The organism is Cohnella terricola (assembly GCF_007786475.1).
GTDB classification, from domain to species: Bacteria; Bacillota; Bacilli; order Paenibacillales; family Paenibacillaceae; genus Cohnella; species Cohnella terricola.
On record NZ_VNJJ01000012.1, the window covers coordinates 1 to 115,343 of the forward strand.

Annotated in this window: 96 protein-coding genes, 2 tRNA genes and 4 pseudogenes (1 of these 102 running past the window's edge); 27 read left to right on the plus strand and 75 right to left on the minus strand. The window is 50.6% G+C overall.

Going from position 1 to position 115,343, the window contains the following annotated elements; genetic code table 11:
* Positions 1 to 404: 404 nt before the first annotated feature.
* A tRNA-Gly gene (locus FPZ45_RS18330) sits at positions 405 to 478 on the minus strand.
* A gap of 807 nt (positions 479 to 1,285) precedes the next feature.
* On the opposite strand from FPZ45_RS18330, the gene FPZ45_RS18345 reads away from it, so the two are divergent.
* Positions 1,286 to 1,362 (plus strand) — tRNA-Arg (locus tag FPZ45_RS18345).
* Positions 1,363 to 1,464: 102 nt separating this feature from the next.
* Here FPZ45_RS18345 and FPZ45_RS18350 read toward each other — a convergent pair.
* A complete protein-coding gene (locus FPZ45_RS18350; protein ID WP_144705158.1) occupies positions 1,465 to 1,833 on the minus strand; it encodes a hypothetical protein in 369 nt (122 codons plus the stop codon).
* A gap of 216 nt (positions 1,834 to 2,049) precedes the next feature.
* Here FPZ45_RS18350 and FPZ45_RS18355 point away from each other — a divergent pair, with 216 nt between their 5' ends.
* Both FPZ45_RS18355 and FPZ45_RS18360 read left to right on the plus strand, forming a co-directional pair.
* Positions 2,050 to 2,625 (plus strand): GNAT family N-acetyltransferase, encoded by a 576-nt coding sequence (locus tag FPZ45_RS18355; protein WP_144705160.1) that lies wholly within the window; start codon positions 2,050 to 2,052, stop codon positions 2,623 to 2,625.
* Between the two features lie 16 nt (positions 2,626 to 2,641).
* The gene (locus FPZ45_RS18360) at positions 2,642 to 3,070 is read left to right on the plus strand and encodes an EamA family transporter (RefSeq protein WP_144705162.1); all 429 of its coding nucleotides are present in this window, start codon (positions 2,642 to 2,644) and stop codon (positions 3,068 to 3,070) included.
* Positions 3,071 to 3,106: 36 nt separating this feature from the next.
* On the opposite strand, the gene FPZ45_RS25905 is transcribed toward FPZ45_RS18360, so the two are convergent.
* Positions 3,107 to 3,238 carry a hypothetical protein gene (locus FPZ45_RS25905; RefSeq protein WP_281284914.1) on the minus strand — a complete coding sequence of 44 codons (132 nt, stop codon included), beginning with the start codon at positions 3,236 to 3,238 and terminating at the stop codon, positions 3,107 to 3,109.
* Positions 3,239 to 3,283: 45 nt separating this feature from the next.
* Positions 3,284 to 3,610 (minus strand): hypothetical protein, encoded by a 327-nt coding sequence (locus tag FPZ45_RS18365; RefSeq protein ID WP_144705164.1) that lies wholly within the window; start codon positions 3,608 to 3,610, stop codon positions 3,284 to 3,286.
* 135 nt (positions 3,611 to 3,745) lie between these two features.
* On the opposite strand from FPZ45_RS18365, the gene asnB reads away from it, so the two are divergent.
* Complete coding sequence (gene asnB / locus FPZ45_RS18370) at positions 3,746 to 5,602, plus strand: asparagine synthase (glutamine-hydrolyzing) (protein ID WP_144705165.1); 1,857 nt, start codon at positions 3,746 to 3,748, stop codon at positions 5,600 to 5,602.
* Positions 5,603 to 5,654: 52 nt separating this feature from the next.
* Here the strand turns inward: asnB and FPZ45_RS18375 are convergent, their stop codons facing one another.
* Both FPZ45_RS18375 and rph read right to left on the minus strand, forming a co-directional pair.
* Entirely contained in the window at positions 5,655 to 6,296 is a 642-nt protein-coding gene (locus FPZ45_RS18375; RefSeq protein WP_144705168.1) for an XTP/dITP diphosphatase, read from the minus strand.
* Positions 6,293 to 7,039: a ribonuclease PH gene (gene rph / locus FPZ45_RS18380; protein ID WP_144705170.1), complete on the minus strand. Its 747-nt coding sequence runs from the start codon at positions 7,037 to 7,039 to the stop codon at positions 6,293 to 6,295. Before rph ends, FPZ45_RS18375 begins: the two co-directional genes overlap by 4 nt.
* Positions 7,040 to 7,171: 132 nt before the next feature.
* Between rph and FPZ45_RS18385 the strand changes: the two genes are divergently transcribed.
* From FPZ45_RS18385 to FPZ45_RS18395, 3 genes are read left to right on the plus strand one after another with little or no spacing between them, the layout of a single operon-like run.
* Positions 7,172 to 8,539, plus strand: coding sequence for a spore germination protein (locus FPZ45_RS18385; RefSeq protein ID WP_186438455.1), 1,368 nt, complete (start codon positions 7,172 to 7,174; stop codon positions 8,537 to 8,539).
* Positions 8,540 to 8,543: 4 nt separating this feature from the next.
* The gene (locus tag FPZ45_RS18390) at positions 8,544 to 9,683 is read left to right on the plus strand and encodes a hypothetical protein (RefSeq protein WP_144705174.1); all 1,140 of its coding nucleotides are present in this window, start codon (positions 8,544 to 8,546) and stop codon (positions 9,681 to 9,683) included.
* A gap of 18 nt (positions 9,684 to 9,701) precedes the next feature.
* Positions 9,702 to 10,799 (plus strand): Ger(x)C family spore germination protein, encoded by a 1,098-nt coding sequence (locus FPZ45_RS18395; RefSeq protein ID WP_144705176.1) that lies wholly within the window; start codon positions 9,702 to 9,704, stop codon positions 10,797 to 10,799.
* A gap of 7 nt (positions 10,800 to 10,806) precedes the next feature.
* On the opposite strand, the gene FPZ45_RS18400 is transcribed toward FPZ45_RS18395, so the two are convergent.
* A complete protein-coding gene (locus FPZ45_RS18400; protein ID WP_144705178.1) occupies positions 10,807 to 11,877 on the minus strand; it encodes a GerMN domain-containing protein in 1,071 nt (356 codons plus the stop codon).
* 165 nt (positions 11,878 to 12,042) lie between these two features.
* Here FPZ45_RS18400 and FPZ45_RS18405 point away from each other — a divergent pair, with 165 nt between their 5' ends.
* Complete coding sequence (locus tag FPZ45_RS18405) at positions 12,043 to 12,591, plus strand: phosphatidylglycerophosphatase A family protein (protein WP_144705180.1); 549 nt, start codon at positions 12,043 to 12,045, stop codon at positions 12,589 to 12,591.
* 632 nt (positions 12,592 to 13,223) lie between these two features.
* Here FPZ45_RS18405 and FPZ45_RS18410 read toward each other — a convergent pair.
* On the minus strand, positions 13,224 to 14,237 hold the full coding sequence (locus tag FPZ45_RS18410) for an MBL fold metallo-hydrolase (RefSeq protein WP_144705182.1): 1,014 nt from the start codon (positions 14,235 to 14,237) through the stop codon (positions 13,224 to 13,226).
* Positions 14,238 to 14,397: 160 nt separating this feature from the next.
* Between FPZ45_RS18410 and FPZ45_RS18415 the strand changes: the two genes are divergently transcribed.
* The 5 genes from FPZ45_RS18415 to FPZ45_RS18435 all read left to right on the plus strand — a co-directional run bounded on the left by FPZ45_RS18415 (position 14,398) and on the right by FPZ45_RS18435 (position 20,654).
* Positions 14,398 to 15,765 carry a YheC/YheD family endospore coat-associated protein gene (locus FPZ45_RS18415; RefSeq protein WP_144705184.1) on the plus strand — a complete coding sequence of 456 codons (1,368 nt, stop codon included), beginning with the start codon at positions 14,398 to 14,400 and terminating at the stop codon, positions 15,763 to 15,765.
* A complete protein-coding gene (locus FPZ45_RS18420) occupies positions 15,740 to 16,936 on the plus strand; it encodes a YheC/YheD family endospore coat-associated protein (protein WP_144705186.1) in 1,197 nt (398 codons plus the stop codon). Before FPZ45_RS18415 ends, FPZ45_RS18420 begins: the two co-directional genes overlap by 26 nt.
* Positions 16,937 to 16,939: 3 nt before the next feature.
* Positions 16,940 to 18,316 carry a YheC/YheD family endospore coat-associated protein gene (locus FPZ45_RS18425; RefSeq protein WP_144705188.1) on the plus strand — a complete coding sequence of 459 codons (1,377 nt, stop codon included), beginning with the start codon at positions 16,940 to 16,942 and terminating at the stop codon, positions 18,314 to 18,316.
* On the plus strand, positions 18,316 to 19,485 hold the full coding sequence (locus FPZ45_RS18430; RefSeq protein WP_144705396.1) for a YheC/YheD family endospore coat-associated protein: 1,170 nt from the start codon (positions 18,316 to 18,318) through the stop codon (positions 19,483 to 19,485). The genes FPZ45_RS18425 and FPZ45_RS18430 overlap by 1 nt, the downstream gene beginning before the upstream one ends.
* A 74-nt stretch (positions 19,486 to 19,559) precedes the next feature.
* Complete coding sequence (locus tag FPZ45_RS18435; protein ID WP_144705190.1) at positions 19,560 to 20,654, plus strand: YheC/YheD family endospore coat-associated protein; 1,095 nt, start codon at positions 19,560 to 19,562, stop codon at positions 20,652 to 20,654.
* A 50-nt stretch (positions 20,655 to 20,704) separates the two neighbouring features.
* Here the strand turns inward: FPZ45_RS18435 and FPZ45_RS18440 are convergent, their stop codons facing one another.
* The 6 genes from FPZ45_RS18440 to FPZ45_RS18465 all read right to left on the minus strand — a co-directional run bounded on the left by FPZ45_RS18440 (position 20,705) and on the right by FPZ45_RS18465 (position 28,727).
* Complete coding sequence (locus FPZ45_RS18440; RefSeq protein ID WP_144705192.1) at positions 20,705 to 21,685, minus strand: substrate-binding domain-containing protein; 981 nt, start codon at positions 21,683 to 21,685, stop codon at positions 20,705 to 20,707.
* Between the two features lie 12 nt (positions 21,686 to 21,697).
* Positions 21,698 to 23,458 (minus strand): cache domain-containing sensor histidine kinase, encoded by a 1,761-nt coding sequence (locus FPZ45_RS18445; RefSeq protein WP_144705194.1) that lies wholly within the window; start codon positions 23,456 to 23,458, stop codon positions 21,698 to 21,700.
* A complete protein-coding gene (locus FPZ45_RS18450) occupies positions 23,459 to 25,069 on the minus strand; it encodes a response regulator (protein ID WP_144705196.1) in 1,611 nt (536 codons plus the stop codon).
* Positions 25,070 to 25,177: 108 nt separating this feature from the next.
* Entirely contained in the window at positions 25,178 to 26,149 is a 972-nt protein-coding gene (locus FPZ45_RS18455; protein WP_144705198.1) for an ABC transporter substrate-binding protein, read from the minus strand.
* An 84-nt stretch (positions 26,150 to 26,233) separates the two neighbouring features.
* Positions 26,234 to 27,229 (minus strand): ABC transporter permease, encoded by a 996-nt coding sequence (locus FPZ45_RS18460; protein WP_144705200.1) that lies wholly within the window; start codon positions 27,227 to 27,229, stop codon positions 26,234 to 26,236.
* Between the two features lie 19 nt (positions 27,230 to 27,248).
* Complete coding sequence (locus FPZ45_RS18465; protein ID WP_144705398.1) at positions 27,249 to 28,727, minus strand: sugar ABC transporter ATP-binding protein; 1,479 nt, start codon at positions 28,725 to 28,727, stop codon at positions 27,249 to 27,251.
* Positions 28,728 to 28,994: 267 nt separating this feature from the next.
* Here FPZ45_RS18465 and FPZ45_RS18470 point away from each other — a divergent pair, with 267 nt between their 5' ends.
* Positions 28,995 to 30,455 (plus strand): hypothetical protein, encoded by a 1,461-nt coding sequence (locus tag FPZ45_RS18470; protein ID WP_144705202.1) that lies wholly within the window; start codon positions 28,995 to 28,997, stop codon positions 30,453 to 30,455.
* A 74-nt stretch (positions 30,456 to 30,529) separates the two neighbouring features.
* Here the strand turns inward: FPZ45_RS18470 and FPZ45_RS18475 are convergent, their stop codons facing one another.
* The 7 genes and pseudogenes from FPZ45_RS18475 to FPZ45_RS18505 all read right to left on the minus strand — a co-directional run bounded on the left by FPZ45_RS18475 (position 30,530) and on the right by FPZ45_RS18505 (position 38,060).
* Entirely contained in the window at positions 30,530 to 32,119 is a 1,590-nt protein-coding gene (locus tag FPZ45_RS18475; protein ID WP_186438456.1) for a sensor domain-containing diguanylate cyclase, read from the minus strand.
* A 148-nt stretch (positions 32,120 to 32,267) separates the two neighbouring features.
* A complete protein-coding gene (locus FPZ45_RS18480; protein ID WP_144705206.1) occupies positions 32,268 to 33,692 on the minus strand; it encodes a flotillin family protein in 1,425 nt (474 codons plus the stop codon).
* A gap of 42 nt (positions 33,693 to 33,734) precedes the next feature.
* The gene (locus tag FPZ45_RS18485; RefSeq protein ID WP_144705208.1) at positions 33,735 to 34,235 is read right to left on the minus strand and encodes an NfeD family membrane protein; all 501 of its coding nucleotides are present in this window, start codon (positions 34,233 to 34,235) and stop codon (positions 33,735 to 33,737) included.
* A gap of 404 nt (positions 34,236 to 34,639) precedes the next feature.
* A pseudogene (locus FPZ45_RS18490) lies at positions 34,640 to 34,990 on the minus strand (manganese catalase family protein); the annotation flags it as partial.
* Between the two features lie 299 nt (positions 34,991 to 35,289).
* A complete protein-coding gene (locus FPZ45_RS18495; protein WP_186438457.1) occupies positions 35,290 to 36,645 on the minus strand; it encodes an FtsK/SpoIIIE domain-containing protein in 1,356 nt (451 codons plus the stop codon).
* Positions 36,638 to 37,594, minus strand: coding sequence for a hypothetical protein (locus FPZ45_RS18500; RefSeq protein WP_222430788.1), 957 nt, complete (start codon positions 37,592 to 37,594; stop codon positions 36,638 to 36,640). Before FPZ45_RS18500 ends, FPZ45_RS18495 begins: the two co-directional genes overlap by 8 nt.
* 196 nt (positions 37,595 to 37,790) lie before the next feature.
* The gene (locus FPZ45_RS18505; RefSeq protein WP_144705216.1) at positions 37,791 to 38,060 is read right to left on the minus strand and encodes a hypothetical protein; all 270 of its coding nucleotides are present in this window, start codon (positions 38,058 to 38,060) and stop codon (positions 37,791 to 37,793) included.
* A 216-nt stretch (positions 38,061 to 38,276) separates the two neighbouring features.
* Here FPZ45_RS18505 and FPZ45_RS18510 point away from each other — a divergent pair, with 216 nt between their 5' ends.
* Both FPZ45_RS18510 and FPZ45_RS25565 read left to right on the plus strand, forming a co-directional pair.
* Positions 38,277 to 38,885 (plus strand): helix-turn-helix transcriptional regulator, encoded by a 609-nt coding sequence (locus FPZ45_RS18510; RefSeq protein ID WP_144705218.1) that lies wholly within the window; start codon positions 38,277 to 38,279, stop codon positions 38,883 to 38,885.
* A 221-nt stretch (positions 38,886 to 39,106) separates the two neighbouring features.
* Positions 39,107 to 39,570 (plus strand): annotated as a pseudogene (locus tag FPZ45_RS25565) (IS1634 family transposase); the annotation flags it as partial.
* 115 nt (positions 39,571 to 39,685) lie between these two features.
* Here FPZ45_RS25565 and avs4 read toward each other — a convergent pair.
* Both avs4 and FPZ45_RS18525 read right to left on the minus strand, forming a co-directional pair.
* Positions 39,686 to 44,377: an AVAST type 4 anti-phage nuclease Avs4 gene (gene avs4, locus FPZ45_RS18520; protein ID WP_144705222.1), complete on the minus strand. Its 4,692-nt coding sequence runs from the start codon at positions 44,375 to 44,377 to the stop codon at positions 39,686 to 39,688.
* A 334-nt stretch (positions 44,378 to 44,711) separates the two neighbouring features.
* Positions 44,712 to 45,596, minus strand: coding sequence for a hypothetical protein (locus tag FPZ45_RS18525; RefSeq protein WP_144705224.1), 885 nt, complete (start codon positions 45,594 to 45,596; stop codon positions 44,712 to 44,714).
* Positions 45,597 to 45,975: 379 nt separating this feature from the next.
* On the opposite strand from FPZ45_RS18525, the gene FPZ45_RS18530 reads away from it, so the two are divergent.
* Positions 45,976 to 46,536: a hypothetical protein gene (locus tag FPZ45_RS18530; RefSeq protein WP_144705226.1), complete on the plus strand. Its 561-nt coding sequence runs from the start codon at positions 45,976 to 45,978 to the stop codon at positions 46,534 to 46,536.
* 318 nt (positions 46,537 to 46,854) lie between these two features.
* Here the strand turns inward: FPZ45_RS18530 and FPZ45_RS18535 are convergent, their stop codons facing one another.
* The 11 genes and pseudogenes from FPZ45_RS18535 to moaA form a co-directional block, all read right to left on the minus strand.
* A complete protein-coding gene (locus FPZ45_RS18535) occupies positions 46,855 to 48,330 on the minus strand; it encodes a recombinase family protein (protein ID WP_144705228.1) in 1,476 nt (491 codons plus the stop codon).
* Between the two features lie 69 nt (positions 48,331 to 48,399).
* A pseudogene (locus FPZ45_RS18540) lies at positions 48,400 to 48,636 on the minus strand (manganese catalase family protein); the annotation flags it as partial.
* 20 nt (positions 48,637 to 48,656) lie between these two features.
* Positions 48,657 to 48,884: a spore coat protein CotJB gene (locus FPZ45_RS25790; RefSeq protein ID WP_246120502.1), complete on the minus strand. Its 228-nt coding sequence runs from the start codon at positions 48,882 to 48,884 to the stop codon at positions 48,657 to 48,659.
* Positions 48,885 to 49,029: 145 nt separating this feature from the next.
* Positions 49,030 to 49,263 (minus strand): spore coat associated protein CotJA, encoded by a 234-nt coding sequence (locus FPZ45_RS18550; protein WP_144705232.1) that lies wholly within the window; start codon positions 49,261 to 49,263, stop codon positions 49,030 to 49,032.
* Positions 49,264 to 49,500: 237 nt separating this feature from the next.
* On the minus strand, positions 49,501 to 50,535 hold the full coding sequence (ytvI, locus tag FPZ45_RS18555) for a sporulation integral membrane protein YtvI (RefSeq protein WP_144705234.1): 1,035 nt from the start codon (positions 50,533 to 50,535) through the stop codon (positions 49,501 to 49,503).
* A gap of 26 nt (positions 50,536 to 50,561) precedes the next feature.
* The gene (locus FPZ45_RS18560; protein WP_144705236.1) at positions 50,562 to 51,923 is read right to left on the minus strand and encodes a hemolysin family protein; all 1,362 of its coding nucleotides are present in this window, start codon (positions 51,921 to 51,923) and stop codon (positions 50,562 to 50,564) included.
* Between the two features lie 55 nt (positions 51,924 to 51,978).
* On the minus strand, positions 51,979 to 53,133 hold the full coding sequence (gene yfkAB, locus FPZ45_RS18565; protein ID WP_144705238.1) for a radical SAM/CxCxxxxC motif protein YfkAB: 1,155 nt from the start codon (positions 53,131 to 53,133) through the stop codon (positions 51,979 to 51,981).
* A 142-nt stretch (positions 53,134 to 53,275) separates the two neighbouring features.
* The gene (locus tag FPZ45_RS18570) at positions 53,276 to 54,391 is read right to left on the minus strand and encodes an HD-GYP domain-containing protein (RefSeq protein ID WP_144705240.1); all 1,116 of its coding nucleotides are present in this window, start codon (positions 54,389 to 54,391) and stop codon (positions 53,276 to 53,278) included.
* A gap of 144 nt (positions 54,392 to 54,535) precedes the next feature.
* Complete coding sequence (locus FPZ45_RS18575) at positions 54,536 to 55,387, minus strand: undecaprenyl-diphosphate phosphatase (RefSeq protein WP_186438458.1); 852 nt, start codon at positions 55,385 to 55,387, stop codon at positions 54,536 to 54,538.
* 54 nt (positions 55,388 to 55,441) lie between these two features.
* On the minus strand, positions 55,442 to 56,881 hold the full coding sequence (locus FPZ45_RS18580; protein WP_246120494.1) for a bifunctional metallophosphatase/5'-nucleotidase: 1,440 nt from the start codon (positions 56,879 to 56,881) through the stop codon (positions 55,442 to 55,444).
* A 40-nt stretch (positions 56,882 to 56,921) separates the two neighbouring features.
* Positions 56,922 to 57,923: a GTP 3',8-cyclase MoaA gene (moaA, locus tag FPZ45_RS18585; protein ID WP_144705241.1), complete on the minus strand. Its 1,002-nt coding sequence runs from the start codon at positions 57,921 to 57,923 to the stop codon at positions 56,922 to 56,924.
* 118 nt (positions 57,924 to 58,041) lie between these two features.
* Between moaA and FPZ45_RS18590 the strand changes: the two genes are divergently transcribed.
* From FPZ45_RS18590 to FPZ45_RS18600, 3 genes are all read left to right on the plus strand, one after another.
* Positions 58,042 to 58,803, plus strand: a complete 762-nt coding sequence (locus tag FPZ45_RS18590) for a molybdenum cofactor biosynthesis protein (RefSeq protein ID WP_186438459.1) — start codon at positions 58,042 to 58,044, stop codon at positions 58,801 to 58,803.
* Positions 58,800 to 59,840, plus strand: coding sequence for a ThiF family adenylyltransferase (locus FPZ45_RS18595; protein WP_246120495.1), 1,041 nt, complete (start codon positions 58,800 to 58,802; stop codon positions 59,838 to 59,840). Before FPZ45_RS18590 ends, FPZ45_RS18595 begins: the two co-directional genes overlap by 4 nt.
* A gap of 370 nt (positions 59,841 to 60,210) precedes the next feature.
* Positions 60,211 to 61,266 (plus strand): HD-GYP domain-containing protein, encoded by a 1,056-nt coding sequence (locus tag FPZ45_RS18600; protein ID WP_144705245.1) that lies wholly within the window; start codon positions 60,211 to 60,213, stop codon positions 61,264 to 61,266.
* Between the two features lie 54 nt (positions 61,267 to 61,320).
* On the opposite strand, the gene FPZ45_RS18605 is transcribed toward FPZ45_RS18600, so the two are convergent.
* Positions 61,321 to 62,271 (minus strand): C40 family peptidase, encoded by a 951-nt coding sequence (locus FPZ45_RS18605; protein ID WP_144705247.1) that lies wholly within the window; start codon positions 62,269 to 62,271, stop codon positions 61,321 to 61,323.
* A gap of 138 nt (positions 62,272 to 62,409) precedes the next feature.
* Positions 62,410 to 62,643 (minus strand): alpha/beta-type small acid-soluble spore protein, encoded by a 234-nt coding sequence (locus tag FPZ45_RS18610; RefSeq protein WP_144705249.1) that lies wholly within the window; start codon positions 62,641 to 62,643, stop codon positions 62,410 to 62,412.
* Between the two features lie 733 nt (positions 62,644 to 63,376).
* Here FPZ45_RS18610 and FPZ45_RS18615 point away from each other — a divergent pair.
* Entirely contained in the window at positions 63,377 to 64,093 is a 717-nt protein-coding gene (locus FPZ45_RS18615; RefSeq protein WP_144705251.1) for a copper amine oxidase, read from the plus strand.
* Positions 64,094 to 64,142: 49 nt separating this feature from the next.
* On the opposite strand, the gene FPZ45_RS25795 is transcribed toward FPZ45_RS18615, so the two are convergent.
* From FPZ45_RS25795 to FPZ45_RS18660, 9 genes are all read right to left on the minus strand, one after another.
* Positions 64,143 to 64,316, minus strand: a complete 174-nt coding sequence (locus FPZ45_RS25795; protein WP_246120496.1) for an S-layer homology domain-containing protein — start codon at positions 64,314 to 64,316, stop codon at positions 64,143 to 64,145.
* A 97-nt stretch (positions 64,317 to 64,413) separates the two neighbouring features.
* Positions 64,414 to 65,811: a Fe-S cluster assembly protein SufB gene (gene sufB, locus FPZ45_RS18625; RefSeq protein WP_144705255.1), complete on the minus strand. Its 1,398-nt coding sequence runs from the start codon at positions 65,809 to 65,811 to the stop codon at positions 64,414 to 64,416.
* 18 nt (positions 65,812 to 65,829) lie between these two features.
* Complete coding sequence (gene sufU, locus FPZ45_RS18630; RefSeq protein WP_144705257.1) at positions 65,830 to 66,279, minus strand: Fe-S cluster assembly sulfur transfer protein SufU; 450 nt, start codon at positions 66,277 to 66,279, stop codon at positions 65,830 to 65,832.
* The gene (locus tag FPZ45_RS18635; RefSeq protein ID WP_144705259.1) at positions 66,263 to 67,495 is read right to left on the minus strand and encodes a cysteine desulfurase; all 1,233 of its coding nucleotides are present in this window, start codon (positions 67,493 to 67,495) and stop codon (positions 66,263 to 66,265) included. The genes sufU and FPZ45_RS18635 overlap by 17 nt, the downstream gene beginning before the upstream one ends.
* A 2-nt stretch (positions 67,496 to 67,497) precedes the next feature.
* On the minus strand, positions 67,498 to 68,802 hold the full coding sequence (gene sufD / locus FPZ45_RS18640; protein ID WP_144705261.1) for a Fe-S cluster assembly protein SufD: 1,305 nt from the start codon (positions 68,800 to 68,802) through the stop codon (positions 67,498 to 67,500).
* Between the two features lie 16 nt (positions 68,803 to 68,818).
* Positions 68,819 to 69,598, minus strand: coding sequence for a Fe-S cluster assembly ATPase SufC (sufC, locus tag FPZ45_RS18645; protein WP_144705263.1), 780 nt, complete (start codon positions 69,596 to 69,598; stop codon positions 68,819 to 68,821).
* A 168-nt stretch (positions 69,599 to 69,766) separates the two neighbouring features.
* Positions 69,767 to 70,342 carry a DUF1802 family protein gene (locus FPZ45_RS18650; protein WP_144705265.1) on the minus strand — a complete coding sequence of 192 codons (576 nt, stop codon included), beginning with the start codon at positions 70,340 to 70,342 and terminating at the stop codon, positions 69,767 to 69,769.
* A 49-nt stretch (positions 70,343 to 70,391) separates the two neighbouring features.
* Positions 70,392 to 71,765 (minus strand): DUF4179 domain-containing protein, encoded by a 1,374-nt coding sequence (locus tag FPZ45_RS18655; protein WP_144705267.1) that lies wholly within the window; start codon positions 71,763 to 71,765, stop codon positions 70,392 to 70,394.
* Positions 71,752 to 72,291, minus strand: coding sequence for a sigma-70 family RNA polymerase sigma factor (locus tag FPZ45_RS18660; RefSeq protein ID WP_246120497.1), 540 nt, complete (start codon positions 72,289 to 72,291; stop codon positions 71,752 to 71,754). The genes FPZ45_RS18655 and FPZ45_RS18660 overlap by 14 nt, the downstream gene beginning before the upstream one ends.
* Positions 72,292 to 72,527: 236 nt before the next feature.
* On the opposite strand from FPZ45_RS18660, the gene mtnK reads away from it, so the two are divergent.
* Together mtnK and mtnA are read left to right on the plus strand one after the other, a co-directional pair.
* A complete protein-coding gene (gene mtnK, locus FPZ45_RS18665; protein ID WP_144705269.1) occupies positions 72,528 to 73,736 on the plus strand; it encodes an S-methyl-5-thioribose kinase in 1,209 nt (402 codons plus the stop codon).
* A 39-nt stretch (positions 73,737 to 73,775) separates the two neighbouring features.
* On the plus strand, positions 73,776 to 74,852 hold the full coding sequence (mtnA, locus tag FPZ45_RS18670) for an S-methyl-5-thioribose-1-phosphate isomerase (protein ID WP_144705271.1): 1,077 nt from the start codon (positions 73,776 to 73,778) through the stop codon (positions 74,850 to 74,852).
* Here mtnA and FPZ45_RS18675 read toward each other — a convergent pair.
* Entirely contained in the window at positions 74,849 to 75,163 is a 315-nt protein-coding gene (locus FPZ45_RS18675; RefSeq protein WP_144705273.1) for a YunC family protein, read from the minus strand. The genes mtnA and FPZ45_RS18675 overlap by 4 nt on opposite strands.
* Positions 75,164 to 75,332: 169 nt before the next feature.
* On the opposite strand from FPZ45_RS18675, the gene FPZ45_RS18680 reads away from it, so the two are divergent.
* Positions 75,333 to 75,713 (plus strand): hypothetical protein, encoded by a 381-nt coding sequence (locus FPZ45_RS18680; protein ID WP_144705275.1) that lies wholly within the window; start codon positions 75,333 to 75,335, stop codon positions 75,711 to 75,713.
* A gap of 86 nt (positions 75,714 to 75,799) precedes the next feature.
* Here the strand turns inward: FPZ45_RS18680 and nrdF are convergent, their stop codons facing one another.
* The 5 genes from nrdF to FPZ45_RS18705 all read right to left on the minus strand — a co-directional run bounded on the left by nrdF (position 75,800) and on the right by FPZ45_RS18705 (position 81,687).
* Positions 75,800 to 76,771: a class 1b ribonucleoside-diphosphate reductase subunit beta gene (nrdF, locus tag FPZ45_RS18685; protein ID WP_144705277.1), complete on the minus strand. Its 972-nt coding sequence runs from the start codon at positions 76,769 to 76,771 to the stop codon at positions 75,800 to 75,802.
* A gap of 21 nt (positions 76,772 to 76,792) precedes the next feature.
* Positions 76,793 to 78,877: a class 1b ribonucleoside-diphosphate reductase subunit alpha gene (nrdE, locus tag FPZ45_RS18690; RefSeq protein WP_144705279.1), complete on the minus strand. Its 2,085-nt coding sequence runs from the start codon at positions 78,875 to 78,877 to the stop codon at positions 76,793 to 76,795.
* Positions 78,864 to 79,223 carry a class Ib ribonucleoside-diphosphate reductase assembly flavoprotein NrdI gene (gene nrdI / locus FPZ45_RS18695; RefSeq protein WP_144705281.1) on the minus strand — a complete coding sequence of 120 codons (360 nt, stop codon included), beginning with the start codon at positions 79,221 to 79,223 and terminating at the stop codon, positions 78,864 to 78,866. The genes nrdE and nrdI overlap by 14 nt, the downstream gene beginning before the upstream one ends.
* A 197-nt stretch (positions 79,224 to 79,420) precedes the next feature.
* Entirely contained in the window at positions 79,421 to 81,232 is a 1,812-nt protein-coding gene (locus FPZ45_RS18700) for a putative bifunctional diguanylate cyclase/phosphodiesterase (RefSeq protein WP_246120498.1), read from the minus strand.
* A 77-nt stretch (positions 81,233 to 81,309) separates the two neighbouring features.
* Complete coding sequence (locus FPZ45_RS18705; RefSeq protein WP_144705283.1) at positions 81,310 to 81,687, minus strand: DUF423 domain-containing protein; 378 nt, start codon at positions 81,685 to 81,687, stop codon at positions 81,310 to 81,312.
* Between the two features lie 72 nt (positions 81,688 to 81,759).
* Here FPZ45_RS18705 and FPZ45_RS18710 point away from each other — a divergent pair, with 72 nt between their 5' ends.
* A complete protein-coding gene (locus FPZ45_RS18710; RefSeq protein WP_144705285.1) occupies positions 81,760 to 82,209 on the plus strand; it encodes a hypothetical protein in 450 nt (149 codons plus the stop codon).
* Between the two features lie 216 nt (positions 82,210 to 82,425).
* Here the strand turns inward: FPZ45_RS18710 and FPZ45_RS25910 are convergent, their stop codons facing one another.
* The 12 genes from FPZ45_RS25910 to FPZ45_RS18765 all read right to left on the minus strand — a co-directional run bounded on the left by FPZ45_RS25910 (position 82,426) and on the right by FPZ45_RS18765 (position 97,961).
* Positions 82,426 to 82,551 (minus strand): hypothetical protein, encoded by a 126-nt coding sequence (locus FPZ45_RS25910; protein WP_281284916.1) that lies wholly within the window; start codon positions 82,549 to 82,551, stop codon positions 82,426 to 82,428.
* A gap of 54 nt (positions 82,552 to 82,605) precedes the next feature.
* Positions 82,606 to 83,451, minus strand: coding sequence for a carbohydrate ABC transporter permease (locus FPZ45_RS18715; protein ID WP_144705409.1), 846 nt, complete (start codon positions 83,449 to 83,451; stop codon positions 82,606 to 82,608).
* Between the two features lie 15 nt (positions 83,452 to 83,466).
* Positions 83,467 to 84,369: a carbohydrate ABC transporter permease gene (locus FPZ45_RS18720; protein ID WP_144705287.1), complete on the minus strand. Its 903-nt coding sequence runs from the start codon at positions 84,367 to 84,369 to the stop codon at positions 83,467 to 83,469.
* Between the two features lie 86 nt (positions 84,370 to 84,455).
* The gene (locus FPZ45_RS18725; RefSeq protein WP_144705289.1) at positions 84,456 to 85,826 is read right to left on the minus strand and encodes an ABC transporter substrate-binding protein; all 1,371 of its coding nucleotides are present in this window, start codon (positions 85,824 to 85,826) and stop codon (positions 84,456 to 84,458) included.
* 166 nt (positions 85,827 to 85,992) lie between these two features.
* The gene (locus tag FPZ45_RS18730; RefSeq protein WP_144705291.1) at positions 85,993 to 87,291 is read right to left on the minus strand and encodes an extracellular solute-binding protein; all 1,299 of its coding nucleotides are present in this window, start codon (positions 87,289 to 87,291) and stop codon (positions 85,993 to 85,995) included.
* Positions 87,292 to 87,327: 36 nt separating this feature from the next.
* On the minus strand, positions 87,328 to 88,314 hold the full coding sequence (locus tag FPZ45_RS18735; RefSeq protein ID WP_144705293.1) for a substrate-binding domain-containing protein: 987 nt from the start codon (positions 88,312 to 88,314) through the stop codon (positions 87,328 to 87,330).
* 13 nt (positions 88,315 to 88,327) lie between these two features.
* Positions 88,328 to 90,112, minus strand: coding sequence for a cache domain-containing sensor histidine kinase (locus FPZ45_RS18740; protein ID WP_144705295.1), 1,785 nt, complete (start codon positions 90,110 to 90,112; stop codon positions 88,328 to 88,330).
* A gap of 1 nt (position 90,113) precedes the next feature.
* Positions 90,114 to 91,739 (minus strand): response regulator transcription factor, encoded by a 1,626-nt coding sequence (locus tag FPZ45_RS18745; RefSeq protein WP_144705297.1) that lies wholly within the window; start codon positions 91,737 to 91,739, stop codon positions 90,114 to 90,116.
* Between the two features lie 138 nt (positions 91,740 to 91,877).
* Positions 91,878 to 94,973: an AAA family ATPase gene (locus FPZ45_RS18750; protein WP_144705299.1), complete on the minus strand. Its 3,096-nt coding sequence runs from the start codon at positions 94,971 to 94,973 to the stop codon at positions 91,878 to 91,880.
* Complete coding sequence (locus FPZ45_RS18755; RefSeq protein WP_144705301.1) at positions 94,970 to 96,136, minus strand: exonuclease SbcCD subunit D; 1,167 nt, start codon at positions 96,134 to 96,136, stop codon at positions 94,970 to 94,972. The genes FPZ45_RS18750 and FPZ45_RS18755 overlap by 4 nt, the downstream gene beginning before the upstream one ends.
* 246 nt (positions 96,137 to 96,382) lie before the next feature.
* A complete protein-coding gene (locus FPZ45_RS18760; protein ID WP_144705303.1) occupies positions 96,383 to 97,273 on the minus strand; it encodes an alpha/beta fold hydrolase in 891 nt (296 codons plus the stop codon).
* 76 nt (positions 97,274 to 97,349) lie between these two features.
* Positions 97,350 to 97,961 carry a DUF2239 family protein gene (locus tag FPZ45_RS18765; protein WP_144705305.1) on the minus strand — a complete coding sequence of 204 codons (612 nt, stop codon included), beginning with the start codon at positions 97,959 to 97,961 and terminating at the stop codon, positions 97,350 to 97,352.
* A 310-nt stretch (positions 97,962 to 98,271) separates the two neighbouring features.
* Between FPZ45_RS18765 and yhbH the strand changes: the two genes are divergently transcribed.
* Complete coding sequence (gene yhbH / locus FPZ45_RS18770) at positions 98,272 to 99,417, plus strand: sporulation protein YhbH (RefSeq protein WP_144705307.1); 1,146 nt, start codon at positions 98,272 to 98,274, stop codon at positions 99,415 to 99,417.
* 177 nt (positions 99,418 to 99,594) lie between these two features.
* On the opposite strand, the gene FPZ45_RS18775 is transcribed toward yhbH, so the two are convergent.
* Positions 99,595 to 101,262, minus strand: a complete 1,668-nt coding sequence (locus FPZ45_RS18775) for a stalk domain-containing protein (RefSeq protein ID WP_144705309.1) — start codon at positions 101,260 to 101,262, stop codon at positions 99,595 to 99,597.
* Positions 101,263 to 101,551: 289 nt separating this feature from the next.
* Here FPZ45_RS18775 and FPZ45_RS18780 point away from each other — a divergent pair.
* A pseudogene (locus FPZ45_RS18780) lies at positions 101,552 to 102,003 on the plus strand (DUF444 family protein); the annotation flags it as partial.
* Between the two features lie 60 nt (positions 102,004 to 102,063).
* Here the strand turns inward: FPZ45_RS18780 and FPZ45_RS18785 are convergent.
* The 11 genes from FPZ45_RS18785 to FPZ45_RS18835 form a co-directional block, all read right to left on the minus strand.
* Positions 102,064 to 104,682, minus strand: a complete 2,619-nt coding sequence (locus tag FPZ45_RS18785; RefSeq protein ID WP_144705311.1) for a KAP family P-loop NTPase fold protein — start codon at positions 104,680 to 104,682, stop codon at positions 102,064 to 102,066.
* 126 nt (positions 104,683 to 104,808) lie between these two features.
* Positions 104,809 to 106,146 (minus strand): FAD-dependent oxidoreductase, encoded by a 1,338-nt coding sequence (locus tag FPZ45_RS18790; protein ID WP_246120503.1) that lies wholly within the window; start codon positions 106,144 to 106,146, stop codon positions 104,809 to 104,811.
* Between the two features lie 24 nt (positions 106,147 to 106,170).
* Positions 106,171 to 107,025 carry a carbohydrate ABC transporter permease gene (locus FPZ45_RS18795; RefSeq protein ID WP_144705315.1) on the minus strand — a complete coding sequence of 285 codons (855 nt, stop codon included), beginning with the start codon at positions 107,023 to 107,025 and terminating at the stop codon, positions 106,171 to 106,173.
* Entirely contained in the window at positions 107,009 to 107,923 is a 915-nt protein-coding gene (locus FPZ45_RS18800; protein ID WP_144705317.1) for a carbohydrate ABC transporter permease, read from the minus strand. Before FPZ45_RS18800 ends, FPZ45_RS18795 begins: the two co-directional genes overlap by 17 nt.
* 12 nt (positions 107,924 to 107,935) lie before the next feature.
* Positions 107,936 to 108,631, minus strand: a complete 696-nt coding sequence (locus FPZ45_RS18805) for a hypothetical protein (protein ID WP_144705319.1) — start codon at positions 108,629 to 108,631, stop codon at positions 107,936 to 107,938.
* Between the two features lie 67 nt (positions 108,632 to 108,698).
* A complete protein-coding gene (locus FPZ45_RS18810) occupies positions 108,699 to 110,009 on the minus strand; it encodes an ABC transporter substrate-binding protein (RefSeq protein WP_144705321.1) in 1,311 nt (436 codons plus the stop codon).
* Positions 110,010 to 110,113: 104 nt separating this feature from the next.
* Complete coding sequence (locus FPZ45_RS18815) at positions 110,114 to 110,911, minus strand: response regulator transcription factor (RefSeq protein ID WP_144705323.1); 798 nt, start codon at positions 110,909 to 110,911, stop codon at positions 110,114 to 110,116.
* Positions 110,904 to 112,736: a cache domain-containing sensor histidine kinase gene (locus FPZ45_RS18820; protein WP_186438460.1), complete on the minus strand. Its 1,833-nt coding sequence runs from the start codon at positions 112,734 to 112,736 to the stop codon at positions 110,904 to 110,906. The genes FPZ45_RS18815 and FPZ45_RS18820 overlap by 8 nt, the downstream gene beginning before the upstream one ends.
* 245 nt (positions 112,737 to 112,981) lie before the next feature.
* Positions 112,982 to 113,686, minus strand: a complete 705-nt coding sequence (locus FPZ45_RS18825) for a copper homeostasis protein CutC (RefSeq protein ID WP_144705327.1) — start codon at positions 113,684 to 113,686, stop codon at positions 112,982 to 112,984.
* 91 nt (positions 113,687 to 113,777) lie between these two features.
* Entirely contained in the window at positions 113,778 to 115,100 is a 1,323-nt protein-coding gene (locus tag FPZ45_RS18830; protein WP_186438465.1) for a (Fe-S)-binding protein, read from the minus strand.
* 55 nt (positions 115,101 to 115,155) lie between these two features.
* On the minus strand, positions 115,156 to 115,343 hold the end of the coding sequence (locus FPZ45_RS18835; RefSeq protein ID WP_144705331.1) for an FAD-binding oxidoreductase. Its footprint extends 1,228 nt past the window's final position; only the last 188 of its 1,416 coding nucleotides appear in the window; its start codon lies off the right edge, out of view; it ends in the stop codon at positions 115,156 to 115,158.

Here is a 115,343-nt window from a genome sequence, read left to right on the forward strand (position 1 = left end):
TTTTGTCGATACGCTTTTACGCACAGATTTCTCCATACGCAAGTATCCTAGCTACGCGGGGGCTTGGCCCCTCCCGCGACCGGACTTTCACCGGCTAGATGATGCGTGCCTCTGGGCACGCATGCAACAAAAAAAAGCCCGAAGGCTTCTTGCAGCAAATATGGAGCAAACTATGCAGCATTCACGGACGGTCGAACCCAACGCAGGGTCCGCTTCCCTTCCGAGAAGTGATTTCATATGGAGCGGGTGAAGGGAATCCTCAACATCTTCGATTGGATGGTTCCCTCCGGGAACGGCTGAGGAAGATGTTGACGCGCGTCCTACTCGAGTAAATTCTATGCAGCGTTCACGGACGGTCGAACCTAGTTCAGGGTTCCTCTTCCCTTCCGAGAAGTGATTTCATATGGAGCGGGTGAAGGGAATCGAACCCTCGCCTCAAGCTTGGGAAGCTGGCGTTCTGCCATTGAACTACACCCGCATGCGTTATGAAAGATGACTTCAATCATACCACGGGTTTCCGGATAAACGCAAACCAGTTCAGTTCACGATCGTTGTCCAGAAAATGGCGCGGCGTTCGGGCCGTTGCGGATTATTCGCGATATGTGTGAATGCACTGACGGTATAGATGTCTCTACATAAACTGTTTCTGTGATATTCAATCACAATACATGGAATCGGGTGGTGATAACATGGGTTATCCAGTCGGTGGCGTTGGTGCCGGTTCCTGCTGTTCTTGTGCTTACGGTGGAGGCGGTGGCGGTGCAGCTTTCGTTTTAGTGCTTTTCGTTCTGTTGGTCATTATTTTACGTGCTGGCATCGGACTCTTTTACTAAACTTTAGAATCAAGCGCCGCTCTTCCGAAATTCCCCTGTCGACCATACGGTTGGCAGGGGGTTTGTTTATGAAAGGAGATGGAACGCTAACTTGGCCCGAAACTTTTCCTGCAATTGCCCGTATCTCTACATAATGACAATCAGTTGAAAATAGGAGTGATGTGCATGAGATATAGCGCAGATGGCGTCGCGATCGTTTGTCCATGTTGCCGCAACGAAACCTTCGATAAGGACTATCGACAACTCAACTCCAGGGGAGCCACCTTCTTCGGATTGGATTGGGCCAATCGGAACGCAACGATCCTCGTATGTCAGAGATGTACTTATATTTCATGGTTTATGTCCGAGCCTCGCGCTCATAAAAATTAACCAATAGTACCGCAGATTATTTTTCAAACTTACAATTTAATCCTTGCGGAATGAAACCCGATGTGCTAAGATACTTTTTGCGTGTCTCAGTAGCTCAGCTGGATAGAGCAACGCCCTTCTAAGGCGTCGGTCGGGGGTTCGAATCCCTCCTGGGACGCCATTAAATCCGAATATATCGCGCTGAAAATAAAACAAAACCCCGAATCCTTGTTATTATCAAGGATTCGGGGTTTTTGCTTTCCTTGTGGGAGCACAAAATTGATCAGAGACAACCGCATTCCTTTGCAATTTGCATTGCCCTGTCGCCGTTTTCTTCCGAAACAATTGCAGTGAGTATAATATCATAACCGGATACCATATTCCCGGAACCGCCGGAACTCATCCCGCTAGCACTTGTACTAGTGGCTGCCAGAATGCCGGAATCCTGCCCGAAGTTGCCGTTAAGCGTAATCGAGCCAAGGCTCGGAATATCTCCCATAATCGGATTATTGGGGTCATACCCGCCGCCGGGATAACCGTCAAATCGATCGACTTCGGATTCGATGATTTCAAATTCGTTTTTCATCTGATCCAAAGCTTTCTTGGCTTGTTCCGGTGTTTTGAAATAAACGATGATCGGTTTCTCGGTCATTCAGATTCTCCTTCGCTTCGGAATCCTCTTAGCTTGATATATTTTTGCAGTCGCATGCATGGCAAAAATATATCGGAATTCATAACAGTATTTCTGGGAATTCGTAAGTTAACCGATTTTACACAACTTTTACACGCAGGTCTTGGAAAAGCTTGATATACTGGTTCCATTCCAGGCGTTATCCGCTCGGTTCCAAACTATATCCGAGGTGTTATAATGACGATCAAACAAGCTTCCGCAGCCGACACTCCGGCAATCGCCCGCCTTATTTTGCTAGCGATTGGAGATATCGCCTCCCAGCTAACGAGCGAAACCGACGAGACGAAAATCCTTGAGCGATTGGAAGCGTTCATCGATGCCGAGGGCAATCGCTTCAGCCGTTCATGCATTCTTGCAAAAGAAGCGAAAGGCGTACCTGCTGGCATGATTCTTTGTTACCATGGCAAAGACGCAGATCTGCTGTACGAACCCGTGCTTGAGCACTTACGCCGCAAGACCGGCAATCCGGACATCGCCATCGACCGCGAAACGGAGTCGGATGAATATTACATAGATGCGATCGCCGTCGATCCCCGCCATCAGGGCCAAGGCTTCGCCAAGCAACTGATCGACGCCGCGGAGCGAAAGGCAGCTGATTCGGGTTACGAGAGAATCGCGCTAAACGTCGACCAGACCAACGAGAAAGCACACGCGTTATACAGCAAGCTCGGTTACGTGGCGGACAAACAAATTACGATTAACGGCCATTCCTTCTGGCATATGGTCAAACCTCTCCATCGCATGACAAAGTGATAAAGGGGGCTCGAAAATGGGAACGTGGTTGATCTACGCACTGCTTTCGGCGGCGACCGCCGCGCTCGTGGCGATCTTCGGCAAAATCGGACTGAAAGACGTCGATGCCAACTCCGCGACTGCCGTCCGCGCCGTCATCATGGCCTTATTCCTGCTCGGAGTGGTCGTCGTCCAGGGAAAAGCCGCCCAGCTTGGCGCTGTTTTCTCCCAGAAGAAGGCGATGTCCTTCATCGTTCTTAGCGGCGTATCCGGGGCTTTGTCGTGGCTGTTCTATTTTCTTGCACTCAAAGGGGGAAAAGTTTCCCAGGTCGGGCCGATCGACAAGCTCAGCGTCGTTCTTGCCGTTATTCTGGCCTTCCTGTTTCTCGGCGAACGCATCTCTTGGATCAATGCCCTCGGCGTCGCGATGATTGCCGGAGGTGCCATATTAGTCGCGTTAAAATAAGCCGCTTCATCCGAACCAGGATGAGCGGCTTGCTTCTTATCGGTTATGCGGCTGCGCCGGATTATTCTGTGCGGGATGGAACGTATTGATTTTAAGCTTCTCTTCTACGAACTCCTCGCCTTTTTTCGCGATTTGGTTCCCTTTGTTTTTCTTGAATTTGTCCGCCATTTCCTTCACCTCCGTCGGCCGCCCCGGCGGCCTCTCCTATTCGCTCTATAAAATATTCATCGACTCGATATGACTTCGCGTTTCCGGCGTACCCAGATCGTGCAGCATTCGATAAATGTCCCGTAAAAGCCCTTCATAGGTCGCGTTGTCCGGCGTATCCGCCACGAACGGAGATCCTTCGTAATTAAAGATCTCGTCCTCATCGGCATCTTGCGCTTCCTGAAAAAGCTCCTCCAACTTGTTGATCTCCGCCTCCGTGGCGCGGATAGCGAATTCGAACGGAGCCGCCTCGGGGTCTTCCAGAATTTGTCCCGGACCGACCGCCACGTAATACGTCTTTCTGGCGGAATCGGCCGTATCTTGATCGCTCATGGCGGCATTTTCTCCTTTCTCCGGTTTTGCACCGTTAATCTTTATGTATTTTCTCCCGGCGGACATACATGTTATGCCCTTTTTCGCATATTCATCTTTAGGGTCGGTTTTAATCGAAAGGAAGGCTGAAGGCACATGTGCGGGATAACGGGATGGATTGATTGGAACGCGGATTTGACGAAGCAGGCGGATACGATCGAGAAAATGACCAGAACGCTCGAGCTGCGCGGACCGGATGCGAGCGGCACTTGGCTATCCCAAAATTGCGCTTTCGGACATCGCCGCCTGTCCGTCATGGATCCCGCGAACGGCGCCCAACCGATGGTCAGGCCCGCCAGAGGCGGAGACGACCGCGATTGCGTCCTCGTGTATAACGGCGAATTGTACAATGCCCCCGAGCTTCGGAGGGAATTGGAATTGCTTGGCTACCGATTTCGCACCTCTTGCGATACAGAAGTGCTGCTGCTGGCATACGTGGAATGGGGCCCGGAATGTTTAGAAAAATTAAACGGCATTTTTGCCTTCGCCGTCTGGCATACGGCCGAAGATAAACTGTTCATGGCCAGAGATCGGCTTGGCGTCAAGCCGCTCTTCTACAGACGCGAAGAAGGACGCTTCTTTTTCGGATCGGAGCCAAAGGCGATTCTCGCTCACCCTGACGTTCCCGCCGAGATCGATGCGGAGGGATTGGCCGAACTGTTCGTGATCGGACCGGCGCGCACGCCCGGTCATGGGGTCTGGCGAAACTTCGAGGAATTAAAGCCGGGACACTGTTTGCAATACGACCGCAATGGCATGAGAAAATACGCATACTGGCAGTTGCAAAGCGCCGAGCATGCAGAGAACGTGAACCAAACCGCGGAGAAGGTTCGCGAATTGCTCGCCGACACAGTCGAGCGCCAGCTCGTATCGGACGTTCCGATCTGTACGCTGCTCTCGGGCGGTCTCGATTCAAGCGCTTTAACCGCCTTCGCAGCGGAGTATTACGGAAGAACGAATCAAGGGAACGTGCATACGTTCTCGGTCGATTATGCAGACAACGACAAGCATTTCCATGCGCACGAATTCCAACCTAACTCCGACGGTCCCTGGATCAAAAGAATGAACGAGTATTTGTCGACCATCCATCATCCGAAGCAATTCGATACCCCTGAGCTCGTAGCGGCGCTCGAAGCCGCCGTCTTAGCCAAGGATGTGCCAGGCATGGCCGATATCGACGCGTCTTTGTATTTGTTCTGCCGCGAGATCAAGAAAGAAGCGACCGTCGCCCTATCCGGCGAGGCGGCGGACGAAATTTTCGGCGGCTACCCTTGGTTTCAGCGGGAAGACGCCCTGCAGGCGGAGACGTTTCCTTGGTCGCTTGCGACGGATTTGCGCGAAAGCCTGCTATCCCCGGAACTCAAGCGGAAGCTCCGCCCCCGCGAATACTTGGCCGATAGATACGCGCAAGCCGTAGCCGAAGTTCCGCATCTGGCTGGAGAAGACGAAACCCAAAGACGTATGCGGCGAATGTCCTATCTGAACGTAACCCGCTTTATGCCGACGCTGCTCGACCGCAAGGACCGAATGAGCATGGCCGTCGGATTGGAAGTGCGCGTCCCCTATTGCGACCATCGGTTAGTCGAATACGTCTGGAACATTCCGTGGGAGATTAAGTCGACGGGAGGACGGGAGAAAGGCATCCTCAGAAATGCGCTCGAAGGCGTCCTGCCGGAAGATGTGCTCTATCGCAAAAAGAGTCCTTATCCGAAGACGCACAACCCGAACTATCTAGCTGCCGTGCGCGACTGTTTGCTTGAAAGGTTGGAAGATCCTTCATGCCCGCTTCATTCGCTGATCGACGTGGACTGGATCAGGCAAACCGCCGCGGCGACAGACGCCAGCTCACATCTTCCGTGGTTCGGCCAGCTCATGTCCGGACCCCAGTTGTTCGCGTATTTAATTCAGATGGATTATTGGCTGCGGCATTATAAGGTGAAGTTAGTTTTGTAGCCCAAAAAAACTCCGGACCGCTCATGGTCCGGAGTTACTTATCGTCAACTACTTATTGGGCGATCGATGCCAACAGCCGTTTCAAGGCATTGCCGCGATGGCTAATCGCGTTCTTTTCTTCTAACGACAATTCCGCCATGCTGCGGCCGTGCGACGGCAGCCAGAACAACGGATCGTAACCGAAACCGCCGTCTCCTCTCTGCTTGCTCAAAATATAACCTTCCACGGACCCTTCCGCATGCAGCTTGCTGTCGTCCGAAGGATCGTACAGGACGAGAGAGCACATGAATCTTGCGGTGCTCAACAGCTTCGCGTCCCCCAGCTCTTCCTGCGAAGACGGACTTTCGACCGAACGTCCTTCAAGCTCGCGAAGCAGCTTCTTGTTGTTGGCCGCATCATTCGCGGGTTCGCCGGCGTATCTCGCCGAGTATACCCCGGGCGCTCCGTCCAAAGCGTCTACGCACAAGCCGGAATCGTCCGCCAGCACCGGCATGCCGACGATGTCGGCAACGGTCTTCGCCTTCAGAAAGGCGTTTTCCTCGAACGTGGTCCCCGTTTCTTCGATATCGGGAATCCCTTCGACGTCATGCAAATCTTTCACGTCGATGCCGATTTTCTCGAATGCCTCGCGGAATTCCTTCGATTTGCCGCGATTGCGCGTAGCTACGAGCAATGTTTTCCCCGCCTGAATCATTTCTTGCCGCCCCCGATTCGTTCGCCAGCCGTTCCCAGCGTTTGTTTCTGCATCTCGATAAGCTGACGGATGCCCTCATCGGCTAGAGACAGCATTTCGTCGAATTCCGCGCGCGAGAACGGAGCTTCTTCTCCGGTCCCTTGCACTTCTACGAAAGCGCCAGCGCCCGTCATTACCACGTTCATGTCGACTTTTGCTTTGGAGTCTTCCTCGTAATTCAGATCCACGACCGGCTGTTCCTGAATAACGCCGACGCTCACGGATGCCAAATAATCGGTCAGCGGATATTTCTCGAACGAAGTCGTCTCCGACAGTTTATGTATCGCTAGCGCGAGTGCGATATAAGCGCCCGTTATAGAGGTCGTGCGAGTCCCTCCGTCGGCTTGCAGCACGTCGCAATCGAGCGTGATCGTTCTTTCGCCGAGGGCGTGGAGATTCACGACGGAACGCAGCGCACGTCCGATCAGCCGCTGAATTTCCATCGTCCGTCCCGTCAGCTTGCCTTTCGCCGATTCCCTTTGATTGCGGGTATGCGTGGCACGGGGCAGCATGGAATATTCGGCCGTTACCCACCCTTTGCCCTGTCCTTTCAGAAAAGGAGGCACGCGCTCTTCTACGGACGCCGTACAAAGCACTTTCGTATTCCCGGCCTCGATCAACACGGATCCTTCCGCGTATTTATTCGGGTGAAGCGTAACCGCGAAAGGACGCAGGTCACGGTTTTGTCTGCCATCTGTTCTCATTGCTTGACCTCCCAGATACTCAATCTCACCCATTTTACCAGAGGTTGAACGCAAAATCACCCAAGCGGCCCAAATTCCCGGCTAGCTAGCGAAAGACGTATGATCCTGCGACTAAGGGGCAATATACCTAGGATGGAAAAACAAGGGCAGGAGGAAATATCCGTGCTGGAGACGATAAAACGGCAATTCGAAAATGTAACGGATCTGCTGACCGAGACAGTCGATAACGGCTTTTGGCCGATGGAGATCGCTTATTTCCCTTCCTTGTGCGATGAAAGGATCAAGGACGGACTGCTCGTGCCGTATTCCTATCGATTCGATCCCGACGAATTTCGCAGAATGCTGCGTTCCAACCCCAAATACGTCGAGGCGGAAGACCCCAAGCAATGGGCGAATCTTCTTCTTAAAGGGTTCGTACTGCTGAAAGTCGAAGGCAAATGCTATTCCTTCAAATCCGATCGCACGCTCGTAACGGAGCCGGGCACGACGGAAGTGGAATCGGCGGTTCTTGGCCCCCAATCCGCTTTCACGGAGGACATCACCATGAACATGGCCCTCCTTCGCCTTCGCTACAACGTTCCGACGCTAACGGCGGAGCCTTACGATAAAGGCTCTTATTCCAATACGTCGATCATGGTTCTGTACGACCGCGAACTAGTTAACCCCGTTATCCTTAACATGCTTCGGGACAAACTGGATCGCATTCGGCTCGATCTGCTGCTTGCCTCTAGCAGCCTCGTCAAGGAACTGACAGATCGCAATCACCGCCTGTTCCCGACGATTCTTCAGACGGAACGCCCGGATCGCGTCGCCGTGATGCTGCGCAAAGGAAAGATCGTCATCATCATCAACGGCAGCCGTTTTGCCTTGATTCTCCCCGTGCGATTGTTCGATTTTATGCACGCGATGGACGACGAATACGACTCCTACTGGATCAACAGGTTTCTGAACGTCATGCGTTATGTTGGCATATGGATGACGATTATCCTTCCCGCGTCCTATATTGCGATTGTTTCCTACAACCCGGAAATATTCCGCGTGCAGCTTGCTTTTACGATTGACGGAAGCCGTGCGGGCGTGCCTTACCCATCATTCGTCGAAGTGTTCGTCATGCTCTTCATGATCGAAGCGCTCATCGAAGCCAGCATCCGGCTTCCGCGAATCGTAGGTTCCACGGCGACGACGGTCGGCGGTCTTATTCTGGGACAAGCCGCTCAACAGGCTGGGTTGGTCAGCAGTATCATGATCATTATCACGTCGGTTGTCGCGATATCGAATTTCGTCATTCCGAACCCCGACTTCAGCCAAGCCGTCCGACTGATGAAGTATCCGTTCGTTGTGATCGCCATGTTATACGGAATTAGCGGAGTCGTCGTACTCTTCTTTGCTTTGATGGTCTATTTATGCAATCTGCGCAGTTTCGGAGAACCGTATTTCGCGCTGTTCTTGCCGAGAAGCCACGACTTGCCCAACCAGGGAACCAAGCTCGGGAAAGGATGATCGCATGTCTCGTTATTTCTACTACCACGTGCTTTACGTAGGGTTGATCAACATCATGATTTTCGTGCCTTGGACCCTATTTCAGAATCGCTTCCACGGAGCGGTCTCCGCCATGGCGATCGCGATCGTTATCGGAACGATCATGGCCTGGACCACAACTTCCCTTTTCCTGCGTTTTCCCGAGATGGCGCTTTCCGATATCGTAAAAGCGTACTTCCCTCGAGGAATCGCGCTGATCGTGAATGTGATTGGAGCGATCATCTGGGGATTCGCGGGCATTCTTGTCGTATACGCCTATTCGTCGACCATCCAACAATTTTTTAATCCCGACATGAACCCCTATTTATTTTTGCTACTAATGACAGCCGCCGGCGTCTGGGGAGCAACCAGATGTTCGAGGACAATCCAATTCGCGCACGAAGTGCTGATGCTGTTATGCACGCCGCTCATTCTTATGATTTTATTCAAGGCGATCTTTAGTCCCTGGTTGGACTGGGACGCCATACGCGTATCCTTAGGGTACGTCCGAACACGTCCTTCCCTCAACAGTCTGTCCGCCGCGTTATTCGTATTCGCGGGCTATAATACGCTGGTCATCTTCAACCGATTGATCCCGGCCAATACGAAAATACGCCAACGATGGATTATCCCGGTGTTCTGCTCTTTTTTCCTATTCGTCTCCTTCTTCATTCCGATCGGCTTTCACGGAACCGTCGGCGTGGCAGATTACTTGTACGTATGGAGCATCACATCGGACTCGATGATTATGCAATACGGGTTCGTGTACCGGGTGCTGTATGTGTTCCTGCTGCTGTATACCGCGTTGTCGCTGATGTTCACCATGAACACCTGGCATACCGCCATGGAGTTTATCAAAGCCTGCCATCCCCGGTATACGCCGCAGCCCGACCAGTATCCGGTGAAGGCAGTCAATTGGTGGATCACCATTTCGTTCGCGGTACTTACTTTCGCTTACGCGGCCTGGGCGAACGATCAGCGCAATCAACTAACGTACCAATCCTGGCTGATTGTCCGATCGATCAGCGAAGTCGTCGTCCTGCTTATTCTTGTCTGGTGCTTCTTCGTGAGCAGACGCAAGAGACGATCCTCTATACGGCAGCAAACCGCGGCTCAGAATTCCTGAGTATTAGGAGGTCCTTAAATGCTGCGAAGAACCCTTTCCATTGCCATTATCACGGCTTTGCTGTTCACGATGATCAGCGGCTGCGGGTTCAAGGACATCGACAAACGTTTTTTCGTCGTTTCCCTTGGCATCGACACCGGGAGCGCACCGGGCATGTTCAAAGTGACACTCCGTCTCGCCATTCCCGCTTCGAAGATCGAAAGCGGGAAAGCGCTCACGGAGGTCGAATCCTTGGAAGCGTCGAGCATCGCAGAAGCCGTCCGTCTGCTGAAATCGCATGTCGACAAGGAACTCGATTTCGGGCACTGCCGCGTCATTCTTATCGGTAAAACATTAATGGAAGACAGCGTGGACGAAACGCTGACTTGGTTGGCCCGCAGAAGAGACATCTCGATGATCTCCTACGTGGGGATGGCCGAGCCGAGCGCCCATGAAGTATTGAAGCTGCGTCCGGTGTCGGAACGGTATCCCGGTAATGCTTTGCTCCTAACGTTCGGAAACGAAGGGACGGAATCCTCTTACACGGTTACCGAATATCTGTTCGACTTTGTTCGCAGGCGGAAGGAAACCGGTAAAGACGCCTTCCTCCCGATCGTCAAGATGGATCCCGACCGCAATTCCTACGAAGTGAACCAAGTCGCGTTCCCGGACAAAAAAAAGCTGCGTCTCTCCCTGAATTCGGAGGAGACGCAGCTCTTCAACATCTCGGCAAGGCACTTCCACAAGTCCGCCATCGCCTTTCCCTATCTAGGGACCCGGATCGTGCTTGCGCTTACGAAAGTTAGCACTTCCGTCGATATCAGCACCGGGGATATTCCGGTCGTCACTTTTCGGATACGCGCAAAAGGTTATCTCGAGCAAAGCCCTCCAAGATTCATGAACGGAAATATTCCAAAGATCGAGAACCATCTGCAAACGGAACTGAACCGCCAATTGGAAGAACTGCTATACAAGATCCGGGACGCAGGTGTCGATCCTTACGGCTTCGGTCTTCACTATCTCGCGCAGTATTTCGGAAATTCGAAAGATTTCGAGAAGTGGACGAAGGCGTATCCGTATGTCTCTTTTCGCATCCGGAGCCGAATCCAAGTCGATAAAAGCGGACAGATTCAGTAAGCGCTCCTTAACGGGACAATACGTTCACGTAAGCCGGGCGGATGACCGGACGTTCGTAGCTGCGATCAGCCGAATCCGTGAAGGAATCGTCACCGTTCATCACGACGCTGACTTGCGGCGCACCTGTCGCCTCGGTCAACGTGAGAACCAATGCCTCCATCATATCGGAAGACACGGGAGACTTCGGCGTCAAGTCGTCGTCCTTCAACGCCACGTTAACGGTATCTGCGAGCAGCGAAAGCTTCTCGACGGCCAAATTCGGAGCAAGGACAGGTTTGAGCGTCTTCACGTTTTGGGGACCGATAATCAGTTGCTCCAGGGCCGCTTTTGCCGGATCCGCCTGCCGGTTGATCAGCCGCGTAACGGGAACGAAGTAACCCTCTCCCTCCGCGGTTTGGGACGAGAAATAGAGCGTGACGCCCATCGAATAGGTAGGCTGAACATCCTTCGCCTTCTCTACGTTTATGCCGAGCCCGCGGGTCAGAACCGTATCAACCGGCAAGCCTGAAGACGGGAGAGAGCGAATCGGTTTGCCGCCGACGGATAGCATCACTTTATCGATTCCCGGAAGCTCCGTAAGCGTCCACACGAGCGCTTCGATCACCTTACGTTCTCTTGAGGCGGCGATTCCAGGGAACGGAGCGGTAAAATCGACGGAAATCGTTCGCTCTGCTTTATTTTCCGTCACAGAGCTCACTTTCGTCCCTTCTGGAAGCACCGCCGTAAAGCCGGGCGGGAGCTGATCGGCCAGTTGCTTGTTCACGGTCATCCAGGCGATTGCTTTCTCCGCGGAGGACGTCGTCGCCGAGAGCGACCCTTCTTCTCTTAAAGACATCGGTGCCAAATATCCGTTACGATCCATTAAATATACGGTAACCATATCATTCCCGTTCATTGTCGTGCTTTCCGCGGAGTCTTGCATCCAAGCCTCCTCGAGGTTCAACGGCGGGGGGTCGATACTCGCCGAGGAGCTCCGATCGGCGGGTTTCCCCAGGCTGCATGCCGATAAAGCGGGGAAAAGCAACGCAAGCAGCAACCATTTCCTTGTTCTTCTACCTTGGAGCCATTTTGTCCTCATGATTATTAATCCTCCCTCATAATTGTGGCCGTCACGCAGCTCGCCGTTCCACCGCTAATCTATTTGTAGTACTATGTATACGAGCCCCCGGGGTAAATATGAATGGTTTGTCCCGTTCGAGTTCATGACGGAGGCCGTGCGCGGCTTCGGAAAGAGGTGTTGTTTATGTCCCACCCGAATATGTACCGTCTTAACAGCAAAGAGGTCGCCTCCGCTACGGAAGAGTGGTTGGCGAAACGCGGAGTGACCAAAGAACAGATCGGTCAGCTCGTCATGCTGCTGCAAAAAGACTACTTCCCGGAATTGACTCTTGCCGAATGCGTTCTTAACGTGGAATCGGTACTATCCAAACGCGAGGTGCAGAATGCGGTGCTTACCGGCATTCAACTCGACATGCTCGCGGAAGAAGGCAAGCTGCTGCCTCCCCTGCAGAATATGATCGCTTACGATGAAGGCCTGTACGGCTGCGATGAAATATTGGCGCTTAGCATTGTGAACGTATACGGAAGCATCGGATTTACGAACTTCGGATACGTGGATAAGCTTAAACCCGGCGTTCTCAAAAAGTTAAACGACAAAAACAGCGGAGAAATTCACACGTTCCTCGACGATATCGTCGGCGCAATCGCCGCATCCGCTTCGAGCCGCATCGCCCACCGCAAACAAGCGGAACGGGAAGCCATGGAAGAGAGCCGCCAGCAAAGCGGAGAGTAGCAACCCGCAACAAACAAGCCCCTCCGAGACCGGAGGGGCTTGTTTGTTGCTATAACGGGCGATAATGAGAGACGATTTGCCATCTGCGACGAAATTCCCCTTACTATAGACGCACGCAGCACCATTTCGCACGATCTAATTCGGTTTCGCTGGACTACAAACGCTCACAGCACCATTTCGCACGGCTTAATTCGGTTTCGCCGGACTGTAGACGCACGTAGCACCATATCGCACGGCTTAATTCGGTTTCGCCGGACTACAGACGCTCACAGCACCATTTCGCACGGCTTAATTCGGTTTCGCCGGACTACAGACGCTCACAGCACCACTTCGCACGATTTAATTCGGTTTCCCCGGACTGCGGACGCACGCAGCACCACTTCGCACGATTTAATTCGGTTTCGCCGGACTGCAGACGCACGATGCACCTTTTCGCACGATCTAATTAGGTTTCGCCGGACTGCAGACGCACGATGCACCTTTTCGCACGGCTTAATTCGGTTTCGCCGGACTGTAGACGCACGCAGCACCATATCGCACGGCTTAATTCGGTTTCGCCGGACTACAGACGCTCACAGCACCATTTCGCACGGCTTAATTCGGTTTCGTCGGACTGCAGATGCGCGCAGTATCTACCGCGCGGTGCGGTATCGAATCGTCGGTCTTTCCCCGTCCGTAACGGCGGGTTCAATCCGGACGATCAACCCGAGCTTCTCCATCCGGACGAGGTGAGCAATCGTCTCCGCCAACGCGAACCGCAAGTTATGCGCATTGTTTCTTAATCGCGCCCCGAACATCAGCTCGCAAACTTCGAAGGCCGACTTCTCGTCGTCACCGATGAGTTCGGCCATCTTCCTTATCCGGCGTTCATGATGCCCCAGCAGTTCTTCGATACGCTGCTGATACGAAGAATAAGGATTCCGATGCCCAGGGAAGACGGTGCTTACGTCCAGATGCCCGATGCCGCGAAGGCTGTCCATGAACGACTTCAGCGGGTCGGGATCGCCTCCTGCCATCCAGCCGATATTAGGCGTAATATCCGGAAGAACTTGGTCGCCACAGATCAACCAGCCGCTCTCGCGGTCGTAGAACAACAAGTGGCCTGGTGCGTGCCCTTCTCCCCCGTACACTTCCCATTCCGTCCCGCCCATCGAGAACCGATCACCCGGAGCAATATACTGCACGTCCTCCGGTTGGGGAGACACCTTCTCGCGAAATCCGCGCATATGGATTCTTATCTCGTTCTCCAATTCTTCTGCAAGTCCATGGCGGAGGAAAGCTTCGGTCAATTCGTCGGAGAACGTCTCGTTCTCTCCCCATAACCGCAAAGCATTGGCATGTGCGACCTTGGACATCCATACCGAAGCGCCCGTGCGCTCCTGAAACCATCCGGCCAAACCGTAATGATCCGGATGATGATGAGTTAATACGATGGTCCGAATATCTTGCAAGCGGATGCCCAGATCCGTAAACGTCTCGTTCCAGAACGATTCGATCTCCTCCGAACGCAGACCGGGATCGATAAGCGTCCAGCCCGTTTGCTCGGGCAAAAGATATGCGTTAACCCATTTCAGCGAATAAGGCAGAGGCACTTTGACCTGAAGCCACCCGTTCGGCAGCTCTGATACCGCGTTTTCATCACCCATTTTATCGCCTCCTCCGTATTTTTACGCCGTCCTAATTCCGAATAGGGCAATCACCGATAGATAGATGTCCTCATATGATGGAGTATTCTCGCAAGCCCCCGGGAAGGAAGCCTACGAGAGCCTTCTCCATGACACACGCAAAGGTGGAAGGAGTCGAATCATGTCCACCCCAAAAATCGACGTCCAAGTCATCAGTTCCGGCCTATTATCCGACGATGTTCTGATGATGGGGGAATCTCTGATGAAAAAATGGAGAGTTCCCTCTCAACAGCACGTCACCCTGCAATTCGGTTCTTTTCGCCATTCCGTCACCGTCGTTCCCGTGCCCCGCTACGATGGAATGCGAATCAGTCAAACGCTGGCTCGCAGAATGGGGATTTTCTCCGGGACTCCTCTGCGCATGATTTATCAGTCTGCCGACAGGACGCTAATGCTCGGGCCGCTGATCGGGGTACTCGTCAGCCGCGATCGTTCCGACCAGCCGGATCGGCCGTTCGGAGATATTACGATGTTCTGTCGCGAAATGACGGATGCTTGCCGGAGACAAGGCGCATACGTGTATTTTTTCACTCCCAACGCCATCGGGTCAAGTCTGTCTTCCGTCGAAGGCTGGGTGTACATCAAAGGTTGGCATAAAATGACGCTTCCGGCTCCCGATGTCGTGAATAACCGACTTACCTCCCGAAAGCTGGAAAATCGGCCGATCGTTCAGCGATTCATGGAAGAAATCAAGACCCGGTACGGCGCGCACGTGTTTAATGAAAAGTTTCTCGACAAATCCGAAGTGTTCGACGCGCTCAAGAAGGATACCGCCTTGCAGAAGTATTTGCCTGAATCCCACTCCCGGCCGAATTATGCTCTGCTCAAAAGCATGTGCTCCAAGCACAACACCGTGTTTCTAAAACCGGTGAGGGGCAGCCTGGGCAAAGGTATCATTCGCATATCGCATGTCGGAACGGAACATTGGCAGGTTTCCTTTGCCACGGTAGGCGGCACCAAAAAACAATCGTTCACCAGCTTAGCGAAGCTGTACACCGCGCTGGCAGGCAAAATGAAAACCGTCCGTTATCTGATCCAGCAAGGCTTGCAGTTAATCGAGAACGGCGGACGTCCCATCGATTACAGGGCGCTCACGCAGAAGAACGCCGTAGGCAAATGGACGATCACTTCGATCGTCGCCAGAACCGCGGGAAGCCAACATTTCGTATCGAATCTTGCCAGAGGCGGCACCCTGTCGACGGTGAAAGAATCCGTCGCCAAATCCAACCTTCCCGTTCAATTTCGGGTTAACGCTTCTCCTCGTTTATCTAGAGCCGCGCTGGACATCGCCCGCGGCATCGACGCGTTAATCCCGGCCCATTTTGGCGAACTCGGCATCGATCTCGCTTTGGATACGTCCGGGCGAGTGTGGCTGCTTGAAGTCAACTCCAAGCCGTCCAAAAACGACAACACACCTCTTAAGGAAGGGAAAATCCGTCCATCGGTACGGATGCTCATTCAATATGCCCGATACATCTCCGGTTTCTGACATTAACCGCGTCCATACTGCTCGAAGCTCTTTTGGCATTCTCATATGCGAACGGGAAGGGTATCCTCCCTTCGCGGAAAGCTCGTATCTTAAACGGCTCAGCTTGCTCGGGCCTGCCCTTGGCTTGCAAACGTTCGCCTTCGATCCGTTGACTTGGGATCAGGAAGACGATTCCGTCAAATGCTGGTCGTGGAATTCGCGAATGCGGAAATGGGAAGCGAGCCGGCGGAAGTTTCCCGATATCGCTTATGATCGGGCATGGCCCGAGACCAAGGAAGAAAAACGGCGTTATCGGCTCGCAATGGGACGAATTCGCGCCTATAGACGTTTCGTCCTGCTCAGCGGGAATCTCCCCCATAAAGCAAAAGTATACGAAATGCTGGCCCGAGATCGGGAGATCGCGGCCATTATACCGCCTACGGTACGATATCGAGGTCCTTCGTCTCTCGCTTCGTGGCTGCAGAAGCACCGCCCCGGCGTCTTTCTTAAACCGATTGCCGGAAGTCAAGGCAAGCGCGTCGTCGCCGTCGTTCAAGCTGCGGATGGTACGGTGGAACTCACCGGCAGGCATGGCGATAACCGCCCATTGTTCAGAAGTTGCGCGAGCGAGACAGAAGCCTTGAATCGCCTGAACAAATGGATCGGCGGAAGAACGTATATCATGCAGCCGCTGCTGAATTTACGGGGCAACTCAGGCGAAGCGTTCGATCTGCGCGTATTGATGCAGAAAGACAGTAACGGACGCTGGTCGCTAACCGGCGCCGCCGCGCGTATCGGCGCGCCCGGTTCGGTGACGGCAAACCTGCACGGTGGAGGAACCGCGACCGCTGCGGCAGAAACGCTTGTTTCACTGTTCGGCAGGCCGCGCGGGAATGAATTGATACAAGAGATCGACAAATTCTCTTACTTGATCGCCGTGCGTCTGGAACAATCATTCGGGAGATTCGCCGAAATCGGTTTGGACTACGGGATCGAGCGCAACGGGAAGCTATGGTTTCTGGAGGCCAACTCTAAACCGGGACGCGCCGCAATGATACCGGTCGGAAGGGATGCGGCTATCGCCGCGGCTGCACAACCTTTGTCCTATGCCAAATTCATCTTGCTTCGACTTGCGACAACCGACGCGCGGCGATTGCCGCGGGAATCGGCTGCGCTTCATCTGGGAGGGTAATTCATGAGTTTGACCATCTGCAACGTCCATTTCACACAGCAGCCGGAACGTATCGTATGGTTTTCCAGTCCGCTTGCGAAGCTGCTTAAGCTGGGCGGACGTAAATCGGTTAACGTCAAGCTCGGCAACGACACCGTTCCCGCCTCTGTGCGGACCATTAAGCGCAAAGGCAATCATATGTACTTGTCCGCCGGACTTAGGCGTTCCGTCCGGATTCCGAAATCGGGCAATGTCTATGTGTCCAAGGAGGACGGAGACGATATCCAGCTAGGGCCGCTGATCGGCGTACTGACGGACAGCGACTCCCGTTCTTCTTCGGCTCCGTTCGGAGAGAGGACCGGGTTCGTTAAGCAATTGCTTCATCTCGGCCAGAAAAAAGCATATCTGTTTGCCTTTACGCCACGCGATATTAACTGGCAGCAGGAAACGATCCACGGTTGGTTTCTCGACGGCGGAGGAGGCTGGACGCGGAGGGTTGTTCCTCTGCCCGATGTGATCTACAATCGGCTCCCTAGCAGGAGGGCGGAGACGGGATCGACGATCAAGGCGCTGCGGGATAGGTTCGTCAAGAAAAAGATTCCCTTTTTTAACTGGAGCTTTTTTAATAAATCAGACGTCTACAAGCTGCTCGACAACGATCCCGAAGCGCTCCGTCACCTTCCCGAATCGGTCAACAATCCCTCGCCGGAGAAGATCAAAGAATTACTTGAGAAACATCAGTTTCTATACTATAAACCTTCCGCGGGCAGTCTAGGCGTCGGCATATACCGCTTAACTTATCATCCGCGCAAAGGTTACTTCGTTCGTTACCGGCGCAACGGGGGCAACGTGCTGCTTCGCTTCAGCACGTTCGGCAGCTTGATGAAAATGTTGAGATCGCGGCACGGCGGCGATCTCAGCCAATACGTCGTGCAGCAAGGAATCAGGCTCGTCGAAATCGACAATTGTCCGATCGATTTTCGTTTCCACATGCACAAGGACGGCCGCAACGATTGGGTCGTCGCCGGCATCGGCGCCAAGAAAGCCGGCAGGGGCAGCGTGACGACGCACATCAAGAACGGCGGCTCGCTTATGACTCCGGAACAAGCGTTAGGGCGTACGTTCGGAGGTCGCTCAGACGATGTGCTCAAGGAAGCTAGAACGATTGCCGTCAAGCTATCCGAAGCGATCGAAAGGAACTACCCCCATCAATTAGGCGAGCTCGGTCTCGATATCGGCATCGATCGGGATGGAGAAGTGTGGATGTTCGAGGCGAACGCCAAGCCGGGACGCTCGATTTTTAAACATCCGTCATTGAAGGGCCAAGGTAAAGCTTCTCTCGAGTATATAATCGAACATTGCCTTTATCTAAGTAAATTCCGCAGGAGGGATGAATCTTGATGATTCCGAACTCTCACTTACCTACAATTAGCTACGCGGATGCGACGGCCGATAACCCGGTCGTCGCGATTCTGACTATAGAAGATGACATCGAATTGTTTCGAGGCAATCGCAGAAATTTTGCCGACTTGCTCCGCATGGGAAGACAGATGGGGATTCCGACCTATGTCGTAACGGTGAAAAACCTAAAGCTTCAAGCCCAGCGGGTGCTCGGCTATACGTACCGCCAGGAAGACAAGACATGGGTTTCGGGATGGTTTCCGCGCCCGAGTATCGTATACAATCGAATTCCTCAGCGAGAGGACGAAAGACTTCCAAGGGTCAAGAAGAAGCTGGCCGCACTAGCGAAGCTTCCCGATGTGAAGCTGTTTAATCGCCGTTTCTTCAACAAATGGTCGTTATTCCAATGGCTCAACGAGAACAAGACGACCCGGTCTTATATTCCTGAAACGCGAAAGCTGACGGACTCCATCGTTCTGTCTAATTTGCTGAAGAAACACCGGCTGCTCTATTTGAAACCAGCCCGTGGCAAAGCGGGCGTCGGAATTATGACCGTAACGGTCCAACCGGATAAAAAATTACCTTTCCGCCTGCAGATTCAAGAAGAAAGGGGCAGCAGCACCTACCGTTCGGGAACGCTCAAGCGGTTGTGGGAGCGCATCGTTCGTCAATCCGACGTTCTGGGGGAACCCTATATCGCCCAGCAGGGAATCACGCTTGCCAGTGTCAATAACCGTCCGTTCGACTTTCGGGCGCTCGTCCAGAAGAACGGCACGGGACACTGGGAATTATCCGGAGTTGGAGCAAGGGTCGCCGGAGACTCCAGCATTACAACCCACGTACCGCGAGGCGGGTATATCGAGGAGCCCGAGAAGCTGCTCGTTACGGTATTCGGCCAGGATAGAGCGGCCAGAGTGTTCGGCAAAGTCCGCAGCTCGACGATTACGCTCGCCAAACAAATCGAACGTTCCTCGCATTCCCGGCTTTGCGAGATGTCCATGGATCTGGGCGTCGACACGCAAGGGAATGTCTGGTTTTTCGAAGCCAATTCCAAGCCGATGAAATTCGACGAGCCGCATATTCGCAACAAATCACTGGAACGCATTTTTCAATACAGTCAATACCTTCATCGTAGGAGGCTGGAAACCAGGGGAGGCGTTATCTCGTGATTTTGTACTTCGTTACCCGCCGCCGGGGCAGCGGCGCTCCTTCGCCCTCTTTACCCTTACGGAGGTGAGACGCGATGGGACAGCCTGCGCTAGGCATATTAACCTTATACCTTAACGAATCCAAAGCTTTGGAAGAACGATCCGTTTACGAGAAAATGATCGCCGCAGGCAAACGGCTCGGCATGACCGTGTTCGTTTTTACGCCCCAAGACGTAGACGATGAAAACGACCAAATCAATGCGATGTTTTTCCAGCCCGAAACGAAAAAATGGAGCCGCCGTTTGGTCCGGTTCCCGAACCTCATCTACGACCGCTGCCGCATTCAAAAAAGCTATCGTTTTCAGCAGCTTCTCTCGTTCCGCAAACGTTATTCGCATCTTCAGTTTCTCAATCGGCCGCTGCGAAACAAGTGGACGGTATACCGAACGCTGAGCAAAGTCTCGTCCATTCGGCCCTATCTGCCCGTCACGCGACTCTATCAGTCTCCCGAAGACGTGCAGTTCATGCTTAACCGATTTTCGACGCTCTACCTCAAGCCGATTAACGGGACCGGAGGCCGCGGCATTCTGCGAATCGAACGGGGACGGGACGGAAAGCTGCTGCTGCAAGGCCGAAACCATTCTAGAACGATCGTTCAGCCGAGACTGATTTCCAAGAACGGACTCGCTTCGGCGCTTGCACACTGGGATAAGCATGGAGACCGTTATATCGTTCAGCAAGGGCTAAACATAAAATTGCCCGACGGACGGGTGCACGATTACCGCATGCTGGTGCAGAAAAACGGTTCCGGTCAGTGGGAGGTCACGGGATGCGCGGGCCGCATCGGACTGCATCGAAGCATCACGTCCAATCTTCATGGCGGGGGGGAAGCGGCGACGATGAATTCCCTGCTGCGGCGTTGGATTGGAAACGAGGGCGAGATTAGAAGAATCCGCGCGACCGCGGAGAATTTCGGCGTTGCCGTCGCCCGGCATCTCGAAGAAAGCTACGACGCTTTGTGCGAACTGGCACTCGACCTGGCCATCGATCGCAACGGCAGAATCTGGCTGATCGAGGTCAATCCGAAGCCTTCCCGCGAAGTGTTCAAGCTTGCGGGGGAACGGGATGTTTATCGGAAAGCCATCATAAGGCCTATCGAATACGGATTATGGCTCTATCATCAGAAGTAGAGGCTTATCGTTAAACGAGCATGCCGCTTATGGGAGACCATAAGGGCATGCTACCGCCCGTCGAAAGGAAATAGCAGCTTTTGATTTTCTTTCGTATACATATTTTCTTTCGTGATCAACTCCGAGCCCGTATCGGTTGACGGCTCGACCGCTTTGCCGTGAATAACGTTGACCGCCGCCCTGACGGCCAAGTACCCCATGTTAAAAGGCTTCTGAACGACGATCGCCTGAATCACTCCCTCTTCGAGAAAAGCGATTTCTGCCGTCGAACTGTCGAATCCGACCATCTTAACCCTACCCGAAGCGGAAGCCTCCATCACCGCTTTAGCCGCGCCGACCGTCGTCGGTTCGTTCAGGCAGACGATCCCTTTCAGATCGGGTCGCTCGTTCAATAGCCGCAGCGTAATCTCATACGACTTTTCTTCCGAAGATTCGGAAAAGTAAGGTTGGTCCAGCACCCCGGACATACCCAATTCTTCCAGTCGGTCCCGAACTCCGCTTTCCCTCTCCATCGAAGTACGCGATCCCTTTACGACGCTGATTACGGCGATTTCGGCTTCTTTATCGACAATATTGGCCATCGCTTCCCCCGCTTGTCTTCCGGCTTTATAATTATCGGTCCCGATGAAACTCGCGGATATTCCTCCGTTAAGGCCGGAATCCACGGTAATGAGCGGAATGCCGGAATCTCGGATTTTCTCCGCGACGGGCACGGTCAGATTATAATCGGAAGCCGCCAGGACGATCGCCTTCGGACGTTCCCCGATTAGTTTCTCGAGCAAGGCGATCTGTCCGTCCACGTCCTTCTCCGCGAAGGCGCCTACTGTCTGAACCTGTTCCCCGAACTCCTTCCCTGCCAAATATACGCCTTGCCCCAGCACCTGCCAGAAGTCAACTCGGCCATCCACCGTCTTCGGAACGAATACAATCGGTTTGTCATTGTCCGGCCACGGGCGAAAGATGACCGGATACGCGAGCAAAGCGGCCGCAACAAATGCGACGGCGACGGCTCCGATGACGATTTTGCGCATAACCTATCCTCCTTAGCGAATATCCGGTATACGAAGCGTCACCGTCGTTCCTTCCTCGGGTTCGCTCACGATTTCAAGACCGAAAGCTTCGCCAAAATACAGGCGTAATCTTTGATTGACGTTCTGCAATCCGACGCCTCTGCCTTCTTCGTTGCGGTGCCATCTTTCTGTCAGCGCGCGAACCTGGTCCTCGTTCATGCCGACGCCGTCATCGCTCACCTCTAGGACGATCGTTCCGCCTTCCCACCGTCCCGTTACTGCGATATGGCCAAGTACAGCCTGCTGCTTCAATCCGTGATAAATGGCGTTTTCGACCAGAGGCTGCAACACGATTTTCAGCGTTTTGCATTGCAGGATGCCGGAGTCTACGTCGATGTCGTAGGTGAATTTATTCTTGTAGCGGATTTTTTGGATCGTCAAATAATTTCGGATATGCTCCAGTTCGATTTCGATCGGCACGAGCTCGTCCCCCTTGCTAATGCTCGAGCGGAACAGCTTCGCAAGCGCCCCCGTCATCTTGACAACATCGGCCATCTTCCCCATTTCGGCCATCCAAATAATCGAATCCAGCGTATTGTACAGGAAGTGAGGATGGATCTGCGCCTGCATCGCTTTCAGCTCGCTGATCCGTTTCATCTCCTGCTCCTCGACGATCTGGCTCATCAAATCTTTGATTTTGCCGATCATCAGATTAAAAGAGCGCGACAGTTTGCCGATCTCGTCTGCAGACTCCACCTCGACTCGGATATCGAAGTCACCTTTTTCGACTTTTTTCATTAAGCTTTCAAGCCGCTTGATCGGTTTGGTCAGCTTGAAAGATAAAAATACGGAAATGGACAGCGCCACGGCCAGGAAAACGATGCCGGCAAGAATCGAGGTTTCGCGAATCTCCCGCTTATTGCCGACGAGTTCATCCGGGTACGTTACGCCGATCACTTTCCAACCGTAATCGTTCGTCCGAATCGTATATATTTTGCGTTCGCCGTTCTCCCCGAGCGGGATCGAGCTGTCCTTCGTCTCGAGTAAGGTGGCGATCGACTCTGACTTTAATCGGCTGTACAGCAGCTGTTGCTGGGGGTGATAGATGAGATCTCCCGCCGGATCCAGAATAAATACGTAACCACGCCGCCCCAGCTCGAGCTGGCGGCACAGGTTATTGATGACGTTCAAGTTCAGGTCGACCATCAACACGCCGTTGCCTCTTTTGCCCGGCTCCCCCAGTTGTCGGCTGATCGATATCACCCACTTGTACTCGCCATGAAAGAGATGTTCAACATGAGAGGAACTGATCACGACTTTGCCTTTCGCCTCTAGCGCGCTGCGATACCAATCCTGGCTCTGCAAATCCTCCGCGGGCTTGTACGTCACCGTCTCCCTGTCCGAAACGATATTGCCGTTCTCCCCGGCGAACAGAATCGTCGCGATGTCTTCGCGGGATCTGACGACCGAACGGAAAAACCGGCCGATTTTCTCGTTCGCGTCTCGGCCCTCGGGAGCGAAGGCAGCTCCGGGCAGCGCCGCTTTCTCCAATTCCCCGTTGCTCATGGCCAAGGTGGAGATGCTCACCATGTTATCCAGATAAGTCTGAATGTTCGTGTTCACCTGATCGACCAATTGCTCCGCGTACGTCTTGGCGTTGTCCGTTACGGCTTCCTCTGAGAGCCGGAATGAATTGTACGTGAGCAGCACCGTCATCGCCACGATCAAGCTGGAGAAGGCAATGGCAATGCTCGTATGGATACTCTTGAAGCGAAACGGACGCCAAGTTCTCATTCAGGATATCCCCTTCTGCATACTCCGGTACTCCTTGGGCGTCAAGCCCGTATGCCTTTTGAAGATGACGCTGAAATAATGCGGGTCCCCGTATCCGACCTGCTGCGCGATTTCGTAGGTTTTGTGCGTGGTGATCGCAAGCAGCTGTTTCGCCTGCTCGATGCGGGTGCGAGTCAAATATTCGACGAAGGTCATTCCGGTATGCTGTTTAAACAACGTGCTAAAGTAACTGGTACTTATGTACAAATGGCTGCAAATGTCGTTTAATGTCAATTCCTCGTTCATGTAATGACCGGTTATGAATCGCTCCGCCTCCATCATTTGCAGCGACGCGACATTGGAGCGCTTCGCCGACATGTCCGCGAGAATACGGAGGCATTGCCCGTTCAGCCAGCTCTGTATCGCGTCCAACGTTTTCATCGCTCCGATCTGCGCAAAAACGTCGTCTTCGAAGCTGTCCTCGGGGCGTAAACCGGTTTCCGCAATCCAGTTCATCAGCGCGGCCACGAGCTTATGAATGATGCCGAAGATTTTGTCCGCCGGTTTGCCGGATGATCTTAATTCATCGAATCCGGCCTGCAGCGCGTTGGTGACGTTATCTCCGCTTCCCGTGCGCATGGCGGCAATCATTTTTTTCTCCCAATCGTTGTTGAGGGGGCGGCTGCCGCCGCTGCCGAACTCTACGTCTCGGATAGAGATCGTTCGGTTCGTTCCGAGCATGAACCGGTAGTCGAGCGCCGAAAGCGCTTCCCGAAACGAAACCGGCGAACCTTCGAGACTCGCGCCGGGACGTCCGACGCCGATCGTCATCGTCCTGTTCAAGTATTTCTCCACGCTGCGGCGAACATCTCCCGCAAGCTTCTCCGCATGAAGCGCAAGGCGTTCCGGCGAGGCCGAGATGAAGGCGGCAACCTTATGGTCGCGCGTCCGAAATACGACACCCCCGTGCTCAGTCTCGACGATTTCTTGCATAATGTTGTATGCGCCGAACCTGTGCAGTTCCAGATCGGAATCGGACAGTTTCGGGCTACCAGCCTTCGGTTCATCGAGATCGCCAACGAATGCGGCGACGGACGATCCGTCCAGGCGTATCCGGAAAGTGTCCAAGCCCGACTCCAGTTCCTCCTGCGGCATCGTCCCCGCGACGAGCCGCTCCAGAAATCGTTCCTTTAACAGCGGGAAACTCTGGTGCAATTGGCTTTTCAAGGAGGACAGATCGTTCTTGCGGGAATGCTCCTCATCGAGCTCTCGTTTCATTCCAGAGAGAAAATCAGTAAATTCTTGCAAATTAAGCGGTTTCAATAAATAATCGTTAACTTTGAGTTTAATCGCCCTTTGGGCGTAATCGAAATCTTCGAATCCGGTCACGATGACGACTTTGACGTCCCGAAAGGACTCGTAGATGAGCTGGGTCAATTCCAATCCGTCCATGAACGGCATGCAGATGTCCGTGATGACCGCATCGGGCTTCAGCGTTTCCATCGCTTCCCAAGCGTCCCGTCCGTTCTCGAAATCCCCGATTAATTCGAAACCGTATTCCTTCCAAGGAGTTTTGTATTTGATCCCTTCCCGGACCTCGTCTTCATCGTCGATCAAGATGATCTTATACATGCCCTCCCCCCTCTATCTCTTGAGTATAAGCGATTTCATTTCCATTGAATACAAGAAAGCAAGGTTGCCTCTCAAGGCAACCTTGTCTTCATTTGCGAAATCGATGATTTAGTCGTAGAGATTTGGCTTGACTTCATCCGAATCGATGTTCGTTTTGTCGTACCAGAGGAAACCAGTATCGATCGCCTTCGGAATGCTTTGGCCCTTCGCGGCTTGAACGGCCGCTTTGACCGTCTCGTAGCCGATGCCGACCGGATTCTGCGTAATTGCGCCGGCCATTTTGCCGCTGCGAACCGCGTCCGTTTGCAGTTTGCCCGAGTCGTAGCCGACCACGATAATCTGCCCTTCCTTCTTCAATTCCGTAATGGCGTTGACTACGCCGATCGCCGAGCCTTCGTTAGAACCGAAAATGCCTTTGATGTTCGGGTGAGCCTGGATAATGGCTTTCGTAAGATCCGTCGATTTCAGATGGTCCCCACCGCCGTATTGAATATCTACGATTTTGATGTCGGGATATTTCTCTTCGATCCGCTGCTTGAAACCATCGCGGCGGTCGACTCCCGTGCGGCTTGTTTGGTCATGAACGACGAGTGCGATCTCGCCTTTGCCACCGATCAGTTCGGCCATTTTATCCGCGGCAAGGGCGGCTGCGGCGACATTGTTCGTTGCCGCCGTCGCGAGAGGGATCGGGCTGTCTACGCCGGAGTCGAATCCGATGACCGGAATATTAGCCGCCTTCGCTTTCTCGAGTAAAGGCGTAGCCGCTTTGCTGTCCAACGCCGCGAACCCGATCGCGGCCGGTTTCTTGTCCAGCGCCGCTTGCAGCATTTCGATCTGCTTGTCGACTTGCGCTTCCGTTTCCGGACCTTCGAATGTAATCTCTACGTCGAACTCCTTCGCCGCCTTCTCGGCGCCTTGCTTAACCGCTTGCCAGAATTGGTGCTGGAAGCCTTTCGAGATCAGCGGAATGTACATCTTTCCGTTCGACGCCTCTTTCTTGTCGTCCTTATTACATGCGGCGAGCACGGTCCCGAGAAGCACGATCGCCAAGGTGAGCAATCCAAGCTTTTTCAATTTCATTTCGAGTCTCCCCTTCAATAGTAATGGATATTGTATATCACTCCTGATCGGAGGAAATACCGATTGTTGGCGGCCTGCGCCCGCTTAAGCTTTTCGCCGGCGCAAAATGTCCGAGTATACCGCGCCGATGACGACGAGTCCGATTATGACCGTCTGCCATTCTTGAGGAACGGACAAGATTCGCAGCCCATTCGTCAGCACGCTCATGATTAGCGCGCCAATGACGGTGCCGAGGATCGTGCCTTGACCGCCGCTTAGCGAAGTCCCCCCGATCACGACCGCGGCGATCGCTTCCAGCTCGTAGCCAGAACCAAGCGCGGGCTGTGCGGAATTGAGCCGGGAAGCCATCAGGATGCCAGCAATCCCGCTAAAGGCGCCAGTGATCGTATAGATGGCGATTTTCCAAGCATTGACGTTAACACCGGATAGACGGGTCGCTTCTTCGTTGCTTCCGAGTGCGAAGTTGTAGCGGCCGATGATCGTCTTCGTGAGAATCAAGCCAGCGACGATCGCGAGGCCGAAGAAGATCAGCACCGCGTTCGGAATCTCGACTCCGATCAGCCAATTCGTAACCGAGCCCAGCGAGAGCTTCGTAAACCCTTCTGCATGCGGTTTGTCGAAATAGATCGGTTTCGTGCCGGAGATGACAAGCGACAGACCTTTCGTTATCATCATCATCGCGAGCGTCGCGATAAACGGAGGAATCTTCATCTTCGCCACGGCCAATCCGCTGAGAAGTCCGCAGAGGGCCCCGGCCAGAATTCCTCCGGCAATGCCGTAAGGAATCTGCATATTCCAGAACGTAATAATGACGCCGGTCATCACCGAACTGAACGTCATGACCGTGCCGACGGACAGGTCGATTCCTCCCGTGATGATGACGAAGGTCGATCCGAGAGCGAGCACGCCGATGACGGCGGTCGATAGGAGGATACCTATGATATTATCGAATCGGAAAAAATTCTCGGAAGATAACGTGAACACGATCACCAAAGCAATCAGACTCGCGAAAGCAAGCAGCTGCTGCAACATGCCGGATTTGACTTGAATTTGTTTCTTGGACGTTAATGCGACTTTCATGTCGAACTCCCTCCCCGCTTCAACCCGTTCTGTCCGTGGCGAGCTTCATGATTTTCTCTTGATCCGCTTCTTCCCGAAGCAACTGACCGGTAATCCGTCCTTCGCACATGACGATGACGCGGTGGCTCATTCGAAGAATCTCGGGCAATTCGGAAGAAATCATAATGATCGATTTGCCCCGTTCCGCAAGCTCCTCGAGCAGCTTGTAGATTTCTCCCTTGGCGCCGACGTCGATGCCTCGCGTCGGTTCGTCGAAGATGAGAATGTCGCTGTCCTTGGTGAGCCATTTGCCGATGACGATTTTCTGCTGATTGCCTCCGGAGAGGAACTTTACCTTCTGATGAACGCCGGGCGTTTTCACCTTGAGCTGATCCACGATTTTTTCCCCGGAACGTTCGATCCGATCTCGGTTCATCCAGCCGACCCGATTGAATTTCTCGTACGTGGCGATCGTTACGTTCGTTTTGACGTCCATCTCCACAAGCAATCCATACCTCTTCCGATCCTCGGACAAATAGCCGATTCCTTGCCTCACCGCGTCGTGCGGGCCGCGAATGCGAACCGGTTTGCCGCGAATGAGAATTTCTCCCGAATCGATCGCATCCGCTCCGAATATCGCTCTTGCGACTTCCGTGCGCCCGGCGCCCATCAGCCCGGCGAATCCCAAAATTTCTCCTTTCTTGAGCTCGAAGCTGACGCCCCTAAGCGTCCTGCCCCGATTCAAGTCCCGCACCTCGAGTACGGTTTCTTCGGAGTCGTCTCGTGCCATCGGCTCGACGGAATGGTAGATTTCCCGTCCGACCATCATCGAGATGATCCGTTCGACCGATACTTCGCCCGTATCGACCGTATCGATATAGCAGCCGTCGCGCATGACCGTAATGCGATCAGTAATCCGTTTCAATTCGTCCATCCGGTGGGAAATATAGACGATCCCGACTCCCGAAGCTTTGAGCTGTTCGATGATTCTGAACAGTTCCTCGATTTCGCTGCTCGTTAATGCGGCCGTCGGTTCATCCATGATCAGCACTTCGGAGTTGAATGACAACGCTTTCGCAATTTCCACCATTTGTTGCTTGGCGACCGTAAGGTCCGCCACCTTGGCACGGGGATCCATGTCCAGGTTCATCTTTTTGAACAACGCCCGAGTCTGCTCCTCAAGTGCCTTTTCATCGAGCAGAAAACGGATTTTCCGGCGCGGCTCCCGGCCGATATAGATGTTCTGCGCCACCGTAAGGTGAGGCATCAAATTCAACTCCTGATGGATGATGCTGATGCCAAGCTGTTGGGCGGCTTTCGTATTCGGAATGTCGATGTCCTTCCCTTTGTAGGCAATCCGTCCCGCGTCTTTCCGATATACGCCGGTTAGCACCTTCATCATCGTCGATTTGCCGGCCCCGTTCTCCCCTACGAGGGCATGAACTTCTCCCGCCCGCAACTCGAACCTGCACTGATTCAAGGCATGCACACCCGGGAACGATTTCTCGATGCCCTCCATCAAGACGATCGGCTGATTGTCCACCCGTACACCCCCTCTGTTCTTTGCCTCTGGGCTAATTGTAGCGAGGGATCGCCGCGAACAGAATTTATTTTCTTACGCAAAAAAGGTGAGAATTTTACGATGTTGGATTTAATTGGGGTTATTTAGCTAGAAGGGAATTGTATTTGGCGAGGAATCACGGGGGTGACGGTTGTTTCCTTTTTTGGTAATCTGGATAAGTTATCGTTCCAACTATTACTTTGGGAATCCGAGGACCTCTTAATCATGACGAAAAAAAGATTTGCATTCATTGCATATGCAGCCGTTACGATCATTGCAATTCTATGCCTGTTTCCTAAATATTCATATAATGATCCGGATACTTTCTGGCATATTGAACTCGGGCAATATATGATCGAGCACGGCTCCGTATTGCATCACGCCATTCATACCTTCTATGGCGATCAATTACCTTACGTCCCTCACGAAATCGGATTTCAGATCGTAATCGCCACGATCTACAAGATATTCGGATGGACCGGGGCGTACGCGCTGACCGCGATTTCCCTGTTTCTGCTCGTACTCGGTCTATACCGCATGGCTTGCGTTTCCCGCAAGGAAATGGGAATGGAGCAGCGGCATTCGGCTTTATTTTTGCTCGTATTGGCCGTAACTGCCTGCGTCTATTACTACTATTTCGCGATGCGTCCTCAGATGATGTCGGCTTTTCTTATCGTATGGTTTTTCGTTTATTTGCGAGAATTCCGCATGGCACCCAAAACCGGCTATTCGGTTCTCCTGGTTCTGCTGTCCTTGGCCGTCGCCAACATCCATACAGGCGTATGGCTGGTTGTGGCCGTCTTCACCGGAATGGCCGTCATCGAAGCTTGGTTGGAAAAAAAAATCGACAAACGCCGAGCTTTGACGTTCGCTCTCGTCTTGTTATCCGGACTCGCGAACGTCGGCGGTCTAAAAAGCATTTTCTTCATTTTTGTCGTTACGCGGAACAATTTTAATATGAGGATCGACGAGTGGCAGCCTATCGGTTTCGCCCAGTGGGTCAACTTCCCAAGGATGTTGCTGCTGCTTGCGTTCGTCTCCATTCTCCCGTTCGTCTTGCATAGAAAACCGTTCCGTTTCATGCTCATGCTCGGCATCGTCTATTTAGGCGTATCGAATTATAAACAAAATTTGTTCATGTGGCTTTTTCTCCCTTACTTCGCGGCCACTATCGTCGATATCATCCCGCATTCGGACAAGCTTAGAACGCAATGGAGCACGCGCGCGATCTCGGTTTGCTTGGCGATCGGGCTATCCGTTAATTTGGCGATAGCTGCTTTTTTTCCTCCCCCGGTCGATCGCAAAGCGTATCCCGTCGAAGAGATGAACTATATTCTACAGCAGCAATCGGATACGGGCAGGCCAAGAGTGCTGGCTCCATACGGCGCTTCCGGGTACGTCATGTTTCGGGGAGGCGACATTCTCTGCGACGGCAGGCAGGATCCTTTTATCACTTCCGAATCCAAAGGCGTGTTCGGCTGGACCGCCTTCGAACGTTCCATGAACGGGTTTTCGGAATACTTGCCCGAAATCGTCGCCTACGACCGGCCGGATTATGTCGTAACGCGCAATAACTCTTCATACAAACACTTCGACGATTGGGTCAGCCGGTTCGGCGATCCGGTATTCAAAGGGGAGTATGGGAACGTATTTCTTACCAAAGGAATGACGAATTCCAAACCGTAAAGACAGAAAAAGGGCTTCTCCAAGGTCTGGTGACCGGGGGAAGCCCTCTTGTTATTTAGCAGCATTTCTTTCGATCATATGGTCATTTCCTGTGGGCTTAACGCTTGGGCCGCTTCGACGCGGTTCCGGCCTTGATGCTTAGCCCTGTATAACGCCTCGTCCGCAATGCGGAAAAGTTGCTCGGCATTGCTCGCGAAACCCGGATAGTGCGCGACGCCGATCGACAGCGTGACCTTGCCTCCGGTCGGGCTGTCTGTCTCCGCCATATATTTGCGAATGCGCTCGGCTTCGTGAAGCGCAACCTCGATGCTTTCGTTCGGAACGAGAATGACAAATTCCTCCCCGCCCATTCTGCAGCATTTGTAATCTTCATTGAACAACCGCCGCAGGTTATTCGCCAGAAACTTCAACACTTCGTCCCCTACGTCGTGACCGAACGTATCGTTCACAAGCTTGAAGTGATCCAGATCCAAGATGATCAGCGAAAACGGTCTGCTCATCGAAATCCAGTCTTTTATGTACTTGTCCATCGTCCGGCGATTGTTCAGTCCGGTCAGCGGATCGGTTTGGGCTTCCTGTGACAGGTTGTCGAACTGATACCGGAAGTGACGGACCGCCCTTCCGAACGCTTTGTGCAGCTCGTTCGCTTCGTAGTTCAATGAATGGATTTTCGGAAGCTCGTCCCTGCCGCTGTTGTTGGGGGAGAGCATGGAAGCGAATGAAGCCAACTTAACGAGCGGATCGGACAATTTGCGAATAATCCAATAAATCGCGATCAGGAAAATCAATAACGCAGGAAACATGTACAGCATAATTCGCAGCACAAGCTTGCTCGCAACGGTCAATACGACCTCCGTAGGCGTCTGGGCGACGATTCCCCATCCCGCTTCCCTGATGTAGGCGTAGCTAGCCAGCATATCCACGCCCTGGGAATTTACGACGCGTTCCATTCCGTTTAATCCGGCGGCGACGTGATCGATGACCGGGTTGCCTTCGACTTTCTCGCCGATGCGCGAAGAATCGGGATGGTACAACAATATCCCCTTAGAACTGACCACATAGGCGTAAGAGCCATCCGACTCGTTGGGAGCGCTCCCGAGTATCGTTTGAAAAATATTCGTTTCGTGCAGCCAGATCGACCCTCCGATAAAACCGCTATATCGGCCCTCGGAATCGTATAGAGGCTCGCTGATCATGACGATCAGCTTATTCGTCGCGGCGCTGATGTAAGGCTCGGAGATAAGCGAACGTTTCTGTTCAAGCGCTTGTTTCGTCCCGTCCGAGGCAATCAGGCTTCCCCTTTTGACCGCCGGGTTGGAGGACTCGACGAGTTTTCCGTCCTTACCGATGATAAATACGGAATTAAAAGAGGAGTTGCTCTTCTGGAACAGTTCGAGATAATCTTGGAGATCGGGCCTCGACAGGTCTTTGGCCAAATATTCTCCCGTAATCGCCAAGCCATGTTTCATATTGGCGAAGACCGCGTTCACCGTATCCGAGATCTTGTCGGCATAGACTTGATTTAACTGGAACGTGGTGTGTGTAAGCGATTGCTTTTCGCTGCTGTATGCGATGAACGAACTGATGGCCATCGTTGCCAGTACCGTCAGCGTAACGATCGCATTCACGGTTGACCTTAGTCTGAAGCCCTTTTGTAGATGCATAATCATTACCCCTATAGTTCTCTTATCTCATGTATTCGACAAAAAACCGCTTTCCCCTTGCTCCAATCGAAATTTCGGTTGTATCTTCTCGTTTTACGCGAGAACACGCAAAAAAGGCGCCCGAGGGCGCCCCGATTCGTTATGAATATTACTCTTCGGATTGAGCTTCGTTTCCGATCGACTTATCGCCATTCGCTAACCTGTTCAGCCACTTATTGATGTCGACTCCGGTGAGCGCTCCGACTGTTTCCGGCATCTTGGCGAGCAAGTCAGTCACATATCCGGTTACTTTACCTGCTCCACCGTTCGCCCCGCTTCCTCCGTCGACGATGACGATCTTCTCCGTCTTCGAGAGCGGCTCCGCGATCGCCCGCGCGATCTCCGGAAACTTCTGAACGATCATCTCGATGACCGCCGCTTCGCCGTACTTGCGCAGCGCGTCCGCGATCTTGTCCTTCGCTTCCGCTTCGGCTAAACCTTTAAGACGAATAACGTCGGCTTCGGCGGTACCTTCCGCTCTTTCCTTGTCCGCATTCGCGTTACCGGCCAATCTGACGGCTTCGGCATCCGCCTTCGCTTTCGCCTCGATCTGGTAACGGTCGGCCTCGGCCCGCTGCTCTTGGGCGAAACGCTCTGCTTCCGCCTGCTTCTTCACCGTCGCGACGAGCTCGCGTTCGCGGCGTTCGATCTCCTTGGCCTCGAGTTCGATCTGTTTCTCCCGCTCGATAACCTGAATTTGCATCTCTTCGGCTTTGACCGATTGCATCGAACGAGCTTCCTGGAGCTTATAAGCTTGGTCGGCTTCAGCCTTTTTCATGTCCTGCTCCTGCTTAAACGTCGCCTTTTTCACTTCCATCGCTTTGGCCGCTTCGGCGATATTCGTCTCCGCCGTGAATTCCGCCTTCTTGCCTTCCTCGAGTGCGATCGACTTGGCGATCTGCTCGTCCCGGTAAGCGTTCGCCTTGGCGATCTCCGCGTCCCGCTTTACCGAAGCGATCTGAGGCTGCCCGAGCGCTTCCAAATAACCGTTCTTGTCCCTGACGTCCCGGATGGTAAACGAGACGATCTGGAGACCCATTTTATTCAAGTCGCTTGCGGCGACTTCCTGCACGTTTCTCGCGAACTCTTCCCGGTTTTTATAGACGTCTTCGACGGTCATCGTGCCGAGAATCGCCCGCAGATGCCCTTCCATCGTCTGAGTGGCGATGCCCTTCAATTCCGCTTCCGGTTTATCCAGAAATTGTTCGGCAGCGGTCGCGATCGATTCCTGATCACCTTTTATCTTGATCTGGGCCACTCCATCCACCATGACCGGCACGCCGTGCACCGTGTAGACTTCGGGTGTATGTACGTCTACCGTCTGCACCTGCAGCGACAGGAAAGAAGCATTCTGTACGACCGGCCATACGAACGTGCCTCCGGCTTTTACGATTTTCATGCCATCTCGCGTCAGCGCGCCCGTTACGATCATCGCTTCGTCCGCTTTGACGGTGCGGTATCTCGAAGCGAATACGACAATAAGAAGAATAACGACGACTACGATTCCAACCGGGATATACAATGTTGCGTCCATGTTCAACCTACCTCTCTCTTATTGAATCATAAGATTCAAGTTCTATACTTTCTCCACGACGAATGTACCGGCCAGCTCGTCGACGATCCTGACCTGGGCGCCGTACGGAATCGCTTCGGAACCCGTCGATTTGGCAGGAGCGCTATGCCGGCTGCCTCCTTGCTCGTAAACGATTTCGCCCAGCCGCGACACCTCGATGGAAGTGACCACTTCCGCTTCCAGGCCGATCATCTGCTTGGCGGACATCGCCATCCCCTTCTGGGCCGCTTGCAGCGGAATGACGACCAGAAACAGCACGACCGACGATACGCCCAGCGCTACCAGAAGAGACAGACCGGCGATCAGCACCGCGGACCATCCGGTATTATGCAGCAGCATATACCCGACTCCGCCGAACACGGTAAGGAAAGTCGCAATAATGGTCGGTGACAAGAAAGGATGCTCGCCGGTATGGACGTCCAATCCGAATATGTCTCCAACTACAGCGGACAACACCGCGTAACCGACGCCGATTCCGAACAACACGATCAATAACGTCTCCAAGTTGCGTTGCACCCCCCTTCCGTTCCTTCTTGATGGTTCTACTAAGTAATACGTAAATTATGATGGAAAGTTACCCCTTTTTTCGTCAATGTCGGATATGATTCTTATATTTAGTAACTTCACTTTCCCGGGAAATGATTGCCCGCGGATGGGTCACTTCTAGTTCGGTAAAACCTATCTAAATTGCACGAAACCGCCTCTCGGGAACCTCTAATCCGGCGAAACCTATCTAAATCGTACCAAACCGTGTCTCGGGCGCCTCTAATCCGGCGAAACCTAACTAGTTCGCACGAAACCGCCTTTTGGCCACTCCTAGTTCGGAAAGCCCGACTAACCTCCGCTTTTTAGGCAAATGCAAAAGCAAGCTCCCCATGAAGGGGAGCCCGGTTCGACAAATCGCCGCTTTAATAGATTTTTTTCTGCTCGCGGTCGGCTTTCAGAATTTCCACCGCTTCCTTGAATCTCAGTGAATGGACGATCTCTCGCTCGCGCAGAAACTTCAGCGAATCCTGAATATCGACGTCATCGGTTAAGTCGATCAGCCACTGATACGTCGCTCGCGCCTTTTCTTCCGCGGCGATATCTTCATATAAATCGGCTATCGGATCGCCTTTAGCGGCTATGTAAGCAGCCGTCCAGGGTACGCCCGCGGCGTTATTATAGAACATCGCTCCGTCATGATTGGCGAAATTCGCGCCAAGACCCGCGGCTTCCAATTGCTCAGTAGTCGCATCCTTAGTCAGCTTATAAACGATATCTAAATTGCAACATAAGAAAAAGCCCTATTTGACTAGAGCTTTCGAGGATAATAACCGCTGTATGAATTTATCAAGATCAAGTTTTCCGAATACCTGTATAGTCCCCTTGCCGTCAATCGTCTTCTCGAAGGTCAATGGTTGCCCCATCATCGTTTCCGTCTTCGGCATTGGCATCACCTCTGCCTTATTTCTATGAGTATCAAGATTTGTCCAATTCATCTAGGTTGTTACGGCAAGGGCTTCAAGCTCATGTTTAGGTATTGTTGTTCCCTGTTTCTTGGCTTTCTCTATCGGGATCACCCTCCGATTGCTCGCGACCCGCTCGAAAACACCTCGTTATCATCAAATAGATAGCTTTGGAAGATTAGCCCTGTATTTGTAATAAATCGCCCTTGTGCATCCTTCGGTATCTGTTCGGCGGCTTCTGTGCTATCAAGAATAATTTGTGACAAGACATTATCCGCCCTGCCACAGATACGAAAGTCAATATTTGAGCGTATTTGCCCGCTTAGAATATCAGCCGATGGGCGTTGAGTTGCAATAATAAGGTGGATTCCAAAGGCTCGACCTTGCCGAGCAATGACAGATAAATGGCTTTCAATCTGTGAAATTAGCTCTTTTCGTTCTTTGGAAAGTCCGGTTTTATCGAGGATTTCCGCAATTTCATCACAAGCGAAGATAATACGCTTTAGATGGGTGTTTGTGGCGGTGTTATACTCGTCAATATTGGCACATTCTGCTTCACGAAATGCAGCCTTACGGCGTTGTAATTCGTCCGTTAGGCTTGTCAGCAGGTCGAGCAGATCGCTTTCATCAAAGCACATACGGCATTTTTTATGCCATGCAGCGGAAAAATCGACTCCACCCTTAAAATCGGCAATATAAACCTCTGCCCCCATTTCCACGCACTGCATTAGAAGCAGCTTTAGCAGAATGCTTTTACCCGAACCGCTAGAGCCGCCCAAAAGGATATGGGGGATTTTTGCAAGGTTGACTGTTTCTCGCCCGATTAGACTTTCTCCCAACACTAGCTCAAAACTTTCTTTACTTAGGTATTTGTCTTGCCAGCGTAGAAGTGGCGGCAGCATGGAACGTGGGGAAACGGTACATAGAATAATTCGCCGCCCGTTTTTACTTTGCTTCATATTGATAATTGTATCAATTAAAGCGCCCTTAATATTGTCTTTCTTATTCTCCCAAATGGATAGCGAGGTTTCGTTTTCATCAAACTCCCATATTGTAAGTTTAGGATTTTTGGGGTGTTTATACTTTGCAAGAAGCAAAGGCGGTTCGTGACTGTGATTTGTAAAGCCCGCTCTTATAAGGCGGTCTTGAAAAACTTTGGCTTTTAGTGGCGTTCCGATTGTGGATATGAGGCACAGCAAGCCGAGTAACAAGAACAGGGCAACAAGCCAGTCAACCGCTATTGTGAGTATAGGTAACAGTGAGAAAGCACTATCAAGCCCAACCAGCAGTTTGCCACGATAAGCCCACGCAAACGCCGCAACTAGCAAGTAGATAGCCACAAAGACATTTTTCCACCTGTGAATAGTGGAAAGTTGTCTAACCCCTGTTATGAAGCGTAAGTAAGCGGCTTTTTTTAATCTATTCCTTTCACGCCTGATTCTATCGTTTTGATTAACGTTATTCATTGAAAATGTCCTTTCCATCATTTAATGTGATTTGTTCAAAAACTTCCTCGTTTGGTCGATACTCAATATTTCGGTGTATACGCCTTAATAATGCTTGCCACGTTTCGGGTTGCTCTTTTTGAATAATGGGGTATTGAGCATTTAGAGCAAGATTGCTGATAATGTAAACCCTTGTGAAACAAGCTGTCTTGTTGGCATACCGACACCGAAGCTCTAAAGGGTATCCATCAAGCAGATTTAATAGCTCGCTAATCTTTAGTTGAGAACGGTATTCATCAAGCACGAGCGTTTCTTGTCCTGTATAGCTGTCAAAGGGGTGTTCATACTCTGTTACCCTATAAACGGCGGCATAGCCTCCCAGTTCCATTACATAGCGGGTTTTGCCAGTGCCAGTGCGTCCCCATAGATATGTCACTTCCATATTTCGGAATGTTGTGCGAAATTCTTCCGCTTTGACCGTTTGGCGAACACGTTCAATATCTGTTAGCCGTAACAGATATTCAGGATTTTGCTCCAAGATTTCGAAATTGCTTTTCCCGTCTTTTACAAGCTGATAAAGAAAATCAAGATCGGAGCGAGTGCCTGGGCGCTCTACAGGCAGTTCCCCCCATTCCTCAAATGTTGCTTTAATGGAAGTATCACTTTTGGGGTCACTTTCCCATTTTCCTGATTTTTCTACATATTGCTTGTTCTCCTTGCAACTCCCTCGTGCCTGTTCGATATGCGCCTCAGGGAAGTGTCGCTTGATAGTCGAGAACCGAACAGGGGAAGAACAAGCGATAAAAATATGAATATGCGGTGTGCCTTGCTCTCCAACTTCATCTGCCATGCAGAAGTATAGAATAGGGGTAATTTGTGACAGCTCTTTCTTGATTGCTGTATGATCTATCTGTTTCCTATTCTTAAAATTTATTGTGATTTGCCATTTGCGTGACTGTGTGTCCTTCAATTTGTCACCGTCCTTTACCATGACATATTTAAGACAAAATTCGACAAAATACAGCGGTGCGATTATGCGACATTGCGACAGAGGTTGCCTAAGGGTAATACTAGCCCTTAGGCAACCCCGCCACAGGGCAGTTTTCCTAAGGGAAAACCGCCTGCGACGGGGTTATGCCGATTGACTACAATCTTATAGCAGCAGTTTATTGGCTGCTGCTTTTCAGATTTAGCGGTGCTTTGCTAGGGCTTTCCTGGGCCAAGCTAATAGAAGCTATCAGTATAGTGCCAACAGCATAAGTGCCCTCAATAGGGGTTTCACGACTGTCCGTATTAAGGAACTCGAATGGTTGCCCTGCTTTGTTTCTACCACTACTGATCTCTGCTATTCCCGACATAGGTTTACCTGTGGTCTTGTCATGCCAACTACCTGTAACTAAGTATCTTTTTTCCATTTCAAAATCTCCTTTTTTCATTGCTGAACGTTCAGCTCCAACAGTTCAGCGTTTATTAGTGTGACAAAGGATCCCTTGCAATGTTCATTGTACGGAAAAAAGGTGTGTAAATCTGCCAAATTGCGGTGTAGCCCTATATGCAAATGTAAGTATTCAGATATAGGTACATTACCAATATAAATTGATAAGTACGCACATGTTGTGTATGATGAGGGAAATAACTTGGAGGTAAATATTATGAATTCAACGTTACCTAAATCTCGTTTAGCGGAATTAAGAAAGGAATTTGGTCTTACACAAGAAAAAATCGCTGAAGAACTAGGAATTAACAAGAACACTGTAAGCAGTGTAGAAACCTCAAGACGTTTTCTTACTATTGATAAAGGAATTGAGATAGCACAAAAGTATGGTGTTACCCTTGATTGGCTGTATGGGTTAAAGGACGCAGCTAAAGATGATAATGTATTAGATAACTTTCGTTCTTTCTTTAGTCTAGGGAAGCTTACAATACCAATTGAAACTAGGAGTGTGTTGAGTGAAACTTCATTTTTAACTATGCATCTTTCAAACGTGGTAAGGGATTATCTTTTGGAAATGAAAGAGATTGAAAGAATTAACGAGGAAAAGGATTTGCCCGAACCTGCTTACAAGGCTTGGAGTGAAAGTGTCAAAGCTAAATATTTAAAAGAGCTAGAGGAAAAAGGAGCAGGGGAAACAGCCGAATTTGTTTTGATTATGAATGATGAGCATTTCGGCTCTGACGTTGCCTATTGCATAGCTCGCAGACAACTACCAGAATTATCCGCCCGAGTTGCAATGGACAAGATGAATTTTGATAAGGAGTAGATTCACCGTTCCAAACCTCGTTTGAAATTACTATTGTTTGTTCCCAATGTTTTACGCCGACGAATTACACAATCGAAATAAAAAAAAGAGACATCCTCGCAATTCAAAAAAAAATAAAACGGGGATCGAGCTGCCGATTATGGCTGCCCGATCCCTTCCTATTGGAGTAAGTGACCCCTGCCAGGGCCATCACACTAAACAGTTTGCAAGATGAAACCTGGATCCTCTTCTACCTAATCCTTGAGGATAAAAATCCTCTGTACCGCTTCGAAAAATGGAGCCACTTACATAAGCACCCTTTTGGAGACAATATCCCCTCCAAACGAAGCAGAGAAATATTCGCTTCCATTACCGAAGAAGCCAAAAGCCAATTCTTCCGCTTGCAAGGAAAGCGGCGAGTGGACAAAGAATATTGGGCTTATGACATCACCTCTATCTCCAGCTATTCTGAGGATTGCGCCAAGTTCAATACAGAAGGAATAAAGAAGGTGATCAACTTGCGCTGGAGAGACCTCCGACCTGCCGTTCTACTGCCACAAGCTGGCGGGGAACATTCCTGACGCGAAGACCATCACGAATTTACTCTCTGATTTCTCTTCATCCGGGTTTTCTAATGAAGCTGGTGATGAACCGCAGCTTCTACAGCGAAAGCAACATCAACCTGCCTTATAGGGCACACTTGAAGTAATTGATTTCGACCAAGATGTCCCTCGGTGGATTTGCGTAATTGCCCGCACTACTCGTGCACTTGCCGGCTGATAGCACAACAGCGCATGTATGCTCCTCTCGCGGTGTTCGCTTTATAAGATACTTTCTCTTAATAAATATCCATGTATTGAACCTCGTTCAATCATGAAATCAAGAATCGGAATAATCTTGTTTTTCAATCTTATTTCTTCTTTGATTTTTTGTCTATTAATGAAGATATATTTTCTCAAGAACATTTCCAAATAGTATAAGGTATTTGATTCTAAATCATCAAGATATAAAGACTTGTTATTCGATACAATTGTATGAAGCCACTCAATACCTTCATCTTTAAAATTGCTTCCGATTGAATTCAAAATTTTGATAATAGAATACAATACAGATGGAATATTTCCAATTTCTTTAGAAGCGCTATTATAGAGAGTCAAATTTTCCTTTTTTAAGCTACGCCACTCTTCAATTCCTTCACGCCACCAACGCCATGCGAACAAGTAATTTATTATGATTTCTTTTAAATGATAGCTACGTGGATTTGAACATAGTTCTTTTATTTTAGGGTAGAGGTTATTCCAAATATGCCAAAATTGTTCATAACTGTTTAGGTAATCTTCCGCAAATACTAATTCTTCAATAAATGAAGCCGTTTCTTCTGTTGAAGAAAACGAATCAACAAATGGTTTTAGAAACACATCAATTTCACTTTTTTCTCTTTGTAAAATGAAATGAGCAAACTTTTTGAAAATATGTTTGCGTATCAAGTAAATGTTAGAGTCGTCCCCCGAATCATCTTTGTAACTTCTTCTGTCTATTAATAACTGTGAAGCTAATGAAGGCAACGATTTCGTATAAATGTCTAAGTGAATTTTATCTTTCGTCTCAGAAGGAATTATTTGAAGAACTATTTCCAAGTCATGAATATCCAGTGAGGCAATATTATTAATATCAAATGATATATTTTCAAAAGTGAAATCATCATTTATCTTGCCTAACCTTTCAAAAATTGAATTTTTAGAAATTCGTCCCCAACCTTTTTCTTTCCTTATTTCAGCAATGATACTTTTATAAATCGGTTTGATTTTTATATAACCAAACAAAATGGATTGTGCAACTTTTGAATCTTGTTCCCATAATTTTGATTTGTGAATTGATTCAATAACGTAGTCACATATTCTCTTGTAATGCCCAATTGATGTTTCATCTAAAAGTGCCAAAACCATTATCGAAACATAATCTTCTGTTTCTTCTGGATGTTCAATTACTAATGCTGGAATTGCATGGACAGCTGCTTCAACTCCGTCACTAATTTGATAGCCATAATCATCTGCAAAAAGATTAGATATAGTTGCAAGAACTATTTCTTTGCAAAAAGCCTTATCTTCTTTTGATAGTTTGTCTTTGTGCTCAAGTAATAATTTTGAACATGAAAACGCAGGTATGGAATGATCAAACATACCTATTCCGTTTCGTCCCTCTTTCAGTTCTTCAACAAGTTGTTTTGTTTCGGATAATGCTAAAAGAGGATTGTTGTCATATTCCTCTTGTTTTGTGGTTTTAGTTTGATTTCTTGCACCAACCAAAAAATCTGCCCACACTCTTAGCGAAGAATATTTTAAAACATCTTGGTATTGATTTAAGGCTTCTTCACTTTCCTTTTTAAGTTCATCAGAAAGCTCTTTGGGACTAAATTCTATTCGTAAATGGTTTTCGTCATGTTTTGATACTTTTGGTATTAAATTTCGTCTGTCCATTCTTGCCAACAAAATTCCGTAAGACTTACTTGTTGGGGCGCTTGATTTATGTTGGTCAATTATCTCAAACAATTTTCCGATGAATTCTGTGTTTTCTTCATCTGTAAAACCTTTTACGCCAAATAGCTGATAATTCAAAAACAATGATTCTAAATTTGAGTTTCTATGTGTATCCTCACAAGTTTTCAATCTTTCATCTGTGTATAAAATATCTCTGATTTTATCCATTCCATATCCTATTGAATACAGTGATTTTATGTGAAATTCATTTGTGCACCTGGAAGTGTCCAAATGAAAAAATTCTATTGTTTTGAATAAAATCAAAGCAACATCATAAAACTTATCAGGATTTGCAAGCACAACGCTACAAACTATAGAAGTAAAAGAAGTTGAATTTGATTGATTAAGAATTCGTAGAAGTATATCCTGAATTAATTCAGAATCTAAAATTTGAGAATAATCCAGAAGAATTTTTTCTAATGCCATATGTATCGACTGCAATACGTTTGGAACAACAGGGCTTCCGTTGCCACGATACATACTCCATATAGCACCGCTCAAATACTGTGTTACTTCCGTTCCATTAGTGTGTAATGTAACTTTTACGACATCTTCTTTTCCATAATCAGATTTACTATAAGATTCAACAGCCCTATTCGTAAAATCTATGATAAAATCAAGCGTTTTGTAGAATTCTATTTGTAATAACCATTTTACTGGGGTTTGATTAGCACTTGAAGGAAAATAATTGAATTCATGTTTTTCTGCTAGGCCATATCTACTTTCCATTGTTTCTCTATCATATCCAAATCTGTCTTTCTTTTTCGGCTGTTTTTGCCAAAACAAATCACACAATTGAATAACGGATAGCGGAAGTGTTTTAATTAATTCAGCTGCTATGTATGGTTTTTCTAAAATTTTAGAGCAAAGTCCTTCGTATGGGTCTCTGTGTTCAGTCCATTTATTTGAAACGACTTTGTCAAATATTTCTTTTAGTTCTGATTTTAGTTCATTGGCTGCATTGAAAACCACTTTCATTATATTTTCTTCTGTAACTTCTTGCATATAGAAGTTTTCTTCAGTTTCAGTTTTTTGAATTAAACTCAAAGCTAGTAAGCCTGCGTATCTTGTTGTTTCTCCTATTTTGTTGAAGTCGCACCAATCAGTTAATACTGGCAAAACAAGTTTTAAATTTCTATCAAAAAAGTCAGATTTATGTTTGTAAATAAGGGCAATTACTTCTTCCCAACCTTTTCCTTTAGGTTTTATGATTTCAATATTTTGAATTGCTGAAATATCAGTGCAAGCAATTCTTAGTAGAAACAAAATTCGTTTTAGTATCTCAAAATCATTTGCAATGAATTCCTTTTCGAAAAAATTAAAGAATGTTTCCGAGTACTCCGACAGTAAAACAGAAACTAAAATTTCATCTTTCCAAAATTGTGTTACCTCAACGTTTGTGAATGCATCGTGAATAAAACTTTCTATTTCTTTACTGTTTTCAGATAAATGGTCAGATAACCACAATCTAAATGCTCTGCGAATTGGTAATGAATTTCCTAAGTCGTCGAAAAATTCTTTTGTATTTGAATGATTCGAAAAACTGCGGGAAACTATTTTGTTCAACGTCCATTCTTCATAAATGTCATGTGTAATGAAATATCCGTTATGCGTGTCGTCATATCCAAGTAATTCGTCTTGCTTTAATTGAAATAATGCTGATTGCGGCAAACTATCTGCATTGATATAAAATCTTCCTGTTTCACATCTTTGTTTTGCAATGCTGATTATACACCTTTCTCTTTCAAGATGAAGGTTGTCTTTTTGAACAGTATTTTGTATTCTCTTTTTCCAAAGCAAGTCAATAAATCCATTATAGTTTCCTTGCTTGTCAATGTTTGAATACTGTTGAACATACTCTCTTAGATAAAACAAGTTTCTAAGTCGTTCTAAGAATTTTTGATTATCGGGAAGTGAGAATTTGAATTCATCTGCTATTAATTTTAGTTCATCCGCACCAATTAAAGAAACGTCATTCACCTCAAATGGCAACTGATAATTCTCCTTGATGTGAAAAGCTAAATCGTTAAGATAAGCATAGCGTGTTGTAAAGATGATATTCCAAGCACTCTCTTTTAACTTTTGTATTAGCGTAGTGAGAATGTCGTTGTTAGAAATCTCTGCGAGTTTTTCTGCGGAATCAATTACAAATATTTTAAGTGGTTCATCTTTGTAGGCATTGAGAAATTCTGAAAATGTAAATTTGTGGTTAAAGCGAAATATGTCGTTAATGTGATTTGCATTTAGTTCATTTGCTTTAAAAACACAAATTGGTATTTTGTTAAAATAAGCATTATAAAACTCCTTCAAGATTGAGGTTTTACCGCATCCGCCTTCGCCTGAAATAATTATGTTTTTTTTCTTTTGAGAAGTATTTGCTATTGCTTCAACAACAGAACTTCGGTCAATTTTAATTTGTTTGTCTCCAAAAGATATTTCTGTTTGAATTGCTTGTAATATATTCTCGTTGTGTTTATAAATTTCATCAAGCAAATCTCCTTCGTTTGGGTCAAGGCTGAAAAAAATGTCATTGATGTATTTGTTGTCAGGCAAAGACAATTGTAGTTCAAAATGACTTGGAACTCGCCATTGAATATTAATTCCTTCTGTCTTAGCGGCTTTCTCAATGTCTAATTGGTATTGAGGTTTCTTCTTGCTTTTAATGGTGCTTTCGGAAAGTTCTTTGTTGATGTATAGAAGTAATTCGTCTAAGTGTTTGTTTTTAGCTTTGGCCTTCTTGATTGAATCTATTATGTCATCTTTGTTGTCAGTGATTGAGGTTGTGTAATATTTAGATTGAAAGCCAAAATATTTACCGTCTTTTTCGATCGTTTCTGTCTCAATTCCTGTTTGGTTTTTATAGCGAAATAATCCAATTCGATTATTAAACTCTGCACAGAAAAGCAAATAAGACATTTGTTCAAATGCCCACGTCTCTCGATTGTCGAATTTCACACCAAAAATTTTCCAATTCATTCATTTGCACCTTCCTTGTATGTACTAGCCCGCCACGGACGGCGGTCGCCTTGGGGCGGGGACTAGGAATTCTTCTATCAAAATTCAATTTACTTCCCTTGTCTTGATGCTCTGACTTTCGCACAACGTGCACGTATTCACGAACCCTCACTGGCTTGAGGGTCCGACGGACTTAGCCAGTGCAGGGTTGTCCGGCTGAAATCGCTTCCCTAAATCCTTCTGTCGGACCGAGGGCCGGATGGCCAATGCGTGAATATGGTTTATCCGATGCTGCTTCTTCTTTGAATAACAAACAAATTACTATTCAATCAATATTATCAAGATATATGCATAGTTAATCTGCAACGTATTGGTCTATATATTCCTGAAAACGCTCTTCCGACCATAAATACTCGTATTCTCTAGTTTCGTTGCTAATTTCCTTATCTATATCAATGGAGTTTATCCATTCAGCTATAGTGCAAACATCTCTATAACTTCTATTCTTTCCGAATACATATTCTAAATCAGACGGATAACATGGTATAGGGAAAGTATCCATTCCCCTCGTTTGGAAACATCCCAAAATATATGAATTAGAGTAGTATTCAATTCCATTAGGATATTTATTGAGTTTAGGAATATATCCTAATACTAACTGATATAAACTTTCATCTCTGAAGCCAGAATAGTTCTCGGGCGACGCAATACCTACTACAAGACTTAATACTTTTGACTTGACCGCCCCAATAATCTCCTCACGAATTATTAGATCATTATAATATTTAATAAAGGTTTCCTTATGCTTCTGTCTTGTCAACATGTCACATATATCATCCCAGAAAAGTACTTGAATATTGAAGCCATATAGTGTGTAGACTTCTTTATCTAAATCAATTATTTCATTTTGAATACTCGAATCTCTTGGAGCAGTTGTAGTAAATAGAAATTTTTTTAGATTTTTATTGAAATTAGATGCCCTTTCAGCTTCGCTTTTGATCTCTGAGATTAGACTTCTTCTAAAATTTCTTTCACTTATATCTGCTTTAGACTTTACTTTGCACTGTATCCCTACTAATTCTTGTTTCGAATCATAGCCATATATATCAACGCCATTTTGACTTTGACCGGACCTTCCATTCTTTTGAATTCTCTCAAGATACACAGCATAAAGATCATGTATTAATGATTCAAATTTAATTCCGTCAGTGATTTCTGGAATTTTGATATAGTCGTACATCTTAATTCTCCTTTATCATCCAATGTCAACATGCGTTTGAGTAAGAAGCTGTATTCTGAATACGATAGCTTACATTTACTTTGTCAATTGTCTATATGCAGTGATAAATCCACGTATTTAAAGAGTTTTTCAAATTCGGATAACGTTACTGTATCTTCGACGTCCCACCGACTTAAACGCCCAACGGGAGTGGCCGCGATGCTGTTAGTCGGTGCGGATGTGTCCGCCAGATTCCACTTCCTTGCCATTCCCCTTCGGGCGGACCGAGGAGCCGTCAGCTCCGATGCGTGGATATGATGTTAGGTCAAGTTAATGCCATCTTGAATATTCTTCCTAATGTTTGATATATTTAATCATATTAAATTTAGGAGGAGATAAATTGGAAATTAAAGAATTCTTACCTTATTTAAGTGTGCCATCAATAATTGGAGGTATCGTTCTAATTATTAGAATAATTGCTTTAGCAAGAACAACAAAAATCGAAAGATTGCTAATGAATGATCAAAAGAACATAACAATATTCTTGATTCAGTCTTTCTTTGCATCAATAATTACCGCAATAATCGCACTGTATTTCACTTCACTTGCAGATGGTGATGAACAAATAGAGTTTTATGTAGCTCTTTTCTTAGTTTATTTTGTTCTAGCTTTCGCCTCAGTACCTGGAGTATACAGTGTCTTGAGTCTAGTTAAAAAACGCTCAATTCATTATGTACTGGTAGATTCTGAAGTTGTAACAGATTCTATGGCCCCTGTTAACGATCCTGTTGAAGTTACTGTTGGAGCTCAATATAAAATTAAATTATATATTCATCGTGTAACATTTGAGGATAAAGTAATAGTATCAAGTAAACCAACTTTGAATGACATTCAAGGATTTAAAAGAGTAATAGATAAATCTTTTCTTTATGATAAAGACATTTTTGAAGAAAAGCTTTAATCTCACCTAACTGCTTATTTACGAAGTTCGCAGATGCAGATACATATACTGTTATATTCGATAAGCCTTTAGATTTCCCTTTTATGTATTGAGCAAATCTGCCCGTTAGTTTGGCGGGGTTATGGTGGCTCTCGCTAACGGAGAAGTGGCTTTTTTTCCGGATGAGTGGCACTCTAAACACCGGAATGGTGGCTCTTTTTGACCGAAATATTTAGTGAATAAAGTAAATGATAAAAGCCTGAGGTTGAGAGCAGCCCCAGGCTTCAAACTCGTTATTATTGCAGAGAAATGGTCACTGGTAATTATCCAGAAACTTTCTTATTCCTTCATTATGATCTTCAAGTTAATCCCATTTTCTTCCTTCGTGTAAATGATCGTATCAATAAATTCACGCAGAATATCATTTGCTTCGTTTTCTGGGATGTTGTCACCATGAGTTAGAAAACGTCTCATGTTTTCAAGTCGTGCAGAAACTTTATCGTGTTCTGACATTTTGTTCTCTGCTGTCATTTCCTCGATCTGTTCTTCAAGTGAAGCGATCTGCTCCTTAAAGGATGCAATTTGCTTACGAGCCTCATCTGGAGTGAAGATTTCCATAACGAAACCTTGTTGCACTCGTTTAATATCCTTGTTTAGTTTCTCGATCTGCTTTTCTCTACGCTTGATCTCCTCATCAAAATTCTGTACCTCATCATCAGTCATGAGATGGATGTATTGTTCAAGCTGCTCAACATATTGAGCAAAGTATTCATGGAAAAGGGTTTTAAAGTCATCAACGTATGCCCCACCATTCGTGCATGTGGTGTAGGTTCCATCATCTTTGTATGTCCGTGTCCTACAGCTTGTAATTCTCTTCTTGCCGTGCGCATTTTGAAATGAGTGGATATTGCCACAGACTCCACAACGTACCAAACCAGAAAATGTATGTTTCCCAACTTTCAAAGCAGCAGGTCGGGAGTTACGTTCGTTTCTAATTCTCTGTGCCATATCAAACAATTCTTGAGGAACGATTGGTTGATGAGCTTCCTTAATCAAAATTTGATCTTCCGTTGAAGTTCGTTCTGTTACACGTTTTCCGTCTTGTTTGTACTGTTTAGTACGTCCGTATGAGGAGTGTCCAGCATAAACAACATTGGCAATCATTCGTGCCACAGAGGATGAACTCCATTGCATGTTAGTAATCCCTGCATTGGTGAAGTCGTATGCTATAGTTGTGGTAGACTTTCCTGACACGTACTCATTGAACATACGCACAATGATCTCGGCATCCTCAGGGACGATCTCAAGATTCTTTGTGTCCCGATTATATCGATACCCAAACGGAACTTTTTTGCCCATCCAATTACCCTTCTTTGCCGATTCTCTTGAACCCCTCATAAGACGCTTTCTAGTAGTTTGCCATTCCCGCTTTTCGATCAGAGCAATAATGTCGCCGCTGAACATTTGATCTTCATTGGTATAGTCCGTCATCGATGTTGGAGTAACTAGAACACAACCAGACTTAATCATGATTTCTTTGACTTCCTCGTAATGTTTCGTGTTCCGAGTCAGACGAGATTGTTCGGTGCAAACGATGGCATCGTATTCATAGTGCTTGATCTTGGACAGAAGCTTCTGGAACTCTGGACGATCCCATTCTTGAGATGATCCTGTCTCACTGTACAAATCATACACATACCCGCGCTTTTCACATAGTTCTATCAGTGAATTAGCTTGTCCATCTATAGATGTAGTTGTCTTATCATCGGCTTCGCGGCTCTTTCTGCAATAGATTGCAACCTTCTTAATCGCCATGATATTTCATCCCCTCATGGTATATTATTCCTTGAGAAGATTATATCATATCAGTTGCAACTAAGAAGCCGTTTGTTTGTAAATCATTGTGGCAATCATTTCCAGGTGGGCAAATTCCTCCGTCCCGATATCGGTCAGCAGTCCGACAACCTTGTCCGGGATCGTATACCTTTGGTTCAGGTAACGCAAAGCCGCCGACAATTCCCCGTCCGCACCCCCATATTGCTCGACAAGATAACGTGCCATCCGAGGATCGCATTTGCTCACCCTAACGGGATATTGCAGCTTCTTCTCATAGATCCACATGGATTAGGATTCCTCCCTCCTCATACTTGCCACGGCCACGGAGTTTCGACCCACTGCCACGGAAAACGGCTATAGCTGTGACCAAATTGCATCAGCGGTCCGTACCTCATCTCGAACTCGTTCGCGATTTGCCGCCGTCTCTGCGCAAGTTGATTAAACTGCTGAACGGCTTGCATATCCGTTGGATGGGTGTCTAAGTACAAGGTTAATTCCACCAACGCGAAATCCGTTCTTTGCAGTTCGAGCAAATCCCGGCAATAGTCTTCGTCGCCCCTGACGCTCTTTTCCGGGCTTTGAGCCGCTTCGTTCCGATATCCGCGTTCGTTGCGATCGTTGCGGTCATTTCTATCGTTACGATCGTAGCGGTCGTTACGGTCATCCCGCTCGAATCGGTCAACCATGTTTCTTACCTCCTTTGGCTTCCTGCCTAGACGGATAAGAGCTATATAGGGCGGGCCATAAAGTACCTCGATTCAACGCCTCGTCCAAAGGGAATTGCGGCAAATTCATCGGCTGGAACACGATATATTGATTGGGGGGCACGACATACCATTTTACGCGGATAGGGGGACATGGGTCATGCGGACCGACAAAAGGCATCCAACTCCGCCACTGGGCATCATTCATCCTGCTGTAACCTCCTCCGTTGTTTTCCATAAAGATTATATTTTTTTCGGGGATTGTCTTATTCCGTAAATTCCAAATGCCAAGCATAAACGGCTTACGCCGTCCTTAGGATCGGAGGATAACGTTTATGTCGGAGGTGATTCAGATAAGTATGGCGATTGTTATACTTTCTGAATCACCAAAAAAGCCGTCCCCTATCAATCTAGGAACGGCTGAAAACCATAGCAGACAAATCTACTACTGAAACCTGATTTTGAAATCGAACAGCCCGGCCTTACGCATCGCCATGAATACAATCACGACGATTGGCCCGAGGAATACGCCGACGACGCCGACGAGCTCGTAGCCTACGTACAAGCTGATTAGCGCAGACAATGCGCCGATTCCGACCGCGTCCCCGAGTATTTTCGGCTCCACGATTCTACGGACGATGGTAATGACCAGGAAGAGCAAGATCAAACCGATGCCGGTGTACATTTCGCCCGTGGCCATTTGATAAACCGCCCAAGGAACGAGCGCCGAACCTACCCCGAGAACCGGAAGAATATCCACGACGACGATTACCAGCGCGATGGCCAGTGGATACCCCGTTCCGATAAAGAGCAAGCCTGCGAACGAAAGAACGTACGTAAAGAGGCTGAGCAGCAACTGCGCGCGAATAAAACCGAATACCGATCGTCGCAGGCTCTGCAACACTTCTTCTACCTGGAGCTGGGACTTCTCTTCGAACAACGACAAAAACGAAGCTTTCATCATCGGCAAACTAAACGCGAATAGATAGACGGCCACCAAGAAAACGACAAAGAAAATAAAAAAGTCCGGAATGCCCGAAGCGAAACTGAACAATACGCCCGATAGTTTGGTCGACAATTGCCCCAGCGCCGCGGTAATATTGGACACCCATTTCTCCAATTCTTCCGGCAAAGGCGTTGCTCCGCGACTGGAATAGCTCTGTGCTTGTCCGATCAAATTTCTTACGTATTCGTTCGCGTTCTCCAACATACCCGGGAGCTTATCGAGAAAAGCCCGCAACTCGGTCACCAGCTTCATTCCGATCAGCCCAAGCAAACCCAGGAACACGATCGTAAACAAAGTACTTGAAGCCGTCGAGGCGGCCAACCGGTTCATACCAGTTTTTCTCATTAGCAACAAAGTCAAAGGTTCGAGGAAAATGGCCGCCACGAGCGCCAGAAGAAACGGCGCTCCGACCGTAAACAATAAATACAGAAATACGAGCGAAGCGACCATCAGCACCAATACGCGAATCGGCACATCCTATCCTCTCCCTCTTCAAACCGTTACTGCAGTTGATCGTCGGTCGGGCCTAATCCCTTAGGTGCGGTTTCCGCGATGGCGATTTTATTTTTGTAAATATGTACGCGCTGAACCCGCAACCTCTCTGTTTGAGCAATTTCGAAGACGTAACCTTCGTGGATGACTTTCTGGCCTTTCGAAATATTGCCTTCCAAATGATTGAACAACCATCCTCCGATCGAATCCACTTCCTCGTCTTCGATCCCGAGTCCCAGCAAATCATTCACGTCTTCAATCAGCATACGCCCGTCCACGGAAGTTAATTCCCCTTTTACGATCACATTCGGAAGCTCATTGTCAAATTCGTCCTGGAGTTCGCCGACGAGTTCTTCCAATATCGTTTCCGCGGTCAGCATTCCGGCCGTGCCGCCGTATTCGTCGATGACGATCGCGACTTGGGATTTCCTTCGTTGCATCAGCTTCAGCACCTTGCTCACTTCCATCGATTCCGGAACGCTGAGAATCGGCCGGAGAAACTCTTTGAGATTGTGGTCTTCATCCGGATCAGCCGTTAACAGATCCGTGATATGTACGAAACCGATAATTTGATCCTTATCTTCGAGTCCGACGGGATAACGGGTATGCTTCGTCGCGTACACCGTCTTCAAGTTTTCGGAATACGGCACGTTCGCGAACAAGCAGTCCATATCCGTACGGGGAAGCATCACTTCGCGGGCCACGCGATCCGAAAATTCGAACACGTTATCGAACAATGTCATCTCGTCTTTGTCGATGATACCGCTCTTCGCGCTTTGGTCCATCAGAATTCGGATCTCCTCTTCCGTATGCGCCGCGTCGTGTTCGCTGGCCGGCTCGACGCCGATCAGCTTCAGCAGCCGGTTCGCCGAACCGTTCAAAAACCAGATGACCGGGAGAAACAACCGATAGAACATGAGCAGCGGCCAGGACAACCAGAGCGATACGCCGACGGAACGTTGAATAGCCAACGACTTCGGCGCAAGCTCTCCAAGGACGATGTGTAAAAATGTAATGATGCAGAATGCGGCAGCGAACGAAATCGAATGAATGATCGTCTCGTCGGTCACTCCGAAATTATGCAGCAAAGGCGAGATGATTAAATCGGCGATCGCCGGTTCTCCGACCCAACCGAGCCCCAGAGATGCTAGCGTAATGCCGAGTTGAGTCGCCGATAAGTAAGCGTCCAGCCTTTTGTTGACCTTCAGCGCATATTTGGCGCGCACGTTGCCCTCGTTGCTTAACTGCGTTAATCGGGATTGACGCACTTTAACGAGCGCGAATTCCGACGCGACGAAAAACCCGTTAAGAAACACTAGGAACAAGACGAGAACAACGTTCCAGAAAATTAAACTCCAATGAATTTCCAAGCGAATCGTGCTCCTCCTCTACTCCCCCGCTATAGCCGTACGAATGTCGCAGCCTTTAGGGGAATGCACGCCTTTGCGTAAAATCGACATCGCGATAGTACATATCGGACACGAGCAAATTCGGACCGCAGCAGCCGGCGCTCGGGCAATGGCAATTGACCGCTTGCTGCATCGGATGTACCCGCCACTTGGCGAATATGTCATCCAGCTTTTCGCTGCGAATATTTCCGAACGAAGGCACGGATGCGAAATCCGTTACGTAAACGTCTCCGCTGAACAGATTGACGTTCACCCGGTTTCTCCCGTCCGGATCGTTGCGGACGGTGACATTGGTTTCTTCTTTCAGCCTGCGGACCAGACTGCGCTCTTCCTCATTTTCGCTGCAAGCGAAGAAAGGCAACGTGCCGAACAACATCCAGACTTCGGGATCGCGGATATCGAGCAGCGTCGTCACCGCTTGGAACATTTGCTCTCGGCTGATGGCTGGCAGTCCGGAAGCGAATGAGCTTGGGTACATCGGATGCACTTCATGGCGTCTGCAGCCCATCTCGATAATAAGCCGGTGAATATCCGCGATTTTGTCGTGAGTGCGATAGTTGATCATCGACTCCGCGGATACGAACAATCCGCCTTTGGCTAGCCTTTGCGAATTGTCGATCATTCTTTCATACAATTTGGAAGTCGTCTCCGGACGGACGTTGCGCCCCGTACGGGCAAAGCCGACCTGGTGGAAATCCTCCGCTTGCGTATAGTTAAACGATATGTGCATCACATCCAAATAAGGAGCGATAAGTTCGTATCTTTCAAAGTCCAGCGTAACGTTCGAATTCAATTGCGTGCGTATCCCGCGCGCACGGGCATACTTTAGCACGGGAAGCATAATATCGCGGACCGTCTCCATACGGAAGGTCGGCTCTCCTCCGGTCATGCTGATCGTTTCTAGATGTTCGACTTCGTCGAGCCGTCGAAACAGAAGATCGAGCGGAAGATGCGGCGCCTCGCTCGTCGTTAAGCTATCGCCTACCGCGCAATGCTCGCACCTCATATTGCACAAGTGAGTTACGGTCAGTTCCACGCTAGTTAATTCGTGGCGTCCAAAACGCTGCAAGGAACGAATCGGATCCCATGGGTCATACGAAGGAGATAATACTTTCCAATCAATAGGCGGTGCATAAGGAGTGTCCGTTGTCGGACGTGTTAGTGCTTGCATCGTTCGTGCTCCTGTCGTTTGTTACGTTCTTATTATTGTACTGGTCGACGTCAAGAAAAACAAACCTTCATCTCGCCTCCCGACAAAGCAGGCTGCCCCGTCCGCGGAATCGAGATCCGCGGACGGGGCAGCCGTTGTCGTGTTATGCCGGCATCATGCTCATTTGGTTCGAATCCAGTTCAATCTTCGAGATCAGCACATTCAGATTTTTGGACAAGTCCATATCGAAAGGCACTTTCAACTCGACGCCTTCCTCGTCCGTCAGCACCCTAATGATGGGACGATGCGCGCAAGTCGAATTAATGTCGCTGACGACCGCGCTTTGTCCCGTATTCAGCTTGACCGTAAGCCCGATCGGATAGATCGCTACCTTGTCCCTGAACATTTGCAGCATCGAAGTATCGTACAGCGTTCCGCTTCCGGAATAGAGCATTTCGACGGCTTGATGCGGAAGCAACGCGTCGCGGTATACCCGATTGCTTGTCATCGCGTCGTAAGAATCCACGATCCCGATCCACTTGGCGTAATCGTGGATCTCGTTTCCTTTAATTCCGCGCGGATACCCGGTACCATTGAGCCTTTCATGGTGCTGGTATGCGCAGTGGGCGGCCAGTATCGGGATATTGGGCTCGTCCTTCAGCAAATAAAAGCCAAGCTCCGTGTGCCTTTTTACTTCTTCGTATTCGGAAGCCGACAGCATGCCCGGTTTGAGGAGTACCTGCATGGAAATCTGGGTTTTGCCGATATCATGCAACAAAGCTCCAATGCCAAGCGTCAAAAGTTCGTCTCGACTATAGCCGTTGGCCATGCCGAGCAATGTCGTATATACGCATACATTCATCGAATGCATGTACAAATAATGATCGACCGTGTGTAAGTTCATGACCATGATCATCGCGTCCTTGTTGCTTGCCAAGTCGTCCATAATCATGTGCATGACTTCCCTCATTTTGCGTCCGACGTACGGATAGACGACAGTCCTGCTTTTGCCAGGCGCGCTGATGAAGTCGCGAAACGTAGTGCGTATCGCTTGAAGCGTACGTCTTTGCGTTTCTTCGTTAAGCAACTCGGGAACGACCAATCCTTCCATTCGGGAATCTTGAACGTATATAAAGCTGATTCCGCACTCTCCCAAACGCCGAATAATCGTCGAGGTCAACTCGACGCCCTCAGCCAATAGCACGACGCCTTCATCGGAGTAAATTCTCTTAGCCAGTTTCATGCCTGGCCGGCATAGAGAGATCGGCATCATGCGCATTTCGTAATCTCCCTCCCTCGATGTATCGAAATCGGACCAGAAAACAAAAACCGCCTAATCAATTCATCGGTAGCTGTTTTCAAATATTGAAGAGAAATTCGGGAAATATCCGCTTTAAACCGCATGAATCGACATGGATAGCCCCTATCTCAATATTAAGAGATAGAAAAGCGCGGCAATCGCGAAACGGTACCAAGCAAAATATTTGAGCTTGAACTTCTGCAAAGCTTTAAGAAATGCAATTACGACAACCCAAGCGACAAGGAAAGATACGATAAAACCAGTTAATAGAAAGCCGACATCGATATTGCCGGACTTGAAATTGTCGATATTGCTAAGAATCTCGTACCCCGTCGCTACCGTCATGATCGGAATGGCGATAAAGAAGGAAAAGTCCGCAGACGCCCGATAGCTGACTCCGCCTAACATACCTGCCGCAATCGTCGAACCCGATCTTGAAAAGCCCGGCCAGACGGCGGAAATACATTGAAGAACGCCGATCAATAAAGCTTGTTTGTATGAAATATCGTCCATCGTTTCCGCGGTGCGTTTGATTTTGCCCGAATCGTACAAATACTCAGACACCCACATGTAAATACCGCCGACGACAAGCGCCCACAATACCGGGGCGTCGTGAAAACCGAATTGCTTAATATGATCGCGGAAAATGTACGCAACGCCGAGCGGAGGCAGGATTCCTAGCGCGACATGGATCAGATTCAATTTACGTTTCGGGAAAGAATCGACGTTCAGCCCCCGAACCGCTTCTTTCTTGCCCAGTCCGAATACTTGTAAAATCTTGTTTCGATAGACGAGCGCGATCGCAAGGATCGCCGCGAATTGGATAACGATCTCGAACGTTTTGAGCTGCTCGGGCGCTTCTTCGTACCCTAGCAGCTTATTCGTCAAGATCATGTGTCCCGTCGACGATACGGGCAGAAACTCCGTTAATCCTTCTACGATTCCCAGAATGATCGAGTCGAACCAATGCAACATGTTTTATTCTCACTCCTATTTCATTCGTTAGTTGTATGAAATGCGGCAAGCCGCTTACAACTCGTCTATGAAATGCCATCTGGGTGATTTGGACGCTTCTACCAAGCGCGGATCATTAAGCGCCTCGGACAGAACGTCCCGGATGAATTCTGGTAGAAAATAACGAATGTCTCGCCCTTCTTTGAGCTCAAGGTATCCGACCCCGAAAGTGAACATATCGAGGGTGCCGACGACATATTCCCGTTCTACGTCGAGAATTTCCCCGTTGACCCTGACTTCCTGAATTCGCCGATACGGATCGCGCTTAAGGTCAGCTGTCGCTTCCAGGCCGTCCGCGCATAACATTCCTAATACCCGTCCACGAAAACCGAATCCCTTGATCTCCTTGTTTTGAAATTCGGGAAGCAAGCTTTCCTCCAGGGATCTCAAGATCAAGTCTCCGCGAAGTAGAATAGCGCAAGGATTGATCGGAGACGGGCATATGGCGTGAATCGTCTTCTCGGTGACTTCTCCGGCTGGTAAATCTTCTAGAAGTTGACCGGCGTTCACGAGACCGATCTCTGCGCCCGTCAAGCGTCTGATCGCGCAGGCGAGCAGCGTAGGCAGCGAAGATTCCGCATCATGACGCGACGCCATTGACTCGGACAACGTCGCGATACGCCGCTGCATCTTTAACTTGGCACGCTCGCCGTAGTCCGATATTAGCTTATCCATCCCGGGGCTTGCAGGGAATGCGTCTGTTGCGAGACATCCTCCCGTCACTTTCAGAAGCTTGTTACCTTCCCCGAGTTCCAACTCGAGACGCCCAATATAAGCACCGAATTTCCCGGCGGCACAGATCGCGGTCGAACCGACAATCAGCGGCGTTTCCAGAAGGTGATGGGTGTGCCCGCCAAGAATAAGATCGATTCCTTCCACGACGGCCGCGATTCGCTCGTCCTGGCGAAGACCGAGATGGGAGAGCAGGATCAGCACATCAACTTCCGGGCGAAGACGTTCCGCTTCCGTTTTCAATGCTTCGATGGGATCGTCGACTTCCCAGCCCAATAACCGATAATACTCATCGAACGGAGCGGTAAGTCCGATGAGGCCTATCTTGACACCCTTCTTGACCAACGTCAAGGACGGAGTCATCCACGAGGGCGGGCGTCCGGTTCCAAGCAGCTTCATGTTCGCGCAGACGTACGGGATCGTCATACCGCCGAGAATGCTCTCCAACTCGGAAGGGGTATAGCTTAACCCTTCGTTATTTCCAAGCGCCACCGCATCGTAGCCGATCCGTTCAAGCGCCGCCCGGTTCACTGCCGCTTGCGTTCCTTCCGTCTCCATACGGGCTCTGTCCAGAAAATCGCCGCAATCGACGAGGATCAGCTTGTCGGGATCGATTGCGCTTCTCGCATGGGCAACGTAACTCGCGATTCGGGAAGTTTCTTCGAAATGGCTGTGAATATCGTTCGTATGCAGCAGCGTTAACGTGACGTTCGGTTTGGTCATGCAGTGATCAACCTTCTATTGATGGACAATCTGATCTCTCCTAACCGCCGATCTGCGACATTCGACGCTCCGTCGGCACGTGGCTTTGTTGGGATCCGGCAAGCAGCGCGGCCATCTCGTGATTCTCCGGCTTAATATCCATCGCCTTCCTGAACAACTGCTCCATCGCTTCCGGAGAACCGAGAGCGGGCTTGACGTTCAGTTCGTCGATCCAATACAAGCAGGGTTTGATGTGACCGTCCGCCGTCAAGCGCAGACGGTTGCAATTCCGGCAGAAATGCTCGCTGACCGGATGGATGAGGCCGAACGTTCCGTTCCCTCCTGCAATGCGCCAATTCTCCGAAGGCCCGCTCCCTTGGGGAACATCCGCCCTTTCCAGCGCATAGCCGAGCCGAACCGCTTCCTCGAGCACTCGCGACAGCGGAAGATAGTGCTCTCTCCAGCCCGCGTCATCGTGCCCGATCGGCATATATTCGATAAACCGGACGTGGATGCCGCGTTCCGCGCTAAGCTTCAGGAACCGGCCGATCTCGTCCTCGTTTACTCCTTTAAGCAGTACGCAATTCAATTTGATCGGATGAAGGCCCGCTTCGACCGATGCTTCGACGCCTTTCCATACCTTGTTCAAATCTCCCCTGCGCGCAATGAATTTGAATCGAACCGGATCCAGTGTGTCCAGGCTGATATTGACCCTCGTTAGCCCGGCTTGCTTGAGCCTGGCCGCCTGTGGAGCAAGAAGCAAACCGTTCGTGGTTAGAGAGATATCTTCGACGCCCGGCAGCTCGGCGAGGCTGGCGATCAACTGTTCGAGGCCTGGGCGAACGAGCGGTTCTCCTCCCGTAATTCTGAACTTGTGAATCCCAAGCTTCACGGCTGCGTTCGCAACCTCGACGATCTGCGGATAAGAAAGCAATTTGTCCTGTTCCATGAACGCCAAGCCTTCTTCGGGCATGCAATACAGGCAGCGCAAGTTGCATCGGTCCGTTACCGAAATGCGCATATACGTATGCTTCCTTCCGAACCTGTCGATGAGATCCGGCATCCCGTTCGCCCCCTTGGCGCTATTCTCTTGTCTTCCTAGCATAACATTTTCGAAGGGGATATGGTATTCTTGGTACAGCATTGTTTACCGTTTCGGGAAAGGAAGTTTTTACGCAAATATGGCTATCACGTGGAGGATATCCTTATTCGCCGGATTGGCCGAACGTTTGGGCGCACGTGGCTTGACTCTCTCTTGGGAGGAAGCCGGGCTTACGGTCGGCGAGATCAAGGCGATGCTCGCCGAGCAATATCCGGAGCACGCCGAATTGCTCGGCGTCTGCTTCATGGCGCGGAACCAAGCATACGCTCATGACGAAACGTTCGTTCATCACGACGACGAGCTTGCTCTGCTGCCGCCGGTATCCGGGGGCGTAAATGAGCGGCAAGAGCGAGAAAGCAGTCTGCATAACAAACATATACGACATGTAATTACCTCGGATCCGATCGACGCCGGACGCGTGTTGTCGAGCGTCTATCATCCCGATCACGGCGCGGCCGTCGCCTTCGTCGGAACGACCCGGGAATGGACCGCAGGCAAGCGCACCGTTACATTAGAATACGAAGCTTACGCTCCGATGGCCGAAGCCGCTCTCGCGGAGATCGGAGACGAGATCGCCGCGCGTTGGCCCGGAACGCTGTGCGCGATCTCCCATCGGACGGGAACAGTCGGCATCGGAGAAATCAGTGTCGTCATCGCCGTCTCTTCGGCGCACCGGGCGGACTCTTACGAAGCGAGCCGTTACGCCATAGAACGGTTAAAACAGAAGGTGCCGATCTGGAAAAAAGAAATTTACGAGGACGGGACGGAATGGAAAGGGCATCAGCTCGGGCCTTGGAATCCCCTAGCTCCCCTCAACGGATTGGAAGGAGACAAGGGTTGAAGGCGCGGGACGTGAGATATGCCAGACAGGTCCGGTTCGCCGGAATCGGCGAGGATGGACAGACTCGGCTGATGACGGGGCATGCCGCGATCGTCGGGGTCGGAGCGCTCGGCTGCGTAATCGCGAACCATCTTGCCCGTGCGGGCGTAGGAAAGCTTACCCTGGTTGATCGGGATATCGTAGACCGAAGCAATCTGCAGCGGCAAATGCTGTACGATGAGGCGGACGCCGAATCGGAAACGCCGAAGGCGATCACCGCCGCCTCCAGGCTTACAGCGATTAATAGCGGGATCGAAGTCATCCCCCGCGTCACGGATTTAAACGCTTTTAATGTGGAAACGATGCTTGCCAGCACCGATATCGTACTGGATGGGACGGACAATTTCAGCGCGAGATATTTGCTGAACGAGTTTAGCGTTAAATCCGGAATTCCATGGATTTATGGCGGCGCAGTAGGCGCTTCGGGCATGACGATGACGATCGTTCCGGGAACGACGCCTTGCTTGCGCTGCCTATTCCCGGAGCCTCCTGGCGGAGGAACGCTCGATACGTGCGAGACGACAGGCGTTCTCTCTCCAATCGTCGATACGATAGGTTCCGCGCAGGCAATGGAAGCGATCAAGCTGCTCTCGGGCCGATCGGAGACGCTGCACGGCTCGCTTCTGCAGATCGATCTGTGGCGGCAGCAGTGGCATTCGCTCGGAGTCGCGGGCGCACGTAGAGTCGATTGCCCCGTCTGCGCCGAACGCCGCTTCGATATCCTGGACGGCGAAGCCGGATTCGAGACGGCAACCGCTTCGCTATGCGGGAGAAATACGGTTCAAGTGCTGCCGCCAAGACCGCTGTCGCTCGATCTCCGTTCGCTGGAATCTCGTCTTGGCCATGCCGGGCAAACGGAGCTTACCCCCTACTCCTTGCGCTTACGGCTTCCGAGCGGCATCGCGTTTCTGCTATTCCCGGACGGACGAGCGCTTGTCATGGGAACGGAAGATGATCAGACCGCCCGGCGAATATACGCCGAGTTCCTGGGCGAATAGGTATATATGCCGACCTACCTTTCTTCGAGTAAATCTTAAAGAGTTCCCGCCTTATATACCCTAACGCCGGCCTGTACCATCTGCTCGGTCATAACGGTAACGTAAGCTTACATGTAGCCAACGGATTCTCAGACAAATTTAGTCATTTTATTATGACATAATAATCATTAATTATGATTAAATACATCATAATTGTAATTGTTTTAATCATAATAAGAAATCATTCGTCACATACGGAACTGAAGGGCATTCTTTTCCAAAATTTATCTTCTCCGCTTATTGCAAGTAAGCGCTTAAGTTGGTAGCATATGAGAGAGAAGATTTAATCGAACTTGCTCGATTTACCAAGAAACCTGTCGAGGTGTGCCATATGAGGGTCCATATTACAGATGTTCAATCAGGAGATCGGTTATCGGAGGATGTATTCAACGCCTATGGCTTGCACGTCCTTTCGAAAGGAACGCTTCTCAACGAAAAAGAAATATCGAGAATTTTTCAGCACCAGATCGATTATATCGAGATTGATCGGCGTTCCTCGGGAACCGGACCCTCTTCCGAATCCAATGACCCTGCTGCGGCATATAATCCGATATTGCGACCGTTATATCAAGACGCGGTTGCCGGCGCAGAGCAGTTGTTCGAGAAGGCTTTGACGGAAGGCCGAATCTACGAAGACGACGTCAAGGAAAGCTTCCAGCCTCTCGTGGATAATTTCCGCACGGAACGTGACGTCGTATCGTTACTGCTTATGTTGAACAGCCAGGATGATTATACATATCAGCACTCCGTCCAAGTCGGCATGCTCAGCTACTATATCGCCCGTTGGCTCGGATGGGGCGAATCGGAAACCGTACACGCCGGAAAGGCCGGTTTTCTTCACGACGTCGGCAAGTGCAAGATCGCCGACGCCATTCTGAACAAGCCGACGAAGCTGACCGATGATGAATACCAGGAAATTCGCAATCATCCGCAGTACGGGTACGATATTTTGAACGAATCCTTCGACGACTCGGCAATCGCTTTGGCAGCTTTGCAGCACCACGAGCGAATGGACGGCACCGGTTATCCGCAAGGACTGAAGGGGGATGAGATTCATCCCATGGCCAGAATCGTAGCCGTCGCGGACGTATACAGCGCGATGATATCATCAAGAGTATACAGCGACAAGAAAGACTTGCTGATCGTCCTCCGCGAACTGTACGAACTAAGCTTTAGTGAATTGGACCCCGATATTACACATACGTTTATCCGACACATGGTTCCTAACTTTATCGGCAAACACGTCGAGCTATCGAACGGCGATAGCGGTACGATCGTCATGACGCATCCAACCGACTTTTTCCGCCCTCTCGTGCAAATCGGCGAACAACAATTTGTCGATCTTTCCGTAACTCGCAACGTGGAAATCAAATACGTACATATGTAATATAACAAAAGGCAATTCCCGACTGATCCGGGAATTGCCTTTTTTGCGAAGCGGTCATGTGTACCGTCTCGAGAACAGATACGTATCTTTCCAATAGGCTTTGTCGATCGGCGTAATCTGGACGCCGTCTTTCGGTTTCGGACAGGAGTGAATCATGTTGCCGTTCCCCATATAGATGCCCACGTGACCGACTTTTTTGTTGCTTTTGAATCTGCCGGGCACGTAGAAGAACAACAAATCTCCCGCCTGAAGCTTGTCCCGCGCGACATACACCCCTTTCTTCGCTTGTTCGCCGGCGACACGGGGAAGGTTGATTCCGTATTGTCCGAATACGTACTGCGTGAATGAGGAACAGTCGAATGTTCCGGTCTGCTTATAGGACCCCGTGCCAAATTCATATTTGATCCCAAGATACTTCTTGGCGAACGAGATCATCGAAGTCGCCTTTCCTTGACTGACCTCGGCGGTCATTTGCGGTTGGACGCTCAAGTCGTCCGCGAAATCGGCGCTTTTACCGGACGCCCCCGTCTCATACGGGGACGGTTTGGGGAAGAAAGCGACTTCATCGGGCTGAACGTCGAACGCGGCAACATCCCCGAACAGCGATTGCAAAGCGGAAGCGGGAACAAACAGTTCATTGCCCTCTTTGATGGCGGACGTTTTCATTCGAATATTCTGAGTGTCGCTTTTTACCGTGCTTTGCCCGGTCCTGAAGGTCCATATCGGATCATGATCGCCTATTCCGTAGGAACCGTCGCGAAGCCATGCGCCCGTGTATCCCATCGCTTGGGCAATGGCTCCAAGCGATACGTATCCTGTATGTTGGATTTGCCTGACCGGAACTTGATGGCGACCTTCCTCCAACGTCTTCGGTGCCCCCTGCTCCGATTGCACTTTTACCGGTCCGGAATGCCGCTTCAAATTCATCGTATCGCCCGGATTTCTTACGCACCCCGCCGCCAAGAGCAAAGCGAGGCTTATAATTAGCTTGTTGTTCATTTTCATCCATCTGTCCGCCTTCCCGCAAAGGAATTCATTCTCTCTTAGGATGACGTTCGTTGATTTGAATTATGCTTTCGTTTATGCTGCCAACGACAACAAAAAACCCGTCGGCAAAGAGCCGACGGGATGCCGGAGATCAAATCAGAAACGTCCGGCTTGACTCGATTGACCGGCCAACTGTTGTTCGGCCATCTGCACCAAGCGCCGCGTAATGTTACCGCCGATACGGCCGGTATCTTTCGTCAGCATGTTCCCATGGTAGCCATCCCGGGCGAATTGAATGCCCAGCTCTTGAGCAACCTCGTATTTTAATTGGTCGAGAGCGGCGCGAGCTTCCGGGGTGACGAGTTGATTGCTGCTGCGATTGTTTGCCATTTATTCTCACCTCCATGATTTACCACGTATTATGCTTGTTCCGAATCTCTTCTATGCACGATCCGATAAAATACGCCACATCCTACCTGAAAATGAAAGTTGTCGATCACGCTCCAATAATCGCCTAGTGCAAATCTATACGATTCGTATATCATATTGTATTGAGAAGTCAACAAACTTCGGTTTGTGGCTTTTCTTCATAACCTTTTACTCCTTGGAGTCACTCATCGTGGCTCCCTTTTTATTTGAGTGGTGCGAGCAGCGGGGCGAGTTATACGATTATTTCGAGCAATTCCCTGAGTCTTTGCCATGTGCGGCCGAAGCTACACGATTTTATCGAACAATTCCAGTGTTTACCCCTTGTGAAGCACCAGTAGTTCGAATATTTCGAACAATTCTCAGGGTTTGGCTCGATTCAGCACGAACTGCTCGATTTTATCGAACAATTCCCCATGGCTTGGCCTTGCGCTGTACGAGTTATACGATTATTTCGAGCAATTCCCGCCAGCCGAGTGGATTCCTGCGTTTTCGCTATGTGTCCTACCGAATAATCGCCATTTCTGCGATCGGCGAAATACGTCCCGTTTTGTATTGGATGCGCAGCAGTTTGCGCGGAGAGAATAAACAGCCCACTGTGGTACCTAACCTCGCTTTATGAGTACGGAGAGATAATCTCGCCAAAAATCGACCAATGATGTAAACTATACCCATTACATATCTTGGAGGGAATATTTTGAAAAAGAGTATCTTAATTATCTCCACAATGGTTATGCTTGCTTTTGCATCATTCGGAGTCGGCGCGTACGCTGCCACGAAGTACTCATTAATAGTGAATGGAAAATTGGTTAAAGCAGATATTCGCGAGATTAACGGAACACAATATGCGCCTATTAAGACGATTACAGATGCAATCGGCGGTTACGATTATAAATACGACAAGAAGACCGGGGCGATCGACATAACGTCTAAGGTAACCACTAAGACTACAATCGGCCTATCCCGTAGCAATCCCGCGCCTCTTGGAACCGCAGTTAGTGTTGATGTCGCTGATATACTAAACCCCTATAGTGCGACGGTAACAATCAATGAGGTTGTACGTGGGGAAGAAGCCTGGAAGCTAGTGCAGACAGCTAACATGTTTAACGACGCGCCGAAAGACGGATTCGAATATATTGTGGCGAAAATTAGCGCGAAGGCTACGAAGACTAAGAAGACTGACTCTCAGATCGATATCAGCAATTACTCATTCACCCTGGTATCGCCTGTGGGAAAGGATTACGAAAATCAGTTTGCAGTCGCGCCAGAACCCGCTCTAAGCTTAAAACTTTATGCCGGTGCATCTGGTAGTGGGTACGCGGTATTCACTGTTGATAAAAAAGATACAGATCCATTACTCACATTCGGCCGCAAATATGATGGTACTGGCGGCGCATGGTTTAAATTAAAGTAACATGAAAAAACCCCGCTCAGCCACACTGGCCAAGCGGGATTATCTTTTTTTACTTGATCAATTTAGCAACGATTACTGCCATTTCCGCCCTCGTCAAAGGCTTGTCCGGTGCGAATGTGCCGTCAGGCAATCCTTTTATTATCCCTGCGTCGCTAACAGCCTTGATTGCAAGCTCCGCCCAGTGACCAGCTTTCACATCCGGGAATTTCGTTTGCTTTTCCAACTTTGTTTCCTCGGCACTAACCACCAAAAAAATCGAAGAGGCGAACTTAAAAAGTTCGCCTCCTGCACTCAAAAGTAAATCTAATCTGTACGGGACCTTAACCGATCGAACCTTCCATCTCAAACTTGATCAGACGGTTCATCTCAACCGCATACTCCATCGGCAGTTCTTTCGTGAACGGCTCGATGAAGCCCATGACGATCATCTGCGTCGCGTCGGCTTCGGACAATCCGCGGCTCATCAGGTAGAAGAGCTGGTCCTCGGACACCTTGGAGACGGTCGCCTCGTGCTCTAGCGTGATGTTGTCGTTCATGATCTCGTTGTAAGGAATCGTATCGCTCGTCGACTGGTTGTCGAGAATGAGCGTGTCGCATTTGATGTTCGCTTTCGCGCCTTCTGCATTACGGCCGAACGAAGCGAGTCCGCGATATGTGACTTTACCACCGTGCTTGGAGATCGACTTGGAAACGATTGTCGAGCTCGTGTCCGGAGCAAGGTGGATCATCTTGGCGCCCGCGTCTTGGTGCTGGCCTTTGCCCGCTACCGCGATCGACAGAACCATGCCTTTTGCTCCGCGGCCTTTTAGAATGACCGCAGGGTATTTCATCGTCAGCTTGGAGCCGATGTTGCCGTCGACCCATTCCATCGTGGCGTTCTCTTCGGCTACCGCGCGTTTCGTGACGAGGTTGTAAATGTTCGGCGCCCAGTTCTGGATCGTCGTATAGCGTACGCGCGCGTCTTTCCTCGCGATGATCTCGACGACTGCGCTATGCAGCGAGTTCGTGCTGTATACCGGAGCCGTACAGCCCTCTACATAGTGTACGGAACTGCCTTCATCGGCGATGATCAGCGTACGTTCGAATTGACCCATGTTCTCGGAATTGATCCGGAAGTAAGCTTGAAGCGGAACCGTACATTGTACGCCTTTCGGCACGTAAATAAAGCTGCCTCCGGACCATACCGCGCTGTTCAATGCCGCAAACTTATTGTCCGCAGCCGGAATCACCGTTCCGAAATATTCTTTGAAAATTTCCGGATGCTCGCGCAGCGCGGAGTCCGTATCCATGAATATTACGCCTTGCTTCTCCAGGTCTTCCTGCATGCTGTGGTAAACGACCTCGGACTCGTATTGAGCCGATACGCCGGCGAGGAATTTCTGCTCCGCCTCGGGAATGCCGAGCTTGTCGAACGTCGCTTTGATTTCCTCCGGTACTTCTTCCCACGTCTTTCCTTGCTTCTCAGACGGCTTGACGTAGTACTGGATATCTTCGAAATCCAGATCGTCCATGTTGCCGCCCCATTGTGGCATTTCCATCTTGCGGAATTGTTCCAGCGACTTCAGGCGGAAATTCAGCATCCATTCCGGTTCGCCCTTCATCTCGGAGATCGTGCGCACGATCTCTTCGGTCAAGCCTTTGCCGGATTGGAATATCGCTTTGTGCTCGTCGCGAAATCCATACTTGTATTCATCCAAATCGGGCATTTGCTTAGCCATGACAATCAACCTCCTCGTTTATTCTTCAATGCCTTCGTGTTGACCGGTTCCATGCTCGACGCCTTTGCGCAGCGCGTTCCAGGCTAGCGTGGCGCACTTGATTCGCGCCGGAAACTTGTTCACGCCGGACAATGCCTCGACATCCTCGTAATCGTCGAAATGAACGTCTTCGCCTTTCATCAAGGAAGAGAACTTATCGGCGAGTGCCAAAGCCTCTTCGCTCGTCTTGCCCATGACCGCTTCCGTCATCATCGATGCCGACGACATGCTGATCGAACAGCCTTCTCCCGTAAACTTTACGTTGCGGACGATGCCATCTTCTAGCTGAAGTTGCAGGGAAATCCGATCGCCGCATGTCGGATTATTGAGATTCACCGTCACGGAGCCTTCTTCCAGCTCCCCGCGGTTTCGCGGCGTTTTATAATGATCCATAATGACACGGCGGTACAAATCATCCAATTGACTCATAACCGAAAAACTCCTTTGTCTTAACCAGAGACTCGGCCAGCCGGTCGATATCTTGCTCGGTATTGTAAAGATACATGCTCGCTCTTGCCGTCGCGCTTACTTTCAGCCATCTCATGAGCGGCTGGCAGCAGTGATGACCGGCGCGCACGGCAATGCCTTCGGTATCGAGCACCGTAGCGACATCGTGCGGATGCACATCCCCCAGGTTGAAGGTGACCAGTCCCGCGCGTTGCTCGGCCGACGGGCCGTAGATCGTCACTCCGTCGATCGATGACAGCCGATCCATCGCATATTTAACGAGCTTGTGCTCGTGCCGCTCGATGTTGTCCAGTCCGACTTGCTCCAGAAAATCGATCGCCGCGCCGAGTCCGACCGCGCCTGCAATAATCGGCGTGCCGCCTTCGAACTTCCACGGCAGCTCTTTCCAGGTCGAATCGTACAGCTCGACGAAATCGATCATCTCGCCGCCGAATTCGATTGGATCCATCGCTTCGAGCAGCTTTGCCTTCCCGTATAATGCCCCGATTCCGGTCGGAGCGCACATCTTATGTCCGGAGAAGGCGTAGAAATCGACGTCCAATGCTCGCACGTCAACTTTCATGTGCGGCGTGCTTTGCGCCCCGTCTACAACGATGACAGCGCCGTTGCGATGCGCGATCTTGGTGATCTCGGCGATCGGATTAATGGTGCCGAGCACGTTGGATACGTAGGTAATGGCTACGATTTTCGTTCTTTCCGTCACCGTCGCTTCTACGTCGGCCAGCGTGATCGTTCCGTCAGGTTGCAGCGGGATGTATTTCAGCACGGCCCCCGTCGCCTTGGCGGCCTGCTGCCAAGGGATCAGGTTGCTGTGGTGTTCCATCGGCGTAATGACGATCTCGTCGCCTTCTCGCAGCGTCTGCCGGGCGTAGCCCGATGCCACGAGGTTGAGCGCCGTCGTCGTACCGCGGGTGAAAATAATTTCGCGGGAGGATGCCGCATTGAGAAACCGGGTGACTTTCTCCCTCGCGCCTTCGTAGGCATCCGTCGCTCGAGATCCGAGCGTATGCACGCCGCGGTGCACGTTGGCATTATCATGCTCGTAATAACGTTTGACAGCCTCGATGACCGAACGGGGTTTCTGCGTCGTCGCCCCGTTATCCAGGTATACGAGCGGGTGACCGTTAATATCCTGATGAAGAATCGGAAATTCCGATTTCAATGCGATCGGATCCATAGTTAGCCCAGCTTTCTTTCAAGGATGCGGTGCAGTTGCTCGCGCAGCCCTTCAAGCGGAATCTCGGAGACGACCGGGTCCAAGAACCCGTGAATGATGAGCCGTTCCGCTTCGCTGCGGGAAATGCCCCGCGACATCAGATAGTAGATCTGTTCGGCGTTTACTTGGCCTACGCTCGCGGCGTGCCCAGCTTTGACGTCGTCTTCGTCGATCAGCAGGATCGGATTAGCGTCTCCGCGCGCTTTCGGGCTCAGCATGAGCACTCTCTCCGTTTGCTGACCATTCGACTTCGTCGCGCCTTTCTCAATCTTCGTGACGCCGTTGATAATCGCCGTCGCTTCTTCCTTCATGACAGCGCGGGTAATCATGTCGCTTTCGGTCGAAAGCCCGAAGTGGACGGCTTGCGTAGTGAGGCTCATCCGCTGCTTGCCCGTACCGATAGAAATAATCTTCGAGTCGGAAGTCGAACCGTTGCCCTTGAGCACCGATTTCGTGTCTGTGATTGCGTTGCCGTTGTGTAGGTCGCCGACGATCCATTCGATGCGGGCGTCGTTGTCCAGTATAGCGCGGCGATATGCGATGTCGATCGCACTGTCGTCCAATTGATGGACTGCCGCGTATTGCACGGTCGCTCCCGCTTTGGCGAATACTTCAACGGCGCTGTTGTGAAGCAACGTGGAAGAAGTTTCGCCTAACGTCGATGCGACTTGCTCGACGAACGTCACACGGCTGTGCGTATCGGCCACGACCAGTACGTGCGGCATGAACGTCGCTTCCGCGTCATCCGCGAACAAGAGCGCTTGAATCGGCGCCGCGATCTCGACATTCTTCGGAACATAGAGGAAAACCCCGCCGTTCCAGAGCGCCGCATGCACGGCTGCGAGCTTGTGCTCATCTTTCGTGTACGCAGTCATAAAATGCTTGCGGAACAGTTCCTCGTGATTGCGGGCCGCGTCTTCCAAGCTAGTCAGTATAACGCCTTGCGCTTTTAATTCTTCCGGCAACTGCGTGAAGATCACAGAGGAATTGTGCTGTACGATTAATGCGCCGTTCTTCTCTTCCGGCAGCAGCGCGGCGATCGGAGCCGGCAAATCCGCGGCAGATGCGACCGTCTGTCCGGGACGGTTAGCGCCATATTGATCCAAAGTCCAACGGGTCAGCGGCAGCTTCTCCGGCTTGGGAAGATTTAATTCCGTAGCCAGCTGTCCGGCTTCCTCGCGCCAAGCGACAAGCCAAGCCGGCTCGTTCTTGCTGCGCGCGATTGCGGCAGCCGCTTCACGTCCGAAGGAGGAAATGGGTGTACTCATCGATGCTCAGCCTCCCTTAGGCCTGGCCGACGGTCTCGTCGACGATGCCCAGTTCTTCTTTAACCCAGTCGTAACCTTCCGCTTCCAGACGCTGCGCGAGCTCCGGACCTCCGGATTTGACGATGCGCCCTTGCATCATGACGTGCACGAAGTCCGGCGTAATATAGTTAAGCAAACGCTGATAGTGAGTGATGATTAGGAATCCGCGATCTTCGGCGCGCATGGCGTTCACGCCTTCGGCAACGATGCGCAGCGCGTCGATGTCGAGACCGGAATCGATTTCGTCCAGAATTACGAGCTTAGGATCGAGCATCATCATTTGCAGAATTTCGTTGCGCTTTTTCTCCCCGCCGGAGAAGCCTTCATTCAGGTAACGGTGCATGAACTCAGGGTTCATTTCCAACTCTTTCATTTTGCCTTCCATTTGGCGAACGAATTTGATCAAGGAAATCTCGTTGCCTTCTTCGCGACGAGCGTTGATCGCGCTGCGCAGGAAGTCTGCGTTGGTAACTCCGGTAATCTCGCTCGGATACTGCATAGCGAGGAACAGCCCCGCGCGCGCGCGTTCGTCAACGCCCATCTCGAGCACGTCTTCACCGTTTAGCGTAACGGAACCATCGGTCACTTCGTATTTCGGATGGCCCATCAACGCGGAAGCCAGCGTACTTTTGCCGGTACCGTTTGGACCCATGATCGCGTGAACTTCCCCGCCGCCTATTTTAAGATCGATGCCTTTCAAAATCTCTTTGCCCTCTATGGACGACTTCAGACCTTGAATTTCGAATTGTGTAGACATTCCCTAACCTCCAGATTCTATGAGGATCTATCCTTTAGAATAAATCCTTATTTATAATCATTTTAGTTTGATTCTCAATGATTCTCAATAACAATTTTATGAAAGAAACGTCGAAAAAGCAAACCGGGCGTTTCCGCAAGCGGAAATCGACGCCGGTTTGCCTATTCGTCACCCGAATATTCGCTTTTTTACTTCTGCGGCCTGCCGTGAGAATGCCAGATCATCGAGTACCGGTTTCATCGGCGACGACGATAGTTCCTCCAGCGAAATCCACGATTTACAGCCTCCGTAGCTGTCCAGCATCGGAATCGTCTGCGGCCGATCCAGCTTGAATACTCTTAAGATCAGGACGTGCAACGGTTTGGTCTTTTTCCATTTCAACCGTTCTTCCGCGTAATTCTCCGTCCAGATGTGCAACCCTTCCAAGCGCCGGAGCGTCTCAGCATCCGTTACTTCGATATCTTCCACGACTTCCGCGAAGGAAGTCACGCGCGCTTGACCCGGCCATGCCAAGGCTTCGGCTTGCGTCTTCGCGACCATTCCCGAAGCTTCGGGCACGATCAGTTCCGGACGTTGATGCTCAAATGAAGGAAACAAATAGAAGCTCGGACTTTCCAGCTTGAATTCCTTGGTCTCTTCCGCTATTCCGCCCTTGCGGAGAACGATGACTTGTTTGCCTTCCTCCAGTGCCTTGACGGCTACGGCCCACTCTCGCAACGCGATGGGATTGTCCAGATTGTCCATTCTCTGCTGCACTCCTTTGCCTCTACCCTATCACTACATTATAACATAGTTACGGTTGAGGAGAGTCGGCTTGCAGCTCGGGAATATCCACTCTCAGTTCCAATTCGGGAATGAATCTCGGCGGATAGGTCGGTCTGGTCAGAAAAGTCAACTTGGCGTCTTTCGATATCGGCTTGAATTCAATCGATCCGTCCGAGCCGAACGTCAGGGGCAGCAGCATCTTTCCTTGCTCGTCCTGAACGGCGTAACTTCCGCCTACCAGTACCGAATCCGAATGGATGACCGTTCTGTCCGCCAAATATTCGATGCTCGTGACGGACAATTCCCGCCCTTCTCCAAGGGGCAAGTTCAATGGATCCTCTGCAGTTGGTTGCTTCAGCATCTCCGTATGGAAGAGATCCTTGTTTTCAATATGCATCGTGTTTCGGTAATCCTCATAGTATGGGCGAATAAGCAAAGCCTGTGTTCCGCTCGCCACCGGACCTATATCCATATAGCCTAAGGAACTGGTGCTGTTTCCGCTTTGGCCTCCATAAAAAGTTCCATCATCGCCCATCACTGCTACCCCGAACCAGGATGTCCGGTCCAGCTTCCCTTCTTCAAAACGATAAGAGACTTGAGTCGACACCGGGGAAAGGACGATCCTTTTCATCGCGATCGTACCTTCTTCGGCCGTCTTCTTCAGATCGGAAAAGATGACGGTCATGTTCTCGGTTTTGGCCACCGGGATGTCGAGCGACCAGTTTCCGGCCTGATTGCCGATTTTCGTCGTTTCGATTTTGAAGTGAAACGATGCCGGACGATAGCCGGAGTAGGATAGCTTCCAAGTGCGAATGGCCCCCTCGTATTGACCCGGACCGGATTTCTCGAAACGATGTTGCAGGTTGCCAGGCTCTTCCGCGGATACATATCCTACTTTTCCAGCATCGCGACCGTCCATCGTTATGTTGGCATCCAGCATGTAATCATCTATTTCCTTATCCGATCTTACGGAATATCGGATTTCCATCTCCGCCCCGTCATAGATTACGTCTCGTAACATGAACGTAATTCCATGATCCGTTACGACTGGCCCATTCTTATCCATACTCGAATCGTCTAGTAATGAACCTAGTATGGGGCGACGGATATAATCGGCTGGCTGCACGATCGGGTTGTTCGACGATATTCTCGCAATGTCTGAGGAGCCCAAGGGCTGTTCCTTCGAAAATACAGCATAGCTCGCGACCGCCCCGCCAATGATCGCCATGGATGCGACTGCCATCGCCAGTCTGCGAATCCGCTGCGACCTTCTTGCCAATTCGCTTCTTGCAGGCAACCTATGTAACGTATCTTCGATTCGCTCGACTACACTCGAAGGTACGCCCTGCGGCTTAGCCGATCCGAAACTGCGCAGAAGCGCGTCGATTTCATTGGAACTCATACTCGATTTCCCCTCTCTCAGGTAAATGCAGCCACTTCGCCAAATATCGCCTAGCCCGATACAATCTCGATTTCAGCGTTCCTTCCGACACGTCCATCATGTCCGCGATCTGCGACAACGGCAAATCCGCAAAATAATGCAGCTTAACGAGCAATCTCAGCGGCTCCTCCAACCTTTCGACGGCGTGTCGCAGATCCAGATCGCTCTCCGTAGACTCCGCCGCTCGCTCCGGCAGATTATCCGTAGGGGACGTCCTTTTCTGCTTGCGATAGATTTGTTGGCATTCGTTAATGAGAATTCGGAGCAGCCATGTCCGAAAATACGCCGGCTCCCTGAGCTTCGAAACGCCGCGATAGGCTTTCAAGATCGCCTCTTGGATCGCATCCGCGCAATCTTCGTCTTTGCTGAGCAACGTTCGGGCCATTCCGTACAGTTCGTTCTGCATTTCGCGAATGAGTCGGGCGAAGGCGTCCCGATCGCCGGAACACGCGAGCTGTACATCCGTCTTCCATGCCAGTTCCGACACCTGAGTCCCTCCTGTCTATTTGTACTTAAAAGACCTATTATCTATTAGTTAGATGTCGATAGATGCAACTCGGTTCATTTTACTTGCAAATCCATTTTTAACATGTCACAGAAACCGCTTTTCTGCAATCTTTCCTCCCACTTTAAACGATAGGTAAAGTGCTTTATACTTACTAACAGACGATTTCCGAGAAAGTCAACCGAACCAGTCGGATAACCATGCAAAGGAGTGCGTTTATGAGCAAATATCATCCTTTAACCGAACAAGAAGCGATTTCGATCGCTCGCAATATTCCAGGCATTTTCAGCGGCGAAGGCGAGCTGAGCTGCCGTGAGATCGGCGACGGCAATTTGAATCTTGTCTTCCACGTCAGCCAAGCCTCGACAGGCGCAAGCCTGATCGTCAAGCAAGCGCTGCCGTACGCCAAAGTCGTCGGAGAGTCTTGGCCGCTGTCGCTGGATCGCGCCCGTATCGAAAGCGAAGCGTTGATCATCGAAGCCCGACTCGCTCCCGGTCTTGTCCCGAAGGTGTACCATACGGACCATGAGCTCGCCCTTACCGTCATGGAAGACTTGAGCAGTCACGTCATCATGCGCCAAGGACTGATCGACGGCGGCGTATATCCGCTGTTCGCAGAGCATATTTCCGATTTTCTCGCCAAGACACTGTTCTATACATCGGATCTCGGCATGAATCAGCAGGAGAAAAAGGTGCTCGCGCGCTCCTTCTCCAATCCAGACTTATGCAAAATTACGGAAGATCTCATCTTCGATCATCCCTATACGAACGCGGATACGAATAGCTTCGATCCGCATCTGCAGGAAGATGCGGATCGCTTGTGGTCCGATGCGGAACTGCATCTCGAAGTCGCTCTTCTAAGGGAGAAGTTTCTGACCCACGCTCAGGCGTTGCTGCATGGGGATCTTCATACGGGGAGCATCTTTATTACGGAACAATCGACCAAGGTCATCGACCCCGAGTTCGCTTATTTCGGACCGATCGGCTTCGACATCGGTGCCGTGCTTGCCAACCTCCTGCTCCATTATGCTTCTCAAGAACATTGGTCGACCGATGCGGCCTCCCGGTCGGAGCGCAGACAATATTTGATCTCGACGATTCGCGAAGTTTGGACCGGCTTCGAACGGAAATTCCGCGTCTTGTGGAACGAGCACGGAACGGATCGCATCGCGAAAACGGCGGGATATCAGGATCATTACATGAACAGGCTTCTTCAGGATACGGTCGGATTTACGGGCGCCAAGATGGCCCGCAGAATCGTTGGTCTCGCGCATGTAGCCGACATCGATCGAATCCCTGATGCCGATGTCCGCGCCACAGCGCAAAGATTAGCTCTTGCGATCGGAACAAATTTGATCAAACAAAATCGCCAAGTTTCTTCCATAGAGGAATTGATCGATATTGCCGTTACCGCATCCAAAGTTTGATTCAGCAACACTGTGCAATCACCGAGAGGAGCAGGAAAGATGAGCAAGGAATCGCAACGCGAACAAAAACAGGTGCTTCATTCATTGCGCTGGGAGGATGAAGCATTATCCTTATTGGATCAAAGGCTGCTCCCCGAAGAGACGGTTTATTTGCGTCTGACGACGCCGCAAGACGTCTGGGAAGCGATCCGTGAGCTTAAGGTGAGGGGAGCGCCGGCGATTGGAATCGCGGCCGCTTACGGCGTCGTACTTGGCCTGTCCGGCCTCGAAGGCGCGCCTTCCGCATGGGAAAGTGAAGTGAAACGCCACGCCGATTATTTAGCGACTTCCAGGCCGACTGCCGTTAATCTGTTCTGGGCGCTCGATCGGATGAAAGCTCGCGCTAAAGCGCTCGCGGAGTCCGGTCTTTCGGCTGCCGAAGCGACGCAAGCGCTGCTGGACGAAGCGAAGACGATCCATGCCGAGGATGAGGCGACCAACCGCCTGATCGGCGAACACGCGCTCACGCTATTCCGAGACGGCATGGGCGTCTTGACGCACTGCAACGCCGGAGGACTCGCCACGGCCAAATACGGCACGGCTCTCGCACCGTTCTATTTGGCGCTTGAGCAAGGCATTCATCTTAAAGTTTTCGCCGATGAGACTCGTCCCGTGCTGCAAGGCGCTCGACTGACTGCGTTCGAGCTTCAGCAAGCGGGCGTCGACGTAACGCTCATCTGCGACAATATGGCCGGTCATGTGATGTCCAAAGGCTGGGTACAAGCGGTCATCGTCGGTACGGACCGCGTTGCCGCCAACGGGGACGTCGCCAATAAGATCGGCACTTATAGCGTGGCGGTGCTGGCCAAGGCGCACAACATTCCATTTTACGTGGCTTGTCCGTTGTCCACCATTGATCTGTCGACGCCTACAGGCGCCGACATCCCGATCGAAGAGCGCCATCCCGACGAGGTCGCGGCCGGTTTCGGCAAGCGTACTGCCCCGGAAGGCGTTGCCATCTACAATCCCGCCTTCGACATTACTCCGAATGAGCTCGTGACCGCGATCATTACGGAGAAAGGAATTGTTACCGCGCCTTATGCGGACAGCTTGCGCAAGCTGTTCGAAGACGCTTAAGAAGCCGATTCCGCCAGGATGCGAAGGGCATCCCTTCCACGCATGCCCACGGTAATTCCAAGCGCATGCGCGGCATCGGTTACGGATTCGAGCGGCGCATCGAGCAATTGCTCGATCGTTCTGACGCCAACGGCGCGTCCGGCGACGATCTGGCGATCCTTCAGCTTCTCGTTAAGCAGTTGCACATCGAGCGCGCCGCACATAATGTAACCGGGTCCGGCCGTGACCGCAAGCAGCGTCGTTTTGGGAAGCTGCACTTCGACGCCGACCGCCGTCCATCCCTCGACCTGTAGCGGCATCACTTTTACCATGCGTATCACCTCCCTGCCCTCCGCAGCATAGGCCTTGCGATATAAGATATGCGCTCGAGTAACTAATTTTCAGGGCTTTTAGACCTATAACACTATAATGGGCTAACGTGTTATATTGGGTAACGGAACTTAGTTTCAAAGTACTATGTTTTAAATCGGAGGCATCAGCATGAAAAAATCGACTAAAACCAAAGATGGCTCCTTTTCATTCCAAGTAGATATCAACATCCCCTCGGCGAACAGAGACGCTGCGTTGAAGCGCTTAGTGCAAATGTTAAACGATTCCGGCATTACCGACTACCGAATCGACGGCATGGAAGCCAAGCAATCGGCGGTTCAACCGAATCTTCTGGAGCTTCGCATCCGGTTATTCATTGAAAACAGCAAGCTTATCCGGATCAATATCAATAAGGGGCGCGGAGTGAAAATGAGCATTCCTTGCCGCGTGCTTAATTACGACTCGGACACACAGTTGATCACCGTCTACCACGTGGACGAGAAACAAGTGTACACGGTCGGAATTAACGAAATCGACGACTTCGTTGAATAATCGATACTTATATGCAGCAACAAGTAAGGACCGCACGGGCTTTTAGCAGCCCGTTGCGGTCCTTATTTCGTGTCGCGTCTATGGATTTAATTGTTGAAATCGAAAACGAAGTCGTCATCCGTCATCGTTTCGACGTGAATCGTCCGAACGTACCCGTTGCCTTTCTTCGAGAAGAAGTCATGCTGCTTCGTCTTCGTGCTGATGCCGTTGAATACGATCGGATTGACGTCTTCTTCCTCGAATGCCGGATCGAAGCCCATGTTCATGAACGCTTTGTTCGCGTTGTAACGAACGAACTTCTTCACTTCTTCCTGAAGGCCGATCGAAGAATAAAGCTCATCCGTATATTTCTCCTCGTTCTGGTGCAGGTGCATGAGCAAGCCGTACACCACTTCGTACACTTCCTTCTGATCGCTTTCGTCCAGCCCCGCGTACACTTCCTGGGCAAGCACGCCGACATACAGCCCGTGGATGCTCTCGTCGCGGAGAATCAGGTCGATGACCTCGCCGCTGCTTGTCATTTTTCCTTGTCCAGCCAAGTATAACGGGTAGAAAAATCCGCTGTAGAACAAGTAGCTTTCAAGCAGAACCGAAGCGGCCATCGCCAGGAACAAGCTTTTCGGACTTTCGATATTGTTATAGTATTGGACGATCGTGTCCGCTTTGGTTTGCAGATATGGATTCGCCTCGACCCAACGGAATACGCCATCGATTTCTTCGGTCGTCGCGAGCGTCGTAAAAATACTGCTGTAAGACTTGGCGTGGATTTGCTCCATCATCGCCATGAAGCCAAGCACTGCTTTGCGCTGGAGACCGTCCACGTGGTCTAGGATCTTCGGCATACCGACGCCGCCCTGCACCGTATCGAGCAGCGTCAAACCTCCCAGCACCTTCATGTACAGCTCGCGCTCTTGATCGCTCAAGTTCATCCACGCCATCTTATCGTCGGACAGCGGAATCTCTTCGTCCGTCCAGAATTGCATAATGTTCTGATTCCAGAACGTAATTGTAAAATCGTCGTCGGGACGATTCCAGTTCACGGCTTTTAGCGCACACATGTATTGAAGTCCTCCTAATCCTTATACCGAGCAGGTCACGCACTCTTCCACGGACAACCGGTTCGTACGCGTGTAATAGAGCGATTTAAGGCCCTTCTTAGCCGCGTAGACGTAGTAGCGGGACAGTTGTCTCGTCGTCACGTCGCTGTTCACGTGAAGCACGGTAGAGATGCCTTGGTCCACATGAGGCTGAATTTCCGCGATCAGGTCGATGACCTTGAATTGATCCATTTGATAAGCTGATTTATAGAAGAAAATATTGTCACGGCTTAGGAAAGGCATCGGATAATACGTCGTCGAGTTCGCGTATGTCCGCGTCTCGATCGGCTCTACGATCGGCATGACGCTCGAAGTCGCGTTCTGGATGTACGAGATGCTTTGCGTAGGCGCAATTGCCAGTCGGTAAGCGTGATAAAGGCCGTTAGCGGCAACGTCCGCCTTAAGCCCCGCCCAATCTGCCGGAGACGGTACATCGATGCCTTCGAACAGCTTCTTGACCCGCTCCGTGACGGGACGATAGTCCGTCGCCAGGTATCTGTCGAAGTAAGCACCCTTGGCGTATTCCGACCGTTCGAAGCCTTGGAACGTGATGCCCTTGTCGCGAGCGATCTCCATGCTCTTCTCCAAGGAATGAAAGTTCATCATCATGAAGAACGTGCGGACGAAATCGCGTGCTTCCGCGCTCTCGTAAGCAATCTTGTTCTTCGCCAAGAAACCGTGCAGGTTCATGGCGCCAAGGCCTACCGAGTGAAGCTCGGAATTTGCTTTGGCTACGCCCGGAGCGTTCGCGACCGTCGTCATGTCGCTGACCGCCGTAAGCGCGATGATGCCCTCGTGCACCGATTCCTTGATTTTGCGCGTGTCCATGACGTTGGCGATATTCAAGGAAGCGAGGTTACAGCTAATATCTTTACGGATCGTATCCGGCTCGAAATAGTCGCCGATCTCCGAGGTTTCCTGAAGTTGGAAAATTTCAGTGCACAGGTTCGACATTTTGATATTGCCGATATCTTTAAGCGCGTGAGCGCGGTTGGCGTTGGATTTATTCATGATGTACGGGTAACCCGACTCAAGCTGCGTCGTCGCAATCTTGACGAGCATGTCCCGCGCGCTCATGACGGTCTTCTTCTTCACGCGATCGTCGGCGAGCAGCGTATCGTACATCTCGTCCATGTCCATATCATCCAAATGTTTGCCGTAATGCTTATAGACGGTGTACGGCGCGAAAACGTGCAGCATCTCGTTCCGCTCCGCAAGTTGATAGAACTTATCGGGTACGATCAATCCGATGGACAGCGTTTTGAGACGCGTTTTCTCGTCCGCATTAATCTTCTTGCTGTCGAGGAATTCAATGACGTCCCATCCGAAAATGTTATAATAGCCGGCTCCCGATCCTTTGCGCTGTCCCATCTGGTCAGCATAGGAGAATGCGTCCTCCATCAGCTTCAGCACGGGCATGATGCCTTTGGCGGCGCCTTCGACGCCTTTGATCGTTTCTCCGCGGCCGCGTACTTTCGACAAGTTGACCGCGACGCCTCCGCCGATTTTCGACAGCTGCATACAAGTTCCAATCACGTAGTTAATCGAATTCAAGGAATCGTCCATCTCGAGCAGGAAGCAGGAAACCATCTCTCCGCGGCGGCTCTTGCCCGCGTTCAGGAAAGTCGGAGTGGCAGGCTGCAAACGCTGCTCCATCATGGACGCGGCGAGCGAACGTGCGACCTGGTAATCCCCTCTGGCCAGATGAAGCGCCACGATCGACACTCTGTCGGCAAAATGCTCCAAATACTTCGTTTTATCGTCGGTCTTCACGGCGTAATCCGTATAGAACTTCGAAGCCGCCATATAAGATTTGAACTGGAAGCGGTAGCTATGAGTGAGCTCGTAGATTTGTTCGATATCGCGTTCGCTGTAATGGAGATAAACGTCCTCGTAGAAATTGTTATCCACCATGTAACGAACTTTTTCTTTCGTATTCGCAAAATGAACGCTGCGGCCGTAAATGTCCTTCATGAACTCCTCAACGGCCTCGCGGTCTTTATCCAATTGGAAGAAACCTTCCGTATCTCTTTGCATTAGTAAGTTGTTTAACTCAATATGACGCAACTGCGCCCACCTCCTGAACGAATCTTTCGACGTCCCGCGTCGTGCCGGACAACTCGAATTTGCTGATGACGGGAACCCCGTACATTTCCGCTATGCGATCCGCGCTGACCGCGAACCCGTCTCCCCAGTTCCGGTTGCCGCTTGCGGATACCCCGCGAAGCTTCGAATAATTGTTTTGCAGAAAAGACTTGACCTTCTCCGGCACTTGACCGAAGCCCGTTGTATACGTCACGAGAACGAAAGGCTGATCGATATCCATGGATTCTTCGATTTGTATCGAAGGAAGCTTTAATTTCTCTACGAACCTCCGTACGTTACCCGTCTTGGAATCATAAGCTACCAGCATGCCTTCCATTCTCCTCTCATGGTCTCAACACAATATGTATAGCGACAATATCCAATCTATATCAATATATTGTGTCTGTCAATGAGAAAGTGGACCTATTGCCTTTCTAAGATTTCTTGTTCACATGAACACAAAAAAGAAGGAGGCGCCAGGCAATCTCCTTCCGCGGATACTGCTAATAAGGGCTAGATCTAGTGTTATGCGGGCAGTGCAGGACCGTTCAGCTTCTCCGTAAGCAGCGCTTGGGCATCCGTGCTGGATAACGGAGGACTGCCGAAATACCCCTGCATCTCGTCGCAACGGTAAGAGCGAAGGAAATGCACTTGCCCCTTCGTCTCCACGCCTTCAGCGATGACTTGCATCTGCAAATTGTGAGCCATGGAAATAATCGCCGCAACGATCGCCGCATCGCTCGGATTTTGCTGCACATCCCTAACGAAGGAACGGTCGATCTTCAGCCTTGCGATTGGCAAATTTTTCAGATAGTGAAAAGAACTGTACCCGGTTCCGAAATCATCGATACTAATGTGGAGTCCTAAATCGGTCAATTCCTTCAGATCTCGGGAAGCGCGTTCGACGTCCATCGTCATGCTCTCCGTGATCTCAAGCTCTAAATATCGAGGATCAAGGCCGGTTCTCTGCAGGATTTCGGATATTTTGCCCGTTAAGTTGCGTTGCGAGAATTGCCGGAACGACAAATTCACGGAAACCGGAATGCGGCTCAAGCCCTCGTCTTGCCATGCTTTATTTTGCCGGCAAGCCTCTTCGATGACCCATTCCCCTAGAGGCACGATAATTCCGCTTTCCTCCGCCGCAGGGATGAATTCTCCAGGAGGAACCAGCCCCCTCTGCGGGTGCTTCCAACGAACGAGAGCCTCCATGCCGACGATCTGTCCCGAAGCCAGATCGTACTGAGGTTGATAATAAAGCAGGAACTCGTTGTTATGTAGCGCTCTGCGCATCTCGTGTTGAATTGTCAGCTTTTCCAACGCGATGTGATCCATATCGCTGGAGTGTTGCATATAATCGTTTTTGCCGTTTTCTTTAACGCGATGCAGCGCCGTGTCCGCCCTCTTAAGCAGCGTCGCTGCGTCATCGGCCGCATGGCGGCATACTGCCACGCCGATGCTTACCGTAATATGCACGGGCACTCCGTTTAATTCGAAAGGCTCCTTCAAGACGCTCATCAGATCGTCGAGGCGTCTAGCTGCGTCTTCTTCGCTCTGGAGGGGATAAAGACAAGCCGCGAATTCATCGCCTTCCATCCGGGCTAGATCTCCGGGTTCGGACAAGCTGCGGCTTAGCCTTTCCGCTATTTGCAGAAGGAGCATGTCGCCGAAATCCCGCCCGAATGATGCGTTGACCAGTTTGAATTGATCCACGTCGATATAACAAACGGCCAGTTGTATGCCTCTATCGCGGGCTTCTTCGAGCCTCTCTTCCAACCGGTTCATGAAAAACCGGCGATTCGGCAGGCCGGTCATGTCATCGTAATACGCCTGATAGCGAATCCGTTCCAACGAACGCTTCCGATCGCTGATATCCTGAATAAACGCCAAAATGCCGATGACTTTATTCCTTCTTACCATCGGAGAGGTATGTATATTCAAATCGAGCGTATGGCCCACCTTGTGTAGAACCTTGATTTCCCGGGAGCATTTCTCTCCTCTAAGCGTCTGTTGAAAAATGTGGCGGGTCAATTCCTGGAATTCCTCCGCCACCAATGTCGTAAACGACATTCCGTTCATCTCGTCTTTGCCGTATCCGACCATATCTGAAGGATCCCGGTTAATGTCCAGAAAACGGCCCTGCCGATCAATCACCGCAAAAACGACCGGGCTATTGGTGTACAGCGAATTTAATAACTCCGGCTGATAAGAAGGGCCGGTGGCCAAATTTCGGTAACGATTACGGGAGAACAACCACCCCAATGAAGCGGCGCTTGCGGTCAAAACTGCACCGGCGGCAATACCCGCTAGCCAAATCCCATTGTCGGACCATCCGTTCACGAGGTTACGTCCTTCCTCCGCTAGGGGTAATTATTCTAGGTATACACCTATTATAGTTCAAACTCCGACAAAATGTATTATTTTTTGTGCGACGGACGGGCCGCGAACGCCAAACAAATCCAACCGGCGATGAATGCTACCCCGCCGATCGGCGTGATCGCTCCAAGAACTTTGACTCCGCTGATCGCTAAGGCATAGAGGCTGCCCGAAAATAGAATAATACCTATTAGCAGCAGTCTGGCAGCCCATTGCGCCAGCTTGGGCGAAGCAAGCCGATCGATGAGCAGCGCAACCAGCAAAATTCCGACAGCGTGGAACATATGGTACTGCACGCCGGTTTGATATACCCCGAGAGCGTCCGCGTCGATGCGATCTTTTAGCATATGCGCCCCGAAAGCCCCTAAAACGACAGAAAGCATAGCCGCAAGCGCTCCAATTTTTGTATACTTATTCATGCGGGGAAAGTCCTCCTTGAACAATAGGAATGCATGTCTTCGTCTATCATAACGTGTATGGGGTGGAATGTCATGAACGAGCACTATGAAAAAGGTGAACAATTTGTAAACCAGCAAGCGTTCCGGCCGATTCCGGATACGGACGGCGGTCGATTGAAGCACAGCGGTCTCGGGATCGCGTCCTTCGTGCTTTCTCTCGTCGCTATTATGTCCTTCATCGTGTTAACGATCGTCATCATCTCGCTTTTTACCAACGCGATCGATTTTACGCAGGTTGTGGACGAGAACGGAAACCGACTTATGTCGGACAACGAGATCGTCGACAAAATCCAACCGTTCATCGGTTATCTGATATTGTACCCACTGCTTCTCGGCGTCGTACTCATCGGCCTCATTCTGGGCATCGTCGGGCTTGCGCGTCCCGGCACGAAAAAAGTATTCGCGATTCTCGGGACGGTATTCAACGGCTTGCCGCTCCTGTTCGTCACTCTGCTCATGATCATCGGTCTAGCCGCTGTCTAACAGGCAATAGACATCAAACTGGCGATACAGGGCGTAATTCCTGTATCGCCAGTTTTTGATTTTGGTCTAGACCGGTACAACTGCTTAAACCCCGGCCGCTTACTCTGCAACGGTCCGGCAGACCGTTACAGCTGCCTAAATCCCATAAGCTTGCTCTGTAACGGTCTGGCAGACCGTTATAACCGCCAAAAACCCACCAAACTGCTCTGTAACGGTCTAGCAGACCGTTACAACCGCCAAAAACCCACCAAACTGCTCTGCAACGGTCCGGCAGACCGTTACAACCGCCAAAAACCCACCAAACTTCTCTGTAACGGTCTGGCAGACCGTTACAACCGCCAAAAACCCACCAAACTTCTCTGCAACGGTCCGGCAGACCGTTGGAACGGATTCTGCTTATTTAATCGCCCCGGCCGTAATCCCGCTGGCGATCCGGCGCTGGAAGAAAATATAGATGATCAGCACCGGCACGATGGAAATAAACAGCCCCGCGAACAAAGGCCCCCATTCCGTGCGGTATTGCATTTCCGCTTGCATGACCCCGATCTCCACCGGGATCGTATATTGCTTCGGATCGTTAACGAGCACAGTGCCCACAATATACTCGTTCCAGATGTTCAGAATATTTACGATCGCAACCGTAATTAGCCCAGGCTGCGACAGTGGAAGCATGACCCGGAAGAACGTTCCGTAATGGGAAGCCCCGTCCGTGATCGCCGCTTCCTCGAGTTCCTTCGGAAGCGATTTGAAGAATCCGACGAGCACGAAAATCCCGAAGGCGAGAATGCTGGATGCATACACCATGATCAATCCGATTTTCGTATTGATGAGCTGCATCGAATTCATTAAGAAAAATAACGGAATAAGCGCCAGAACGAACGGGATCATCATCGAGGAAATGTAGAGCAAGTACAAGCCCCCGCTGCCCCTGAACTTGTATCTTGCGAGCACGTAAGCGGTCGTTGCCGCGAGAATAAGACCCAGTACCGTCGAACCGGCCGTAACAATAAGCGAGTTGACGAAATAAGCGCCGAAATTGTACTTATCCCAGACGTAGGAGAAGTTTTCCCAGATCAGCGGCAAATTCGGAAGCGCCCAAGGCGAATGCAGGAAAAATTGTCCGTTGTCCTTAAGCGCGTCGAGAAGAGTCCATAAGAGCGGGTACAGGACCGAGATTCCCCATATAATCAGCAGCGCATAGAATAAAGTTTTTAATATCGGGTTGTTGATCCCCGTCTTCATCATGTAGTCCCCTCTCTAGCTCATCTCCACGGCTTCATGGCGCATCAGCCGCTGAAGCAGAATCGTCGTCGCCAGCGACAGGATCAAAATGATAAATCCTATCGAAGCTCCGTAACCGAAGTGGAATTGGCGGAACGCCATTTGGTACAAATACGAGCCCATGACCTGCGTACTGTTGTCCGGACCGCCTTCGGTCATGATCCAGACGATGACGAAAGAGCCGTTAAGCGTCGTCATCATAATGTTGAGTACCGACACTTTGATCTGCTCCCACACGAGCGGTACGGTAACGCTGCGAAATTGTCTCCATTGACCCGCCCCTTCGATACATGCCGCCTCGTAATAGGAAGCCGGTATGCTCTGAATCGCCGCGATCAGCAAGATCATGTAAAAGCCGATTCCCGCCCATACCGCCGGAGGAAGCAGCATCCATATCGTATGGTCGGTAAATCCGAGCCACGTAATCGTGACCTGCTCTTTCGTAAACAACGACAAGAAAGCGTTTAAGAATCCGATCTGCGGATTATATATGAAATTCCACAAAACGCCGATAACGACGACGGAAATCACATTCGGAATGAAAAAGATCGAGCGAAAAAAACCGGTCATCTTAAAGCCGAACCTTGTCAGCGCAACCGCGAAAAAGGTGGCGATCGCCATAATTCCGATCACTTTGCCCGCGACGAGAAAATAATCGTTGCCGATCGCTCTCCAGACGATCGGATCGTGAAACATATCCTTGAAGTTATCGAAGCCGATAAACGTTTTCTTGTTCGACATTCCGGACCAGTCGAAGAATGAATAATACAATCCCTGCACAACCGGATAAATCGTGAACACGCCGAAAAATAACAGAGTAGGAAGGATGAATGATGCGATAAATAGATTTCGCTGCCGCTTTTCCGTCCTTGAGTTCATGCTGCCCTGCCGCCCCTCCGAGTAGATTCGCGGAGGATGCCGGGCGAAATGCCCCGGCATCCTCCGCTTTGTTTTTCAAGCCTGGTTTATTTGCCGACTTTTTTAACGACCTCGGTCACGCGCTTCACCCATTCTTCTGGTGTGATCTTGTTGATTGTCAGGGCGTCCGTCGCGTCCATCATCGCTTTATCCACGTCCGCGTTGTACGTGATCGTCGGGATGACGACCGTATCCGGGGATGTCAGGAACTTCGCGGCGTCTTTCACGAAATTCGGAGCGTTCGAATTGCTGATGTCGCCTTTGATATTGGAAGGCGCGCCGCTGAGCTCCGCCCATTGCGAAGCTTGCGCTTTCGAGAAAACGAATTGCAGGAACGCTTTCGCCGCCTCTTTGTTTTTGCCGTTTTTGGCAACTGCGACCGTGGCCGTCGACGTATTCGCTACCACTTTGCCGCCAGCGTCTTGAGTTATAGAAGGAATAAATCCGAAATCGAATCCTTGTGGGACGTCTTTGGACATTTCGTTAGGCAGCCACAGTCCGTTCGGGATAAACGCGTCTTTGTTTTGCAGGAACAGCATTTGCGAATCGGTGTGGTTGATCTGAATAGATGCCTTGTCGATGAAGCCTTTGTCGCGCATGGCCACGATTTTGTTTAATGCCGCCAGAACCGCAGGACTTTCGAAAGCTTCGACCTTGTTGGCCGCCATATCTTGAAGGACGGAGAAATCATTGTTGTTGGCCGAGACGATCGCCGGATACAGGAAAGCGCCATTGATGTAGTAAGGGTATTTGCCGGTATGGATGAACGGTGTTACGCCGTCCGCTTTGATTTTCTCTCCGACTTCCAGGAATGACGAGAAGTCAGTCGGTTCCGTCCAGCCTTTCTCCTTAAACAGCGCCTTGTTCCAGAAAATCCCCCAAGAATTCAGAACAAGCGGGATATTAAAGATTTTGCCATCGTATTGCTGTGGAGGCTGCGCCAAAATGTCGAGAATCAGGTCGCCGTCGACATTCTTCGCGTCTTTCAGCCAATCCGTCAGATCTTCCAGTTGGCCGTCTTCGACCATTTGGCGATCGTTCAGACCAGCTCCGTCGATGTATACGAAATCGGGCGGGTTGCCGCCGATCCAGCGCGGCTTCATTTGATCGTTGATTTTCGGTCCGCCAGACTCGATTACATGCAGATCCGGGTTCGCCGCTTGGAAATCGGCAATGACCTGTTTCCACCACTTGTCTCCATAACCGCCGACAAAATATTGAACTTCGAAATCTCCCGTTAATTTCACGGTATTGTCCGGCGTTTGCGACGCCGGCTCGCTCGCCGATGCCTTAGGCGACGAAGCAGGGGCGGAAGGCGAACTGACCGTTTCCTCTTTCTTCGAACCGCATCCACTGAGCGATACTGCCGCCAGAATAGCCGCGATGCCGATCGCTGCGATTTTTTTCTTTGTAACCATTACAGCAAACCCTCCCACGAATGATGATTGACGCTTTTTTATGAGTTCGCCTCGACGAACCCTAGCGCTTGATTTCATCATAAGTTGGGAGGGCTTTAGCCTCTATTGAATATTTTCCATGAATTCTTGATTATCTTCTAAATCGCGATCGCGTTATCATAAACCGTTATCGCCCGCCCCTTGATTCGGCGAAATGCTGAAGCTGGTCCAACGCTTCTTGGGGGGAGATGTGATCGTAGAGAACCGCGTCGCCTAGCTTGCGAGCGTAGTCCAGTATCCCCTGCCAAGACGGCTCTTGTACAGGGTAGAATTCCGCTTTGTCAAGAGCCTCCAGGTTGCCCTTCATCACCTCATCCCGTTCCGATAATCGAGCGCCAACCGTGGAGGTGACGGGAAGAAATCCTTCCCTCTTGATCATCTCCTCATAGACCGAATCATCGTACAGGAAATCCAAAAATTTGGAGATCGCCTCTTTGTTCGTGTGATCCGTTTTGAAAGAGACAAGCACGTCATGCACGCCGAACGAAATAGGAGGAGATCCGTCCTTAACGGGAATGGGGCCGACTCCCCATTGCAAGTTCGGAAATTCCTTCGGTACGACCGAAGTAAAATAATTGCCCGAGATCATCATTCCAAGCTCGCCTGCGCCGAGTACTCTTTGCTTTTCGTCCCTTGTCGTCACCGTCGGCTCCGGATCGGTCAGCCCTTCGTCGAATAAATCCTTCAGCATGGTCAGCCCCTCGACGTTGCCGGGGGAATTAATCGTCCATTTGCCGTCTTTAATCCATGAACCGCCTGAGCCGAAGAAGACGTAAGACAAATACGCATGCGTCTCGTTGTCCGTCAAGTCGACCCCGAAGCCAGACGCAAGGCCGGTCGCTTTGATTTTGCGCGCTGCCTCTTTGAGCTCCGACCAAGTTTGCGGGGGAGCGTCAATATGGGCTTTACGGAAAAGCTCCTTGTTATAGTAGAGATTGCGCGTCGTGGCGACGTAAGGAATGGCGAACTGCGTATTGTCGATCAAGTCTAGCTTCCTCAGCTTTGGGTTCAGCTTGCCGGCCAGTTCGGGCGAGATGATCTCGTTCATATCGTTCAGCAGGCCATCTTGCGCGAAATGGGCATACACATTCGTGTTCAGCAGATCCGGGGGCTGGTTTTTGCTGATCATCGTCGTATAAATGCCGTCAAGGATATCCCAGTTGGCGACCTGAAGCTCGATCTCGATCATCGGATTTTTCAGTTCGAATTCCTTGACGAGCTTCTCCAATATCGGCTTTGTCTCGGAACTATACTCGGATGCGACAAAGCGAATCAACGCCCTTTTTTCCTTGGGGGCAGCGGAAATCTCCGACTGCGATTTCATGCAGGAGGAAAGCGTAAACGGCAATAAGACGGAGACGGCAACCGTCAGCATCACTCCGCTGCGGCGCAACTGCCGATACGGGGGCGAGGACATGGCGTCCATAATATTCGCATCCTTCCTAAGAAAATAATATCTTGATTACCGGTTATTGATAAATGGGAAAAGCAGCTTTTGGTTTTCAGGCGTGTACATGTTCTTAGAGGTAATGACATTCGATTCTATATAAGTTACGGGTTCCGTGCGATCCCCGCCGATGAGCTTTAAAGCCGTTTTGACCCCCAGGTACCCCAGGTTAAAAGGTTTCTGGACGATGGCGGCGCTTAACGTACCCGACTCCAGCAATTTGATCTCGTCCAGCGAGCTGTCGAATCCGATCAGGGCGACGGAGCCCGCTAGATTCCGATCCTTCAGCGCTCTCGCCGCGCCCAGTGCGGCCGCTTCGTCAAGAGCAATGAACGTGTTCGGAGGCCGCCTCTCTTCGAGAAGCCGTATAGCGATCCGATAGGCTCTCTCTTCCGAACGATCCGCGAAATAAACACCGAGCAGTCCGCCCTCGTATTCACTAAGCGTCTCCGTTAATCCGGATAATCTGGCGCGGGTAATACTCGAGTTCTTGTCATCGCCGATAACCGCGGCCGCCAGATGCCCCTTGGCCTCCTGCGCGGCGGTTCTGCCGGCCATGCGCCCGGACTCCGCGAAATCGTTGGAGACGATCGTAGGCGGCGGATCGAGCTCGAGCGTAGAATCCATGACGACAAGGCGGATGCCGGCATTACGGACTTTGGCAAGCACGCCCGGTATCCGCTCGTCGGCGATCGGCGCAACGACAATCGCGTCCGGCTTGCTTGCGATCAACTCGTCCAGAATGCGGATCTGTTCGTCTGCATCCCCTTCCTGCAACGGTCCTTTGACTTCCAGCCGCGCCCCCTTTTCCTTGGCCGCCGTCTCGGCTCCCTGGCTTACCGCCTGCCAGAAGTCTAGACGAACGTTCAACGATTTTAGGACAACGGTTACGCTCTGCTCCCCGCGTGTCGCGCCGGAAAACCACTTGACATAAACGACGGAATAAACCGCGACGATGATGACGGCCAAGACTAGCCAGAGGGTAAATTGCTGCTTGCGCATATGCGTGCTCCCTTTAATCGAGTTTCGGAATCGTAATCGTCACGCAAGTACCGGATTCGATCTCGCTGCGGATTTGGATGCCGTATTCGTGGCCGAAGTAAAGCTTGATCCGCTCGTTCACGTTGCGAATGCCGATCCCTTCGCTGCCGCTTTCGGCGTTCACGCGAATGCGCGCAAGCTGCTCCGTCGTCATTCCGAGGCCGTTATCCTCAACCTCGAATACGATCTGATCTTTTACCTGCCTGCCGCGGATCGTAATCATCCCGTCGTCCCTGCCGTACATTTTGCGAATGCCGTGGTAGATCGCGTTTTCAACGAACGGCTGCAGAAGAATCTTCAGCGTTTTGAAAGAAAGAATCGATTCGTCGATATCGATGATATAGTCCAGTTCGTCGTTGTATCTCATCTTTTGAATGAGCAAATAGTTGGTGATATGCTCGACTTCCACGCGGATCGGGACAAGCTCCTGATCTTTGGTAATGCTTGCCCGGAACAGCTTGGCCAATGCGGCGGTCATCAGCACGACCTCTTCGTGCTGCTTCTGCTCCGCCATCCAGACGATGGAATCGAGGGTATTGTACAGGAAGTGCGGATTGATCTGCGATTGCAGCAACAATAGCTCGCTCTTGCGCTTGCTTTCTTGGTTGTCGATCATCTCCTGCATCAGAAACTTCGTGCGGCTGACCATCAGATTAAAGGAACGGCCCAATTGCCCGATCTCGTTCATCTGTCCGATCTCGGTCTGAATATCGAAGTTCCCTTTTTCGACCTGCTTCATATCCCTTTGCAGAACTTTAATCGGCTTGGATAGTCTATGGGACAGCCAAACCGACAGCAGCAACGAAATCGTCAAACCGCACAAGGAATACAGCAGAATGGCGTTGCGCAGCACGCGATTGCTGGCGATCAGATCGTCCGTGTAGGCGACGCCCGCGATCTTCCAACCGAAATTCGTATCTTGAACGGAATAGATGCGCTTGCCGTCTCCGTCTTTAGCGACGAACGAAGTGCCGCTGGCCGCTTGAATGACGTCGTCTATACGCTCCGAACGAAGCTTGCTGTCGATCAGCTGCTGCTGGGGATGATAGACGATCGTTCCTTGATTATCGACGATAAATAAATAACCTTTTTTACCCAGATTGATATTGTTGCAAATATCGTTAATGACGCTTAGATTAAGATCGACGAGAAAAACGCCCTCCGCCTTGATCCCGTCCGTGCTTTTCAGTTCGCGGCTTAAGGATACGACCCAGCGGTATTCGTCCGCTATAATATTTTGCACGTGCGGCGCGGATATGACGGATTTGCCGCGTTCCCGTTGCGCCATCTTGAACCATTCCTGATCCTCCGGCTTCGCGTTCGGATTCACCGTCGTAATCCGGCGATCGGATACGGCCCGGCCGTTATAACCGAATACCATGATCGAGGCGATGTCCTTACGCGTGTACAAAATCGCCTGGAACAGATCGGATATGCGTTTCTCGTAAATTCGGCGATTCTCCGCGCTGATAAAGCTGTTGTCGGAAATATAGTATTTGACGTCTTTGTTCGTGAGGGCGAGAAGGGAAATGTTCTCCATGTTGTCGACGTAGGATTGGATATTCATATTGACCTGCTTGATGATTTCCTCGATGTAGCCATTGGAATTTCGTTCGACCGCATCGACCGACGCTCGATAACTCAATAAGCTTGTCAGCAAAATCGCCGATAGAATGAGCAGGGAAAAGGCAAGCGAAATATTCGATTGTATCGTTTTAAACGGAAAAAGGGGAATGCGGAACTTGCTTTCGATCGGCATTTTACGCTCCGCTCTCCTTTATTTGTTTTTCGCGATAGTCTTTCGGGGTCATGCCGGTATGCTTCTTGAACAGAATGCTGAAGTAGTTGGGATCCTTGTACCCGACTTGTTCGGCGATCTCGTAAAATTTAAGCGCCGTATGGTGGAGAAGCTCCTTCGCTTTGGCGATTCGGATACCGGTTAAATATTCGATAAACGTGACCCCAGTATGCTGCTTGAATACGAGGCTGAAGTAACTTGTGCTCATTAGCGCATGGCGGCATAAATCCTGCAGCGACATTTTGTCGTTCGCGTAGTTCGTCTCGATATACTCCACGGCGCGATGGATTTGCATACGGGTCAATCTGCTGCGGTTGTCGGCGATCGCGGAGACGATCGCGTTCACCGCTTCCTTTAGCCACGTCTCGATCTCGTCCAACGTCTTGAAACGGTATACGTCCGTCAAGCTCATCTGAAATGCGATAGAGGTTTCCCGTTCGTCCACCGCAAGCTCCTGCATCGAATTTATTAAGGATAAAACGATTTTCTGCACCAGAAGAAAACATCCGTCGATCGGAGCATGCGAACTTTTCAGTTCAGCAATACCATTCTCGATCAGTTGATGGGCCTCTTGCACGGAGCCCGTTTTGACGGCTGAAGCCAGCTTGCGGTCCCAGTCCGGATTTTCAGCCAACGAAATCGACGGTTTACCCTCGATGTCCAATATGCTGAGCACGCGGTTTTTGCCGAGCAGCAGCCGGTAATCCAGTACGGATAAGGCGCTCTTATAAGCGTCCGGCAGCCGCTCGAGCTGCGCGCATGCTCTGCCAATCCCGATCGTGACGGTAAACTTCAAATATTTCTCGATATGATAACGGACTTCCTCCGCATGAGAATAGACCTGCTCATATAATAAGCTTTCGTTCTCCTGGCCGGACACGATCGCGACCATCCGTTCTTCGCGCGTCCGAAACAAGAGAATATGATCTTTCGCAAGCGTCTCCTTGAATATATCGTACGCGGCGAATCGTAAAAATTCGGCGTCATGCTCATACGAACGAAATTCCCGTTCTCCGAAATCATCGATATCGACGACCATGACGAGATAGAGAGGGGAGACCGGAGGAAGATCGAAATACGCAAAACCCTCGGCAATCTCCGCTCGGCCCAAGCCAACCGCCGCGAGACGTTCGAGAAAACGTTCCTTAAGCAGCGGCAGGCTCATCTTCAATTGGCTATTCAGTCGGCCCAGATCCTCTCGCCGTCTAGCCTCCTCGTCCATCTCGGATCTTACCTTTTCGAGCAGCCGGCGAATTTCTTGCGCTGTAATCGGTTTCAAAATAAAGTCGGAAACTTTAAGCCGTATCGCTTGCTGCGCGTACTCAAACTCGTCGAATCCCGTTAAAATAATCATCTTAATGTAAGGATATTGCGCCGCGATCAGCCCTGCGAGCTCCAATCCGTCCATGAAGGGCATGCTGATGTCCGAGATGACTAGCTCCGGTTTGTATAGCTCGACCGCTTCCCAGGCTTCTCGGCCGTTCGCGTAATCGCCGATCAGCTCGAAGCCGTGCTCCGCCCAGTCGATCGTATTTTTTAATCCGACCCGCACGACCGCTTCATCGTCGACGATAATGACTTTGTACATCCTCTGCCACCCGCCTGAAACATAGAGTATAAGCGCTTTAACAGATCAATTATGCCTGAAAATTGTTCTATTGACAAAGATTGAGTAAAAAATGGGGTTATCTTCCGGATCCGTCCCCGGAGATAACCCCAACTTCCGTTATTTCACGATAAATTTGGTGCGGCTGTGACCTTCCTTCGTTTTGCTGACTTCGAGCGCGGCCGGGAACGCCATCTTCAGCTCCTGTACGTGGGAGATGACGCCGATCATGCGTCCCGCCCGCTGCAGATCGATCAACGTCGCGATCGCCTTGTTCAGCGAATCTTCGTCGAGAGAGCCGAAGCCTTCGTCGATAAACATCATCTCGATGGAGACGCCGCCTTGATAGGATTGGATGACGTCGGTCATCCCGAGCGCAAGACATAACGAAGCGTTGAATTTCTCGCCGCCGGACATCGATTTGACGTCGCGATTCTGTCCCGTATACGCGTCGTAGACGTCCAGTCCCAGACCGCTCTGTTTGCCCCTCGATTCAAGCCGGTCGCTGCGTTCCAGCCTGAACTGACCGTTGGACAGATCGTTTAGCCTCGCATTCGCCGCATAAAGAATTTGCTCCAGAAATTCGATCAAAATATAGCGCTCGAAGGAGATTTTCAAAACATTATCGCCCTTCAGCATCTGATAGATATCGGACACTTGTTCCAGCTTCTGCTCGATCTCCCGGAATTGCTCCGTTGCTTTGGCAATCGCTTCAAGCAAACGCTTCGCTTCCGCTTCGTACCGCTGTACGGAATGAAGCTCGGAGACGACTTGCTCCAGCTCCCGCTTCAGTTCTTCCAGCGCTTCCTGCAGCGCCTCGGCAGCGGGACGCTGCTTGCCTTCCAATTCCTTCTCCAGATCGGCGATCTGCTGCAGGAGAGCGGCCTGCCGCGCTTTGAACTCGTCCAATCGTCGAACCAGATTGTTCTTGTCCGCTTCGGACATGATCGCGGAACGGTAATCTTCAATCGTCCCGAAGCCGCTTCGCGACAGCTCGTCATCGAACCGATCGGAGGCTTGCTTGCCGATCTCCGCGGCTTCCTCCAACTGACTGGCCGTCTGTACGGCGTTCGTCTTCTCTTCCACCAGCTTGGCCTGCATTGTCCGAAGCTGCCGCTGCGCTTCCTGCCAAGCGGCGATCAGCAAGTTCGCTCGCGAAGTTTGATCGTTGATTCTGGCCATCAAATCGTTAGGCGATCTTAAATTCTCGGGAATACGGCCTAGCTCATTCTCAAGGACCGATTGTTTTGTATTCCGGTCTACGGAAAGCCGATGCTGCTCGGCAAGCAGCAGCTCCCGATCCGATTGAAGCTTCTCGAGCTGCCTTTCGAGCTTATCCGCCGATTGCCGGTAATTCTGAACGGCCTCGGTCTGCTGCTTCGACCGATCGGTTGCGATTCGGAGCGTCTTGCCCTCCGCTTCCACGTGCGACAATTGATCCGTATAAGGTTCATCGGTAATTCCGTATTCCGCGATCGGTTCGGCTTTGCCGCTTCGTCCGGCATTCGCCGCGGCGGCTTGGGCTTTGGCCTCGCTCAGCTCGGTTTCCGCTTGGCGCAGCCTGTCTTTGGCGGCTTGCAGCTCTTCCCGCGAAGGGATGCTTCCGCCGGCGGACGATGCTTTATCCGGATGCTGGACACTGCCGCAGACCGGACAAGGCTGTCCGTCATGCAGATGGGCCGCAAGCAATCCGGCTTGCCCTTCGAACCAAAGCGATTCGATCCGATCATGCTCAGACTTGAGTCCCGACGCAACGCGTTCCAATTCGGCTTCGTGTTTGGCATATTCCGCAAACCGCTTGTCCAGTTCATCCAATTCCTTCAGCAGCTTGTATTTATTCCGCATCCGCTCGACCTGCTGCATCAAGTCGGGAAGCTTCGCCGCTTCCGTCTCCGCTTCTTTCACCTGCTCGGCCAAACTCCGCTTCTCTTCCCGCAGGCTTTCCAGCTGCCGCTCGAGCGACTCGCGCCTCGCCGATGCCGACTGCTCTTCCGCGGCCAGTCGCTCGAGCTCGAGCCTGCGCTCATCGAGCGTCCGCACGATCGGCTGGAGCTCGGCGAGCCGAGCCAGCTCCCGATCGGCCTCTTTGCGCTCCGCGTCGCGCGACTCCTCGCTTCGATATCGCTCCTCGGCCGAGGCGAACTCCCGCTCCGCCTCCGCCAACTCGAGCAGCTTGCGCTCATTCGAGCTTCGCTTCAATTCCAATTGTTTCGCCGCGGCGAGCGCCTGCTCCTCGTACGGCACGATTCTGGCTGCTTGCTCCGCGAGCCGGAGCAGGCGCTCGCTCTCGGCGACTTCCGCTTTCCGCAGCTCCATCTGTTCGAGCTGCGTCCGTTTCTCCGCAAGCTGCGCGAAGCGGCCTTCAAGCGCAAGAGCCTCCCGCAGCGCCGCTTCTTGCGCTTGCTGCCTCGCTTCCAAGGACTGTTTCGCGCGGTTAATATCGGTTGCGCGCTCTCCGTAATAAGCGATTTCCTGCTCGAGCCCTTCAGACACCTGTATCATACTGCTATACTCTTGACGCAGCGTTGCCTCGAGCAAGCTCCCCTCCCGCTGAGGCAGCGTTTCCTGAGCTTGTTTCGCGTACACGTCTTGCAGCGTCTTGGCTTGTTTGAGCACGTCCTGAAGCTCGCGGTTATGGCGGTGAAATCTTTCTTCTATTTTCTGATAGAATCCCGTACGGAAAATGCGGCGCAAAATGTCCTCTTTATTTTCCGTGTCGGACGTAAGAAGCTTGCGAAATTCACCCTGCGGCAGCATGACGATCTGACCGAACTGTTCCCTGGTCAAGCCGAGCAGCGATTCGATCTTCGCCCCCACGTCCGACACGGTAAACCGGTCCACGCAAGGCGTCTCGGTTCCCGTAGTCGTCTCGTACAGCTCGATTTTGCCGCCCGTCTCGTTCTTGTTCGACCCACGGCGATGCGCCATCTGCCGGAAAACCCGATAAGTCCGCGAGCCCGCGGCAAAATGAAAATCCACCGCGGTATGTACGTCCTCCTCGGCGAAATGGCTCCTTAGCATCCGCGTCTCAGACCGGTCCTCTCCGCTTGCGCTTCCGTAAAGCGCGAAGCAGATCGCATCGAAGATCGTCGTCTTACCCGCCCCCGTATTGCCGGAAATGACGAACAGGCGCTGATCTCCGAGCAAGCCGAAATCGATCGTCTCCGTGTCGCGGTACGGACCGAAGGCGGTCATGCTGATTTTTAACGGCTTCATACGGCCCCTCCTTCCTCGCGAAGCACGTCCGCGTAGGCTTCGGAGAACAACTGCCGCTTCTCTTCCGACAGCGGCATCCCCTTCACTTCCCGATAGAACGAAGCGAACAGAGAGACCGGATCGGCTTCCCTTCTTGCCTGGCCCGCTCCCGGTTCTCCCTCGTCCGCGATCGCTTGCGGGGTCGCCGCCCTGCGTTCGACATGAAGCGCGTTCGGATAAACCGCGCGAACTTTTTCCATCGGGAACAGCACCGGGTTATCGTTAAGCAGCGTTACGAAAACATAATCCTCGCAAACCGGATGGCGCTCGATTTCCTCTATCGGAGCGACGATTCGACGCATGTCCCGCAAGGGCTTCAGCTCTCTTTTGTCCACGGTCACGTTTCCTGATTCATCCAATTCGATCACGAGAAACCCTTTGCGATGCGTTTCTTCGGAAATCGAATATTTGAGCGGAGAGCCGGAATAGCGGATTTTCTCATTGGATACATGATGGGCCTGGTGCAAATGTCCGAGAGCGGTGTAGTGAAATGGATTGAAATAATCCGCGTTCACGTATTCCGCGCCCCCGATCGATAGCGGACGTTCGGATTGGCTCGTATTCTCTTCCGGTCTCGCGCCCGGCGTTACGAAAGCATGCCCTACGAACACATGGCGAGCCGCGGGGTCCATCCCGGCCCCGATCCGTTCGACGATCACTTTCATCGCGTCATCGTGGGAGCGAATCTCCTCATCCCCGAAGACGTAGCGGACCTGTGCAGGATCCGCATAAGGCACAAGATGAAAATGTACTTCTCCGAACTCGTCCTTTACGACGACCGGTTTAAACACGGGCTTCAACTGGCCGACCAGGTGCAGTCCTCTAGCTTCCATGATCGCCGTGCCGAACGACAGACGATCCGGGCTGTCATGATTGCCCGATACGGCAAGCAGCGGCGTGTTCAAGCCGATGACGATTCTCTCGAACAGCTCGTCCAGCAGTTCGACCGCTTCCGTAGGAGGAATCGCCCGATCGTACAGATCGCCGGCGATGATAACCGCATCCGGCCGCTCTCTCTCGATCGTTTCTATTAATTGTTCCAAGACGTATCTCTGATCATCGGTCATGTATACGCCTTGAACGAGCTTTCCCAGATGCCAATCGGCGGTATGTATAAATTTCATAGCGAAACGCCTCCTTCAATCCGTCCGTTCTAAAGCCGGTTACTTCTATTTTAATCTATCGGAGAGGCGAATGGGAGTTCTCTTCGAAATCCGTGCCTGAGCGCCATCAGAAAAAAAAGCGCCGGCTCACGATGTTATCATGAAACCGGCGCTTATTCGATCGTTTCCACATATCCATTCAAATAGAGTCTCTATTAGGAAGCCACGTTAATTGATGAAATGGAGCTGCTATTCAGGAAGCGCGTGTCATTTGCGACGAGCCGTTCGCTCTATGCCATCAGCGATTGCTTTGTACAGTTGGTGCGGCAGGTCGTGTCCCATGCCGTCAACCAACATTAGTTCAGCGCCCGGGATGGCAGCAGCCGTGTCCTCTCCACACGCCGGGACGAACAGGGGGTCGTCCACTCCATGAATGACAAGTGCTTGTACTTTTATGGTCCCCAGCCGCGAACGACGGTCACCGGAGACAGCGATCGCAGCAATTTGTCGTCCGATACTGCCTGGATCGTAGGCTCGCCGGACTTCCTCCAGAATGAGCGCCCGATAAGCGTCCTCTTCAAACGGATAGCCAGTGCCGGCGATGCGTTTGGCAAAAGAGAGGCTGTGCGCCAAAAACCCTGCTTCATCCTCAAATGGATTCGGCGCCGGTTTAGTCATCAATGCCATGACATCCGGGGGAGATTGCGGAAGGTCGGGATTACCTGAACTGGACATAATCGAGGTGAGCGATAACACCCGTTCAGGGTACTCACTGGCTGCAATCTGGGCGATCATTCCGCCCATTGACCTGCCAACGAAATGTGCCCGGTCAATTGAAAGGGCGTCGAGCAGTCCGATAGCGTCGCCTGCCATATCATCGAGAGTGTAAGGGATGTCCGGTCGTTGTCCCGACATGAGAGCAGCCGCTAGTGCGTCAAAATCCAGCGTCCGATAATGGCTAAAGTGTGTCGAGCAACCTACGTCGCGATTGTCAAAGCGGATCACCCGAAAGCCCCGCGATGCCAATATTTCACAAAACGGAACCGTCCATCGGATCATCTGGGTTCCAAGCCCGGCGATTAGGATAATCGCTTCGTCATTTTCGTTACCGAAACTATCATAGGCCAACTCAACACCGTTGACTTTCAGAATGTTCATGATCATGTTCTCCTTCAATTAATTCGGTATCGGAAGTTCTGTTATTTTAATTTTTTACGCCTCCGCATGCTTTCATTCATAAGTTCCCTTCAGGGAATGCATTAGCGGCTAATCTTTTGATGTGGTTTCTGATATCAGGTGCCCAGTCATCGATGAAATGGTAAAACCGATCCAAATCACCAGCATACAGTGCCCGCAGAGCTTCTTCGTATTGATGGAAGTTCCCGGCCATAGCTGTCATAAAGTTATATGTTGCTTCTTGTGACTCTCGGAGATTGCTCTGTTTATCTCCAGCTCGGCGAGCCTCATCAATGAGTTTTCGTAATGTTACCGACGCCCCTCCAGGTTGACCCTTGAGCCATTCCCAATGCCGTGGCAATAACGTAACCTCACCGGATACAACCCCCAGCTTGGGTCGACCGACCTGCCGTGTAGGCTGGCGATTCATTTCCGTACCAGGCAAGTCGCCAGACGGTTCTCCTAATCGTTTAAGCACTTCATCTGTCTTCCCACGAAAATCAACATCTATTTGCTTCCCTGTGGAATCGTCAAATATATGCAGCTGTGCGAGGTCTCTGTCATCCAGAGTATCCTTCACTGTAGAAACAACGTGCTGTAACGAACCGCTGGCGACGACTCCCACACCCAAAAATGCCGTGTAGTAAAATCGCGTTAGGTCATTACTCATGTTGACCTCCTCTCTGAACACCTCACCAATTATACCCGGATAAAATTAAGAAATCAATATTACCCGGGTAAAATATATCTTATCGTTCGGTATGGAGGGAAAAAATGCAAAAGACACGGCCTAAGAGGAACCGCGCTGTTGAGGGCTAGTGTTTGTTTTAAGTTGTACATGCTGTGTTTTGTCGTAAAACTGCCCGTTACTATTAGACTGAAATATACATCGACGTCTTATCCCGTACACATCGTTTGGTTCGACTTGAATATATTGATTAATACACATCCTTTTAATCTAAAGCGATAGGGGGTTGCCCATGAATCATCCCTCGTTCATTTTGTCGCGGGAAGACTGGTCGCTTCACCGCAAAGGCTACCAAGATCAAGCCCGCCATCAACAGAAAGTCCGGGAAGCGATCAAACAGAACTTGCCCGATCTCGTTTCCGAAGAAAATATCGTCATGTCCGATGGGCGCCAGATTATAAAAATTCCGATCCGCAGCCTCGACGAATACCGCTTCGTGTTCAATACGAACAAGAAAAAACACGTCGGCCAAGGCGACGGAGACAGCCAGGTCGGGGACGTGCTCGGCGTCGACCCGACGCCGGCAGGAGGCAAAGGTGACGGCGCGGGGTCCGACCCCGGCGAAGACGTCGTCGAAGCCGAAATCTCCATCGCCGAGCTGGAGACGATGCTGTTCGAGGAATTGGAGTTGCCTTATCTAAAGAAAAAAGACAAACAGCAAATCGAAGTCAAAGACGTGAGGTTTACCGATGTGCGCCGCAAAGGAATCATGTCCAACATCGACAAGAAACGAACGATTCTCGAGAACCTGCGCCGTAATTCCCGGGACGGGCGCGCCGAGATCGGAGGCATATCCCCGGACGATCTTCGGTTCAAGACGTGGGAAGAAATCGTGAAGCCGCAGAACAACGCGGTCATTCTGGCAATGATGGATACGTCCGGCTCGATGGGTTCCTTCGAAAAATACTGCGCAAGATCGTTCTTCTTCTGGATGTCCCGCTTCCTGCGGCGGCAATACGAGAAGGTCGACATCGTCTTCATCGCGCACCATACGGAAGCGAAGGAAGTAACGGAGGAGGAGTTCTTCACCCGGGGTGAGAGCGGCGGCACAATCTGCTCGTCCGCCTACGTGAAGGCGCTGGAGATTATCGACAGCCGCTATCCGCCGTCGCTGTACAACATTTATCCGTTCCACTTCTCGGACGGAGACAATCTGACGAGCGATAACGAACGGTGCGTCCGGCTGATCAAGGAGCTGCTGGAGCGCTCGAACATTTTCGGATACGGGGAAGTGAACCAGTACAACCGCAGCAGCACTCTGATGTCGGCTTACAAACACCTTGAGCATCAGCAGTTCCTTTATTACGTGATTAAGGAGAAGGGTGAGATTTACAACGCTCTGAAGACGTTTTTCCGGAAAAGGAATTTTGCGGGGTAATCTAATTACAACCTTAGTTCGGTACTCTATTGGTCTAAGGTTGTTTAACATGAAAAATCCCCATTGAGTAGACTGTTGTGCTCTTCTTTAGCACTTGTCTACTCGAAGGGGATCTTATCATGAAAGGCTCCATAATAACTTGATAGTCTCGAACCCTATTTTTATGTTCCCTTAAGTTTAAGTCCCTACGTATTCCCCATCTTTAAATTTGCCTACCCTATACACACTGCCATTGCTATACATCTTTCCATATCCATCGAATTTCCCGTCCTTAAAGTTCCCTTCGTAGTAAAGTTGACCATTCATATATTGTTTGCCTTGACCATACAGTTTGCTATCGATGAAGTTCCCTTCCTGATACAGTTCATTTTTACCTTCATATATCTTCCCTTTTCCATTAAACTTACTATTATTCATTTCTCCCTCGTAGAATAATGAGCCGTCTTGATTATAGTATTTACCTGTTCCGTAAATAATTAAATCATTACCGTTCAAACCTCGATACATATACCCCTCATACAGAATGTTACCATTTGCGTGATAGGTTGTTCCCGTACCATCAGGCATCCCATTTCTAAAATTGCCACTATAGATCAAATTCCCGTTGTTATCATAAAATTTCCCTGTACCGTCGTATTTGTTTCTGTACCAATACCCCTCATATCTTAGTTTCCCATTACTGTAATACTCTTTATCATAACCATTTTTTTCTTGATCATGTGTGCTTGGTGTTGATGTATTTGGTATTGATGTGCTTGGTGTTGATGTGCTTGCTGTTGATGTGCTTGGTGTTGATGTATTGTTTTTATATTTGGATGTAGGTGTAACAATATCCCTTACAACAACGCCATCTTTTTTCTCAACTTGGAGTGCTATACTACCATCTTTGTCATATTGAGTGTATATCCCTGTTTCCTTATCATCTACATATTCAGTTTGGATCGAGAGTACTCCATCATTATAGCTCCTAGATACTCCAGATAACTTACCATTTACATAGTACGAATCGTGCGTGATTTGACCCTCAGAATTGTAACTAATACGTTCCCCGTCTAACAAACCGTTATTATAGTTAGCGACTACTTTGTGACCATCATCATAGAAAGTAGTCCCTTTACCATCAAATTTTAACTCTTTAAGTCCTCCTTCATACCGGATAGGGTAAACGGACTTAGAGAGGAACGAATCCCCGTTCTTATATTCAGGTACATAATAGTTTATGACAAATTGTCCATTAGGCCAGTTATCCTTAAAAGTGCCTTCATACTTATCATCTAGACGATACCAGATTCCTTTACCCTCTTTTTTACCGTTCTTAAATTCACCCTCATAAATAAGTTTGTTATTAGAATTTATAATTTTACCTTGACCATCTGCTTTACCATCTTTCAATTCTCCTATATAATTCGGACTGCTTTTTGTATAAATACTACTATCGCTAATCGCTATAACGTTATCCTTATGCGTTACACTTCTACCCGTAGCTTCTCCAACAAACCTAAGAGGGACGAAGGTATTGCCTTGGATAGTACTCGGTGCCACAGTAAGATTTTGCTTTTTATCGTTTACATAAGCAACTTTATCGCCAATTGTAAGCTTAATCGTTAATCCATCTTTGATGCCAGTTACAGTTTTAGTCTTTTGATCCCAGCCAATTGATAAGCCTAATTCTTCAAATATGGGTCTGAACTGAATCAGCGTTGTTCCTTGCGTTATGATTGGGTCTACATCAAATTGAATCTTTTTCCCATCAATCTCCACTTGAATCGGCTTATCCGCTGCGTTAACAGTCAATGGAATACAGAAGCAAATCATAACGATTACTAACGAGATCAATTTTCTCACGATATATCCAACTCCTTCTAGTGCAAATTTATATTTTTCGTAAATGCTAAGTTCTTTAATCTGGAAATGGGTGTATCTAACTACTTCTGCCCTCCTTATAAGCCCATCGAATATTTTAGAAGAAAAAAACAGTACAATTTATACACTAACCATACCACTCTCACCTAAATTCCGACAAATACTTACTCAATTCCCAAACAAAAACCACCCTTTCGAGTGGTCAATAAACAATCTTAATTTAATCATTTGCGACAGAAAATATGAGGATCCTACCAAGAGTAAATGGCTGTTTTTCTGCTGGATGTCCCGTTTCTTGAGGCGACAATACTAGGAAGTCGACATCGTCTTCATTGCGCACCATACGGAAGCGAAAGAGGTAAGAGGAATTCTTCACCCGGGGAGCGAGCGGCGGCACGATCTGCTCGTCCGCTTACGTAAAAGCGCTGGAAATTATCGACAGTCGCTATCCGCCATCGCTGTACAACATTTATCCGTTCGACTTCTCGGACGGAGACAATCTAACGAGCGACAACGAACGATGCGTCCGGCTGATCAAGGAATTGCTGGAGCGCTCGAACATATTCGGATACGGGGAAGTAAACCAGTAACCGCAGCAGCACCCTGATATCGGCGTACAAACACCTTGAGCATCAGCAGTTCCTTTATTATGTGATTAAGGAGAAGAGTGAAATTTATAACGCTCTGAAGACGTTTTTCCGGAAAAGGGAAAATGCGGTCTAAATCCCTGCAAAGTAAAGCGATCGTCGCCATTCTCCACCGGCCAACAATCGCTTTCTTCGTTTATTCGTTTACTATCGACAACTCTTTATTCCGCGATTCTTTGTATCGGCTCCATCTTTCCTTCAATTCTACTGTCTTCGTTTGATCGCCGTACGTGCAAAGCCATTCGATAGCCGAGATTAACTTAGGGTTCCAATCTGCATCGCTATCGGATTCCATGTCATAAAGTCGTTCGGCGGCATAATCGTAACTCATAGTATGTCCAAAAGATAGACATGCTTTCATCGCCTGAACATCCGAACTAAGTAATTTCTTTAGTTCGTTTTTGCTTTCAATTTTTCCGAAAGCATTTACGTCTCGTTCAATGGCGTCCGCAGGAATAAATTTTAATATTTTGGAGTAAAAAACAAAAATGTGTAAAGATTCTGCATTTTTGAAATCGATTTCGGAATAGAAGTAGTCGAAGATCTGCCACACATCATGCTTCCGCACCCATTCAGCCACCGTTTTTCTAACCTGACCGGGATGATTATGCTCATCTACGTTTAACCAAACATTAAAAATCATACTGGCATCTTTGGGCCCATATTTGCCCAAGATGAAGAAATCGAACCTTGAATTAACGATATCCAGGAGTTCGCTCTTGCATTTCGAGCCGCTATCGCTTATCCGGTATGCTTCGGCGGCATAGAACAATTGATGATTTTCTTGTTCTCCAATCAGCTTTACGAGATCAACTCGTCGATCATCGGCGATCAAGCTCCGCATCAGCGTTTCTCGCAGATCTCCAACAGATTGATGAGTTCCCTGCATCGGATCGAAAAAATCGAAAAGAAACTTCAAAAGTCTGATGTTCGATTCGATATTTTTATGATAGACAGAATACCATCCTAGCTTCGTATTGACTTCACTTAAATTCGAAGAAACCGTCATCTCCATATAGGTTTCCCGAATAAGTTCCAAATCGTCTTCAATTAATATATTGTAAAAAGCATTTAGCATTTTTTGCGAAATCTTGCTTAAAGGCACGGAGTACATAAAATACGTCTGAAAATGCTCCGGAGAACAAATACGTTTGTTACCGCTCATCAAACCATCATCGACTTTGGATTCGCCCAGTTTCGGGAACAATGATTCCAGCCATGGGATATAAGCCTGGAAATTCCGTTCCAAAATTCCGTTCGCAAATCCTTTCTTATCCTCAAGTCCCTTTTTGTTCAACATCCCAAGAAATAGATTTGAATTTTCATAGATGAACACGAACAATTCGGGATTATCAATCTTGATCGCCATCAATGCGATCAGATCCTCTGGGTAGACCTCTTCTTTAAGCAACGGCAGATGAACTTGAAGGAGGTTCAGCAAACGTTCCACGTTTCTCGGAGTAAAGTTGAATTGCGTCATCAACTCCATGAAATACGTATCGCTTACGACAATGTCATTGGATCGGAGAATGGATTTCATCCGACTCACCAGGAGTCCTAGCAGCAATTCCGGGTCCACTCGCGGTAAGTAGATCGGAACTTGAATGAACTTTTCGATATACTTCAGCCCCGTTTTTATATCGAAATCTTTCGAATACAATTGCGACAACGACTTGGCGACGATTTCCTCGTCCATGGCTATGACATAAACGATGTTCGGGAAATCCGCGATCATGCGCACGAGTTTAAAGACCATTTGGATCTCTTTGTTGTCCAACCTGTCAAGATCGTCAATGAAGACAATCAGCGGGAACGGATTGTTTTCCAGCAAATCGACGATTCTTTTTTTCAATTTGCTTGCGTCTGCGTAATCCTTGGAGTATTCCGGCTCGCTCATGAAATCCTTGAAGTTATAGATTAAACCCGGCGGACGTATGCTTACGGGCATAAGGTATTTCGTATAATCTGATAATTGCTTAAGCAATTCTTTGTTATCTCTATTTTTCCCTTGGACCTTTTGAATCAGCAACTTCATGAATTCCGGAACAATATTATTCAAATCCTTGCCCAAATACCAAGGATGGAATCGAATAATCTTATCCGCATCAAGATGAGAGGATTCCATCAGATCGAATACGGACGATTTTCCGGAGCCCCAAGGACCATATAACCCGATTGTCAACGAATTGCTCGAAGGCTGTTTCATACGATCGTTTAAGATCGAAGCCAGGTGAGCGGCAAAGCCGTTCCGGTTCAATTCATCGACGCCGTCGATACCCAGAGACGGTTTGGAGTAAAACATATCGATTTCGGAAGGAAAATGATCGTTACTCGCCGTATCTTTGTTACTATCTTTCGTTCTCCGAGATTGGGGAGGAATGAGTAAACATACGCACAAAAATACGGTCGCATCGTACAGCAAAGACCAGAAGCCGCCGGCTGCCAGTTTATTTTGATCGTTAACAACATAATCGATCACGATTCCAAGAGTTACTGCCGGAAATGCGATTTTGTGAAGCGGTTTCAACAATCCGCTTGCGGGTGCCTGCTTATATCTCAAAATCCAAACAAAAATAGAGATACAAACAAAGAATAAAACGGCCAATTGCTTCCCGAAATTGTCTGGATTGCTTTGCAGGATCGGTTCGGCGGTTATCCTTAATATCAGTACAAAAGAATAAGAGAAGATAGCAAGAATGAGAAATACGATCCATTCCTTAAGACGAATCCGCTTTTTATGTTTTCTCCAACTCATGAAATTTCCTCCAAAAACATACGATTGCAATCATTTTAGACAAATCGGGGACGCGAAGCAATAAAAATAAATCCCGCGGACCTCATCATGAGATCCACAGGATTTCGGGGCTGATTTAGAACCGTATTATAGACAAGCCTTCCCTTGCCTTAACGCTTCGCGCAATTGCGGAATGTCCACCTCGCCGGGAGCTACGTTCGTTAGAACGGACAAAGCGGCAGCCGTTCCGGCAGCTTGGCCGGTTGCCATGCAGCTAGGCGTTAGCCGGGTCGTTGCGAGCGCTTCGTGCGTCGTGGAGATGCATCTTCCCGCTGCCAGCAAGTTGTGGGTGGTCTTCGGCACCAGACAGCGATACGGAATATCGTAGGTGCCGTCGCCCGCGATCCAGGAGGCGGTCACTCCCTTGCCGGACGGATCGTGAATGTCGATCGGATAACCGCTTCTAGCGATGGCGTCCTCGAACTTCCTGCCGGCGATCACGTCCTCCTTCGTCAGTGAATACAGACCGACAATCCGCCGGGTCTCCCGAATTCCGATCTGGGTACCGACGGATGATACGGAAGCGCGGCTGAAGCCGGGCACGTCCCGTTTCAGAAAATCGGCCATCATGAGTACTTGTTTGCGCCCTTCTTCCTCCGCGCGGGTCAAATCTTCCACGTCCGTGCCGTCCAGCCCCTGCACCCTCGTGCAGTTAATGAGCACCTCGTCGTCCGCGGGACCGGTAAAGAATAACACCTGGTCGCGATTGATCGGTACGCCGGAAGATTTCCACTGGGAGTAAAAGCCGCTTACGCCCGTCAGCGGCAAGTTCGGCAGTTCCGCGATCGGCGTCTTCTTATAGAAGTTCTCGGGATTTGCGATCATGTACGCCTTGATCTGTTCCAGATCGACACCCCGCATCCGGAATTTCATCGTCATCGGCTGCGCTTGAAGGTCGCCGTCGCGTCCTTTCAGCGTCTCGGTACCCGACAAGTAAGCGACGTCCGCGTCTCCGCTCGCATCCACGAATACCCGTCCCGCCAATTCGATTTTCCCGGACTTCGTCGTGATCCGTACCGCGCGGATCGTTCCGTCCGCCGCGTCCACCTCGTCTACGAAGCTATGAAGAAACAGTTGTACGCCTGCTTCCCGCAGCATCTCCAAAGCCACGACCTGATAGATTTCGGGATGATACGGCGTTAACGTGCGCACGAAACCGACCGTGTCCCGAAGATGGCCGGGAGAGCCTCCGCGCTCGATGAGCCGATCGACGATTTCCTGCGCGATTCCCTGAATGACCTGTTCGCCGCTGTCGGCGTGGAAAGTCATCCAAGGATACACCATCGCCGCCGTGGACATACCGCCAACAAAGCCGTATCTCTCTACGAGAATCGTCTTCACCCCTTGCCGTCCGGCCGCGATCGCCGCGACGATTCCCGCGGGTCCTCCGCCGACGACGACAACATCCGCCTCTACCTTTTTCATCACCTGATGCCAACTCCGTTCTTTCTATTCTTTTAACCCCGTCATGGCCACGCCTTCGATGAATTGACGCTGCGCCAGGAAGAAGATAATAAGCAACGGCACGGTCGCCATTACTGTCGCGCTCATCAGATGATGCCATGCCGTCCCGACCTCGTCCGTGAACAAGGACAAGCCCAAAGGCAGCGTCATCAGGCTGCGCGTATTGATAAAGATAAGCGGATCGAAAAATTCGTTCCAATTGGTCACGAACGTAAAAATCGTCAGCGTCGCCAATCCGGGTTTCGCGATCGGCAGCATAATCTGACCGTATATCCTCAGCCGGCTGCATCCGTCGATCATCGCGGCTTCCTCCAGTTCCTTCGGAACCGTGATGAAAAACTGCCGCATGACGAAGATGCCGAACACGCCGCCCGCACCGAAGATCGGCAGCAGAATAAGCGGTAAATGCGTATCGATCCAACCGATCTCGCGCATGAAGAGAAACATCGGGATCGCCGTGACCTCGTGCGGGATCATCATCGCGCTGAGCAGAATCAGGAACACGGCGTTCCTGCCCGCGAACGGAATTCTAGCGAAAGCGTATCCGGCGAGCGACGCGAACAGAACGGTGCCGCCCACGACAAGCGCGGCGATGTATACGCTGTTAAAGTAAAACCATTGAAAAGGAATTCGATCGAACACTTCCGCATAGTTCTGGAACCGGAAGGTCGAAGGAATCAGCTGCGGCGGGTATTTGAACACTTGCTGCGGCTCCTTGAAGGAGGTCGAAATCATCCACAGAAATGGAACCATCATTACTAGCGAGATCAATCCGAGAACCGTATAAGTGCCCGCAGTGCCCAACGATTTGCGAAGTGAGCCGTTATGCGTCGCTTTCATTGAACACCCACCTTTTTCTAAGCTGCCACTGCACCAACGTCAAGACGAGCACGACGAAGAACAAGACGAAAGCCAGCGATGATGCATAACCGAGCTGGAATAGCTTAAACGCTTTCTCCCAAATGTAGTAGACCAGCACTTTCGTGCTGTTGCTCGGTCCGCCTTGCGTCATGACGAAGATTTGCCCGAACACCTTCAGAGATCCGATTACGGTCATGACGACGGTCAGGAATATCGTGGGCGTGATCATCGGAAGCGTCACGTTGAAAAAAGACTTCGTCCGGCTCGCGCCATCCAGTTTGGCGGCTTCGTAGAGCGATGCGGGCACCTGCTGAAGCGCTGCGATGAAAAGCACCATATTTAAGCCGACGTTCTTCAGTACGCTCGTCACAATAACGGCCGGCATCGCCAGCTTCGTATCGTATAGCCAAGCGGGACCGTTGATATTAAACACCGCGAGAAGCTGGTTGATCAGCCCCGAATCGGTCGCGAACATATACTTCCATACAATGGACCAGACGACCAGCGAAGTCATGACCGGCACGAAGATCGCGGTACGAAAAAGCCCGATCCCGCGCATACTTCTCGACAGCAACAGCGCGAGCAGCAGCGCCAGTACGATGTTCAGCGGCACGAGTCCGACCGTGAAGTACACGGTATTGCCGAGCACCTGCCAGAACAAGGAGTCTCCCATGATATCCCGGTAGTTATCGATGCCGATATAGCTATGGCTTCCTAGCAGCGGCCAGTCCGTAAAACTCATATATAGCGCAAGCCCCATCGGGAATAGCAGCAATAATGTAAAGCCCAACACCATGGGAGAAACAAACAGCCATCCGTATATTTGCGCTTCACGGGCCAGCGGCCCTCTCATTCTTTTTTTTCTTTTGTCGCTCATCGGTACACCCGCCTATTCCATCCATCTATCGATCGCATCCCGAAACTCCGACACCGCTCTGCGGATCGTATCCTCGCTCCTGCCCGCCACGATCGCTCCCAGCATAATCGCCTTGATGCCGGTCTCGCCCAGCACGCGGACGTCGTCCGGCACGAGCTTGCGCTGAGAGGGAAGAAGAACCGGTATTCCCGATTGTTCGACGATCCGACGATATTTCAATACGTCCGCGAAGTTAAGCGGCGTCCCGTATTCGTCTCCGGGAACGATCGAAGCTTCGACCGCCGCGAAGCCGTAATGGCTTGCCGAAGACAATAAGGATAGATCGGAAAACTCGTTCACCGCGAAGGTCCGATCCAGGCCGGTCCCGTGCAGCATGAAGGACGGAAGATGATGAGCGTAGATCGAATAGAAGTCGAATCCGAGCGGCGCGAGGCGCTCGATCTCATCGCGCCTTGCCTCTTCGACGCTTCCCGCCGGTACGATGCCGAGCGGTCCGTCGAATTGCGAACGAATGGAACGAAACGTCTCCTCGTACTCTTCAAGCGGACCGAAATGGTTGCCGCTGGCCCGGTGTCCGACGTTCGCATGTACTTTCAAGCCATCGGCGCCTTCCTCCAGTGCCGCCCGTGCTAATGCCGCGTCATTGGCGGGAAGGCTGACGATAAGCGATAGTTTTCGAGACTTCAATAAAGTTTGCAGCTTTGCCATGATGGTCCCTCCCGGAAAAAGGAAACGGTTCGATCCCTGAATCCTCGAACCGTTGTCCATGTTCTCTTTACTTCGCCTTCATGATGGCGTTAACCTCATCGGCGATTTTCTTCACATTTTCCTCCGCCGGCGACACCTTGCCGAACAGGCGGTCGAAGCCTTGCAGAATCGCGTTGTCGATATTTTGCCAGCGCACGTGGCCCGGAAGAATGCGCGCCTTCGGCATTTCGTCGATGACGGCCTGAAGGATGTGCTCCTTGCTCGGATTGTTAGGCTGGTTGATGAACTCGTCGGAATTCAATACCGTCGTACGCGGAGGCACGAAATAAGTCGAAGTGGCCTGAATGCCTTCCTGGCTGGCGAAGTACTTCAGCAGCTTCTTCGCCTCCTCCGGATGCTTGCTGTCCGAGAACAGCGCGTAACCGGCTTGGCCCAGCATCGGCGCGCTGCCTTGGGAACCGGATGGCGTCGGAGCGATGCTCCATTCGAAATCCTTGATATCCCTGGCTTTGGACACGTAGCTGTACACGTCGAAGAACATACCCACGTTGCCGGCATCGAAGCTGACCTGCTCGCCCGCTTTCGGATGCGATCCGTCCGTAAACATCATCCGTTCGAGCATTTGGAACGTTTCCACCCCGTATTGATCGTCCCACGTAAATTCCGTAATGTCTTTGTTGAACGGACCGCTGCCGTTCGACCAGGAGTAGGAGGACAGGGTCACCCACGTTTTCCAATCGCGGAAGAAGTTCGCCCCATAGACGCGGTTCTGCACGTCTTTATTCGTCAAAGCTTGCGCGGACTTCTCGAATTCCGCCCAAGTCCATTTTCCTTCTTTGGCCAGCGTATTCGGATCGGTCAGCCCGGCCTTATCGAATAGCGTTTTGTTATAGAACATAACGACCGGCGGCGTGGAGAACGGCAGGCCGAGCAGCTTGTCGCCGTCGCGGAACAGGTCGAGCGTGCTCGGAATGTAGTCGTCCAGCTTAAACTCCGCATCGTCCTTAAACTCCGATACGTCGCCAAGAATTCCGTTTTCCTTGAATTGCGGAACCATTCGCTCCGATACCCAAGCGACGTCGGGAAGCGATTTCCCTGCGGCCAGAACGGAAATTTTCTGCTGATAATCGGCGAATGGAACGGATTCCATCGTGACGCGAATGCCCGGGTTCGCTTTCTGGAAGCCATCGATCAATCCGTTGTACACATCCATATGGGCTTGGTTGCCCCACATCATGAACTTCAGTTCGACGTCTCCCTTTTGCCCCGGACTGCCGCTTGCGCTTGAGCCGGTGCCGGCAGTGGAGCCGGAATCGCCGCAACCGACTGTAAGCGCAACCATCGCTGCCAATGGAATCGCCAGCTTCGTTCTTTTCATGTCAATCCCCCTAATTCGTTTATGAATTCTGCCTTTCACCATGAGTATAACGGGGGAACGGCACCGGTCTAAATCACGCCGCTTTAAGAAATAGTACGTTTTTTTTATACCTTGTCGCCAGTCGTGTCCTCCGTGCCCGGCTGTCCGTATCGATCCCGGTAATCCCCCGCCGTCATTCCGACTTGTTGCTTGAACACGAGCATAAAATGCTTCGGGCTCTGATGTCCCGACAGACGCGCTACGTCGTAAATTTTCAACCGCGTATGTGCTAGCAGCCATTTGGCACGCTCCATACGGGCCTCCGACACGTAGTCTGAATAATTCGTTCCCGTCTCCGCTTTGAACAATTGGCTGAGATAGGTCGCATTCAGATGAACTTGGCCCGATACGGTCTGCAGCCGCAAGTCTCCGTCAATATGCAGCTTGACGAATTGTTTGACGTCGCGGATGATTTTCCTCGCATCTCCGCCCGCCGGCTCGTCGCTAGTCGGTTGCCCAGACGGCGCGGACGCGGAGATGCCGCGCTCCCGATCGAGCGACAGCTTGATTTTGTCCAGCGTCGCGACCAATTCCACCCGTTCGATCGGCTTCAACAAATAATTGCTCACGCCGTAAGAAATCGCCTTTTTCGCATACTCGAATTCGCCGTATCCGCTAATGATGACGACGGGCAGGCTCGGATACATCTCTCTGACCTGAGCCACCATCGTCAGCCCATCCATCTCCCGCATGCGGATGTCCGTGATGAGCAGGTCCGGCAGTTCGCATTTGAGATACTCCAACGCTTCCAGTCCGTTAGCCGCTTCACCTGTTACTTCGAATTGGCCGGTCGATCGGCCGATCAGTTCTCTAAGCCCTTGGCGAATAACGGTTTCGTCCTCCACAAGCAATACTTTATACATGGGTTTCTCCTCCCGTCTCTACGAGCCGTATCGAGATCGTGACGGCCAACCCTTGCCCTAAGCTGCCGTCAACTGTCAGTTCGCCTTTGTCCCCGTAAATCAGCATAATGCGTTGGGCGATGTTGGACAGACCAAGTCCGCTGCGATCATCCCGCTGGTACCCTTGATAGGAGGGCAGCGTCCGGAGTTGCTCGTTCAGCGCCTCGATCTCCCGTTCCGGCAACCCTTTGCCGTCGTCTCTTACCGTGATCAGCAAAACATCCTCGATCCGCAGAGCGGATATCCAGATCGTGCCTCCTTGCTCGGCCTCGTCGATCCCGTGGTAAACCGCGTTCTCCACGAGCGGCTGCAGAATCAGCTTCGGAACGACGATTTCCTTCACTTCTTCGTCGATATCGTACTCCACTCTCAGTCTTCCCCCGTACCGGAGCTGCTGGATTCGGACGTAGGATTGCACGAAGCGAATCTCCTCCTTCAGCGGAACGAGCCGGTCCACCTTGTCGATCGTATATCTTAACAATTTGCCCAGCGCGGAAACCATGTCGGACACTTCCGAGTTGTGGCCGCGAATCGCCATCATGCTGATCGATTCCAGCGTGTTGTAGATGAAGTGTGGATTAATCTGGCTTTGCAAGGCGGACAGCTCCGCCTCCTTCTCTCGGATGCCGAGGATAAACACCTCGTTAAAAAGCCGGTTGATTTCTTCCGTCATTTTGTTGAAACCGCGCCCCAATTGGCCGAACTCGTCTTTGCCGTACACTTCGATTCTGCGATCGAAATTCCCTTGCTCGACCCGGATCATGTTCTTCTTCAGCTCGATCAGAGGCCGGGTGATCCGGTAGGAAACGATAACCGCAAGCAACGTAACGACGGCGACGCAAAGCGCGGCGAACCACAACGTAAACGTTCCCAGCTCGCGCGATTCCTTCCGAATGACGTTAGTCGGCGTCAGACTAATGACGGATAGGCCGGAATAGTTGGAATAATGCTGCACGTATAAATGGGGCTGGCCATTCAGAAGGATTCTTTGATTGGTTCCGTACGGCTGCAATTGGTTATGCTTCAGCAAATCGTCATAGGTGGACGGATCGCCTTCGGATTTGCGCTCGAAGAGCAATCTCCGCTGACCGTCCATGACGATCACATTCGAGTCTTGCTCGTAATTGAGATTGGAGAGAATGTTACGGAAGGCGTCCAGCTTGATATCGATGAGGATATAGCCGAGCGGGCGCAACGTATCCGGGTCGCGGATCTTTCTCCCTACGGAAATATAGGGATCGCTAGGCGCGACGCTATAATAGGAAGGATGATGAGGCGGGATCAGCACCCAAGCGCCGTCGGAACGGTCGACTTCCTCGAACCATTCGTCCCGTCGGCTGTCCCAGACCAAGTCGACCGCCATGGAATCGATGTTGGAGAAGAAAATACCGCTGTTGCTGACCAGGTGAATGCCGCGTATTTCCGCTCTGTCGTAGGCATTGGCGGACGTGTAAAGCTTCATTTTCATATAATCGTCCGATGAAGCCCAGGTGGCCGAACCCATTTCTCCGTCGTACTTGCTTAATATCGTCAGCACCATCTGATCGTACAGCGGGATGATCGACAGTCTTTCGAAGTCTTTAAGCAGCCGGTCAAGATTGGCGTTGATCTGCCGCACGATGTCGACGGTGAATTGCTCCGTCTTCTGATCGACGGTAGCGGAGAAGTTCCGATAGGTGATAACCCCTTGCAAACTTAATGGAAACAAAATGAGCAGCGTGAACAGAAGCAGCAATTTCGTGCGTAAATTCATTTCCCTCGTAAACCGCATAGTTCGCAGTAGCATATCGTCGACCCCTTTAGCCGGAAACTTCATGTACGCGCTTTCACAAGGAATGTTGTCCGGAGTCTTTATTATAACGACGTACCTATGAAAAGCTATCCCTTAAACGCTAGAAAAGGTATGTTATTTTGGGATAGCGAGACGGGTTAGATCCGGAGCTGCACAAATAGAAAAACAGGGCCCCCTTCGCTCAGGAGAGCCCCTATCTTCTCGTGCCTTGTCCGCCATGCGGGAGGCCTTTTGTTGCATCACCCGTCGATTGATTTATACCGTCCGACGATATCCACCGCCGCTCGCAATTTGATCGGGTCGATCGGTTCGAGCGCCTTTTCGTTGATCCTGACGCCCGTGCCCATATGAACTTCCTTGACTTTCGTACGTTGGATAAATAGGTCCAGCGTCTCCGGTTGAAGACCACTGCCGGCGAGAATGTCAACGGTCTTGCCGGCGCTCAGTGTGACAAGCTCCGCGATCTCCTCCTCGGCGTCCAGCACGCTGGGTTTCCCGCCAGAAGTCAATATTTTGCGAATAGCGGGATAGCTGCTTAGGAGTTGCAGGGCCGAGCGTCGATCCGCCAGCTCGTCGAACGCGCGGTGGAAGGTGACGGCCAGCTTCCCCGTCTCGCCAAGCAGCAGTTCCAGGGCAGCCGTATCGATCTCGTTACGCCGATTCAGCATTCCCATGACGATGCCCGCCGCCCCGCAGTCACGAATAGCCCGGGCGTCGCGCAGCATCACCTGCAAGTCGTCCTCGTCGTAACGGAAGCTGTTCGCGTGAGGACGCAGCATGACGTTTACCGGAATGTCTACCGTCTTCAATACCTGCTCGATCAATCCGATGCTTGGCGTCACGCCGCCTTCGGCAATGCCAGAGATGAGCTCGATTCGGTCCGCCCCGTGCTCCTCAGCAAGCTTGGCGTCCAGTACGCTTGTTGCAATGACTTCAAGAATCATCGTGAAAGCCCCCCGTTACTTCTTCAAACATGGAGCCTACGATAACAGAAATGTTCAGCCTCGTCCATATGAAAAGCGCTCTAGCGCGGCATTAACGTTCGTCTCTCCCGCCCATACGTTCATACAAATAATCGACGATATGCATCGCTTCCATCTTGTCACTCGCACCATGCTTCTCGATACCGTGCTTCATCTGTAGCAGGCAACCCGGATTGCTCGTGAGCAAGTATCGGGCGTTCGTCGCATTGGCGTGCTCCATCTTATGCTCGATAAGCTGCCCCGCCATTTCCGGCTGTGTCACGTTATAGATGCCTGCAGAGCCGCAGCAGCGATCCGAGTCCTTCATCTCGCAGTAATGGGCCCCTGACACCTGGTTCATCAGCTCCCTAGGAGCGGTTGAGCTTTTCATGACATTGCGAAGGTGACATGAATCCTGATAGGTGATCGTAACGGGTTCAGCCGTTGCGACGGAAGCCGACTCCGCAAACGAAGGGATGCGCCCCTTCTCCACGAGAAGTTTGCTCACGTCCACGACACGAGGGGCAAACCATTCGCCGAGTTCGCGGTATTCATCGTCCCCCTGAAGTAGATGATCGTACTCTACGAGCAGCGCGCCGCAGCCGCCCGCATTGGAGACGATATACTCAACGCCAGCCTCGCGGAACGTCTTGACGTTGATCTTAGCCAGATCACGGGCTTGATCCATCTCCCCGCTGTGGGCGTGGAGCGCCCCGCAGCACACCTGCGATTCGGGAATGACGACTTCGAAACCGGCCTCGGACAGCAGCTTGACTGTATTAACGTTCGTATCAGCAAACATGACATCCATGATGCAGCCGCGGAACAACGCCACGCGGGCGATCTTCTCTCCCTTAGCCGGATAGACCGTTCCCAGCCGCTCAATGACACCTTTGCCTGACGCTTCCGGCAGGATCTGCTCCATCTCTTGCAGATGTTTCGGAAACAGCTTCATGATGCCGGTTCCCCTTGCAATCGATCGAAGCCCCGACTTCTGATAGAAGGCCAACGAACGGCCGAGCCACTTGAGACGGCTCCGGTTCGGGAATACGCCCTTGAACATCAGCTTGCGTACGCCCTTAATCGGAGCGCTGTGTACGGCGTGATCCTCGATCGCATCGCGAGCCTGCTCGATGAGCTGGCCGTACTTCACATCGGCCGGACAAGCCGGCTCGCATGCCCGGCAGCCCAGGCAATGGTTCATTTGATCCTGAAATGCCTGATCGGGGTCCATCAAGCCGTCGGCCACCGCTTTCATGAGCGCGATGCGGCCGCGCGGAGATTCCGGCTCCAGCCCGGTTTCCCGGAACGTCGGACAGGCCGGAAGACAGAAGCCGCATCGCATGCAATTCGTCAGCTGATCGTAATCCAGCTTGGCGAGCAGCGTTCGGGCCATCGGATTCGTATGCTGAATATCCGGCTTTTTCTGTATCGTTGTAGAGGCATTCGCGTTACTCACGGCTGATGACCACCCTTTTTCTCGATTCCTTGGCAAAAACTTTGCCGGGATTCAGCAGATGGTGCGGATCGAACGCGTTCTTGATGCCTTTCATCACTTCAATCCCCGCGCTGCCGACCTTCCATTCGAGGAAGGGCGCCTTCACCAGTCCGACGCCATGCTCTCCGGTAATCGTCCCAC

Coding starts and splice junctions, on each gene's coding strand:
- FPZ45_RS25905 (WP_281284914.1), bottom strand. CDS start 3,238: ATGGCGGACAAATTCAAGAAAAACAAAGGGAACCAAATCGCGAAAAAA.
- FPZ45_RS18570 (WP_144705240.1), bottom strand. CDS start 54,391: ATGCGCATGATGCCGATCTCTCTATGCCGGCCAGGCATGAAACTGGCT.
- mtnA (WP_144705271.1), top strand. CDS start 73,776: ATGAGCAAGGAATCGCAACGCGAACAAAAACAGGTGCTTCATTCATTG.
- FPZ45_RS18610 (WP_144705249.1), bottom strand. CDS start 62,643: ATGGCAAACAATCGCAGCAGCAATCAACTCGTCACCCCGGAAGCTCGC.
- mtnK (WP_144705269.1), top strand. CDS start 72,528: ATGAGCAAATATCATCCTTTAACCGAACAAGAAGCGATTTCGATCGCT.
- FPZ45_RS18405 (WP_144705180.1), top strand. CDS start 12,043: ATGTCCCACCCGAATATGTACCGTCTTAACAGCAAAGAGGTCGCCTCC.
- sufU (WP_144705257.1), bottom strand. CDS start 66,279: ATGAGTCAATTGGATGATTTGTACCGCCGTGTCATTATGGATCATTAT.
- FPZ45_RS18550 (WP_144705232.1), bottom strand. CDS start 49,263: ATGAATGATGCCCAGTGGCGGAGTTGGATGCCTTTTGTCGGTCCGCAT.
- FPZ45_RS18440 (WP_144705192.1), bottom strand. CDS start 21,685: ATGCGCAAAATCGTCATCGGAGCCGTCGCCGTCGCATTTGTTGCGGCC.
- FPZ45_RS18415 (WP_144705184.1), top strand. CDS start 14,398: ATGTCCACCCCAAAAATCGACGTCCAAGTCATCAGTTCCGGCCTATTA.
- FPZ45_RS18450 (WP_144705196.1), bottom strand. CDS start 25,069: ATGTATAAGATCATCTTGATCGACGATGAAGACGAGGTCCGGGAAGGG.
- FPZ45_RS18635 (WP_144705259.1), bottom strand. CDS start 67,495: ATGGATCCGATCGCATTGAAATCGGAATTTCCGATTCTTCATCAGGAT.
- FPZ45_RS18475 (WP_186438456.1), bottom strand. CDS start 32,119: ATGCATCTACAAAAGGGCTTCAGACTAAGGTCAACCGTGAATGCGATC.
- FPZ45_RS18575 (WP_186438458.1), bottom strand. CDS start 55,387: ATGTTGCATTGGTTCGACTCGATCATTCTGGGAATCGTAGAAGGATTA.
- FPZ45_RS18800 (WP_144705317.1), bottom strand. CDS start 107,923: ATGAGCGACAAAAGAAAAAAAAGAATGAGAGGGCCGCTGGCCCGTGAA.
- FPZ45_RS18460 (WP_144705200.1), bottom strand. CDS start 27,229: ATGAAAGTCGCATTAACGTCCAAGAAACAAATTCAAGTCAAATCCGGC.
- FPZ45_RS18420 (WP_144705186.1), top strand. CDS start 15,740: ATGCCCGATACATCTCCGGTTTCTGACATTAACCGCGTCCATACTGCT.
- FPZ45_RS18375 (WP_144705168.1), bottom strand. CDS start 6,296: ATGATTCAGGCGGGGAAAACATTGCTCGTAGCTACGCGCAATCGCGGC.
- sufC (WP_144705263.1), bottom strand. CDS start 69,598: ATGTCTACACAATTCGAAATTCAAGGTCTGAAGTCGTCCATAGAGGGC.
- rph (WP_144705170.1), bottom strand. CDS start 7,039: ATGAGAACAGATGGCAGACAAAACCGTGACCTGCGTCCTTTCGCGGTT.
- FPZ45_RS18750 (WP_144705299.1), bottom strand. CDS start 94,973: ATGAAGCCGTTAAAAATCAGCATGACCGCCTTCGGTCCGTACCGCGAC.
- FPZ45_RS18810 (WP_144705321.1), bottom strand. CDS start 110,009: ATGAAAAGAACGAAGCTGGCGATTCCATTGGCAGCGATGGTTGCGCTT.
- FPZ45_RS18765 (WP_144705305.1), bottom strand. CDS start 97,961: ATGAGTAATGACCTAACGCGATTTTACTACACGGCATTTTTGGGTGTG.
- FPZ45_RS18760 (WP_144705303.1), bottom strand. CDS start 97,273: ATGAACATTCTGAAAGTCAACGGTGTTGAGTTGGCCTATGATAGTTTC.
- FPZ45_RS18360 (WP_144705162.1), top strand. CDS start 2,642: ATGGGAACGTGGTTGATCTACGCACTGCTTTCGGCGGCGACCGCCGCG.
- nrdF (WP_144705277.1), bottom strand. CDS start 76,771: ATGTGTGCGCTAAAAGCCGTGAACTGGAATCGTCCCGACGACGATTTT.
- FPZ45_RS18435 (WP_144705190.1), top strand. CDS start 19,560: ATGGGACAGCCTGCGCTAGGCATATTAACCTTATACCTTAACGAATCC.
- FPZ45_RS18425 (WP_144705188.1), top strand. CDS start 16,940: ATGAGTTTGACCATCTGCAACGTCCATTTCACACAGCAGCCGGAACGT.
- FPZ45_RS18680 (WP_144705275.1), top strand. CDS start 75,333: ATGAAAAAATCGACTAAAACCAAAGATGGCTCCTTTTCATTCCAAGTA.
- FPZ45_RS18535 (WP_144705228.1), bottom strand. CDS start 48,330: ATGGCGATTAAGAAGGTTGCAATCTATTGCAGAAAGAGCCGCGAAGCC.
- FPZ45_RS18820 (WP_186438460.1), bottom strand. CDS start 112,736: ATGCTACTGCGAACTATGCGGTTTACGAGGGAAATGAATTTACGCACG.
- FPZ45_RS18505 (WP_144705216.1), bottom strand. CDS start 38,060: ATGAAAAAAGGAGATTTTGAAATGGAAAAAAGATACTTAGTTACAGGT.
- FPZ45_RS18715 (WP_144705409.1), bottom strand. CDS start 83,451: ATGAAGACGGGGATCAACAACCCGATATTAAAAACTTTATTCTATGCG.
- FPZ45_RS18655 (WP_144705267.1), bottom strand. CDS start 71,765: ATGAGTTCCAATGAAATCGACGCGCTTCTGCGCAGTTTCGGATCGGCT.
- FPZ45_RS18650 (WP_144705265.1), bottom strand. CDS start 70,342: ATGGACAATCTGGACAATCCCATCGCGTTGCGAGAGTGGGCCGTAGCC.
- FPZ45_RS18465 (WP_144705398.1), bottom strand. CDS start 28,727: ATGGAGGGCATCGAGAAATCGTTCCCGGGTGTGCATGCCTTGAATCAG.
- FPZ45_RS18350 (WP_144705158.1), bottom strand. CDS start 1,833: ATGACCGAGAAACCGATCATCGTTTATTTCAAAACACCGGAACAAGCC.
- FPZ45_RS18355 (WP_144705160.1), top strand. CDS start 2,050: ATGACGATCAAACAAGCTTCCGCAGCCGACACTCCGGCAATCGCCCGC.
- sufB (WP_144705255.1), bottom strand. CDS start 65,811: ATGGCTAAGCAAATGCCCGATTTGGATGAATACAAGTATGGATTTCGC.
- FPZ45_RS18805 (WP_144705319.1), bottom strand. CDS start 108,631: ATGGCAAAGCTGCAAACTTTATTGAAGTCTCGAAAACTATCGCTTATC.
- FPZ45_RS18740 (WP_144705295.1), bottom strand. CDS start 90,112: ATGCCGATCGAAAGCAAGTTCCGCATTCCCCTTTTTCCGTTTAAAACG.
- FPZ45_RS18390 (WP_144705174.1), top strand. CDS start 8,544: ATGTCTCGTTATTTCTACTACCACGTGCTTTACGTAGGGTTGATCAAC.
- FPZ45_RS18745 (WP_144705297.1), bottom strand. CDS start 91,739: ATGTACAAAGTCATTATCGTCGACGATGAAGCGGTCGTGCGGGTCGGA.
- FPZ45_RS18395 (WP_144705176.1), top strand. CDS start 9,702: ATGCTGCGAAGAACCCTTTCCATTGCCATTATCACGGCTTTGCTGTTC.
- FPZ45_RS18510 (WP_144705218.1), top strand. CDS start 38,277: ATGAATTCAACGTTACCTAAATCTCGTTTAGCGGAATTAAGAAAGGAA.
- FPZ45_RS18815 (WP_144705323.1), bottom strand. CDS start 110,911: ATGTATAAAGTATTGCTTGTGGAGGACGAAACCGTTATTCGCCAAGGG.
- FPZ45_RS18720 (WP_144705287.1), bottom strand. CDS start 84,369: ATGAACTCAAGGACGGAAAAGCGGCAGCGAAATCTATTTATCGCATCA.
- FPZ45_RS18400 (WP_144705178.1), bottom strand. CDS start 11,877: ATGAGGACAAAATGGCTCCAAGGTAGAAGAACAAGGAAATGGTTGCTG.
- FPZ45_RS18445 (WP_144705194.1), bottom strand. CDS start 23,458: ATGAGAACTTGGCGTCCGTTTCGCTTCAAGAGTATCCATACGAGCATT.
- FPZ45_RS18735 (WP_144705293.1), bottom strand. CDS start 88,314: ATGCGCAAGCAGCAATTTACCCTCTGGCTAGTCTTGGCCGTCATCATC.
- FPZ45_RS18365 (WP_144705164.1), bottom strand. CDS start 3,610: ATGAGCGATCAAGATACGGCCGATTCCGCCAGAAAGACGTATTACGTG.
- FPZ45_RS18730 (WP_144705291.1), bottom strand. CDS start 87,291: ATGGACGCCATGTCCTCGCCCCCGTATCGGCAGTTGCGCCGCAGCGGA.
- FPZ45_RS18675 (WP_144705273.1), bottom strand. CDS start 75,163: ATGGTAAAAGTGATGCCGCTACAGGTCGAGGGATGGACGGCGGTCGGC.
- FPZ45_RS18455 (WP_144705198.1), bottom strand. CDS start 26,149: ATGAAATTGAAAAAGCTTGGATTGCTCACCTTGGCGATCGTGCTTCTC.
- FPZ45_RS18525 (WP_144705224.1), bottom strand. CDS start 45,596: ATGTACGACTATATCAAAATTCCAGAAATCACTGACGGAATTAAATTT.
- FPZ45_RS18385 (WP_186438455.1), top strand. CDS start 7,172: ATGGAAAAACAAGGGCAGGAGGAAATATCCGTGCTGGAGACGATAAAA.
- FPZ45_RS18785 (WP_144705311.1), bottom strand. CDS start 104,682: ATGAGTTGGAGAAAACATAAAAAGCGGATTCGTCTTAAGGAATGGATC.
- FPZ45_RS18600 (WP_144705245.1), top strand. CDS start 60,211: ATGAGGGTCCATATTACAGATGTTCAATCAGGAGATCGGTTATCGGAG.
- yfkAB (WP_144705238.1), bottom strand. CDS start 53,133: ATGCAAGCACTAACACGTCCGACAACGGACACTCCTTATGCACCGCCT.
- asnB (WP_144705165.1), top strand. CDS start 3,746: ATGTGCGGGATAACGGGATGGATTGATTGGAACGCGGATTTGACGAAG.
- FPZ45_RS18795 (WP_144705315.1), bottom strand. CDS start 107,025: ATGAAAGCGACGCATAACGGCTCACTTCGCAAATCGTTGGGCACTGCG.
- FPZ45_RS18605 (WP_144705247.1), bottom strand. CDS start 62,271: ATGAAAATGAACAACAAGCTAATTATAAGCCTCGCTTTGCTCTTGGCG.
- FPZ45_RS18705 (WP_144705283.1), bottom strand. CDS start 81,687: ATGAATAAGTATACAAAAATTGGAGCGCTTGCGGCTATGCTTTCTGTC.
- FPZ45_RS18825 (WP_144705327.1), bottom strand. CDS start 113,686: ATGATTCTTGAAGTCATTGCAACAAGCGTACTGGACGCCAAGCTTGCT.
- FPZ45_RS18410 (WP_144705182.1), bottom strand. CDS start 14,237: ATGGGTGATGAAAACGCGGTATCAGAGCTGCCGAACGGGTGGCTTCAG.
- FPZ45_RS18580 (WP_246120494.1), bottom strand. CDS start 56,881: ATGACCAAACCGAACGTCACGTTAACGCTGCTGCATACGAACGATATT.
- FPZ45_RS18755 (WP_144705301.1), bottom strand. CDS start 96,136: ATGAAATTTATACATACCGCCGATTGGCATCTGGGAAAGCTCGTTCAA.
- FPZ45_RS18790 (WP_246120503.1), bottom strand. CDS start 106,146: ATGAAAAAGGTAGAGGCGGATGTTGTCGTCGTCGGCGGAGGACCCGCG.
- FPZ45_RS18710 (WP_144705285.1), top strand. CDS start 81,760: ATGAACGAGCACTATGAAAAAGGTGAACAATTTGTAAACCAGCAAGCG.
- avs4 (WP_144705222.1), bottom strand. CDS start 44,377: ATGAATTGGAAAATTTTTGGTGTGAAATTCGACAATCGAGAGACGTGG.
- sufD (WP_144705261.1), bottom strand. CDS start 68,802: ATGAGTACACCCATTTCCTCCTTCGGACGTGAAGCGGCTGCCGCAATC.
- FPZ45_RS18470 (WP_144705202.1), top strand. CDS start 28,995: ATGACGAAAAAAAGATTTGCATTCATTGCATATGCAGCCGTTACGATC.
- FPZ45_RS18725 (WP_144705289.1), bottom strand. CDS start 85,826: ATGGTTACAAAGAAAAAAATCGCAGCGATCGGCATCGCGGCTATTCTG.
- yhbH (WP_144705307.1), top strand. CDS start 98,272: ATGAATCATCCCTCGTTCATTTTGTCGCGGGAAGACTGGTCGCTTCAC.
- nrdI (WP_144705281.1), bottom strand. CDS start 79,223: ATGCTGGTAGCTTATGATTCCAAGACGGGTAACGTACGGAGGTTCGTA.
- FPZ45_RS18495 (WP_186438457.1), bottom strand. CDS start 36,645: ATGAATAACGTTAATCAAAACGATAGAATCAGGCGTGAAAGGAATAGA.
- moaA (WP_144705241.1), bottom strand. CDS start 57,923: ATGCCGGATCTCATCGACAGGTTCGGAAGGAAGCATACGTATATGCGC.
- FPZ45_RS18430 (WP_144705396.1), top strand. CDS start 18,316: ATGATTCCGAACTCTCACTTACCTACAATTAGCTACGCGGATGCGACG.
- FPZ45_RS18590 (WP_186438459.1), top strand. CDS start 58,042: ATGGCTATCACGTGGAGGATATCCTTATTCGCCGGATTGGCCGAACGT.
- FPZ45_RS18480 (WP_144705206.1), bottom strand. CDS start 33,692: ATGGACGCAACATTGTATATCCCGGTTGGAATCGTAGTCGTCGTTATT.
- FPZ45_RS18830 (WP_186438465.1), bottom strand. CDS start 115,100: ATGGCCCGAACGCTGCTCGCCAAGCTGGATTACGATCAGCTGACGAAT.